Raw genomic sequence first — 101,202 nt, forward strand, 5'->3', positions numbered from 1 at the left:
TCTTCATAAAAATAGTATACCATATGCATAGGAATATATCAAACATTTGTTCCCTTTTTTGGTGCGAATTTTGCGCGTCTAACTCATCACTGAAGTAACGAGAATGCGACGCGCAGTTTTCAAAAACGCTCCCCTAGTATCTATAACGCAAGGGGAGCGTCTATTTTCAATTAGTTCGCTTGTTCTGATAATCGAGTTTTGCTTAAGCTCTCTCCCAGCGGCCTCCCGGGGCTGAAGATATAACACAATAAGCAATATTCAAACTTGAGGTTCCAGCTTTAATATACGAACGACAGGACCGTCCACACTCTAAAGTCGAATATGTAATCATCTGCGTATTATTTGGAGTATAGTGATATGGGGTTCCTCCAGCAGGATTTGAAATTGTTTTTGTAATATCATCATACTGGAATCCCACCTCTGGTGAATATTTGGATGTCTGCATTAAACTACTTGCTTTCATAGAGGTTCCGTAGTTCAGTGTTGTTTCAAACCAATTAATTCGTACCTTTAATGCCTGACGGTCATTTGTCACGGATACTTTCATGGTTGCATAAATGCTGTACTGGCTAAGCTGCCCCGTATTGCTTACAATATCAGTGATTGCTACTCTTTGCTGATGCTCGTCTACAATCAACAAACCCGTTGAAATAATATCCTGCTCGCTGCCATTTTCATCCACTACCTGTGTGATTGACAAATAATCATCCGGCTTTGCATCAATGGCGCGGGTCTTCATCTGTTTTTCCTGATATTGTTCAATTGCAACCTTAATTACGTCACTTTCATTCGTGATGTGATTGTTTAAAACCTCTTCATACACTCTGTTTTTTAATTCTGCATTTGTTTCTGCTTTTACTTTGGATTACAATTTCGCTTCCAAATCCTTCTTCACCTACCCCACCATTTACAACAACATCTCTTCCTACAAATCCTGATGGTGGTCAAAGTTAATCAAATATTTTATTTGTCTTGACATAACTTTCCATTAATTTATAATTTGTTTGCATCTTATATAATCTTAAAAGATCTAAATCCTGTTTAAAATATTTCTTGCACTTTACATCTTTTTGTGCTTCTAAAATACAAGCCTCAACCATTAATGAAGTGTGCAATGATCCTCCTTTTCCGGCAAATAATGTCTGTCGAATTCTTTTTCGACAGACACCTATTGCTTTTTCAAAATATCCCAATTCTTCCAACGCCATCCCATAATTTCCCATACTCATACCCCAATCTAAGATGTGAAATACAGGTTTAATAAAACTTTTTTCATATTGTCCCACTAAAAATTGATATATTTCCAATGCTACTTTATAATTCTGTTCACCCCAATAAATCAATGCCATTTCTGTCAAAATACTAACTTCCTCTGTATTTAAAACATATTCCATTTTTTGTCCTTCTTCAACTTTAAGTGACATAGCAAGTAATTCTTTTAATTGTTTTATAAATTGTTCCGTATATTCTGCATTTTCCTTATATTTTACTTTTACCCTTTCTGTTTCAATATATTGGTAATTTTTCTTCAAATTACAGTCTAATTTTTCTTCAATTTTTGAAAGTACCTTTTCTGCATTTCCATACTCTTTTCGATGAATAAACTTCGAAAATTCAATCTTCAACTCCAGCGTCTCATACTCTTCCACTTGAATCCCCGTCTCAATTCTATCCCCACTCCTTCCCATCTTCTCCATCATCTGACGTAGATTTCCGCTTCGTGGTTTCTGATTTCCGTTTTCGATTCTTGCCAATGTTTCCTGCGCACAAATGTCTTCACTCAGTCCTTCCTGTGTAAGTTTTGCCGCATTTCTTGTTCGACGTATCAATTCTGCATCAATCTCGAAATTCCGAACCACATGGTCAAACAGACGGTAATTTTTAAAAGAAACTTTATAATCACTTTCCAATTCCAGAAGGCTTGCACGTTCCTGTCGCAGCAACCCAATAAATTCTGCGTTACTATTTTCTTTTTCCAGAATCTGCGCATACTGCTCCAGAATTTCCGGCATATAAAGCAGTTTCCCTTCTTCTCTCAAGTTTTCTAACGCCGTTTCTGTTATCAATTTTAAATAAGTATCCGCTTTTCCATCTCGGGCTGTTTTTTCTATTAACAATGCAGCATATGGAATTACTTTTACTCGTTCTGTCCTCTCAAAGTTTTTCTGAAAGATCTCCTCTACTAACTCCTGAAGTTCTTTCTCTCCTCGTTCACGATCTGTACCAAAACAGACTTCCCATCGAAATAGCAGAAGTTTGTATTCCTCTGCACTTAAAATCCCTGTCTTTCTCTGTATTTCCGCTTCTGGCATTGTCTGTACAATTGCCTTTTCCAAATGTTCGCATACTGTCTCTACTGATTTACCACGAAGCCATGCAATCTGCGCATATTCCTGCTCAATGAACTGCTGATGCAGCGGCTCCTTTGCTCTTTTATTCTTCTCATATTCAAGCAGACATTGTTTTGCTTCTTCCCATTTTTTTTGACAAATTTTCTGTTGTATCTCCTGACGCAATTCATAGATATTGTAAATGTCCCTTGGCAATATATAAGTGAGCCTCTCCACCGATTTTCCCAACCGTCCCATAATTCGATCAATCAGAAAAAAATCAATTTCCTGCTGATCTGCTTCAATTCTTGCATATTTTGACACAGAAGAAATACCCAGGCATAATTGTTTTTGTCGTATTCCTTCTTTCTCTCGTAATTTCCATAGTAATTGACCAATTCCTTGCATCTGTTTCCCTTTACTGATTCCTTTTTCTATGTTATTTTTTGTGACTTTTATTATGATTTTAAAATTGTATTTACAGCAAGAGAAATTATCACTATATTTTAATTTGATTTTTATACAAATCCACGTTTTCTATTTTTATAAGTAAAAAAGTGTAATTTTTCCCTTTTTCATACGTATAATATGCTTTGAATTTATTTTCATATTTTTCTTTTAAAATAAAATATGGAATTGCCCTAAATCAAGGCAATTCCATGCATTATAATTTATCTTTAGTATGGAACCCTCCCATTCTTTACCCATAGCAAAGTAAAGCATCGGTGCATGCAGCAGCAGGCTGTCATATCCCATCAACGGCATCGTTTCTGTCGATGCTTTGACCTCATCGGATGTTATGAGCGGAAGCCGCAGCGCCATCAGCCCAAAGCAGAGCGAATATCCCAAAAACACAGCCAGAAAGCCGCCGAAAGCCGTCATTAACACATGGGAAAAACTATAAACGCTGCTATGTACCCGCGGTAAAATACAGTTGATATAATTTTTCTGCACATCCTCCCAGTAACTGAGCGCGAACGGCAATACGACAAGAATTGTATTCGTCACCAGAAATGCACTTACACCGCCGCGCGCATTCACCAGATAATAAACCGAGCAGTTTCCTCCTGATCCTGCTGCTTCAGGGTAAATGCTCAGGAAGGTAAGTACGGCAATAAAGGCAATTGCGAGATAAAATTTCCACGATTTTATCATTCTGCTGAAATCGGAATGCAGCATTCGAAAAAAGACCATTTTTTTGTTCACCCCCGTCTCGTATGAATGTTCCATGATACCATTTTTATATTTTCATGATAGCGTAAACGCCTGAAATAGTTTATGACGTTTTCTGAAACTTTGAACAAAAAACTTTTTATTCATTTTATCAAGTTGGAACTTTCTCCACCAGATCTTCTACCGTACATACTAATGCCCGCGCAATCTTCAACAAGGTCTCTGTCTGCGCCTTGTTAATATCCTTTCTTCGCTGTTCATACTGCTGAATGGTCCGAACCGAAACACCTGCCTGCTGTGCCAGTTCACTCTGACTTAGATTTGCAAAAGTACGCAATTCTTTCAAGTTTGTCTCCGGTTTTGCTTCACGATATAATTCATTCATTTTATCTACAAACTGACGAACATCCATTTCATGATATGGCGTGTAGAGCATTCGCACTTCAGTTACAGGAATAGCCTGGTTTATTTCCGCAAAAGACAAACTGGTACTCCACTGATAATAGGCCAACGCCCAGCCTGTCCAATATTCAGGGCTGCGATCGTAAGAATAAGAGGGGGCTTGTTCCGGCTTTGGTTCCCCTGCTTCCTGTAATACTTCATATGCAATTTCAACTCCCGACATTCCCGCTACCACAGAACAGTCACCTCGTTCAAACCGTGACGCTGTATTACTCATACAAAACCACTGCCATACAGTTTCCAACGGCCGTTTTAAATCATTGACCATATAATCCAGCATGCAGGCAAGATTTTTTTGTGCAACAGAAAGATATAATTTATCGTAAGCGTGGATCATCTGGTTTCATCTCCTCATCTAAAATTGTGGTGATATATAAATCACCCCGCTGACGGCGGTTTCGTTCCAGATCAAAATATTGCCGACGCGCCATATGATCACGGGATGCTTTCCTCTTATACCATTCCTGCACACTTGCAATCTCATACCCTGTAAATTCCAAACGTTCAAATGCTCTTCTGCTTTTTAAAACAAACTGCTGGCCCAGTTTTCCCAGACGCATTGCATTACTCAACTGACGGTAAGAAATTGCACCATTAATAAAATCCGCTGCAAAAGAAAAATAGCTGTCGTCAGCACGATATCCAATGATAATATCTGCCTTTTCATAATCAAGATGAAAATTTTGTAGCAAATATTCTTTTGCTTCTGCCGCCAACGGTGTGGATGCATCAAATTCTCGATTTTCCAACAAAATCGTAAGCCAATGGAGCATTGTATAGTCGCGCATATTCAAATTGAGAACTTTCAATCCATCACATTCAATCTCATATCTATTTGCGTAACCATTTTTATCCGCACTGACACCCCATTCTTTGGCCATATTTTGGTTTTCTGTACAGTAAAATCCAACACCATAATCATTATAAATTTTTCCATAACCATATTTCGGCCGTTCAATAATATGATCCGAACCATGATAAACTGTTTTTTTCATTTTACCACCTCTGCTTCAAATTATACTCCTAAAGGCGTATAAAAACAACAAATAGAAAAATTTTATCCAATGCGTCGCAAAACCCCTTGCTTTAGCTATGGGGATATAAGACGCATTGGATAAGCATCCTCCTTTTTTCAAATCGGCAGATATTTCAACTTCTAATTTAAATTCATTGCAACTTTTCTTCATTATATAGTAAAAGTCAGAATCTTTGCATGACGTTTTCCTTAACTTTTTTAAACACCAAAAATCCCTCCCCACACATCACGCATGGAAAGGGATTTCAACTTTCATTCTATTCTATTTTCCGCTCTAGCAGATCTCCGCACCCGCCGGCATTGCTTTTTCCGGGGTCATGAGGCATACGTTGCCTTCGGTGTCCTCGGCGCAGAGCAGCATTCCTTCGGACATCATTCCTGCCAGTTTGGCCGGTTTCAGGTTGGTGAGAACCATAACCTTCATTCCGATGGTGTCTTCCGGTTTGTAATATGCTTTGATTCCGGAGACGATCTGTCTTACCTGGCTTCCTACTTTGACCTGGAAGCAGAGGAGTTTTTTGGATTTCTTGACTGGCTCGCAGGAGATGATTTCACCTACCTGGAACTGCATTTTTCCGAAGTCTTCGAAAGTAATTTCTTCCTTCGGCTCAAGGTCAATCACTGCTTCCTCTTCTTTTTCCTCTTCCTGGGATGCAGCAGCCATAGCAGCTTTCTGTTTTACCTGGATCACTTCTACTTTTTCCATAACCTCTTTGACGTCGAGTCTCTGGAACAGGATCTGCGGCTGATCGGTTACTTTATTGCCGGATACATACAGTCCGAACTGATCCAGCTCTTCGTAGCTGCGTTTCTCTGCATTCAACTGAGCCAGGATCTTCTCGGTGGTCTCCGGCATGAAAGACTCGAGCAGGCATGCGCCGATGGTGATGCTCTCTACCAGGTTGTACAGAACCTCTTCCAGACGGTCTTTCTTTGCCTCGTCTTTTGCCAGTGCCCACGGCATCGTCTCGTCAATGTATTTGTTGCAGCGTTTGAACAGACCAAAGATTTCGGTCATCGCATCTGCCACACGCAGCTCTTCCATCTTTGCAGCAACTTTTGCTTTTGTTGCGGTAACGACTGCTTTCAGATCATCATCCACCTCTTCTGCTGCGCCGGTCTTTGTCACAACGCCGCCGAAGTATTTGTTGCTCATGGAGATGGTACGGTTTACCAGGTTTCCAAGAGTATTGGCAAGGTCGGAATTCATACGCTCAACCAGCAGCTCCCAGGTAATGACACCGTCGTTCTCAAACGGCATCTCGTGCAGAACGAAGTAGCGGACAGCGTCTACGCCGAACAGGTCTACCAGATCGTCTGCGTAGATCACGTTTCCTTTGGATTTACTCATCTTGCCGTCGCCCTGCAGCAGCCACGGATGACCAAATACCTGTTTCGGAAGCGGCAGATCGAGTGCCATCAGGAAGATCGGCCAGTAAATGGTATGGAAACGGATGATGTCTTTTCCGATCAGATGCAGGTCTGCCGGCCACAGCTTGTTGAACTGCTCGGAGCTGTTTCCGTCACAGTCATAACCGATTCCGGTGATGTAGTTGGTCAGTGCGTCCAGCCATACGTAGGTAACGTGCTTCGGATCGAAGGATACCGGGATTCCCCAGGTAAAGGAGGTTCTGGATACACAGAGATCCTGCAGTCCCGGAAGAAGGAAGTTGTTCATCATCTCGTTCTTTCTGGAAACCGGCTGGATGAACTCCGGATGGGTGTTGATATAATCGATCAGTCTCGGTGCATATTTGCTCATTTTGAAGAAATATGCCTCTTCTTTTGCCGGGGTAACCGGGCGTCCGCAGTCCGGGCATTTTCCGTCTACAAGCTGGGACTCGGTGAAGAAGGATTCACACGGTGTACAGTAAAGGCCTTCATAATATCCTTTGTAGATATCTCCCTGATCGTACAGTTTTTTGAAGATTTTCTGTACCTGTGCCTCGTGATCGGCGTCGGTGGTACGGATGAATTTGTCGTAGGACGTATTCATCAGATCCCAGATTCTCTTGATCTCGGTGGATACGTTGTCTACGAATTCTTTTGGCGTGATACCTGCCTCTTCTGCTTTCAGCTCGATCTTCTGGCCATGCTCATCGGTTCCGGTCTGGAAGAATACATCGTAGCCCTGCTGACGTTTGAAGCGGGCGATGCTGTCCGCGAGTACGATCTCGTAGGTATTTCCAATGTGCGGTTTGCCGGATGTGTAGGCAATCGCCGTGGTGATATAATATTTCGGTCTGATTTTTTCCATTGCTTTCATTTCTCCTTTCAAATAAAAAAACTGCCTTATTCCGCTCTTTTGTAGTCGGAAGAAGACAGGTTTGTTTACCCGTGATACCACTTCTTTTCGTCCCTGCCTCACGGCAGAAACCTCTGCAGGTACATTTGCTATACCTCTCCGCTGTAACAGGCGGAACCTGTCGCAGCCTTACCGTTTCAGATTGTTGTTCTCACGGTTCGGTGCGCCTCTCGGAAGCCATGTTCGATCTGCCGCTCCTCCTCCCCTCTCAGCCTGCAAAACCGGAATGGTTTTCGGGGGTGTTCTCTGTAAATTTGCGAATGCAGATGTACTCTCTTCGTCACTGTGTTTTCATTTTATGCACTGCTTTTGTGCGCTAGTTTTATGCTAACACATTTACATGGATTTGTAAACCGCAAAAAAGCCCGCCGTACGGGGATTTTTCATATTCTCCCCATTCGGCGGACTTTTCATTCATCGTAACAATTATCTGTGGTTTGCTTTGATCACAGACATTGCTGCTTCATCTGCTACAACTGTCAGATCGTTGTGAAGCTGCAGGATGGAAGCCGGAACCTGCGGAGTAACCGGTCCGTACAGAACCTTGTCGAGGATCTCTGCTTTTCCTTCGCCGCTGACGATCAGCAGAACTTTTCTTGCCTGCATGATGTTCTTGATTCCCATGGTGTATGCCTGGGTCGGAACATCCTCTACTTTTTCAAAGAAACGTTTATTTGCCTGAATGGTGCTCTCGGTCAGGTCAACGCAGTGTGTCTCTTTCTCGAATGCTGCGCCCGGCTCGTTGAATCCGATGTGGCCGTTGTTTCCAAGTCCAAGAAGCTGCAGGTCAATGCCGCCGACGCTGCGGATGATTTCGTTGTAAGCTGCGCATGCTTTTTCGCTGTCCGGCTCCAGTCCGTTCGGAACGAAGGTGCGCTCTTTGTTGATGTTGACATGATTGAACAGGTTGGTGTTCATGAAGTAACGATAGCTCTGATCATTCTCCGGAGAGAGTCCTTTGTACTCGTCCAGGTTTACGCTGGTGACATTTGCGAAATCAAGGTCACCTTTGTTGTACCACTCAACGAGCTGTTTGTAAGCGCCGACCGGGGTAGATCCGGTTGCAAGGCCGAGCACTGCATGCGGTTTCATGATCACCTGCGCGGAAATGATGTTTGCTGCTTTTCTGCTCATATCATTGTAATCTTTTGCTTCAATTAATAACATTTGTTTTTCCTCCAAATTTCTTCTATATAATAAATTACATAATAACCTGTTTCAGGTTCAGTTCGTCGTCCACCAGAAGTACATGCGCTTTTTTGCCCGGTGCAATGGATCCTACTTCATCGTAGATACCGATGCTCTGTGCCGGATTTCTTGTTGCCGCAAAAATGGCATCTGCCAGCGGAATATCAAACGAAACTGCTTTTCTCATGCAGTCGTACAGGTTCGTAGCGGAACCCGCGATGGTCTCACCGTCGGTCAGGGTTGCTTTTCCGTCTTTCATCCAGACAGCCTGTCCCCCGAGGGAATACGTTCCGTTCGGCATTCCCGTTGCCATCATGGAATCGCTGATGAGAACCATGCGCTCACTTCCCATCATGGAGAAGGTCGCGCGGACAACCGCACCGTGAATGTGATAGCCGTCACAGATCAGCTCCATGCGGCACTCCGGATCGTCGAATGCGGCGCCGATGACACCAGGGTTACGGTGTGCGAACGGCGGCATGGCGTTGTACAGATGGGTGACATGGTGTGCTCCTGCTTTCATGGCAGCCAGCGCGGTGTCATAATCTGCTGTCGTATGGCCGATGGAAACCATGACTTCATCGGAAACCTCTTTGATAAATTCCAGTGAGCCAGGCATATTCGGGGCCAGGGTTACGAGACGGATTTTTCCGCCGCTCGCCGCATTGCATGCGCGGAAGAACTCAGCGTTCGGAGCCACGATGTTCTCCTCTGCCTGTGCGCCTTTTTTGATCGGATCGATGAACGGTCCTTCCATGTTGACGCCGGCGATCACTTCTGCTTCCGGCTCATCTTTGATTGCTTCGATGGTTCCGAAGATTTTCAGCAGATCGTCTTTTGGCAGTGTCATGGATGTCGGGCAGTAAGAGGTGATGCCGTGCGCTTTCTCGTAGCGCAGGATCTCTTTTAAACCTTCCACGTCTCCGTCTGAAAAATCATGTCCGGCAGCGCCGTGGCTGTGTACGTCAACCAGTCCCGGCAGAACCATCATGCCTTTCGCATCGATCACTTCCTGATCGATCACTTCTTCTTTTGTGGAAACGAAACGTTTTCCTTCTATATAAAGATCTTTTTCCGCAAACGTTCCGTCTTCCTGAAATACGCGTCCGTTTTTGATAATCATTGTCTTGCCTTCTTTCTTTGATCTGTTCTGATTATAATTTATGTTGATTTTATTTTCAACTATTTTTATATTTTAGAAATTACTTTCACGTCATTAAAGTTCTTTCCATTTTTCCGCCCGCTTTCCCGTGCAATTCACACACAATTGAAAGTTGATTCACCACTCTGCCTGTGATACAATAAAGCAAGAACTGATCTGAATTTTTTTCAGATATTTACAGATACCAGGAGGACTTACGTTCCATGGAACACTTTGAAAAATCGATTATTCCTGTCATTGAGTCTGTCTATCCCTCGTTCACTCCCCTGGAACGGACGGTAGCAGATTTTTTTATTCATAATACCGACGAGTCGGATCTGTCCGCGCGCCACGTTTCGGAACTGCTCTATGTTTCGGAGGCTTCGCTCTCCCGCTTTGCGAAAAAATGCGGCTACACGGGCTACCGCGAATTTGTCTACCGTTACCAGGAAGGTCTAAACGCCGCACTGCCTGGCACGGACGATCACATCAAACAGGTGCTGAATACGTATCAGGAGCTGCTGAATAAAAGCTACTCGCTCGCCGACCGCGCGCAGATTGACCGCATCTGCCATATTCTCACTTCGAAGCGTCGGGTGTATGTCTACGGTCTTGGAAGCTCCGGACTTTCCGCCCAGGAAATGAAGCTGCGTTTTATGCTTGCAGGCGTGGATATTGAAGCAATTACCGACATTCACATCATGAAAATGAATGCCGTTCTGCTCAATGAGAGCTGCGCTGCAATCGGCATTACCGTCAGCGGACAGACACCGGAGGTGCTGCGTGCACTCGGAGCCGCAAAGGAAAAGGGAGCCTCTACCATTCTCTTTACCTCCCGCAGTTCGAGCGATTACGATGCCTTCTGCGATGAGGTGCTGCTGCTGGCAGTCAAGGAGCATCTGAAAAACGGCGGCGCAATCTCTCCGCAGTTCCCGATTCTCGTTATGATCGACGTTCTGTACTCGCATTTTCTCACGACCGACAGCGAGCGCAAGGAGGCTTTATATGAATACGCCGTTACCAAACTCCATGAAACGTGATCCCGGCCGCGGCAGCGCGTATCTTTCTTTTCTGAGGAAACGCTGCCGCGATTTCTTTTTCTTCTGCCTGCTCCTCGGCGTTTACGTCGCCTTCATCACCCTCACAGGCATCGGCTGTCCGATCCGTTTTTTCATAGGCATTTCCTGCCCGGGCTGCGGAATGAGCCGCGCGGTACTGTTAATGCTCTCCGGTCATTTTCAGGCGGCGTTTCGGATGCATCCGCTTGTCTATGCCGTACTGCCCGCAGGTGTCTGGCTCTTCTTCGGGCCGGAACAGACGGCGGGACTTCGGCGTTTTAAAAAGGGGATCATTACGGTGCTTGTCGTGCTGCTTCTCGCCGTTTATGCCTGGCGCATTTATTACCACGACCCGCTCCTTTCTATTGACCCCTCTCTCGGGCGCGTGCTACAATGGTTCTATCTTAATTAAAGGGGGTATTTACAAATGAATGTAAAAGACAACCGCAGTTTCTGGGTCTATCTTCTGCTTTCGATTGTCACCTGCGGACTCTACTCGATCTACTTCTGGTATGTTTATGTGGAAGACCTGAACACCATCTTTTACGGTGACGGCGAAGACAGCCCGAACTACATTATTGTGCTGCTTCTGTCCTGGGTTACCTGTGGAATTTACGGCGTTTACTGGCGTTACAAGCAGGCGAACCGCATGTACCGCGAATCCTACGACCGCTACGGTGTGATGATTGAGGAAAATGGTTCTGCCATTCTTCTGTGGACGCTGCTTGGCTACCTGACCGGCGGCATCGGCCAGCTCGTTGCCGACTATTTCATGATCCAGAACCTGAATAAGACGGCGCTCGTTTATAATTCACGTGCATATTAAGCAGGGGAGGCGTTTTTTATGGCAACATCTATGGTAAAGGGAAATCCGGTAAAGCTGATGCTCTCGTTTGCCTTTCCGCTTCTCATCGGAAATCTGCTGCAGCAGACGTATAACATCATTGATGCGGCGATTGTCGGCCAGGCACTTGGCCCGGAGGCACTCGCCAGCGTCGGTGCAAGCAGCAGTGTACAGTTTCTGGTGCTCGGCTTCTGTATGGGAAGCTGCACGGGATTCAGTGTCCCGGTTGCCAAGTATTTCGGCGCCGGAAAGCTTGATAAAATGCGCGATTATATTTTTAATGGTGCTGCACTTGCTGTCCTGATTGCGGCCATTCTGACCACACTCTGCAGTTTACTCTGTGCACCAATTCTGCACCTGCTGTCGGTTCCGTCCGATATCTTCGCGGATGCCTACGCATATCAGCTTGTGATTTTCCTCGGGATTCCGTTTTCGATTCTGTACAATTATCTTTCCAGCATCCTGCGTGCCGTCGGGGACAGCCGCACGCCGTTTCTGTTTCTGGCATTTTCGGCAATCCTGAATATTTTCCTCGATCTGTTCTGTATTATCATTCTGCATCTGGGATGCGCAGGAGCGGCGATTGCGACGATTTCCGCCCAGGCGATCAGCGGACTCTTATGTCTGTTTTTTATTTCCCGTAGGGTAAAGCTCCTGCTTCCGACAAAAGAAAACCGCACTCTGCGAAAGGATGCCGCGCAGGAACTCCTCGCAATGGGCATTCCGACGGGACTGCAGTTTTCGATCACAGCGATCGGCAGTATGGTAATGCAGTCAGCGAATAATGGACTTGGCAGTGTTTATGTTTCGGCGTTCACAGCTGCTATGAAAATCAAACAGTTTATGATGTGCCCGTTTGATGCGATCAGTACCGCGGCTTCCGTCTTCTGCAGTCAGAATCTCGGAGCCGGCCAGTCAAAGCGAATCCGTCAGGGACTCCGCCAGGGTGTGCTTGTCGGTGTCGGCTATGGTGCGTTTGCGGGTGTCATCATGATTCTGTTCGGACGGCCGCTGACAAAGCTCTTTATTGTCAGCTCTGCTTTTGAAGCAATCAACGCTTCGGCAAAATATCTGCGCTGCCTCGGATTTTTCTACTGGATGCTTGGTATTTTGAATGTCTGCCGTATGGTAACGCAGGGACTTGGCTACTCGGGAAGAGCCGTTTTCTCCGGCGTAATGGAGATGCTGGCACGAACGATTGTCTGCCTGGGATTTGTCGGTGCGTTTGGCTTCACCGCAATCTGCTTTGCGGACCAGGCTGCATGGCTCGCCGCCTGCTGCTATATCGCACCGACATGTCTGTACTGCGTGAAGAAATCCACGAAGATGATTGCGGATCGCGGTGCGAAATAATAACGTTATTTTCTGTCTTACAGCGGCTTCCAGATACTTCTCAGGTTATCGCGGCAATCACCAGAAACTTGTTCCATCACAGATTTTGGTTCATTGCCCGCAAAACAAGAAAAAAGATACTGTTCTGCATGGAATCATCTTCCCCGCAGAACAGTATCTTTTTTCTTGTTTTTTCAGCGTTACCGCTCGATTCCATCTCTTGCCGCAAGACCCTTGTCAAACGGATGCTTGATTTTTTTCAGCTCCGAAACATAGTCCGCCCGCTCAATCAGCGCCTCCGACGGTCCCTGCCCGGTCAGAATCACTTCCAGCTTCTCCGGCTTGTGATCCAGAAAATCCAGAAGGAGCTGCTCATCAAACAGTTTGCTTCCAATCGTATAAACCAGCTCGTCCAGAAACAGTACATCGTATTCTTCCTGAACTGCTTTTTCTGTCACTTTCTGAAACTGCTCTTCATAATACCGTTTCTGCTCTGCCTTCTCCTCCGGTGTCATCAGAAACGAAAACTTTATCTTGTCCTGCCCCGGCACAAACGTCACATTCGGCGACAGTAAGAGCACCTTCCGCTCGCTCGTGCTGTTATCTTTCATAAACTGATAAATCAAAACACGGTATCCATACCCTGCCGCACGCGTGCAGAGTCCCATACCACAAGTCGTCTTTCCTTTTCCATCCCCACAGTAGATGTGGACACAGCCTGTCTGTTTTTCCATATTGAAATCCCTTTCTTTTTTACTATCCATATCTCATATGTAACGAGGAGTGTGATACTTAACCACACTCCTCTAAGAACATCTTTTGTAAAGAGTTTTCTGCTGGTTGTCAGCCTCGGTATCCAGTTAAGATACCTTTAACGGCATGGAAATCATTAAGTCCCCCACGTGGACTATAACTTACTCCAAGCTGTCAGACTCAATGTCTTATTAAAGGACCTAAATAGATGGAAATTTATCCTGCTCCATCTGCAGTCCAACTTTTAACGATGCTCTTACATCGAGAACATTTCTGTTCTTACCTAATTATACTCACTTCAAGTAAAAAATCAACCAGGCTATCATAATCGCGGACTAAAGCTGATTACAGTTCACTGGTATACAGCGACTTGTATGTAAAATTCGTACCTGTTCTATACGTAAATTTAGCTTGCAGTGTCAACTTCATTGCTGCATAGAAGTTTGGCGTTTTTATTGCAATCATTAACGTTTTCAACTACTCTATTCTTCCCAGTATAGCCGGGAAATTTAGATTTTTCATTTATCAGTATTCACAAGTTTCGTAGCAAGAAATTCAGTAACAGCCTTCTCTGTATCCGCCAGACCATTTTCTTCCAGTTCGTTTACCAGGTTGTCCCAATTTGCGTCAAATTCCTCTTCCGTACCCGAAACACATTTTACCAGCCCTGGCCAACTAATATCCGAAATTGTATTCTGCTGCTCGGTCAGTTCCTGTGGCTGCTGATATGCCCAGAGTGCAGAATATGGAAGAAGCTCAAATTCTTCTGGCTGCGGAAACATATCTGTCAGCATTTCGATTCCCATTGCCTCGCATCCGGCTTTTTCCGCTTCGTTATAATTTGCAATCACAGATTCTTTCGTCGTTGGAGTATACGGGAATCCGTCCTCAGTGTAAGAACCTGCTCCATAGATTGGAAATCCAGTATAGTTATCAATACCTGTGTTCTTATGATAGTCTGGATCTGACTGTGCTTTGGCAACTTCTTCATCGGTACGATACGGCTTTCCATTTTCGTCCAGGAAATAATTTTCTCCTTCAATTCCCCAATGATATAAAATCTGTCCTTCATCTGAGCACAGATAATCCATGAATTTGATTGCACGAACTGGGTCCTCACAGCTTTTTGTAATTGCCATTCCATATCCGACCGTTGTTCCCTGATACAAAAGAGCTTTGCAGACCTGATCCTCTCTTAAGGTTACCGGCAGTCCAACATATGTCTGATCTACTTTTCCATCAGCCATCAATGCTGTTTCACACTGACTATAGTGCCATTCTGAATCTGTCAAGGCAACAACACGGCCGCTGGCAACCTTTGCAATATAGTCATCATCCGTCTGTGTTGCAAAATTCGGATCCAGAATTCCTTCATTGTACATACGGCATAACCATCTAAAATACTCTTTTTCTTCCGGCGTAACCGTTTTTAAATGTACTGTATAGTCATCATCAATCAGCCACTGTCCATTATCCGGCGCTGCATCTGCGATAAAGCCTGCCGGGTTACTCAGTGTAATCAGCCAATGCCAGTCTGCTGCACTCATAGTAATTCCAATCATATCCAAACCATCTTCTGTCTTTGGATGAGCTGCCAAATAGCTCTTGATCATTTTTTCATATTCATCTATTGTTTTTGGATATTTGTAATCATTCTCTTTCAGTGCAGCCCACTGGATCTGGCAAGTTCCTCCTGTTGTCAGTGTTTTCTGATTTACACCCGCATAAGACAGCTGATAAATTCCCGGATCATCTTTACTCCACTGTAATTTTTCCAGCTCATCTCCGTACATTTTTTTTATATTAGGTCCATATTTTTCAATCAGATCTGTCATATCAATTAAGGCACCGGCTGCATACAGATCCGTTGCATTCGATTTTGCATAAATCAAATCCGGATATTCATCATTTGCAATCATCAACGCAACATCCTCTTTTGCATCTCCTTGCGATGCAACCGGATAGCTGACATCCAACGTAACACCTGTCGCCTCTGTGATCGCTTTTGCTACCGGATTATCCCAATTTCCATTTTTGCCGTCTGCATTGAAATATTCAAATGTGACTGGTGTCTTATCATCACTTTCGTCTGCTTCTGTAGTCTCCGTTTCAGTTTCTGACGACCCGGAAATTACACTTGAACTGCTTTTACTGCTACTGTCTGAACCGCAGCCTGTAAGCATTCCTGCGATCATAGTGCCCGTTAGCATCACTGATATTATTTTTCGTTTCATAAAAACCTCCTTTAAAACCCTGCCTGATATTAGACAATAAGAATTCTCCCTTTTTAATTTGCAAATTTCAGTTTCTACAAACTCATATGATTTTGAATAATCTCAGTATATCAAATATGCTTTTTGTTTTATATGATATTTTTGATCTTGTTTTTATATTTTTTTGTGTTTTTTGACACATACACATTTTCTATACTGTGTTTTTATAAATTTATTCCTATGTTTTTGCTGTTTTTCAACAACTTTTCAACTAATTTCTATGCTATACTTAGATTTAAAGCAAAAAGAATGGGGGTTCTACTATGCAATTTAAAACTGAAAAAATTTCAGAACACATTACAAGAATTCATGGATTCTGCACAGAATTTATGTATCTAATTGAAGGCAGCAAAGCAGCTGTCCTAATCGACACTGGATGCGGATTCTATAGTTTAAAAAACTGTATCCATAACCTGACTAACAAGCCATTAAAAGTCCTGATAACCCACGGTCATGTAGATCACGCCATGGGCGCCAATGAATTTGAAGAAATTTATCTGAATCATAAGGATAAATCCGTATATCAGCTTCATTCTGAAAAAGGCTTCCGTCTGGAAGGCGCGAAAGGATTGTGTCCTGAAAAAGGGCTTATCAAAGAAACAGATATGATACCATCTGCTCCATTTGAAAAATTTCATAATCTGCAGGAAGGTGATGTTTTTGAGCTTGGTGGAATTCATGTTGTTATTTATGAATTACCCGGTCATACCCTGGGCAGTGTTGTCATGCTGATTCCGGAAGAGCGGACAATTCTTCTCGGTGATGCCTGCAATCCATTTTTATTCCTGTTTGACAAATTTTCCACAGGACTTGCTTCCTATGAAAAAAATTTACGAGCGCTACAGAAAAAAATTGCCGGAAAATATGACCGAGTCCTGATCTCACATGGAAATGGAGATTCCAAGCCAACCACTTTAGAAGATGTGCTCAAAGTATGTCAGGATATTCGTTCTGGAAATGTTACGGATCGCAATTTTGTTTTTTCTGGTGAAACACATCCTCTCGCAGATAATGGAACTTATACCTTTATCTGCTATGACAAAAAACGAATAGAAGAATAAAATCAGATTACTCTATTATGTTTTTTCAACACTGTTCAATATACAACTGTCTCAATAATTGATGTGTATTAGCTGATAAGCTGTGAATAAATCATAAAAATCCCAGCTTATCAGCTTTTCTTTACTTAATGTCCCATGCACTGTATTATTTCCGGCATTAAATCGGTATTATTTGCCGACATTTTGTGTTGCAAATATCCTGTTCACACTGCTCTCCATTTAAAATTAAAAGCACATTTTCTTCCTTGGGATTTATCAAAAAGACAGCTGTACACGAAAAAGACATAGGAAATGCAGAAAAAACGCACAAAAAGAGAGAACAGATTTCTCCATTCTCTCTTCAATAAATTTATTTTACTAAAAAGTTTTTATTTACCGAAATATCTAGCCAGCAGACCAGCGAATGCTTTTCCGTGTCTAGCTTCGTCTCTTGCCATCTCATGCACGGTGTCATGGATTGCATCGAGATTCAGGGCTTTGGCACGTTTTGCAAGATCTGTTTTGCCAGCGGTTGCTCCGTTCTCTGCCTCTACACGCATCTGCAGATTTTTCTTGGTGCTGTCGGTTACGACTTCGCCGAGAAGCTCTGCGAATTTTGCTGCGTGCTCTGCTTCTTCGTAAGCTGCTTTTTCATAGTACAGACCTACTTCCGGATATCCCTCGCGGAATGCTACTCTGGACATTGCCAGGTACATACCAACCTCAGAGCACTCGCCCTCGAAATTGGCTCTCAGGTCTTTTTTGATATCTTCCGGAACATCGGATGCTACGCCAACTACATGCTCTGCTGCCCAGGTCAGATCCTCGCCCTGCTCGATAAATTTCTCTTTCGGTGCTTTACAGATCGGACAGACTTCCGGTGCTTCTGCTCCTTCATAAACATATCCACATACGCTGCATACAAATTTTTTCATAGTCTTTCTTTCCTTTCTTTTTGTTGTGTATTTAATTTTATCATTTCCAATTTTGTGGTTTATAACAGTTTTTTATTTTTGATATTAGTAACTGTTACTGATATTACTTTAACATAAGCTTCCCTTTTTGTCAATGCCTATTTTTAATTTTTTCTTTCTTCCTGGGGATGCTATACGTTCCCCGGGTGATTTCTGCAGTTCTCGCAGATGCCGTAAAAATTCACAGAGTAATCTTCGATCGTACCTCTGAAATTTTCCGCTGCTACGTTCTTGATTTCGCTGATGTCACGCATTGTAAGGTCTGTCACGCAGTGACATTTTCTGCAAATGAAATGGTGATGCGTGGAAGTATCTCCATCGAACCGGTCCGGGCCATCTCCTGTTGTAAGACGCTTGATCTCTCCTAATTCAGAAAGAAGAGACAGGTTCCGGTATACTGTGCCAAGACTGATATTGGGAAATTCTTTCCGTACATCGGTATAGAGCATATCTGCGGTCGGGTGATCCTTTCGCCCCTGAAGGCAGACTTTGATGCTTTCTCTTTGTCTGCTATACTTGAGTGTTGACATAGTTTTTTTCCTTTCGTATCTTTCGATAACAGTAATTGTTATTATATTTATACTATAAGGCTGCTTCTCGCAAAAGTCAAGAAAAAGATCACTACCCTGTCTACACAGATTTCCGTCTGTCCCAAGATCAAAAATTCCCCAAAAACGAGGAGTGCCCAGGAACCTCTCGGTGCCTGGGCTATTATTATGAAAAAATCTTAATTGTGTAGTGATTGCATACACGCTGTTCCTTTGGAACTGAGATAACTATACCAATTAATTATGAACAGATTATGAACGTGCAGTGAATCTTCTGTGAATCTGTACATTTTTTAGAATTATTTTATACTTTCTTTGTGTATTTATCACATATTTTATTTCTAATTCTGTCCCTTACTCTCTACTCTGTCTAGAAATCGTTTTTCTCCGTTAATTTTTCTATTCGTATTGCCCATCCCCGATTTTCCCTGTCATTTCTCTCTCATTTATGTTAAGATTGATGTACAGCCAATGCGGCAGAATGGAGGATTTTTTATGAGTACCGGAAATCAGGAATATATACGAGACATGAACCGCGCCCTGGTTCTCGAGGCAATCGCCAACCATCCGCCGCTTTCCCGCGCAGATCTGGCGAAAATGCTGCATCTGACAAAAGCAACCGTATCCACCATCGTCCAGGAACTGCTCGACCGCCAGCTCGTCATAGAACTCGGCAGCGCCGAAAAAACTTCCATGGGTCGAAAACCGATTCTGCTTACTTTTAATAATCGCTGCGGTTCCATCATCGCCGTCGATCTCGGCGTAAAAAAGATCACCATTCTCACCGGAGATCTGAAGGGAAAATCATGTACTGTAAAAGAATACCCGATTGATCCATCCCTCTCCCTGGAGGAATACCTGATTTCCCTCCTCCACAAAACCAAATCCGACCTCCCCAAGACCCCGTGCGGCCTCGTCGGAATCTCCATCGGAATCTACGGCGTCGTCTGCGACGACCTCGTTTTATTCACACCCTACTACGATCTAAAACACTCCAACCTGAAAAACTACCTCGAAGAAGAATTTCAGGTCCCTGTCATCGTAGAAAATGAAGCCAACCTCTCCGTCATCGGCGAAGCCGCCTGCGCAGAGCACTTTAAAAATATGATCTTCCTGAACATCCACGAAGGCGTCGGCATGGGAATCCTCATTGACGGCGAACTCTACACCGGCCAGAACGGCTACGCCGGCGAATTCGGCCACACCATCCTCTTCCCCGATGGCCGGCCCTGCCCCTGCGGCAACCACGGCTGCCTCGAACAGTACATCTCCGAAGCCTCCGTCCTGAACGATTTTGCCGCCGCCGAAGGCTTAGAAAACGTCTCCGTCGAACGCTTCATCCAGTATTACCAGGAAGGCAACCCCAACGCCCGCAAAGTAATGCAGGATTTCACCCACTACATCGGAATCAGCCTGAACACGGTTCTCCACACCTTCAACCCGGACGTCATCGTCATCAACAGCTCCTTCACCAACTACATCCCAGGTCTGATCGACGAAATCACCTCCGGAATCCAGAACCGCCTCCGCTGGTACCTCCACGTCCTCCCGGCTCACCTGCAGGATGTCTCCGTCCTCATGGGCGGAATCAGCCTCTGCTCCCGGAACTTCCTCGGAATTTCCACCTTTAAGCTGCTGGACCTGTAACTCAGAAATAAGTCCCTGTTCAGAGCCCCATCTCGATTCCGCTGCGCTGCATCTTGATGTGGCTTCTCGCCATATGAAATTTCAGAAAAAAGTGCTCATTCATGCAAGCATGATTCGCAATTTGTTCTGAAATTTCGCATGGCTCTGAATAGTCACAATTTGTTCATGATTTTTTTACAACATGAACACGCTTTCAACATAATTTACCCGTATACTAAAAGCATAAATAATGAATGCCAACATTATTTACACAATTTTCTTTTTCATATTGCCGATTAGAAAATCGGCTCTCCTTCCTTTAAAAATAAAAATGAAAGAAAGCACTGTTTCGCCAACGGTGCTTTTTTTCATGCCCTTTTCTCATTTTCTCCCATCTTCCTCACAACAATCTCACACCGATCCGCCCATCCGGGCGGATCCAGACCTCCCCTCCCGCCCCCACTACCAGCCTCGCCGCCGCCCGTCCGTCCTTGCGTGATGCGGCATGGCAGCATTGGAAAAGCGGGCAGGAAAAACCAGAAAAAATGGAGGCCTTTCGAGAGACTGAAATCTGGTGCTCAACACCAGATTTCAAGGCATTCTGAGCTGGGAAAGCATCAGGCTTTCCTGGCGAATAATGCCGGTGTCTGTCGAAAGACCTCCATTTTTTCTACGTTTTTCCCCCGCTTTTCCACCGCTGCCATGCGCATCACGCAAGGGCGGACGGGCGACGGCGAGGCGTCCCCTCTATTTACACAATTCATCCGTCAACCGCGCAAACTCCTGTAAATTCAATGCCTCCCCACGAATCGTAAGCGGCCAGCCGCAGGCTGTGATTGCAGCCTCAATCTCCTCTTTCGAAAAATGCAGCAGCTCCGAATTTTTCAGTCCGTTCGCCAGAGTCTTCCGTCTCTGATTAAACGACGCCCGAATAATGGAGAACATCAACTTCTCATCCTTCGTCTCCACCGGCATCACCTCATGACGCGTCAGCCGGATCACCGCACTTCCAACCTTCGGCCGCGGCATAAAACAGTTCGGCGGCACATTCGCCACAATATACGGCTCCGCATAATACTGTACCGCCAGCGACAGCGCCCCGTAATCCTTCGATCCCGGCCCCGTCTGCATCCGGTCCGCAACCTCCTTCTGAACCATAACCGTAATCGAATCCACCGGCACATGATTCTCAAATAATCCCATAATAATCGGCGTCGTAATATAATACGGAAGATTCGCCACAACCTTGATCGGCCGTCCGTTGTTCTTCTCCTTCGCCAGCGCCACCAGATCCACCTTCAAAACATCATTGTTGATAACCTCAACATTATCATAATCCGACAGCGTATCCTCCAGAATCGGGATCAGATTCTTGTCAATTTCCACCGCACACACACTCCGCGCAGCATACGCAAGATACTGCGTCAGCGTACCGATACCAGGTCCGATTTCCACAACAAAATCGTCCGGTCCGATACCTGCAGCGGCTACAATCTTATCCAGCACATGTGGATCGATCAGAAAATTCTGACCATATTTTTTCTGAAATACAAAGCCGTACTTCTGCAGTACGGCTATTGTATTCTGCGGCTCCCCGAGCCACGGTTTTACTTTCTCCATAAATTCTCCATGTATTTAGAACTCAAAGTCTTTCTCGTAAAGAATCACGCGGTCGTCCGCATCGGTATGCTTTCTGGACATGCGTCTTCCGAATTTACGGGTTCCCTTTTCTGCATGGGCGATGGCACGATCCACCATATCTTTGACCTGTGAAATCGTCATCGGCTCGCCCTCCTTCTGATTATTGCCAATCTGTGTATACAGAGCAAGCACACCCATCTCGTCCATCTTGTATCCATTCTCACGCGCATACGTGCGGGCAAACGTAACAAGCTCGTCGTTCGTGAAAACAGGAATCGAAATGACCGTCTCAAACTTCTTCGCAAAATCAGGGTAATTCCGCAGAAGACCTCTCATGCTGACCTTCTCATCCTCGATGATCAGAACCAGACTGTCGGTACGGAAATCCATTGCCTGCGACAGCTTCTCGATCGTCTCCGGGTACATCAGACCGGCACGCTCGATCAGGAGGAAACCTCCCGCCAGCTTTGAAACAATCTGCGCACAGTCCTTTTTGTTCAGAACAGATGCATCCAGACGGGCCATCTTTGTTGCCGGAAGTTTTAAGTCAGCACAGATTGCACGGACGAGATCCTCCGACAGCTTCGTTTTTCCAGTACCGTATCCGCCCATAATGGCAATGTTTCCATGACGGGAAGTACGGTCGCCTGCGTAATGATAAACACCATGCATTGCATCCAGAATCTGGATATCCATGCCTGGAACTTTCGCAAAGTAAGTAAACAGCGCTTTCTGCTCATCACTCAGCTTATCCGGCTGGGTGTCGTTCAGGATGCGGAGTCTTGCCTCCTCCGGCGTCTCCTCGCGGAGCACCTCTTCAATCGATTTCGCAACAGTTCCTTCCGGAATGTTGTCGCGGATCAGCTGAACGGTGGCATCCGTTGTTTTTTCGATGCTCATGTTGATCGTCGCATCGGATACGCGCTCACGCTTTGGCTCGGTCGGAACTTCGATTTCGATTTCCTCCGGGGTAATCTCGATCGGCTGGGTTCCTGCCGGCTCAAACGGATCGGCTGGCTCAGTCTCGGCCGGGGTTTCCGGCTCTGTTTCGCTTTCCGGCTCATCAGCAGGTTCTGCTTCCGCAGTTTCCGGCTCGTCCGGCAGTTCGATTTCCGATGCTTTTTCAGCTTCCTGCACTTCTGCGTTCAGCGCTGCCTGAAGCTCACTAAAATCGATGGTCGGCCGTGTCTCCTCTGCCGGTTTCAGATCCGGGATGACAACCGTTGCATCCATGGACGGCATCTCCGCCGGTTCTACGGTTTCCTCAATTTCGGCTTCCGCCTGAGCCTTCTCGGCTGCTTCTGTTTCAGCTTCCACTGCTGGTTCTGTAACTTCTGCTTCTTCGATTTCAGCCTCGGCTGCCGGTTCTATAATCTCTTCGATCTCAGCTTCATCCATCGGCTCTGCAGCTTCTTCGGTTTCAGCCTCATCCGCCGGTTCTGTGATCTCTTCGGTTTCCGCTTCATCTGCCGGTTCTGCTGCTTCTTCCGGCTCAGCTTCCGCCTGCGGCTCCTCAGCCGCTTCCCGTGCCTCTGCCTCGGACTCCGGATCCATCGGCTGCTCTGCGGTTTCGGCTTCTGCTACCTGCTCAGCCGGCTCTTCTGCTTCTTCCTCCGCAACTTCCTCCGACAGGTTTGCTGCGGTCTCCTGGAACAGTGCTTCGAGGTCCGGCTCTTCGTATTTCTTCTCCGGCTTCGGTGCTTTCGGCATTACCGGCTCGGCTTTTTCCTTCGGTTTTGGCTGCGGTCTTGTCTTGATCGTCGTGTTGGCATCCGGGGATACCTCTACGTTTACATCAAGCTGCTCCGGCTCCAGATCTTTTACTTCGTACTGTACCGGCTCTTCGCTTGTCTCTTCCTCGACTGCCGTCTCTTCCTGTTTCTTTCCGCGGAAGGAGAAGACATCGCGGATGCTCTTTGCAAGCTCTGCGTGAAGATCGATCGTATTTCCAAGGTACGTCGGCGTGCTGTCTGCATACGCCTGCTCTTCCGGAATCTCCTCGATCGGCTCCTCTGTCTGCTGCAGTGCTTCGTACTCCTGCACCTGCTCTGCATCTGCCTCGGCCTGCTGTGTTTTCTCATATGCTTCGTACGGCGAACCGGCTTCTTTTTCTTCTTCACCGGCCACATACTGGCTCATCACACCGCCGTTTACCGGTTTTACTTCCGGCGTCTCTGCCGGCTCTTTCGTCGCAGCCATTTCACCGGCTCCGCTCTCTCCGGCTAACCGCACTTCAAGTGCTTCCGGATCCTCGGACGGCTCTTCATTCTTTTTGTAGTCAAAACGATGCTCGTATTTGATCTGCTGGGACGGTGACAGCGGCTCGTACTTCATTTTCAGATCCATTGCCTTTGTCACATATTTGCCCTCGCTGAACCACAGGATCAGCTCATCACAGGCATCGATGCATTTCTGCGTCTCTCCGGCTTTGCTGTAAAGGTTTGCCAGTTCATATGCCCATCTCTCGGTAAATTCCCGCTCTTTGTATTCCTCCAGAAGGGAAATCTGCTCCTCAAGCGGCGCTTTCTGTCCTCTTAAAATCTTGTATTTCAGCAGATACCGGGAATTATCGTGACGTGCGACTGCTTCAAACTCGTTGTAAAAGTCAATCGCCTCATCAAAGTCTTTCATTTTTACGGAGACCTCTACCAGGCGGTACAGAATGCCCTTTCCGATGGAGGAATGGTCATACGCCATCAGCAGAATCTTCTTCGCCTCCGGATATCGTTTGTTCGCCTCATAGACATCCGCTACCATGCCGAGCGTGCGCAGACTCTTGACACGCCGCCAGTCAACGGCTTCTACAACTGCAAGTGCCCCCTCATAGTCCTCTTTTTTTACCAGACTGTTCAGCTCTTTCAGCCGGCTTTGATATTCAGCTTTATCCAATCTTTTCACCTCAATACATTTCAGATTGTTTTAGTTCATAGACACGAACAGTGTACCACACTCCCCGTAGAATGTCAAAAGAATGCCTGTTTTGCAGGCATTTTTCGGGATGCAAATCCTTCCAGCGGTCATCAAAAAAAGAACACCCGCCCCTCCGGTTTTTCCCGGAAAAGCAGGTGTCCCCTAACTACTTATATTTGATTCCGATTACTTTCTGACAGTAATCTTATCCAGATGCCAGATATCATCTACATACTGCTGGATGGTACGGTCGGATGTGAATTTGCCGCTGTGTGCGGTATTCAGGATCGCGCTTCTTGCCCATGCAGAAGTATTTCTGTATTTATCCTCAACACGCTCCTGTGCTGCCGCATAGGACTTGAAGTCTGCCAGGGTAAAGTACATATCCGGGCGCGGAGCATTCTTCGGTGTGAGCAGAGAGTCATACAGATCACGGAACATCATGGTGTCGCCGTTTGAGTATCTTCCGCTGATCAGATCCATCACTACGTTGTGGATGTCCTGATCGTGGATGAAGTAGCTCATCGGATCGTAGGTGTAGTTGTTCTCATATTCGATAACCTGATCTGCGGAAAGTCCGAAGATGAAGGCGTTCTCTTTTCCAACTTCCTCAACGATCTCTACGTTTGCACCGTCCATGGTTCCAAGAGTCAGGGCACCGTTCAGCATGAACTTCATGTTACCGGTACCGGAAGCCTCTTTACTTGCGGTGGAAATCTGCTCGGAAACATCGGCAGCGGCAAAGATCAGCTCTGCGTTGCTGACACGATAATCCTCGATAAATACAACTTTGATCTTTCCTTTGATGGTCGGATCGTTATTTACGACATCCCCAACGGAATTAATCAGTTTGATGATTGCTTTTGCACGCTCATAGCCTGCGGAAGCTTTCGCTCCAAAGATGAAGGTTCTTGGGTAGAACGGCATATCCGGGTTCTTTTTCAGACGGTCATACAGGTACATAATATGAAGAATGTTCATAAACTGGCGTTTGTACTCATGCAGACGCTTTACCTGAACGTCAAAAATAGAGTTCGGATCTACATCAATGCCGTTATGCTCTTTGATGTATTTTGCCAGGCGAACTTTATTTTTATATTTGATTTCCATAAATTCCTTCTGTGCCTGGGTGTCATCTGCCAGCTTAGCGATCTTTTCGATCTTCGGCAGATCGGTGATCCAGCCGTCTCCGGCGTACTCGGTTACCCAGTCAGCCAGGAGCGGGTTTCCGTGAAGCAGGAAACGACGCTGTGTGATACCATTCGTCTTATTGTTGAACTTCTCCGGAGTCATCTCGTAGAAGTCTTTTAAGGTCTGTTTTTTCAGAATCTCGGTATGAAGCTGTGCAACACCGTTGACAGAATAGCCGCCTACGATAGCCAGACGGGCCATATGAACCTGTCCGTCGTAGATCACTGCCATCTGGCGGACTTTCTCTTCATCACCCGGGTACTGCTCTCTTACCTGGATCAGGAAGCGGCGGTTGATCTCCTCTACGATCTGATAGATACGCGGAAGAAGTCTGGAGAACAGGTCAACCGGCCATTTCTCGAGTGCCTCTGCCATGATGGTGTGGTTGGTGTATGCGCAGGTCTTTGTGGTGATCTCCCATGCCTCATCCCAGCCAAGGCCTTCCACGTCCATGAGGATTCGCATCAGCTCCGGAACGGCTACGGTCGGGTGAGTATCGTTCAGCTGGAAGGTAACCTTCTCATACAGCTTTGTGATATCATCGTGATGTTTTTTATATTTTGCAACTGCTCTCTGTACGCTTGCAGAAATAAAGAAATACTGCTGTTTCAGACGCAGCTCTTTTCCTTCGTAATGGTTGTCGTTCGGATACAGAACCTCTACGATGGTTTTTGCAAGGTTTTCCTGCTCAACCGCTTTGTGGTAATCACCTTTGTCGAAGGAATCCAGGGAGAAGTCCTGAATAGCCTCTGCATCCCAGATGGTCAGCGTGTTTACAACATCGTTGTCGTATCCTACGATTGGCATATCGTAAGGAATTGCGTTTACAGACTGGTAATCTTTCTGTACGAAGTTTACGCGTCCGGTAGCCTCATCATACTCCTGTGCTACGTATCCGCCAAATTTTACTTCTTTTGCGTATTCCGGGCGTTTCAGCTCGAATGGATAGCCGTGTTTCAGCCAGTTGTCCGGTACTTCTACCTGATAACCGTCGCGGATCTGCTGTTTGAACATACCGTATTTATAACGGATACCGCAGCCGTATGCCGGATATCCCAGTGTAGCCAGGGAATCCAGGAAGCATGCTGCCAGACGGCCAAGACCGCCGTTTCCAAGCGCAGGATCTCTCTCCTGGTCCTCCAGAAGGTTCAGGTTCAGTCCCATCTCATCAAGAGCTTCCTGTACCTGTTTGTATGCAGTCAGGTTAATCAGGTTATTTCCCAGCGCACGTCCCATCAGGAACTCCATGGACATATAGTACAGAATCTTCGGATCCTGCTCATCCATTGCTTTCTGGGTTTTCAGCCAGTTGTCAATAATAACGTCTTTTACTGCGTAGCAGACTGCCTGGTAAATTTCCTGCTGGGAAGCCTCTTCCAGATTTTTTCTGTACAGCATTTTTACGTTTTCTTTGACACTGTTCTTAAAAGTTTCTTTGTTGAACTCGGCGTTTAACATCTGCGTCCTCCTCAATAGCAGTCTGCGAGCGGAGAGCTTGTCTGCATCCCCGCTCGCAGGCTGATTTTTATATTAACGATCGTCGTGGAAACGCATCCAGAAGTATTCTTAGATACGCTCTACTGCCATGGTAACCTTTTCGGAGTTGATATTCCACTCCTTCTCATAGCCCTTTGTCTCTCCAGTCACGATTTCTTCTGCCAGAACTTCAGATTTAATTTCATCACCATGGTTTTTCATGATGCTTACAATCTTGTCGTTGTCTTTTGCATATACTCTGATCTTGTCCATAACCTCAAAGCCGGCCTCTTTACGCATGGTCTGGATTTTACTTACCAGCTCACGAACAAAACCTTCCTCGATCAGTTCCGGAGTCAGATTGGTATCCAGAACAACGGTGATTGTATGGTCGGATTCGGATACATAGCCTTCCATCTGTGCCATGTCAATTAACAAATCCTCCTCTAATAATACAATTTCCTGTCCATCGATGTCAAGTTTAAGTTCGCCGGTGCTCTTCAGCTCTGCCATTGCCTTATTTCCGTCAAGCTCGGACAGTACGGTTTTGATCTTATTCAGAAGTTTTCCGTATTTTGGTCCTACGGTACGCATCTGCGGTTTGAAGCTGTAGCTGATGAAATCTGCGATGTCATCTTTAAATACAACTTCTTTGACATTCAGCTCGTCCTCGATGATCTCTTTGTAGAATTCGGAAAGCTGGAACTCGCTCTTCACGTACATGGTTCCGATCGGCTGACGGTTTTTGATATTGGCAGTATTTCTTGCGGCACGTCCCATAACGACGATCTCCAGCAGGTCTGCCATATCCTCTTCCATCTTCGGATCGATCCAGTTCTCATGTACCTCCGGGAAGTCGCACAGATGGATACTTTCCGGTGCACTTGCATCGATGCTCTTTACGAGGTTCTGATAAATATCCTCTGTCATGAACGGAATCATCGGAGCTGCTGCTTTTGCAACGGTCACCAGTGCGGTGTACAGAGTCATGTAAGCATTGATCTTATCCTGCTCCATGCCTTTTGCCCAGAAACGCTCACGGGAGCGGCGTACATACCAGTTACTCATATCATCCACGAAGGACTGCAGTGCTTTTGCCGCTTCCGGGATACGGTAATTTGCCAGGTTGTCGTCTACTGCTTTTACAGTGGATTCCAGACGGGACAGCAGCCATTTATCCATAACAGCCAGTTTGTCATATTCCAGACTGTATTTTGTTGCATCGAAGTTGTCGATGTTTGCATACAGGACAAAGAACGCGTAGGTGTTCCACAGGGTTCCCATGAACTTTCTCTGTCCTTCGACTACGGTCTTGCCTGCGAAACGGCTCGGCAGCCACGGAGCACTGCTGGTGTAGAAGTACCAGCGGATCGCATCGGCACCGTAGGTCTGCAGTGCGTCAAACGGATCTACCGCATTTCCTTTGGATTTACTCATCTTCTGTCCGTTCTCATCCTGTACCAGACCAAGAACGATAACGTTCTCGTACGGTGCTTTGTTGAACAGCAGAGTGGAAATTGCAAGCAGGGAGTAGAACCATCCACGTGTCTGGTCTACAGCCTCGGAAATAAACTGTGCCGGGAACTGTTTTTCGAAGGTTTCTTTGTTCTCGAATGGATAGTGATGCTGTGCAAACGGCATGGATCCGGAATCGAACCAGCAGTCGATAACCTCCGGTACACGGTGCATCTCTTTACCGCATTTCGGGCACTTGATGGTCACTGCGTCGATGTACGGGCGGTGAAGCTCGATGTCATCCGGGCAGTTGTCTGCTTTTTCTTTCAGCTCTTCGATACTGCCGATGCAGTCCTGATGGCCGCATTCACACTGCCATACCGGAAGCGGAGTTCCCCAGTAACGGTTTCTGGAAAGTCCCCAGTCCTGAACATTTTCCAGCCAGTCGCCAAAGCGTCCTTTTCCGATGCTCTCCGGAATCCAGTTGATGGTGTTGTTGTTGCGGATCAGATCCTCTTTTACTGCAGTCATGCGGATGAACCAGGTCTCGCGCGCATAGTAGATCAGTGGAGTATCACATCTCCAGCAGTGTGGGTAGCTGTGCTCAAACAGCGGTGCATCAAACAGAAGATCTTTGTCTTCAAGTGCCTGCAGAACCGCCATATCTGCTTTCTTGCAGAAGGTGCCCGCCCAAGGAGTTTCCTCGGTCATTTCACCTTTTTCGTTTACGAGCTGTACGAAAGGAAGATCGTATCTGTGGCCGACTTTGGAGTCGTCCTCACCAAATGCAGGGGCGATATGAACAACACCGGTACCATCGGTCAGTGTTACGTAGGTATCGCAGACTACATAGTATGCTTTTTTGTTTCCGATTCTCTTCTCAGCGTACGGGAACAGCGGCTCGTACTCTTTGAACTCGAGATCTTTACCCTGATAATGCTCCAGGATTTCAGCGCCCTCACCGAGAACGGTGTCTACCAGAGCGGCTGCCATATAATAGGTATATCCTTTGCTTGTTACTTTTACATAATCCTCATCCGGGTTGACGCAGAGTGCAACGTTGGACGGAAGGGTCCACGGTGTGGTGGTCCATGCCAGGATGTAAGCGTCCTCGCCTTTTACTTTAAAGCGGACAACGGCTGAACGTTCTTTGACATCTTTGTATCCCTGCGCTACTTCGTGGGAAGAAAGCGGGGTACCGCAGCGCGGGCAGTAAGGAACGATTTTGTGTCCTTCGTACAGAAGACCTTTCTTCCAGATCTCTTTTAATGCCCACCACTCGGACTCGATGTAATCGTTATGATACGTAACGTATGGGTTTTTCATATCAGCCCAGAAGCCAACGGTATGGGAGAAGTCTTCCCACATTCCCTCGTATTTCCATACGCTCTCTTTACACTGCTCGATGAATGGCTCTACGCCGTATTTTTCGATCTGATCTTTTCCGTCCAGACCGAGTTTTTTCTCAACTTCCAGCTCTACCGGCAGTCCGTGGGTATCCCAGCCTGCTTTTCTCGGCACCTGATAACCCTTCATGGTACGGTATCTCGGGATCATATCCTTGATAACACGGGTCTCTACGTGGCCGATGTGCGGTTTTCCGTTTGCGGTCGGCGGTCCGTCATAGAACACGTAGGACGGATTTCCTTCACGCACTTTCATACTTTTTTCGAAGATCTGATTGTCTTCCCAGAACTTCTCAACCTGTTTTTCTCTCTCGACAAAGTTCATGTCGGTTGAAACTTTCTTGTACATGCTTGTACCTCCTGAAACTTAAGTTTCTCGTTTGATTTGCTCGCGTAAAATAAGAAAAAGCTCCCGCCCTGTAATAGGACGAAAGCTGTACTTATCGTAACCACCTGTTACATACTATCATATGCATTTCCTGTAACGGGGAACGGCCGGCAACTTCTTACCACTGCTCTCCGGTTTTCTATATTTTATGCGCCGGGTACGCAGATTCAGAACTGCAACTTGGAAGTGATGTTCACCTGCCGCTACTTGTACCGGACTCCCACCATCCCCGGCTCGCTTTCCACAGACCGTTCACGCGCAGACTACTGTCTTCGTCATCGTTTTTCATGCCTTATTATAACTAGGGGCTGTAAGCGTTGTCAAGAGTGGAAAGCATATTTTATCGGTTCTTTTCCGCGATTTTACGGGATTTTCGGGGGTGTGCGTTGCTATTTGGATGGGGGAATGGTAAAATCGGGGTATAATCAAAAAACGGAAGGGAAGTGAAATCATGGGAAGATTTGTGAATCCGGACAACAGTGCATTTCAGGTTGCTCTCAATTCCGAAATCTATGTGGACAAAACAGGACTTTTATCGTATACCAACAAAGTTCTGGACACCATGCAGGGCTATATCTGCAACAGCCGCCCGCGGCGGTTTGGAAAATCATTTGCTGCAAATATGCTGGCGGCCTATTACAGCAAGGGCTGTGATTCCAGAAAGATGTTTTCTGGCCTTGCGATCAGCCAGACGGCAGACTTTGAGAAGCATCTGAACCAGTACGATGTGATTCATCTGGACATCCAGTGGTTTCTTTCGAATGTCAGCGATCCGGAACAGATTGTGGCCTACATTACAGAATGTACACTGGCCGAGCTGCGTACCATCTATGCAGATCAGCTTCCGCCGGAAGTTTCCACCGTTCCCGACGCTCTGTCCCGGATCAAAGAGGCGACCGGACAGAAATTTGTGATTATTATTGATGAATGGGATGTCCTGATTCGTGATGAGGCCTCCAACCAGAAAATTCAGGATGATTACATTAATTTTCTTCGTGGAATGTTCAAAGGGACGGAACCGACGAAATATATCCAGCTTGCGTTTCTCACGGGTATTCTTCCGATCAAAAAATTGAAAACGCAGTCTGCCTTAAATAATTTTCATCAGTATTCCATGCTGAATCCAGGCCCGCTGGCTTCCTATATTGGATTCACAGAAGATGAAGTTTCCGCTCTCTGTCAGAAATACGGACAAAATTTTGAGGAAGTCAGACGATGGTACGACGGCTATCTGCTTGGAAATTACCATGTATACAATCCAAACGCGGTAACAAGTCTGCTTCTGGATGGGACATTCCAAAGCTATTGGTCGGAGACGAGCACATACGACTCGATGGTTCCTTTTATCAATATGGATTTTGACGGATTGAAAACAGCAATTCTGGAGATGCTTTCCGGCGCCGCAGTTCCTGTCATGGTTACCTCTTTTAAAAATGACATGGTCAGCTTTGTAAATAAAGATGATGTTCTGACGCTGCTGATTCATTTGGGCTATCTTGCCTACAATCAGCAGACACAGATGGCATATATTCCCAACGAAGAAATCCGCCGGGAGTTTCTGACTGCGGTGACTTCCAATCATTGGAATGAACTTTTCGCTTTCCAGCAGGAATCTGCGGATCTTTTAGATGCTACGCTCGATATGGATGAAAATGCTGTCGCTGCCGGAATTGAAAAGGTCCATGAGGAATATACTTCCGTGATTCAGTATCATAATGAAAATTCGCTCAGTTGTGTCCTCACGATTGCTTATTTAAGTACGATGCAATATTACTTCAAACCCATTCGTGAACTTCCGACCGGGCGCGGTTTTTCCGATTTTGTCTTTCTGCCAAAGCCGGAATACCGATACGATTTTCCGGCGCTTGTAGTAGAACTGAAATGGAACAAGAATGCGAAAACGGCACTGGATCAGATTAAAAGACAGCATTACCCGGCTTCCATTGCATCTTATACAGGGGATATTCTGCTGGTTGGTGTTAATTATGATAAGAAGACGAAGGTGCATGAGTGTCGGATTGAAAAATATTTGAAATCAGGAGAAAAATGATGAAAGTTGTGATTGCAATTGATTCTTTTAAAGGAAGCCTTTCCTCTCTGCAGGCTGGAACAGCGGCCGCCACCGGGATTTATCGTGTCGATCCGAAGGTGGAGACGGTTGTGCGCCCGCTTGCCGATGGCGGTGAAGGTACCGTTCAGGCACTGACCGAAGGTCTTGGCGGACGGCTTGTCTCCGTTTCGGTGACCGGTCCTGCCGGAAAGCAGGTTATCTGCCCGTATGGCATCATCGACCGAACGCAGACCGCCATTATCGAGATGTCGGGGGCTGCCGGTATTACGCAGGTACACGGCGATGAGAAAAATCCGCTGTACACCACAACGTACGGTGTCGGTGAGGTTATCTGCGATGCCATCCGCAATGGCTGCCACCGCTTTATCATTGGAATCGGCGGAAGTGCCACAAATGACGGCGGTATTGGTATGCTACAGGCACTCGGTTTCGGACTGCTCGATGCAGAAGGAAAACAGGTTCCTTTTGGTGCTGTCGGACTGGAATCTCTTACCGCGATTACGGCAGATCACGTTCTGCCGGAACTTTCGGAATGCACCTTCCGTATTGCCTGCGATGTAACGAATCCGCTCTGCGGTTCCAACGGCTGCAGCGCCGTTTTCGGACCGCAGAAGGGCGCGGATGCTGTCATGATCAAACGTATGGACACATCGCTTGCCTCCTACGCCGCACTCTGCCGGAAAACATTCCCGAACGTCGACGCGGAATTTCCCGGAACGGGTGCTGCGGGCGGACTTGGATTTGCTTTTCAGACGTTTCTTTCTGCTTCACTGGAACCCGGCATTCAGATCGTACTGGATGAAACCCGACTTCGTGATGATGTAAAAGATGCTGATCTTGTTATCACCGGCGAAGGACGGCTCGACGGACAAACCGTGATGGGAAAAGCGCCGATCGGAGTTGCAAAACTTTCAAAAGAATACTGCAAACCTGTCCTTGCGTTCTCCGGCTGTGTCACAAAGGATGCATCTGCATGCAACGCCGCCGGAATTGATGCCTTTTTCCCGATTCTGCGGAGCGTCGTTTCACTCGAAGAAGCTATGGATGTGAAAAATGCGGCAGAAAATATGACCGATACGGTAGAACAGGCTTTTCGGCTATTTTTGCTTCAGTAAAGCGGATATTCGCAATCCGCTTCGCTACTTACTTGATTCGATTAAAATACAAGACCGTTTTCTCCTGCTTTAATTTTTACAGGAAGAACAGAAAACACGCCGCGCTCTCATCGTCTTAATTCCATCAGATATTCTGTCGTTCCTGCTTCCAGCTGTTTCGTTCCTGTCCACTGAAATCCGTGGCGGTTGTAAAACACAATGGCACGCGTGTTTTTCTCCAATGCCCATAGATGGTCTGCGTCAAACTTTTCAATTGCAAAGGTAATCAGCCCGTGGCCGACTCCGTTGTTCTGCAGACATGGATCTACGTATAGTTTACAGATTTCGGTTCCGTTGATTTCTGTAAAACCTCTTATAATTCCATCATCGTAGACATAGATGCGGTTTAAGATTTCTTCTTTCTTAAAGTACTGGTCGATCATCGGAACTACCTGCATTTCACCGAAGGAATAGGCCTCCTCGTGAAAAATCGGGAAATAATTGATTCGGTTGTTGAACACGAAAATTTCCGCAATTCTGGACAGGTCTTTCAGTTCTGCTTTTCTGATTTTCATATTTTCTCTCATTTTAATTTCCAATCAACACTTTCTTCCCCCGAAACGCAAATCCATAATACCTGATCCGCTCCTTTGCGATTCCTCTGGCAAGCAATTCTGTGTCATACTGTTTTTCCTGAATCTGACGAAGTGCATGCTCCACCGTCTCTTCCAGCGACTTTTCTTTTGATGTGTTCTGAACCTTAAATTCCATTACGATCGCATCCAGGTTTTCTTTCAATGGCTCCATTACTACGTCATACCTTCCGAATCCACTTTCTCTGTTGGAAGTGATTCTGTATTTTCCGGCCAGATCAACAATCAGCCCAAGGACAAATCCATGGTAAAATCTTTCTGGTTCGAGTTCCTCTGATGGTTTTCCGCCCGTGTCGAAACTGCTGAATGTCTGAAGTGCTACCTGATTCATAAACTGGTTCATATAATCCAGATCTCCGGCAAGCAGAGCATCTTTAAAATTGCCATATGCAGAATCTTCTTCTGTAAACCAGTCCTCTATCATTTGTTCAAACATCAGCATTGTCTCATGATTTGTCACTTTCAAATCATACTGGCGCTTTCCTGTTCGGTTATCCATTTCGTACCGATCCACTTTCAGATATCCGCTCGCAAGCATAAGACTCCAGATGGCTCCCCGCTTTCTGCCAAGCTGTTCAAAAATAACCTGCTCATCCAATTCTGTGCAGATCACTCTGCCGTTTAATAAATCTTCCATTTCCGTCTTGATCTTTGCAGGACTTCGACGGATCAGATTGGAGATCAGCATATTTCCGCTGGTGTCTGCCCAGTACGTTCCATATTCTCCCGTGTCCAGATATTTTGTAATGGACCACGGATTGTAAATATCCTTCCGTTTTCCAAAGGAAAATCCATCATACCAATAGCGGACGGTTCCTTTTTCATCGGACAGCCCATTTTCCTCCAGCGCATGAAAGACTTCTTCTTCTGTAAAGCCAAACGAGCCGCTGTACTTTTCCGATGTTGTTGTTACAACTTCAAGATTATTCAGATCGGAAAAGATAGATTCTTTACTGACTCTTGTTATTCCTGTCAGCAGTCCCCGTTCCATATAGGGATTCGTTTTGAATGTGGAATTGAACAGGCTTCTGATAAACGCAGTAAGATTCTCCCAATACCCATGAATATACGATTCCTGCAAAGGAGTATCATACTCATCCAGAAGAATAATCACCTTTTTTCCGTAATAGCGGCTCAGATAATCGGACAGATAATTGACAGCTACTGCTGCCGCATCATCCGACATATTTTCTTCAACGGAATCAAAATAGGCGCGGTCTTTTTCATTTAATACTTTGCTGGATTTGACAAATTCAAAAGTACTATATAATTTTACCAGCTTACGAATTACCGCTCTTCTTGCAGTCTCATATGTGGTTGCCTTGATATCTGCAAAGCTGAGGGAAATCACCGGATACGTTCCCTGCAGCTTACGAAATCTTTCCTCTTTCCAGATGACAAGGTCTTCAAAATATTTGCTGCATTCGGAATGATTTACGGAAAAGAAATATTCGACCATACTCATATTCAGGGTCTTGCCGAATCTTCTTGGGCGTGTGATCAGAGTAACACTGTCCTGATTGTCCCACCATTCCCTGATAAAATCCGTCTTATCGATATAAAAACAGTTATTCTTTCTGATGGATATAAAATCCTGATTTCCAATGGAAATTACTGATTTCATGGGTCTGCTCCTTCCTAAATCCTTTACCACCGACAGGCTTGCAAAAATTTATTTCTGTTTCTATTTTATCATATTTCTCTGGCAGAACAAAGATCATTCCCTGTCCGAAGCAATTATTTTCCATTGGATATTATGTTTTGACAGATGTCACGAACTATGCTTTCTCTGTCCTGATCCGCCGTTATTCTGGTTTCATACAGAACGGATGTATAATCTTTTTCGTTCCACCATCTCTGCATATCTTCTGCACTGAAATCATTGCAGTTCGGCTTTGTTTTGTGGCGCTTCACGGTCTCCTCGAAGGGGATGTCGAAGTAATATGCGTATATATTTTTTCCATATAAAGCTACTGCCAGCTCAAATAATGCACGATACCATTCCGCATTCAGTATTCCTTCCAGAATAACAATCTCGCTGTGTTTTCTTCCATATCGCAGAAGTTCTTCCAGAAGAGGCAGCGCCTTTGTATTTTCTCCGTCTTTGACTTTGAGCATATCTCTTCGGATAACATCCTGCGAGATCAGCATTGTATTATTTCCGAACACTTGCTGTAATTCCTTTGCAATAGTTGTTTTTCCACTGCCGGAATTTCCTCTTAAAATGATTAATTTATTCGTCCGTAAGCAATCGCCCATTGTCATTCCATTCTCCATACATAATTCCCGCTTTCGTATTATCTAAAAGTTTCTGCAAACGGCTCTGAAATATTTCTTTTTCCTCAAACATTGTAATTTTATACACTTTTCGCTATCTGCAGCGCCAGAAACAGCTTGTCCAGATCGTGGTTAGCGGCAGATAATCCATCCGTTTCATAGTTTCCTTCGATCAGCACATCTCCCGCAACAAGAAAATCATACAGTTCAAATCCATAAAAATCACTGATCGCCTGAACGCCTGCGAGTTCCATTTCCACGGCAATGCATCCTTCTTCTTTTCGTTTTCTTACAAGATTTACCGTTTCCCGAAGCATACTGTCTGTCGTCCATACGCGCCCCTGAACGTATGGCAGTTTCCTTTCTTTGAAAAATTCCGCCAGTTTGTCCGTGTTTTTTATTTTTATGTAGTCCTGCGGTTCTGCAAAATAATAGGACAGTCCTTCTCCCCGGTATGCCTCCGTTGGGAGAATAAACTTTCCATCGGTTGCTTCTTTGTCCAGACTGCCGCACGAGCCAAACATGATAAAGACGGATGCTCCTGTTAAATGATTGACTTCGGCAATCGTTCCTGCTGCAAGAGCGGAACCAATTGGTGTCAGGTAGAAAGCAATCGTTTCTTCCTCATATGGCAGAGTCCAAACCGGTATATTTCCATTGCATGCTCTTACTTCTGCAATCTGTCGGCATGGGAATTTTTCAAGCATGTATTCATATATTACTTTTGAAAAAATTACCATACATTTTTTTACCAGATGCTGCTTCTCCCCATAAAAATTCTCCAGCTTTACAATCGGCTCGCTGTTGATATCATAAGAATCAATAATCATTCTGTTTCCTCCATAAATTTTATTTATCTTTACCAAAAAGTCCCATATCCACCACCCTTACTGCGCAGACATGAGACTTCCGTTTTTATTTTTGCATTACTTCAATAACACATTCATGTTTCTTCGTTTTTTTATTATAATTGATACCGGCAAGCATTGGAACCACAGAATCTTTCAGGCCATCCATATCCATTTGAATATAAATTTTTAAGGCCTCATACGTTTCCGTCTGGTTCCAATAGGTTCCGAATTTGTGGCGCAGCATGGCTTCTACCACAGATTTCGGGCTATACATGGAATAAATTTCGTCTCCAGTCTGCCGATGCGTAATCAACTGATAACCATCGTACCACGTTTTTTTTGTTTGTGAACTTTTCTTTTTTCAGACTTTTCAGCAATACCTTTCGATTATATACATGCGTATTCCACAGTATTTCCATGCTTCTGAATTATTTTCATTAAATCATCAGCCTGCATCCAAACGGTTGCTGTATTATCATTTGGATGAACACCAATTTTATTTCCGACAGATTCCACGTCCATGAAGACTTGAACTCTGTGTTCGGCATCGTTTAGAATACCAAGCGGCGTAACGGCACCGGGTATCAGTTTCATAATATCAAATAATTCCTCCGCAGATGCAAAAGAAAGTGCACGCAGACCACGTTGCCTGCGAAACGCTTTCAAATCTACTCGCTTGTTCCCTTTCATCGTTATCAAATAATAATTACGTTTTTTATCGTCGCGAACAAATAAATTTTTAGCGCCCCACTCTGGATACGGCAAATCAACAGCATCTGCTTCTTCCATATTGAAAACTGCCTTATGTTCCGTAATTTCATACGCTATATTTTGCCTTTTTAAATAATGATATATCTCTATCTTATCCATACTCTTTTATCTCTGTAAACTGAAATTGAAATATGCCCTTATTTTTCATACTTTTCAATCCGGCATTCATGTTCTTTTGTTTTTTCATTGTAGTTAATTCCCACCAGCAAAAGCTCCCCTGCATAACATGCAACAGACTCCGGATATTTTCTGTCTCTGATCTGATCTAATGCTGCTCTGACGCTTTTGTCCCATTTCAGTTCCACAACAAGCGCCGGGTAATAATTCTGAAACTCCGGCTTTGGAATAAACACAAAGTCTGCAAATCCACGACCCGCGGGAAATTCGCGGATTGGTTTGAAATAGTATTGCATGGAACTCAAATAGGCAATGGACAGAACACTGCTGAGTGAGTTTTCATTGTTATACTGAATCACAGAAGTATATTCCCTGTGAATTTTTTCAATTTCTTTTGCTACTGCGTTTCCATTCATCTGAATTGTATCTTTCAGAAGCTGCTCTGATTCTTTTTGAAATACAATCAACTCATTCCATTTTTTCCTTTTCGTTGCCAGAATCAATTCCTGACGGATTTCCTCATTCGGAATAAAAGCAGTTCTAAATGTCCGGTCATAGGCCAGATATCCAAGGTGAATCAGATACGTCAGCACATCGTCTTTATTGGCGAAGCTAACGGTATCGTTCTGAAAAGAGGTAACATCAACCGGAACATGATCTCCTGAAAGCATTTCGATTACGGCACTTTTCAGGCCATCAAAATCCATATTGATCAGCGGAACAATCGCCTCATAGGATGCGGTTCCGGACCAGTAGCTCTGGAATTCGCCTTCGAGCATCAGGTTCACAACGGCATTTGGATTGTATACATGATATTTCCCAATCTGATAACCGTCGTACCATCGTTTGACTTCTTCAAACTTCTGACCATATACTTCACATAGTTTTTGAACTTCTGTTTCTGTAAAACCTACATATGGTGCAATCGGCCCGGCATGCAGCATCGAATAATCTTTGAAATTGTTCAGCGCCGACTGTGTCTTTTCTTTTTTTACAGGCAAAATACCTGTCAGATATGCCAGTTGAATATATTTTGTCGGCTCCGTCCCTTTGAACATCGCCCGCAGAAAATTGATATATTCTTCCTGTGTTTTGAGATCCGCCGCCTCGTCACGAATCAGAACATCCCATTCGTCTATAATCACAATAAATTTTGTCCCGGATGCCGCGTTGATCCGCGACAGCGCCTCCGGCAGTGACCGGATTTCTTCTGGAAGTATATGGGGATAATATTCTTTTAACTCCGAAATCGTTTTTTCTGAGATATAAGAAACAATCCGCTCCGGTCCGCCTGCCGGTTCCATACACCATTGGATATCCCAGTGGAGCACATCATACTGATTCAGATGTTTTTCAAAATCCTTTGCCCTGCTGATTTCCAGCCCGGAAAACATTTCTTTCGAACTGCAGCCCTTGCTGTAATACGCGGTGAGCATGTTTGCCGTAATTGATTTTCCAAACCGCCGCGGGCGGCTGTTGCAGATATATCCCTGCAGAGTGTTCATGACTTTATTCGTATAAGTCAGCAGTCCTGTTTTATCAACATAAATCTCAGAATTTAATGCAACCGCAAATGCTTCATTTCCCGGATTCAGATAACTACCCATGCAAATTCCTCCCGTCAAAAGTTTATATCATATATTATACTTAATTCCCCTGACTATCACAAGGACAGGATTTCCCTGTCCATCTTCAATTACTTGCGTAAATTCGATGAACGCGTTTTATATCCCCATAGCTAAAGCTAAGGGTTTTACGACGCATTGGATAATTTTATGTTCCAACGGCATTCATACCTCTACCACCGCTTCATATTCTTCTCAAATTTCTCCGTATACGCCGCTTTTAATTCCTCCGCCGTAATTCCATAGCAAAGCATGACGTCGTTGTAATACATCAGAACATCCGCCATTTCCTCCACGAGGTGTTTTCTCAGATCTTCTTTCTCTACCGCATCTGCCGCCCCGTTCTTTTTCACGATATCGATCACTTCGCCGACTTCCCCAATCATCCAAAGCAATTTATTCTGTCCTGTTGCCGGGCAGATGGGTTCCCATTTTTGTTTGTATTTTTCCTGCAGTGCTTTCTGCATTTCCTGCATCTCGTTCATACCAAAATCAGACATGCTGTTTTCCTCCATACTCGTAAATAATCATTTGAAAATATTGTAACTATTCAGAGCCATGCGAAATGGAAGAAAAATCGCGAATCATGTTTACATGAATGAGCTATTTTTCTGGAATTTCATATGGCGAGATGGGACTCTGAATAGTTACAAAATATTATACCCTATAAATGCTTCAATGGTAAACTTTCATTTTGCCGCATAAAAAATACGCGCCGCATTTCTCATCAAAATCATGAGTATGCGGCACGCAGTTTTTATTTTGCTTTTTTCTTCTCTCTTTTCACAAAAAGACAGACACATGCAACAACAAAAACAGCCGTTGCAGCGATCAGTACCGGCCATACCGGCAGTGGACAGACGCTTGCGCTGATCAGTTTCAGTCCCTGGTAAAGTGTGTATACACCGAAAATTGAAAAGATGACAAACGCCAGTGTATTCAGCAGCCCATCCGGTGTCTTGCTCTTTAAGAGATAGCCGACCAGCATTCCGAGAATATCCGCTGCGAACAGTCCGAGAGAACATCCGATCCATACAACGAATGCGGATCCCATACCTTCATTTGCACCAAAGGTGATTGCGGTAAGCTGTGTTTTGTCTCCGAGCTCTGCTACGAAGAACGTACAGAAAACGGCGAGCGGTGCGAACCGAATTTTGGATTTGCCGCCTTCTTCCTCTTCCTCGTCATCATCACCGGAAATGGTGGATGCTGCGAAGTAAAGAAATGCGAGTGCTGCAATCGTCTTAATCAGCCAGTCCGGAATGAATTCGCTGACGAGGCCGCCTGCGAGAACCGCCATTCCATTCAGTACCAGAATCGCGGCTGCGGTTCCCAGGATAATGTCTTTCAGCTTGTACTTCGAAGTAAGCGCAATCAGCATGAGCTGCGTCTTATCGCCCATCTCTGCGATGAACTCGGTAAGAAACACCTTTAGAAATAACACCATTTTCCATTCCCCTTATCTTATAATGATATAAATGGCATATGCGGCATAAAATGCGACCATACAGAAACCTTCAACTCTTCCGATTTTCTTTTTGGTTCCTGCAAAAATCCATACACATACCGTGAATACGATCAATACACACAAATCAATTATATTTTCCGTAATAATGGCCATCGGGCTGATTGCGGATGCAATGCCAAGTACCATAAGAATGTTGAAGATATTGGAACCGATCGCGTTGCCAAGTGCCATATCAACTTCATTCTTTCTGGCAGCAACGATAGAAGTTACGAGTTCCGGAAGGGAAGTTCCGATGGAAACAATGGTCAGTCCGATCAGAGTCTGGCTCATTCCGAGATCGCCCGCGATTCTCGCTGCGGCATCTACGGTCACATCTCCGCCGACTGCAATGGCGACTGCTCCGCCGACGATGAACACGATACTCTTCGGAACGGAAAGCAGCTTAATATCCTCGTCCAAACCGCCTTCAATTTCAACTTTTTTTCCTTCTCGGTTTGCCTTTAATGCAATCTGAACCATGTAGACAATGTAACCTGCAAAGAATCCAATTAAGATCACGCCGTCCAGGTGACCGAGCATCATACCGGATTTATCGCCGAGTCCGCTGATTCCCAAAACCATTAAAAGTCCGGCGCAGATCAGGGACAGCGGGATGTCTCTTTTGATGGTTTCCTTTGCAACTTCTACAGTAGTCAGTACGGCACAGACACCGATGACAACCATCAGGTTAAAGATATTGGAACCGATGACATTACTGACGGCAAGCTCGTTGTTGCCGGTAAGTGAAGCCGATACACTGACCGCGGTCTCCGGAAGTGATGTTCCCATGGCAACAATGGTCAGTCCGATGATGATCGACGGAACGTGCAGTCTCTTTGCTGCGCTTGAGCTTCCTTCTACGAAAAAGTCCGCACCTTTGATCAGCAGGACAAAACCGATGACGAGACAGACAAGCACAAGAGCAAACGGGGCGTTGTTGATGAAATTTTCCATGTTTTCCTCCTTTGTTTTCCAAGCATATATTCCAAAATAGTATCGTTAACAGAAGCAGGTTTTACTCATTATCCGCAAAAAAAGACTCATGTATATCAAGGAACATCCGATATGCGATACACCGGTGATTCATCGATATACATGAGTCTCATTATTTAAGATTTGCCAGATTATACTCTTTTCTTATAATCAGAATGTTGACAAATCACACATTCGTGCTAACTACTCCCTCATGGAATATTACATTACTTGATAAATACTATCAAATGTCTTCGGGGTTGTCAACAAAATTTGACTTTTTTATCCGAAAGATTTCAGCCCCGCTTACGAATGCATACCAGTCATGGGTGCAGAATACTTTACAAAATATAACAAACCGAATATCCTAAAACGAGAAAAACTTCATTTTCATGATAGTCCATTTTTAGACTGATCTATCTTTTCTATGGTACTCACCTCTCTATTCGTCCTGTGTTTCCATCTCTTCGAGTTCCAGTTCCGTTTCCATCATGCGTTCCAGCAGGGATTCCTGTGTCTGATTTTCTTCGTCTATTTTCGTCTGAAGCTCCATCAGCCGTTCGTAATCTGCGGAAAGTTCCGGGTCCATCATTTCCAGTTGAAGTTCTGACATTCTGCTCTCACTCTCCGCAAGCTGCTCCTCGTATTTTTCGAGCTGCCGTTTTAAGCGGGACAGAATTTTTCCCGGGTTATAATATTTCTTTTTGTCAAACACATCATCCAGCGTCGGAACGTCGGCCGGTTTTCGTACAGCTCCTCCCGCATTTCCCGTTTCTCTGCCCGGCGTCTGCCGTTTGATTTCTTCGAGATACTGTGCATAATTCATTTCGTAAAATTGTACGTCGCTCTCGCCGAACTCCAGAATACCGGTTGCCACCTGGTTGATGAAATAACGGTCGTGCGATACGAACAAAACGGTTCCCTCGTAGCTGGTCAGCATTTTTTCCAGCGCTTCTTTTCCCGCCAGATCCATGTGATTCGTCGGCTCGTCCAGGATCAGGAAATTCGGTTTCGTATAGAAAATCCGGCAGAGCTCCAGCCGCACTTTTTCACCGCCGGAGAGCTGCCCCATTTTCTTTTCGACATCCTCACCGGAAAACAGAAAGGCTCCCAGTGCGCTTCGGACATCGTTGCGAAGCAGGTTCGGATAAAGACTCCAGAAATAGTCGAGCACCGTCTGCTCCGGGTCGAATTTCTGGTTGACTGCTTTGTGCTGATCGAAGTAGGCAAAATCCACGCGGTTTCCAAATTGATAACTTCCGCCCAGTGGATTGATTTCGCCCACAACGGTTTTCAGAAGCGTCGATTTTCCTTTTCCGTTTTCTCCGATGATCACAATCCGTTCTGCTTTTTTGATGACGGCCGAAACCTCGCTCAGGACGGTATCGTATCCGATTTTCAGTTTCTTCATCGTGAGCACATCCGTATAGCTTTCGCGTACCGGATGGAATAAGGCGTGGAATGTCCTCGTGTCAAACCGCCGCGGTTTCTCAATTTTTACCATGTGCTCGATCGCCATTCGTTTCGAACGGGTGGCCGCAACTTTTGTCGGTGTATTTTTCCATTTTTCAATCCACGCCGTCAGACGCTCGATTTCCTTCTGCTGCGCTTCATAGTCTTTTTCCTGTTTGATCTGTGCTTCTTCTTTTTGTTTCACAAATGCCGAATAATTTCCCGGATACCGTTTGATGTCACCGTATTCGATTTCATACGTCACATCAATCACGCGGTCCAGAAACATGCGGTCATGTGATACAATGATAACGGCATTTTCGTAGCTTTTCAGATAATTTTCCAACCACTCCACTGCAGCGATGTCGAGGTGGTTGGTCGGCTCGTCCAGAAGCAGGATGTCCGGGCGCTGTAAGAGGAGCTGAATTAGGGCAATTTTTGTCTGCTGTCCGCCCGAAAATTCACCGATCGGTTTTTCCAGATCTTCGAGCGCAAAACCAAATTTCTGGAACATCGTTTCCATATCTTTTTTCCAGCTGTACCCGTGCAGACTCTCGATTCTCCGCTCCAGAAAATCGTACTCCGCCAGCAGCTTTTTGTGATCTTCCGTCTCGGCGAGCAGCTTTTCGATTTCCTTTTTTCGTGCCTCGCACGCAAAGACTTCTGAGAAAGCCTTCTCCAGCTCCTCTTTTACCGGCACATCTCCATCGGTAAAATTAATCTGGCGCAGAAAACCGATGTTCTGTTTTCCGCTCATTGTAATCCCGCAGGTCTCGTCGCTGTCCAGATTACTCATCTCAATATCCCCAGCAATCAGCCGCAGCAGCGTCGTTTTTCCACAGCCGTTTCTACCGACAATTGCAATTTTTTCTGTATCGTGAATTTCGAAATTCACACTGTTTAAAATCGTATCCGCGCCAAACTGTACTTTTGCATTTCTGATCTGATATCTCATGTTTTATACCTTTTCTGTTGTGTGAACCTCACAGTCGGTATTTTCACGGAGTCTGACATGTCGAAAATAGTTCGACTGTGACTTACCTCATGTCAGTGGAGGATACCGATTTCTCTCCGCCCGCCACTGCTGTTATGTTTCTTTTAACAATTCATCCCACCGCTTTAGAAGCGGGGGACTTCTTGTCTACTGATGTTAAAATTCTGCTTCCATTATACCGTCTCCGCCCTTCGTTCTCAATGCCAAAAATTTTTCGAATCAAATTTGGTACGCCTGCGGCATAAAAATATCTCTGTTTTACTGATTTGCTCCAGTAAAACAGAGATATTTAACTTCCTATATATTCCGAAAGTCCCTTACGCAAAAATACTACTCATGAGTAGTATATAATATTCTTCTCTTTTTTTCAATGCTGTCTCTTAACAGATTTTCCCAACCAGCACTACAATCCCAGCTGTCACAAGTGCAATGATCAGATACAGAATCGTCGCCAGGCCTCGTTTTGTCAGCACGGTTTTCCATGGTTTTATGTACGGAATCCCTTCCATTCCTTTGATCTCCCATATTTTACTGTGTCCAACCCACACCCGGTCAAGCATAATTCCGTCGAACCAGTTCATCACCACAAGGAAGAGGTAGGATTGGAGATATGCCGTCTTGAAATCGGTGACTTTATTCCAGACAAAAATGATCGCGATCAGCACCACGAACAAAATGATGCAAAATGGAATCATAACCTGCTTTCCTTTTTTCATGACCGCATCTTTGTCGATCAGTCCACGTTTATCGGCTTCTTCTATATATTCCTTTGGGTAAAAATAAACACAGTTCATTCCATCATTTCTTACCAGACACTTTACCATCAGAATAAACAGAAGACAGTATAATATGTTTTGCAACAACAGCATCTCACATTCCTCCTCAGACTACCGTTTATGTTTCTTATAGCTTCATGTTAGTTCAGGCTAATCACATTGTCAAGAGGACTTGCTGTTTTTACATTAACACTGCCGCAATGGATAAATTATAATCGTTTATAAAGCAAAAAAAGAAACGAGCAAGTCCTGTCAGGCATAAACCTTACCCAGTGAAAACCCATTTCTTTTTTAGACAATGTCAAAGATACCATACTTCTTTCTCCCATCGAACTTTCTTTACACTCGTCCCTCATTTATTTTACAATTTCTATTTCAGATTGCAAAACTCATCCGCCGTCAGCTCATAGTCGACAGAAGATTCCATTTCCCCCAGCTGATTTTTCCAGGAATTGTAATGGACTGCGGTTTTGCGGAAGCCGAGTTTTTCGTAGACATGCTGTGCTCTTGTGTTTTTGAGGTTGGTATCAAGAAAAATAACGTTGGCTCCCATGCGGAACAATTCTTCTATGAGCATGCTCAGTACAACTCTTCCAATGCCTTTTTCCTGGTAATCGGATTCGCAGATTTTGATTCCGATTTCATATCGATGATTTTCGAATACATAGAAACTCATTTCGCCGATTCGCACATCGTTGTATTCTATGATGAGTCTTCGTCTTGTTTCATCGCTGTCGTCGGCAATCTGTTTTTCAATTTCCGCTGCGCTTGTCCCAAGCCCGTTTGGAAATCCGGCGTGGGCCATGACGGTTCCATCGTTCCACCAGACGGCTAATTGTTCACAATCTTTCTTTTCGGCATTTCTAATGCACAGCTGATTGTATTTTATGTTCATTTCTTCTCTCTTTCTCTGCAATCACTTACAGCTTAGACTCATACCATTCCTCCGCCGTTTTCTCAAATCCGACCGACTGGAACATGCGCTGGCTTTGTCCATTAAAAGAATAAATATTGGCTTTTACCCGCTCCATTCCCTTTTCTCTTGCAAGCTTCAGCATCTCCAGAACGCACCGTCTTCCAATATGCTGATTCTGGTATTCTTTACAGACAACGACAGCGATTTCACTATTCTCTCTCAGCGAAACATCTCCCACCAGCACGCCCTTATATTCTATATAATAGCAGTCACCGTGCGCGGTAAGATAATCATACATCCGATGCAACAGCTCCACATCATACGGCTTCTCCCGGTTGTCCACCTGCCTACACACGTCCAGATCCTGATACCACGGAAGAGAGGCCTCGTCATTCCTGTAATATGGGATCAGCCGGAGTTCATTGTCTATGATTCGTTCGGTCATTTTGGTTTGGCTCCTTGTTTTTTGATCTTAAAGTGCTGCAATTTCCTCTGTAATTTCACAGACACTCTTATTACTCGTATCAATTTTTACCGTATCAAGTACCTGATACATCTGAATTCGTGCAATGCTTTTGTCCATAATCTCTTCCGTACGAATCTTATTTGCGATGTCGGATAATAACCGCTTCCGCAAATTTGCTTCATCCACGATCAGCGAAATTTTAATCACTCTGCATTCTTCCGTGTCCAGCTTACTGACGATTTCATCAACAATACTCTGCTCATGCATCACCCAGCAGAAAATAACGTTTTCATAAGCGCTGCAATGCAGAAAGTTATTCAGCAGATAACAGATGTTGTCCATCACCATCTCTTTCGTCTCATCCGTCACCTGAAACGGATCGGCGTCCCAGCACCAGTCGCCGTCAAGAAAAACGCTGTTCGCCAGATCTTTTTTCAGCTGCTGACTTACCGTCGTCTTGCCAACGCCCATCGTTCCGCCGATCAAATATAATGTTTTCATTTTTCTCTCCCCATAACACGAATATCCGAAAAAATATCGTTTTCAAAAAGGATTTCAAATCCATCTGCCGGCTGAAATCTGCCATTCAGGATTTCTTTTCCATGGAAGGATATTTTTCTTACTTTGTTTTCCGCATCTTTCACTTCAATTTCACAGTAAGAAAGCAAATATGCACAGATCGCCGTCGCATGAGAAACCACGAGTGCTGTTTCTCCTTCTTCCATCTGTCCGACGATAGAATCGATCGCGGTTTTCATCCGCACCTTCACTTGATTTAACGATTCCCCGCCCGGATTGCGAAAATCGTGATCTTCATACTGTTTCAGCCAGAAATCCTCCCTGGCATCCCCGATCGTTCTTTCATGCAGCTCCTTCACAATGACCGGGTGATCTGCGATGAATTCAGCCGTTTCCATTGCTCTCCGATAAGGTGAAGAAAAGCATCTGTCCACATTTGAAAATATATTTCTTTTTGATACAGCAAGCGCTTTTCCCTCTTCCGATAGAGGAATCTGCTCATTCTGCATATCCCCTTTTTCCGGGATGGAATGCCTCATTAAAAATATTTTTTTCATTTCACTCTCCCCTGCTGTTATTCCTAAAGTTTTTTAATCAAAAACATCTCCATCGGCTTTTTTCCATATCCTTTTTCTGATGTTCCCCAGCGATAAAAAGCATGGTGCAAAACGGAGTAGTATCCCAGAAAAGATTATATTGCAGCAATCAAATGTTTCCAGCGGACCTGCTCTTGTGGATATTCTTGATAAACTGATACGAATGGATGTTGTTGCAAAAGAAGCTCCTATTAACGATGAAAATGATGTGTCGCACGGACGGAAGCTTCCCACAGTTCCACCAGCGTTTCCATCCGCGGCATTCTCTCCTGTACTTCATATATTATTATCTTACTCATCTTCCTTCCACAGCTTTCCTTCTTTATAATGTTTCCTGCAAAGCGCCACATAACTCTCGTTCGATCCAAGGAAAATCTGCGCGCCTTCCCGAACGATTTTTCCGTCTGCGTATCTCGTATTGCACTGCGCCCGTCTTCCGCACCAGCAGACCGTTGGGACTTCTTCGATGATGTCAGCAATTTCCATCAGCCTTCTCGACCCCGGAAACAAATGTGTCTGGAAGTCTGCCCGCAGACCGTAGCAGAGCACCGGAATTTCATAGAAATCTACAATATCCGAAAGCGTATCAACTTCCTCCTGGGAAAGAAACTGCGCTTCGTCGATCAGAACCGCATCCACTTTCTTTCCATGATACCGGTATTCCCCGCTGTCCGCACTCCATGTCTCCGAAATTTCTTTTAAAAACTCATCCACATATTCCGCCGGTGCCTCCAGCCCGATGCGGGATTTGATTTCATGCTCCCCGTCGCGGTTATCTGTCCGCGGCTTCAGCAGGACAGCATACTGTCCACGCTCCTCATAATTATAGCGAACCATCAAAATATTAGCAGATTTCGAACTGCCCATCGCGCCGTAGCGGAAATATAATTTTGCCATTGTTTTTCGTCCTTTTGTCTTTTCTTATTCTTTCAGTTCTTTCCGTAAAAACGGCTCCTCATCAAGCTCTGCGTTTTCAAATCTGTGATAAAATTTATCTGCATTTGGATTTGTCGCCCGAATCAGATAATATTGGTTAATCCCATGTTTCCTGCAGTCTTTTTCCATCTCCTGAAACAGCCCCTGCACAACGCCTTTATGTCTGGCTTCCGGCAGCACATAAACCCAGTCCACATATGCCATCCGGTAACCGTCCTGCATACATCCGTAAAAATGATACTCAATTCGCCCAAGAACCTGATCATTCTCCATAGCAAGAATGGATGTTGTATTCTGATAGAAGGGATCTTTTACTCTTCTTCGCAGCCCTTCCCGATCCACCGCTTCCACATGCATCATCTCCGGCTCTGCCCCCATTTCTTTTCTATAACAGAAAACTACCGACAAACCTGCTTTTATCGATAGTTTCTTCAATTTTTATTATAACCGATCCCGCTCTGTTTTCCAATTAAAAAGACAGAAGAAATGAAACCTTTTATCCCGTTTCCATTTCCTCTGCCTTTCTTACATTTCTTTCCTCTTCTGATTCCTCTTCTTCCGCAGGTTCTCTTTCTTCTGCCGGATTTCCCCCGCCTCCTGTTCGCTGCTGATGCGGATGGTTTTCACGACGAAGAGTTTTCCTTCGTCCGAATGTTTCATGCGGGCTTTGCCTTTCAAATATCCATGCTCCGGGCACCAGGCTACGCAGTAGTAGTTTTTCCCGCCGGCCGAAAACCAGCGTAAGCGTTTTCTTGCCGTTTTCCCGCAGATGCAGCAGTGCGTGCTGCAGACCTCGCGGTCGTGCATGGCTTCTTCTTTTGTGTCGAATTCGCGGGAGATGAATTTCGTGTAGCCATTATAGACGGCGTGGATCTCCTCTTTTTTCGATTTCGGGTTCTGATATACGTCGATCGAGTCGTACGCCAGCACAACATCCATATCGATGCGTGCAAAAATGTCGGCCGTATATTTTGCATCCGAAAGCGCCTGATGAAAATGCTCGTCCTTCGGGAGATGGAGGAAGTCGGCGGCGTACTCGAGCGCCCGGCGGCTCTTCATCGTTTCGTACTGGATCGCGAACAGTTTCTGTACATCGTAAAAATGAATCGGCCCGCGGATCAGCGACAGGAGGTTATAAAATTTCATGTTCCGCTGGAGCTCCGTCAGGTCTCCCGGTCCCCAGGTGCCGAACATGCACGCACCGCCGGAGAATGCAAAAAATTCCTGCACGGCCTGCGCAAATGGGATTCCGTTCTGCAGATCCTCTTCTGTCAGTCCGACGACCTCGCGCGTCCGGTGATGGAGATGCTGGTAGACCACCGGTTTTACAATCCGGTGAAACGTTCCCAGCACATTCCGCTCACCATCCATCTTCACCGCGCCGATCTCAATAATCTCAAATGGCAGCTTCGGGTTCTCTTTTCCTTTTCCATAGGGACACTGGTTCCATTCCAGGTCAAAAATCACATAGTCCATTGTATTGTCAATCCTTCATTCTGTGTCGTCTGTCCCTATTATAAATGATTTTGATATAATGAGCAACTATCTGGCAATTCCATTCTCCGCCCATTCTGGCAATTTTCTTCTTATGCATTACATTTCCCATTCATTTCATCCCGTTCTCTTTCAAACTTAACGCTTCTTTTATTGAAATCCCAGGGTAAATCCGATATAATATTTTTAACTCCGGCCTTCGTTTTTACTCAAAAAAATCACCTGAAAAAGCCGGAAATATTACGAATTTAGATGAGCATCCGATATGAAAACAAAATTAACGCAAAAACAGATTCGATTTCAGGCGCTTCTGCTGTTTTTTATTACATTTTTTCTTGTCGAGCTCTGCGCCGTTTTTCTGTATCAGAATCAGTTAAAGGAAGCAAAGCTGAAAGCTGACTATACCGCACAGACGACCATCGGCCGCGTGAAATCGCAGTTAAACCATTATCTTGCCGAATCCAATCTGATGAAACACATGATTGAAGCCGGTTATACCGTCAATGACGAAGAGTTTTCCGTCCTCTCCTCGCTGATGCAGGACGACCAGAATGTCATCAAAGCACATGAGCTTGCAAAGGACGGCATTGTCACACTGATTTATCCGATGAGCGGAAACGAAGCCGCACTCGGACTTAACATGCTCGAGCATCCTGCCCGGAAACAGGAGGCACGCCTTGCCAAAGAGAGCGGCGAATACACGATTGCAGGACCGTTTGAGCTGCAGCAGGGCGACATCGGAGCACTGCTCTTTGACCCGATTTATACCACCGATGCCAACGGTGACCAGACCTTCTGGGGCTTTTCGATTCTCGTTCTCGACTGGGAATCGTTTCTGAACGAAATTGAACTGGATACACTGGAAGAAGCCGGCTACACCTACGAACTCTGGAAAATTTCTCCGGCCACCGGCGAACACGTTTCCATCGCACACTCCGGCAATTCCCGGCGTTCCGATGCCATCGAAGTTCTCTGCACCGTGCCGAACGACACCTGGCATTTTGAAATTGTACCGAAAAACGGCTGGCTCAGTCCGCTGCAGGTTTTTGTTTCCTTTGCACTCGGACTCATCCTTTCCCTGCTTGCCTCTATTGGTTTTCTGCAGTTCCAGATGCGCCGCTATAAAGACGAGATTCACGCAGCAGAACTGGAAAAAGCCGTACAGGAAGCGCAGTCTGCCAACGAAGCAAAAACACGTTTTCTGTTCAACATGAGCCACGACATCCGAACTCCGCTGAATGCCATCATCGGTTTCTCGGATCTGCTGGAAAAGCACATCGACGAGAAGGACCGCGCGGTCGACTACATTGCAAAAATCAAGTCCTCCAGCAGTTTTCTGCTCTCCCTGATCAACTACGTGCTTGAGATGGCGCGCATTGAGAGCGGTAAGGCCTCGCTGAAAATCGAGCTCGGCAGCTACAGCGAGCTGATCAATTCCCTGAATGCAGTGTTTGAGCCTTCGTTAAAAAGCAAAAAGCTTTCCTATCTCTGTTACAACACGGTGGAACACGATGCCATCCTCTGCGACCGGACAAAAATACGGGAGATTCTGCTGAATATCATCAGCAACTCCATCAAGTATACGCCGGAGGGCGGAAAAATTTCCGTAAAAATCGAAGAGACACCGGCACCAAGGAAGGGCTTTGCCTCCTACCGCATCACCGTGAAGGACAACGGTATCGGCATGAGCAAAGAGTATCTGCCGCATATTTTTGAAGAATTTACAAGAGAACATTCCTCCACCGAAAGCCACATCACCGGAACCGGCCTCGGCCTTCCGATCGTAAAATCCCTCGTGAATCTGATGGGCGGAACGATCGATGTGGAAAGCGAACTCGGTGCCGGAACAATAACTACGATCTGCCTCACGTTTGAACTTCCGACCGAAGAACAGCTTGCGGCTCACCAGCATAAAGACGAGATTCTCGAGCAGTCCCTGCAGACGCTTTCCGAAAAACGCGTGCTGCTTGCCGAGGATAATGACCTGAATGCAGAAATTGTACTCACCGTTCTGGAAGAAAACGGCATTCACGCCGAGCACGTAAAAGACGGCGCCCTCTGCTTAAAAGCAGTCCAGAACGCACCAGAAGATTATTACAATGTTATTCTGATGGATATTCAGATGCCGAACATGAACGGCTATCAGGCCGCAGAAGCGATCCGTGCACTCCCGGGAAAACGCGGGGAAATCCCGATTGTCGCCATGACGGCAAACGCGTTTGAAGAGGACCGCCGAAAAGCACTGGAATCCGGCATGAACGCCCATATCGCGAAACCCGTTGACGTTTCGGTTCTTCTCGAAACACTTTCCAGGTTTTCATGACCTTTACAGATCCCGATGCGCCGCAGCGGACGCTTTTATTTCTCGTTTTTCAGCAGCTCCAGGTTTTTGGAGATCAGCTCGCATCTCTGTTTTACGCAGTCCGGGGATCTGTGCGGATCCTGCGGTGTGTTGAACAGATAGTCCTCGAGTTTGTCGATTGTGGTGGTTGCTACATGCATTCTTGTATCGCAGGATGCATAGTAGATGTAAACTTCTCCGTTCTCACGCGCAATCGCGCCGTTTGTAAATACAACGTTGGAAACGTCTCCGACTCTCTCTTTTCCAAGCGGAACCAGGAATACACCGGACGGCTCTGCAATGACTTTGGACGGATCGTTCAGATCGGTACCGAAGACATACAGAACGTAGCGAAGGCCTGCTGCTGTATTTCTTACACCGTGTGCAATGTTGATCCAGCATTTCTTACCGCGGATCGGCACTGCTCCGGCACCGTTTTTGGACTCGGTCAGGGTATGATAAATACGTTTGCTGATGATCTTCTCCTCATCGATGACAGCGTGTGTGATATCATCGCAGAGTCCGAAGCCGATTCCTCCGCCGCTTCCGGTCTCAATGAAACCATCCATCGGACGGGTGTAGAAGGCATATTTTCCGTCTACGAACTCCGGATGCAGAACAACGTTTCTCTGCTGCGGAGAACGTAAGGTTTTCAGGTTGTCCAGACGCTCCCAGTTCTTCAGGTCTTTCGTTCTTACGATACCAGCCTCAGCAACAGCCGCGGACAGATCCGGATCGTTTTTGTCCTTGCTCTCAGAGCAGAACACTCCGTAAATCCAGCCGTCCTCGTGCTGGGTCAGACGCATGTCATAAACGTTGGTTTCCTCTGCGCAGGTATCCGGCAGCACAACCGGGTAATCCCAGAAATGGAAGCCGTCGATACCAGTATCACTCTCTGCAACAGCAAAGAAAGATTTTCTGTCATTACCCTCCACGCGGACAACGAGATAATACTTTCCATTCAGATAAATCGCGCCGGAGTTCATCACAGCGTTGATGCCGAGACGCTCCATAAAGTACGGATTCGTCTCCTCATCCAGATCATATCTCCAGTGAACCGGAGCGAACTCTCTTGTCAGCACCGGATACTCATAGCGGTCATAAATACCGTTGTAAAAATCTGCTTTTGTGTTCTTTCTTGCCACAAGGCGGTCTACCTTGGCTTTTTCCACATAATACTGTTTATTCAGCATCTTTTAACCTCCCAATTACTTCCATACACATACGTCCATTGTGATACGGGCATTTCCACGGTTCTACAATCGGCTCATGGATCGGGCTTCCGTCTGCATTCACGCACCAGAACCACTCAGACCCCTCTCGTTTGTCGATCACATATTCCTTGATGTAGCCCCAGATGTCTTTTGCCGCATCGAGATACTTTGTTTCCTCCGGTTTTTTCTGCCATGCATTTAAAAATCCAACGACTGCTTCTGCCTGTACCCACCAGACTCTTGTGGTATCATCCACACCGCGCTCGCACTCATTCATCAGCGAATGATTTTTGTATGCCGTGTTGTAGATATTTTCCGCAATCTCTCCGGTGATCGGCAGCAGTTTTTCCCGGTAAGCCGGATCGCCGAGCACTTCTGTACCCCGGTCGATCAGCCAGGAAGTCTCGATATCATGGCCATAAGAATACAGATCAATCAGCGTATTCCATGTCCGGTCGAAGAATACTTCCTGACGGCCTTTTTCTTTGTTATATACTTTATCCGCGAAGAGATCCATCATAAAGCGGAGACGGTCACCGGTAAACGGATCCTTTGTCACGCGGTACAGCTCGGTATATGCTTCGAAAACATGCAGCAGCGTATTCATGGTCTTCTCTGCCATGACGCCGTTCTCCGAGAGCTTTTCATTGCTCTCCGGCTTGAAATCGCGGGTAAATGCCTCGAGATAACCGTACTCGTCGGTGCAGTGTGTCTCGATGATCTGCTGCAGCGATTTTGCCAGCTCCAGCGCCTCGGTGTCGCCCGTCGCATCAAAATACGTAGACAGCGCATAAATTGCAAATGCCTGATTGTACGTATGCTTTGTCGTATCGAGCGGTTTTCCGTCGTAGGTGACAGACCAGAACACGCCACCGTACTCGCGGTCCACACACGCCTGTTTCATAAAGCGGTACGCATGCTCCGCATCGGCGCGCAGCTTCTCGTCCTTTAAGGTCAGGTACGCATTCGAGAAAAACCAGAGAATTCTGCTGTTTAAGATGCAGCCCTTCTCATACGTTTTCTGCACGTTCAGATCAAAGTCCTGATAGCCGTAAAATCCGCCGTATTCCTCATCTCTTAAGCCCTCCCAGAACGGAACGATCCGTCCAGTAAGCTCCTGCTTTACTTCCTTTGCCAAAGACTGCATCTTTTCTTTCCTTCTTTCTTATCTTCTTCCAATTTCGGTGTCAGACTCGCGTACGACACTGTTTTTCTTGATATAATCTACAATCAGATCTACGGTTGTGAATGCCAGTCCTACATACGTATCGGCTGCGCCGTAGTAGATCGCGATCTTTCCGGTCTCTGCATCGTGAATGGTTGCGCACGGGAAGGTTACGTTCGGAACGAAGCCTCTCTCCTCATACCACTCTTCCGGTGTCAGAAGGAAGTTCTGGCAGCGGTATTTTACGATGGACGGATTCTCTTTGTCGAGGATTGCGCCGCCGATGCTGTATACATAGCCATTGCAGGTGCCGCTTACACCGTGGTAGAACAGCAGCCATCCTTCGTTGGTCTCAATCGGAGCTGCGCCGCCGCCGATCTTTAAGGACTCCCACCACTCCGGGCTCTTGCTCATGACGTGGCGGTGTTTGCCCCAGTACAGCATATCCGGGCTCTCGGACAGGAAGATGTCACCGAACGGTGTGTGGCCGCTGTCGCTTGGACGGGACAGCATCACGAAGTTGCCGTTGATTTTTCTCGGGAAGAGAACGGCATTTCTGTTGAATGGAAGGAATGGATTCTCCACACGTACGAAGGTTTCAAAATCTTTTGTTTTTGCCATTCCGATGGCTGCACCGTAGAAGTCCTGGCACCAGATGATGTAGTAGGTATCTTCTACTTTTACAAGACGCGGGTCATATGCGTAAACCGGCATGAACGGTTTGCCTTCTTCGTCAACGAACTGGATTTTGTTCTCATCGAAATTCCAGTGGATCGCATCTTTGCTTCTTCCAAGGTAGATGTACGGGATTCCGTTTGTCTGCTCACCACGGAATACTCCGATGAACTCGTCGCCGTACGGCATAACGGCGCTGTTGAAGATTCTTGCTACTTCCTTCACCGGATTTCTTCCGATAATCGGATTCTCGCTGTATCTCCATACCGGTGCACCGGAAAACTCAGCCGGGCCTTCCTGCCATGGCATATTTTTGACAGCATCTCCAATAATTTTAACTTCGCTCATTTTTTGAAACCTCCATGAAAAATATTGTTTGTTTATGAGTTGTACTTTGTTTTTTTAAGTTTCTGTTAGTGGACAGAATCTTGTTTTTTAATTCTTTTTTCTCCGAACCGCCGTGTTTTATCACCCTCACGCCCAGTCCTTTAGCTTAATTTTAACATAGATGATTAATTTTTCAACTGGAAATCACTTAAAAAATAAGTTCCGTTAGATACTGTCAATTTTTAAGTGACTTTGTTGTGTAATATGTACAAAAACGGGGCATTTCAAAATGCCCCGTTTCTTAATTTATAATTCAGTTATAAAAATCAAAGCTTTACGCTCTCTTTCGGCACCAGCTGTCCGGAGACAATTTCCATATTTTTGCCGGATGCCGCGCCGCGGATCTGCTTCAGCGCTTTTTCGAGCGCTACTTTTACCATCGCCTTCGTATTGATCTCATACGAAGTGATCTTGAGATCCGGGAAACCCGGATACAGGTAATTATCGAAGCCGACAACGGAAACGTCCTCCGGCACGGAGATGCCGCGTTTTTCCAGCTCGAGCATCAGAAGGCCGGCGGTCAGGTCGCAGTTGCAGACGAACGCTTCCGGCATCTGTTCCGGGAGATGAATTTCGATCTGGCCCCGCTCATCACGGTCCTCCAGAATCCATTCCGCCGGTGTCACATCGCGGTGTTCCAGAACAGCCTTGGAAAAACCGCAGTACCGATCCATGATACTGCTGGAAAAATGAATCGAACCGACAAAAGCCAGCTTGGTAAGGCCATGCTCATACAGGTATTCCGTCATCAGATACATTCCGTGAAAGTTATCTGCGATCACGGCATCTTTTGCCAGCTCATTGTCGTAGAAATCCAGAAATACGATCGGAAGATCCACGTTTTTCTTCAGATAGTGGATGTAATCGCGGCTCGTGTCTCCCATAAGGATCAGCGCATCGACGGTCTGCTCCTTGGAGATGCACGGCACGATCATCTCATCTTCCATCTCCTGTTTCAGGATCTCCACGGTCACCATACAGCTCTTTTCCGTCGCCGCCAGTGCCATCTCCTGATACATTTTCCAGTAAAATGTCGTATACTCTGCCAGATACCGTTCCGGAATCACCACTCCGATGCAGCGCAGGCTTTTTCCCTGTGTATTTCTCGCTCCGCTTCCCGGCTGGCGGTACCCCATTTCCTTTGCAATTTCCAGAATCCGGGCGCGCATCTCATCGCTGACCCCTTTCTGTCCTGTAATCGCGTTATGCACGGTGACGGCGCTGACGCCCGCCACCTTTGCAATATCTGCCAATCTTACTTTTGCCATATCCGTTGCTCCTTAGTCTACTGCAACAAAGTGATACAGTCTGCTGACGAAATCACCCCAGAAATCTTTCATCCGGAAACCGGCATTCATCAGCATCTCGCCGCTGTAAACCTCATCGGTTCCCTCCAGACGATATTTTTTCGCCGGATCAAAGCCGCGCAGGCGAACCTTGCGGGACGGCATATTTGCCTGTGCCAGCACCTGTACGTAGGTCACAAGCACTTCGCTTTTATCCTCCGATGCTACTGCCCAGCAGTCGGATCTGTGGTTTTCACGGCTGGAAAGAATACGGTAATACTCTCCCTCGCGGATCAGTTCATGATATTTGTGATACATTGCGGTCTGCTCCGGAATCAGCTTTCTCTCTTCTTCCGGCAGTTTTGTGATATCAAGCTCATAGCCGAACGTTCCGGCCAGTGCCACATGGCCTCTCGTTGTAAACGGAGTTACACGGCCAACCGTGTGGTTCGGGCATACGCTGACGTGTGCACCCATTGAGCAGAGCGGGTAAATGAGGGCTGTTCCCTCCTGGATTTCCAGACGCTCAATCGCATCGGTGTCGTCGGAGCACCAGATCTGCGGACTGTAGTAAAGCATTCCAGGATCGAAACGTGCACCGCCGCCGGAGCAGTTCTCCAGAAGCAGATCCGGGAACTCCTGTACCAGACGCTCCTGCATCGCATACATACCGAGCACGTAGCGGTGGAACAGCTCCTGCTGGGAATCTTTGTCCAGGTAGGTGCTTCCCAGGTCGCTTAACTGACGGTTCATATCCCATTTCACGTATTTGATGTTTGCACTGCGCAGGATTTTTGCCACACATTCATACGCATAATCCTGCACTTCCGGGCGGGAGAGATCCAGCACGTACTGGCAGCGGATCTCAGTCGCTTCTCTTCCCGGAATCTGAATCGCCCATTCCGGGTGCTCTCTGTAGAGATCAGAGTCCGGGGAGATCATCTCCGGCTCGAACCAGATACCGAATTCAAGACCGATTTCATTCACTTTGTCAACCAGATTTTTCAGGCCGCCTTTGATCTTCTCTTCGTTGACAACCCAGTCACCGAGGGAAGAATCGTCTTTATTTCGTTTTCCGAACCAGCCGTCATCCATAACAAGCATCTCGATGCCGTCTTTTTTTGCCTCTCTTGCGATATCGAGGAGTTTATCGGTATCAAAATCAAAGTAAGTTGCTTCCCAGTTGTTAATCAGAATCGGGCGTTTTTTGTGGTTGTACGGGCTGCGGATCATATGTCTGCGATAAAATGCATGGTAGGAACGCGTCATTTTGCCAAGTCCCTCGGCAGAGTAGACCATAACAACCTCCGGCGCCTGGAATTCATCGCCGGCTTTTAAATTCCAGCAGAACTCCTCCTGGTTGATACCCATGACCATACGAACGGTATCAAACTGGCATCTTTCCACCTGTCCGATAAAGTTGCCGGAATATACGAAGTGCATTGCGTAAACCTCGCCGCGCTCCTGATCCGTTCCCGGTGTCACCAGGGCCACAAACGGGTGCTCCTGATGGCTGGACTCTCCTTTTCCGGAGGAAACGAGCTGTTTTCCGTAACGGAGCGCACCCTGCTGGATGTGGCGTTCTCTTCCCCAGGATCCATGAAGAGAAAGCATCTCAAAGTCTTCGTTGTCCATATCGAGGCAGGCACTGTAGATTTTCTCTACCTTCAGCGCTTCACTGCCTTCATTTTTCACGCGGACACTTCGGGTGATAACGTTTTCTTTTGTAAAAACAGAGTAGGAAAGGACAACAACAAGATCAAGAACAGGATCTTTGCAGGTGATTTCCAGAGTTTCTACTTCGTCCTCGGTTCCAAAAGAAGCTGGAAGACCGGTCAGCGGGCGTTTTCCTTTGAAAATTTCATAGGAATCAAAGAAAATCTCACATCCCATACGGCCCTGTGCATTTCTTATATTCAGACAGCTCTCACGGTAATCGCCGACTCCTCCGGTCGGGTATTCCATTGGAAAACGGTCGAGGAACGAAGATTTCTCTCTCTTATTGACGGACGGGGTGAACGGCGGCTCATCCATGCGGAGCGGATACAGATCCGGCTCTCCGTGCAGAAGGGGTCCGTAGTAAACATGTCCGACGTAGCCTTCCGGGCTCAGGCCGATCACATACGTCGTATTCTCTGTATTTAACTGAAAAAGCTTTTTCTCATCATAATATAAAATCGCCATTTTCTTCTCCTTATTTCAGGTAAGCTTGATCCGCCGGGCCGATTTTTGTACAAAAAGACCTCACCCGCCGGGCAAGGTCTTTTTGTATTCACACAGCGTTTAAGCAGTTACCATTGCATTTTTTAATTTTTCCAGTTTCTCGGCTGCATCTTCAAGGGATGTGCCTTTTACGCCGAAATAGAATTTGATCTTCGGCTCAGTACCGGATGGGCGCACACAGCACCATGCGTTGTTTTCCAGCTCATAGTAAAGAACGTTGGAGGACGGAAGTCCGGTCGCGCTCTTCTCTCCGCTTACGAGATCCACTCGTACGTCTGCTTTGTAATCGCGTACGGCAAGAACTTTGAAGCCGCCCAGCTCTTTCGGCGGGTTCTCACGGAAGTTGGTCATCATGGTCTGGATCTCTTTTGCACCGTCGATACCTTTTAAGGTCATCGTTGCAAGACCCTCTTTGTAGTAGCCGTACTCCTCGTACATATCCACCATGGCATCCCACAGTGTCTTGCCCTGCTGTTTGTAGTATGCAGCAACCTCGCACAGCATCATAACTGCCACGCAGGCATCTTTATCTCTTGCATATGTTCCGGCCAGGCAGCCATAGCTCTCTTCCAGACCAAATACATAATTGTGTGCACCGCTCTGCTCAAAAAATTTGATCTGCTCGCCGATGTATTTGAATCCGGTCAGAACCTCGATCAGTGCCACGTTATAAGCTTTTGCGATTGCTTTTGCCATATCGGTCGTAACAATCGTCTCAACGAGTGCCGGGTTCTCCGGCATGGTTCCGTTCTTGGTGCGCTCACGCAGAATATACTCTGCGATCAGCATACCGGACATGTTTCCGGTGAAGCTTACGTATTCGCCGGTCTTGCTGTCTTTTGCGTAAACGCCGAGACGGTCTGCATCCGGGTCCGTTGCAAGGATAATGTCCGCATCTACTTCTTTTGCAAGCTTCAGCGCCAGTGTCCATGCTTTCTCGTCCTCCGGGTTCGGATAAGCAACGGTCGGGAAGTTTCCATCCGGCTCTTTCTGCTCTTTTACAACATAAACCTGGGTAAATCCAAGCTCGCGCAGTACGCGGCGCACCGGCACGTTTCCGGTTCCGTGAAGCGGCGTGTAAACGATCTTCATGTCTTTTGCAGCATCTTTGATGATTTCCGGGTGGATACTCTGCTCTTTTAATTTTGCAACGTAACGGTCGTCAAAATCGGTTCCGATTACCTGGAACAGGCCTTCTGCTCTCGCATCATCCTCTGCCATCGTCTTAACCGCAGAAAACTCGGTTACTTTTGCTACCTCTGCGAGAATGTTTTTGTCGTGCGGCGGTGTAATCTGTGCGCCGTCCTCCCAGTATACTTTGTATCCGTTGTACTCTCTCGGGTTGTGGCTTGCGGTAATGACGATACCGGAAATACAGCCGAATTCACGGACAGCAAAAGAAAGCTCCGGTGTCGGACGCAGGGACTCGAACAGATACGTTTTGATTCCGTTTGCATTCAGGCAGAGTGCTGCTTCGCGTGCGAATTCCGGAGACATTCTTCTGGAATCGTGTGCGATGGCTACGCCTTTTTCCTGTCCGTTCTGGGAAATAATGTAGTTGGCAAGGCCCTGGGTTGCCTGGCGTACGGTGTAGATGTTCATGCGGTTGGTACCCGCTCCGATGACACCGCGGAGTCCGCCGGTACCGAACTCAAGCTGACGGTAGAAACGGTCTTCGATTTCTGCCTCATTTCCTTCGAGTGCTTTCAGCTCTTCTCTGGATGCCTCATCAAAATATGGATCATTGCACCATTTTTCATATACTTCTCTGTAACTCATGTTTGTTATCCTCCCTGTCTGTTGTACTTTATTTAACTTAAGACAGCAGACTTTTTCTGGATTTAAGCTCGTTTCATCACAGCTTAAAGTTACTATTTGTTTAGTCTGCTGTCAACTTAAAAATTAATTTATTTTTTCTAATTCTCTTGGTTCCTGATAAAGCTCTTTTAGATCACTGAGAACCTGTACTTTTCCTTTGCGGTCTGCGGTGCTCCAGGCTTTTCGTCAGTTCCATGACAGCCTTCATATAGCAGGCATGATCCTCTCTTAACCGGCCATACCTTCCGCAGCGTTCCGCGCAGACGGTACATCATATTTTTCAGTGCTCCGTACGGATTTTCACTCTTCTCATCCGTCCAGAGTGCTTCGGTTAACTGTTCCAGTGTTACGATATGGTTTTTGTTGCAGATCATATAAACCAGCAGCTTTGTGATCATCGGGGAATGAATCGCTTCCTCGTTGAGGCAGCGTGTTTCATCGTACATGCGGAATCTTCCAAGCAGCTGTACGCGAATCATAAAACATCGTCTCCTTCTAAGAACTCAAGCTCTTTTTCGGTCTGAATTGCCGGCAGTGCACTGTATTTCAGATTCTTTGCCCAGCCTTTTTTCTCCTCGGAGAAGCGCTCGCTGATTCTCTTGTAGACGAGTTCGCATCCTCTCTGGCTGCCGCCCTGCAGCAGAATCACATACTGGGACGGGCTGTATTTTGCAAAGAAATCGGAATGACGCAGGCTGCGTTTCATTACCTCAAGCAGCTTTTCGGACATACGGTCAAGGCGCGGACCGCCTTTTGCCGGGTAACCTTTTCCGTCTGTAATGGTGCACAGCATCAGCCACGGCATCTGTCCGTTCAGCTCGGACATACGGTAAACAAGTCGGTAGCAGTCACGGAATCCGGCGAGGGAACAGAAGAATGCTCCGCCCTTTTCTCCCGGGCTCTCCTGAAGATCTGCCTGTACCTCTTCGATCACGCGGTGTCTGCTGCCCATGCGGCTTCCCAGATAGCGGTACTGCTCCACCAGTTTCTCGCTCGGTGTAACGCCAAGCTCTTCAAAGTAATGTTTCGAGGTCTGCTCGTACAGTTTCATGGCCTCTTTGTATCTCTCCAGGCCGATCAGCGCCTGCATCTGGACTGCCTGCCACTCGTCGAACGGATACAGTTCGGAAGCAACAGAAGTCAGTTTCTGCAGCTCATCGAACTCCTCATTTTTCAGAAGATACTCACTTACTTCTTTCAGTGCATCGGAATATACTTTTTTCAGCTGCGCGCGCTCCGCCTGTACCCACTCTTCCTCGCCGAAATCTGCAAGGAACTCTCCGGTGTACAGCTCCAGCGCTTCGATCATCTGATCCATGCGCGCTTTCTCGTCTGTCTCTTTTCCTGCTTCCAGGATCTTATTTTTGATATCAATCGCATCTACCTCGACCGGCATCGGGCTGGTCCAGTGGTAAACGCCTTTCTGTGTATAAATGTACTCAAACTGCGGAAGTCCTGCCTCGACAAGGCTTCTTTTCAGGCGATGTACGCCGACACGCAGGCTGTTTGCCGCGTCCGCCACATCTTCTCTTCCGTATGTGCTCTCCAACAGTCTTCCTCTGGAAATTCCATTGTCCTTGTTATAGAGGAAAATCTGCAGAAGTCTCATCGATTTTGTTGCCATTGTTTTCCGGAAGGAAATCGGCTGGTCGCCGTACTCCAGGAAAAAACTTCCCATCATGTGTACTTTTAAAAGCGGTAACTGTTCTGTTTGGTTTTTCATTTCTTCGTTCATACTAACTCCTGTATTGCCTGTTGTGCTCTAATCTCTGTTGTCGGTTGCGCTGCGCTCCGCAATCGGCTGCGGTAACGGGCCGGCGGTTCCCTGTTCGTTCATTTCAAAAACAATTACGGACGCCGGATTTCTGTTTTCTATTTTACATCATTTTAATCAAAAATCCTACTATAAAATGTATAAAATATTAACTTTAACACCGAAAAATTCCTGCTTTTTCTTCTTTTGTCTTGTTATCTTTTTGTCAATCCCATCTCATCCGTAAATTGCCCGCATGATTTTAGCCATCAGCCGCCCTGCAGGCGCCGAGAGCACCAGTACTACAGCAAGAGATACCATGCCGCACCCGAGCAGTGCGCGGTTCACAAGTCCCCGTGCTGAGCAGAATCCGAGGCAGAATCCCTTCTTCCAGGGCCAGAACAGCTTTTCCGGTTTCCGGTTGAAAAAATCGAGCACCAGATGGGACAGAAAGCCCACGGCAAAATAAGCGGACGCATCCGGGTAGATGATGTCCACGCACGCCGTCAGCAATGCCAGCGCCGCAAATGAATGCATGAAGGAGCGGTGCGGCTGCTGTTTCCCATAGGCGCAGATCAACAAAAATGCTGCCGTTCCGGCGAGGAGACGCAGCACGCTGCTGTCGCTTGTGAGGCGGCGGTAAATTCCAAGATTCAGTTTATACTCCGCAAGAATTGTGAGCACCGCAACTGCAACTGTTGCCGTAATGATCTTATCGGCATCGCGGTGCGCCTGTGAAGTGCCGACATCAATGTCACTGATCAAACCGCCGATCGCGGCAGCCCCGGCACCGGCCACAAGCGCGGGAACCGTCTGCGGCTGTAAAACAGCAAGTGCCGCTGCTGTTCCAATAAAAAAATGTGTTCTTCCAAGCATTTGTCTGTTTTTTCCTTTCGTAAAATTTCCTTTATCATAGCACATTCCCGCCCTTTTATACAACCATTTGTTCGATTCTTTTACAACCGTATGGTCCTATCAGAATCAAAAAAGAACCTCCTGCGACCGTTCATCGCCGCAGGAGGTTCTCCTCTGTTTCTGCCTTTATTCCATACTATTTTCAGGTTATCTTATTTCACGTTTTTCCCTTCATTGTATGAATTTTCATTTGACATTTATTACTCATTTGAGTTATATTCTTATGCTTCATATACCAGTTCACCGGCAAGATACGTCCGGCACACCGGAATGTCTTTGATCGTGCTCTCATCCACCTCAAACGGATTCTGACCCAGTACGACGAAGTCTGCCATCATGCCTTCTGCGATCTGGCCTTTCACGTTCTCCTCGAAACTTGCCTCGGCGCTGCGGATCGTGTAACTGTCGAGTGCTTCCTGTACGGTGAATTTCTGATCCGGCAGGTACGGGCCGACATGGTCGCGCAGCGTTGTTCTTGTGACAGCGCACTGCATGCAGGCGAGGGCATCCGGCAGCTCTACCGGGCAGTCAGTTCCGTTGCTGACGGAGACGCCGTTATTCATCAGCGTCTTCCAGCTGTAGCTTGTGCTCGCAAGCTCTTTGCCGACGCGCTCCTCTACGATATGGTTATCGTAATCGAGGAAGATGCTCTGTGCGTAAACGTGAAGATGCATTTTCGCGATTTTTTCAAGCTGATCGGCTCTTGTGATCTGGCAGTGCACGATGCCGTGGCGGTGATCTTCTCTCGGGTTTTCAGCAAGGGCTTTTTCATAGGCACTTAACACGCGGTCGAGGCACGCATCACCGATCGTGTGAACTGCAGCCTGCATGCCGTGTGCATTGGCGTAGCCGATCATCTCATCCATGGTTTCCTGGGTGAATACCGGGATTCCGCAGGTGGACGGGTCGTCTGCGTATGGGCGACTGAGGAATGCTGTTCTCGCACCGAGTGCGCCGTCGCCGAGCATTTTCAGTGGTCCGATTTTAAAGCGGTCTGTGCCGATGCCGGTCACATTTCCAGCCTCAACGAAACCTTTTAAGGATTCCAGATCAGTAAAGTTGCTCTGCTCGTAAACGCGGACGGTCAGCTCGCCGGAATCCTCGAGTTCTTTGTATGCTTCGTTGACGGTCTGCCACGGAACGGCGCGGTAAACGCAGTAATCATCACTCTGGCTGCTGGTGACGCCGTAGCTGTTCAGGGCTTTGCAGGCGCTGCGGATCATATCTTTGATTTCCTCTTTGCTCGGCACCGGAATGCTGTCGTAAACCGGTTCCATTGCATTGTCGAAGAATCTTCCGTCCGGCTCACCGTTTTCCATACCGATCTCTCCGCCCTCCGGCTGCGGGGTATCTGCGGTGACGCCGAGGAGTTCCAGTGCTTTGCTGTTGACTACGAGGCAGTGGCCGCACGCTCTCGTCGCGCAGATCGGAACTTCAGTTGATACGCGGTCAAGATCGTAGCGGTTCGGCATGCGGTCCACGTCCGTGAAGTAATCCTGATTCCAGCCGCGGCCCATCAGCCATGCGCCGTCTTTTCGCGGATGCTCTTTCTGGAAGGTGTCGAGGCAGGCGAGCATATCTTCCAGGCTTTCGGTATGTGCGGCAAGCTGCGCTTTCAGCAGGGAGCTTCCGTAATTTAAAAGGTGCATATGGCTGTCGTTAAAACCGCTGCAGACGAATTTTCCGCCGAGGTCTACAACTTTGTCGCCGGCTGCTGCAAGGGCATCTGCCTCTGCGCTGCTTCCGGCGAAAACAAATTTGCCGTCTTCTACTGCAAACGCTTCGACAAGCGGCAGTTTTCCGGTGTAGACAGCTCCGTTTTTGTAAATTGTTTTCATATCATTATCCTCCTACTGTCATCTAAATTTGATTCTATTCTTTTCTGCCCATTTGCGCAATATACAAATTCAGACACGCTATTCTCTTGCGTGTCTGGATTCGCTTTTGAATATTTTTTATTTCGTTTTCTCTTCGTAGAACAGGCAGGCGTTCTTGTCTACCGTGCCCTGGCCGAAGTTTCTTGCTTTGTAGTCTTTCAGCAGTTTGAAATACTGGTTCGAGAGAATCAGGATCACTGCTACGTTGACGAAGGTCGGGATCGCAGATGTGATATCAACGACAGTCCAGATAAAGCCCTGGTTGTTGGTCTTTACCAGATAGATCGTCCACAGTACGCCCGGCAGAGCGCGGACTGCGTAGAAGATTTTCATGACGATATCTTTCATCTTGCCTTCTTTTTTATACAGATGCTCCAGAATTGCCAGATAGTAGGTGAACCATCCGCCGGAAGTCGTTACAGTGAAAATGACCATGATGACTGCCAGAAGGATGCTTCCAAATTTGCCGAATCCGCTTGCAAATGCACTTAAAGCAAGTGTTCCGCCGTTCGTTCCGTCGGTCCAGTTTCCGCTTAAGATAACGGAAAGTGCGGTGATCGTACAGATAACCATGGTATCAAAGAATACCTCGAAAGATCCCCACAGACCCTGCTCTACCGGATGCGGTGTTTTTGCGGAAGCATGGATCATTGGAGAAGTACCCCATCCAGCCTCATTGGAGTATACGGAACGCGCCATACCCACACGGATAATCTCGCTGACTGCGCAGCCGGCAAAACCGCCGATCGCTGCTGTTCCGGTAAATGCGTTTGTTACGATGGCTGCAAATACGCCAGGAACGCGGTTGATGTTGATGATGATCATGCCAATTCCCATCAAGATATAAAGAACGCTCATAAATGGAACGAGCTTGCTGAACAGACTTGCGATTTTCTTCGTACCGCCGCTTGTAACGACATAGGTCAGAATGCAGAGCAGAACGCCCATCACGATAACGCCTTCTACTTTGAAGCTTCCAAGATTGATATTCTCAATACCGAACGCACCGGCTACGACCTGAGATGCGGTCAGGTTGGAAGAGGTTACGAAGAAGGTGGAGAAAATACCGATGCCGAAGATGAGCGCCGGGATCAGCCACAGCTTGCCCCAGTGGCGCTCCTCGCCAAGTCCGCACTCCATGTAGTAAGTCGGACCGCCGTAGTACTCACCTTTTTCGTTGGTGTGACGGTAGTAGCAGCCGAGGGTAACCTCAACCTGTTTTAATATCATACCAAGCAGAGACGAAAGCCACATCCACATAATGGCTCCCGGGCCGCCTGCTGCAACTGCAGTTGCAACACCGGCGATATTACCGAATCCTACGGTACCGCCGATAGCGGTCGAAATCGCCTCAAACGAGGAAAGCATACCCTTTCCTTCACTTGCTTTGTCTTCTTTCTGGAACAGTTTTCCGCCGGTTCTCTTCATAATCCAGCCAAAGTGACGGAACTGGAAAAATCCAGAACGAACGGTAAAGTACAGACCGGTCAGAATCATCAGCGCGATCAGCGGCACGCCCCAAAGGACACCGTCCAGCCAGTTAAGAAATGCTATCATGTCAAAATCCTCCCTTTTTTCTTTTCCGGCAACAGTTTTCTTCAGACGTATCCTGTAACACCCGTTTCGTCTTTCGTTCTCCAACCAAACAGATTTCCACCCCTGGAACCTTTTGTCACGGTTCCAACTGCAGTACAATAAAAAGAGCAGCGGTCTTCACCACTGCTCCATTAAATCTACGTTCATGAAGCAATAGCTCCTCCACCAGTACGGTGAGAGTGCACAGCCTGTTCGACTGTACCCCAACACAGACAGTTTTTCGGGAACTGCCCCGTTTCGGCGAATGCTCCTTTCCCTGCCCGTCCCAGACCCCGTTGTCTCAGGACAGCTACTCTTAGCCTTCGCGCCTCTATTGCCGAATATGTATATTGACAGGTATTATCATATGTTTCTTTTCGCCACTTGTCAATCGTTTTTTCGACATTATTTTACAAAAATTTTATATTTTCGAAATTTGTCCTGATTTATTTGACTTTCTTGTCTCCCTCTGACGGCTTCAGCTGGTTGAACTTCCACAGACGCTCCATATAGCCGGACTGCTCTTTGGCCAGCTCTTCCACATTCGGGTTGTAAATGATTCCTTTTACCATTCATTCTCTGTCTGTCATACTGTCCTCCTGTCTGCTGTAGGATCTAAATAAGTATCCCTTCCAGATGATCCATCTCATGCTGGCAGATCTGGGCTGGCCAGCCGGTGAATTTCTGGCGTTGTTTTTTCCAGTTCCAGTCGTAGTATTCGATTTCGATGTTCTGGTACCGCTTTGTTTTCCGCACGCCTGGCAGGGAGAGGCAACCTTCTTCTGTTTCGTAGGGGCCGCTTTTGCGGACTATCACCGGGTTGAACATGATGATGTCGCGGAATCCGGCGTTTACGATGATGATGCGTTTTTTCACGCCGATCATATTTGCCGCCATGCCGACGCATGCCTCGCGGTTTGCTGCCAGTGTGTCCTGCAGATCTCTTCCCACCTGCAGATCTTCCTCTGTCGCCGGGATGGATTTCTGTCCGAGGAAGAGAACGTCTCTCATAATTGGTTTTACCATTTGTGTTTCCTTTCTCTTTCGGCCTTAAAGGCCGAAATCGTTTAATTTTCTATTTGAATCCGCATATCGCACGATGTGCATCCGATCACGGTTTTTCCGCCTTCCTGCTCCAGTCGTTCTACTTTTCCGCCGCAGAACGGGCAGATCCAGTCGATCTGTTTTCCGGCTTTGACAACCTGCATCATGTTGACGAATTTTGTCGTATCTACATTTTTCGAATTGCAATTCTGCGTCCAATCACCGGAGAGTACTTTTCGCAATTCGCCGTTTTCATTCAGAATAACGGTGTCGCCCTCCTCGATGTTCCAATCATACAGCATCTGATCCTCCTGGCGGATGCGCGATTCTGTTCCGTTTTCATCTTTCAAAACAACAACTGCCATGACAGGCTCGTCGGCACCGCGCTCCTCACAGCCGAAATCAAGGTCTTCCTCAATTCGCATTACCTGATATTTCATAAAAACGCCCTTTCGTCAAATATAATTCATGCTTTTTTGTATTCCACACGGTTTTTGCTGTTACAAAACTTTTTATTCCTGAATCGTAAAAATCACAACCCGCTCCCGGCTGTCCCCGCCCGGAAACAGATCCATACAGTCGATCTCATCGAGAAATTCCAGTTCCGGCACCGTCATCAGATACGAGATATAAGCATCCGACGGGTAATAGAAAAACAGCTGGATCTCCCGCGGATTTTCGTAGTACGATTCCAGCAGTCTTGCCATCGCTTTTCTTAAGATTTCAAGCGAAAACGGGTTAAAAAAATACACCCGGTCCACTTCCACAGGAACGGGAAAATTTTCGGCGCTCTCCAGCACAAACTCCGTCCGCGCACCAGAGGCCGCCGCCTTTTTGTTTTCCATTGCCTTCGCATAAATCCGGTCATCATACTCCACACCGATGGACCGGCACCGGGTCTGCGCCGATAAGAAGAAATCCACGCGGCCCTTTCCGCATCCGTAATCGAGCAGCGTATTTCCCTTTCGGATCATCCCTGTGTTTGCCATCCGCTCCAGCGCGCAGTATGGGGTCGGCTCATACGGATACCGGTACAGATCCGACCGGCTGTCGTCCCGCCCCATTGTGTGGATCTGAAGCAATCTGTCCCAGCGGTTCTCGTTTTTATCTTCTCTCATCGCCCGTCTCCCGATACTGATACTGTTCAAATAATTCCAGATATTCTTTCTCCACTGCAGCAAACGGCCGCACCGTGTAGTCCAGCGTGATGTGAAGTTTCGGCGCATCCCCCGCCTGCGGTTCCTCCAGCAGATTTGTCAGATCGTACCACAGCAGATCATTGTCGATCTGTTTCATCATCCGCTGCTCCTCCGCCGTCAGATCACTGCCAAGATATTTCTCATAAATCACCGAAAGCAGATGGTCCTCGATCTCGCGGTACCGCGGCATTTCCTGTTTTAATGGCCGCGGCACGTCCGACATGTAACACTCGCTCGCGTCATGCAGAAGGCACGCCAGCACCAGCCGCCGGGAATAGCCGCGCGCGGCCGCCTCTTTCGCACAGCAGATGCAGTGCTCTCCCACTGACCAGAACGTCGTCACATGGCCGTTTCCGCGGCAGATCATCGGCAGCGCATGCGCAAAATCCTCCACACAGAGCAGTTCCGGAGCGGGATGCACAGGGTCAAAATGTTTTCTTGTATACGTTGTTATTGTGCTCATTCTTTTATCTCACTATATGATTTTACTGCCGGCTGTCCCGCGTGCGGCTCGCCGATGATTTTTTCCATCCAGACCATATCGTACCAGCGGTCGAATTTGTAGCCGCAGTTGTGGAAGGTTCCCACGAGTTCGAATCCGAGATGCGCATGGAACTCGGCGCTGTTTTTCGTCAGATATTCATCCTCGACCTGCGGATAGCCGATGCAGGCGTAGAGGTTCAGAATGCCCATTTTTTTCAGGCGGTCCGCCAGCTCTTCATACAGTCTCCGGCCAAGGCCTCCTTTTCTTGCATTGTGATCGAGATAAATGGTCAGCTCGCTCGACCAGTCGTATGCGGCGCGGCCGACAAAGGCATGTGCGTATGCATAACCTTCGATTTTTCCATCCTGCTCGATGACGAGGTATGGATATTTTTTCATGATATCACGCATGCGGTTCTCAAATTCTTCCAGAGACGGCACGTCCCACTCGAAAGAAATGACGGTGTATTCTACATAATAAGCATAAATCTCCAGAATGCGTGCGGCATCCTCTATTTTTGCATCTCTGACAGTAATTGTACTCATAATAAATTCCTCCTCTGACCGTACTGCTTGCGTTTTCTGAACTTTATCTTATCACTCCGCTGAAAAATGGACAACATGATTTCCAGATTTCCTTTTTTTCTAAATTTTTCTGTGCTCTTTGCTTTCTTTCCTGTATAATAAAAGAAACAAGACGGATCACTATTTTTCTTCTTAATGAAAGAAAGGAACGTGCCTATGAAAATTTTAAATCTCGAAAACGAAAACCGGAAATTCACCAAGTCCATCGAAAATTTCCACGTCATGGAATATCTCCAGGATTCCAGCGTCTCGCCGATGACTGCCATGGAGGAGTATTACATGAGCAAAATGAATGTGCGCCGCCGCCAGGTTGTCATTGAACTGGACAAGGAGCACTCCGCGATTATCCAGTCCGGTGCGATGCAGTGGATGGGCGGCCATGTACAGGCGACCGCCGGAATCAAAGGGATCGGCGACCTGTTCGGAAAGGCCATCAAAGGCGCCATGACAAAGGAATCTGCCGTAAAACCGGAGTACGTCGGCGACGGATATCTCGTGCTGGAACCGACCTACAAATACATCATTCTTGTGGATGTCGAGAAATGGGGCTCCTCCGGAATGACGATTGAGGACGGCATGTTCCTCGCCTGCGACGGCAGAGTCAAAACCAAACTGACCGCCCGCAAGAGCATTTCCTCCGCTGTCCTCGGCGGCGAAGGCTTCTTCAATCTGAGCCTCGTCGGCAGAGGCGCCGTTGCCCTCGAAAGCAACGTACCTGAGGACGAGCTGATCGAAGTCGAACTCGAAAACGACGAACTGAAAATCGATGGAAACCTCGCCGTCTGCTGGTCCTCCAACCTTGATTTCACCGTAGAGCGCTCCACCAAAACCCTCGTCGGCTCCGCCGTCAGCGGTGAAGGCCTCGTCAACGTCTACCGCGGAACCGGCCGCGTCCTCATGAGCCCGGTCGCCCCGACAGATTCCCTGCCGACTGCAACCAACACGACCCAGGCGAACCCCGCTGTGAAGAACAACCTTCCGCCGGAAAATTAAATTCGAATCCTCTCCGCCCCTATGCCTAATACGCATAGAAAAAAGTCAAATTAAACCTCGTTTTTGATTGACACTTTCTTCAAAACATGTTAGCGTAAAATACGCATTTATCTTTACATTCTTAAGAAAAACCATACGATAAAATACATGTTCTGGAGAAAATGATGAATAGAATAAACTGGACTGAACTGAAACCGCAGATTCAGCAGGTCGGGCGATTAAGTCTGCCTGCGATTCTTACACAGATTACTACGATTGCGATGCAATACATTGATTCCGCGATGGTCGGCGCGCTTGGGGCGAATGCTTCGGCGGCGATCGGACTGGTTTCGTCGACGACGTGGCTCCTCAGCGGTACGATTTATGCGGTTTCAGCCGGTTTTTCTGTTCAGGTAGCGCATCAGATCGGGGGAAATCATGACAAGAAGGCAAGGGATGTTGTGCGGCATGGCATCGCGTCCGCGCTTGTTGTGTCGGCTGTTTTGTGCCTGATCGGGCTTCTGATCAGTCATCCGCTGCCGGGGTGGCTCGGCGGTGCGCAGGAGATCCGGCGGAATGCCACGCTCTATTTTATGATGTTTGCCATCATGCTTCCGTTTTCCCAGCTCAACTCGCTGATGTCGTCCTTCCTGCAGTGCAGCGGTGATATGGTGATGCCCAGTATTTTAAATGCCGTCATGTGCGTGCTCGATATCATTTTCAATGCTCTTTTGATTCCGGTTTTCGGTGTCATGGGTGCCGGTATGGGAACGATGCTGGCCTGCGCCGTCATCAGCCTCACGGGTGCCTGGTTCTGTTGTGTCCGCAATCCGCGGCTGCGTCTCCGCCGGAAGGAAAAAACGGTTTTTGATACGAAAATTCTGAAAACTGCATTCAAAATTGGTGTGCCGGTTGCCGTACAGGAAATCGCGATGAACAGCGCCATGGTTGCTGCCACCATGCTGATTGCCCCGCTCGGCTCCATTGCGATTGCGGCCAATTCGTTCGCCGTCACCGCCGAAGGCCTCTGCTACATGCCAGGCTACGGCATCGGTTCCGCCGCGACAACGCTCGTCGGCAGAAGCTACGGCGCCGGAAATTACAAGCTGGCGAAACGCTACGGAAATATCTGCATTGCCATGGGCGCAGTCCTGATGGCCATCACTGGAGGTCTGATGATGATCTTCTGTCCGTTCGTCTTTAGCATTCTGACTCCTGACCCGCAGGTGCGCTCGTTTGCCGCCGAGGTACTCCGCATCGAACTGCTCGCCGAGCCGTTTTTCGGCGCTTCCATCGTTGCCGCCGGAGCCCTCCGCGGAACAGGCGATACGTTTGTGCCAAGCCTTCTGAACCTTGGCAGCATCTGGGTCATCCGCCTCGGTCTCGCGGTGCTTCTCATCACCCCGCTCGGCCTGCGCGGCATGTGGATCGCCATGGCTATCGAGCTCTGCATCCGCGGATTGCTGCTGCTCTACCGCCAGCATACATCGAAATATTATAAACTGCCCGCAGCCTGACTTGGCGGCAGCGTATAGAAAAAGCGCTTATTTGAGATTTCATTCCCGCCTCAAATAAGCGCTTTCTATTTTACCTTATCCCTTGTTTCAATTCACAGTCGGTATTTTCACGGAGTCTGACATGTCGAAAATAGTTCGACTGTGACTTGCCTCATGTCTGTGGAGGATACCGATTTCTCTCCGCCCGCCACTGCCGTTATGTTTCTTTTAACAATTCATCCCACCACTTTAGAAGCGGGGGACTTCTTGTCTACTGGCATTAAAACTGAATCACTTCCGGCTCGTCCGTAAAGGAGCTGATCATTGCCGTTGCGTTCTGGAAATTTTAAACGTCTCAACCTCCACAACCCGCTCTTTCCCTCTCGTTCCCCAGATCATCAGATGGACCTTATATTCCACCGAATCCCGTGCATAAAAGAATGGCTCCTCGCGCAGCAATGATGCGCGTTTTCCTTCGGCTTCCAGTATCTTTTTCCGTTTCATTGCCTGCTCCTGGATTTTTCGGATCTGGGTTCCTTCTTCGCCGGTGAAGCGTCGTTTCGGATAATTCTGTGCTTCGCGGGCCAGTTTTTTTTCCAGTAAATCCACGACTTTCGCGTGGCGGCTCGTATGCAGCAGTTTTGCGATCTGTTTTGCGAGGAGTTTTCCCTGCCATTTTTCATAAAGTGCAAGATACCACAGCAGCACTTTATCGCCTGCCTCCGATGCCAGTTTTTTCATCTCCGTAATTGCCTCTTCCGTCGCTTCCCACCACGGGCATGACGGTACGAGATACTGATCCGGCACGGCCGGGTAGCAGCAGAAATTGAGCGGCGGGAAATTGGCCAGCGATGCCAGACGCATTTCTTCCTCGGTGCAGAACGCCTCGCCGAGGTATTCCAGCTTGTCCCGCAGGATCGCAATACGGAACTCAATCTGCCGCAGATACTCGTATCCGTCCACCCAGAAATGACCCGTTTTTCCGTAATCAAACAGATGCACTTCCAGTGAAAGGCGGCTGAAAAACAGCGTGCACACCGTCTCTTTCTGCCGCACGATCAGAACGTACTGCTCCCCGTCTTTTTCCAGTGCGGCATCTATTTCTCCCTCGTATTCCTTCTGATACGTTCCCGTCAGCTCCGCGTCATGAAAAACGAGAAAGCTCTCTGCCGCATCGTTCATCAGATAGACAAGCCAGATCTCCTTTTCTCCTCCCCCGTACCGCTCACCCGGAAGCAGCAGCTCGAACTGCCCCTGCGAAAGAAGCACATCCAGCCTTTCCAGTTCCTCGGTCCATGTGATATTTTCTGCAATTTCCATTCCGTGATTCTCCCCTGTTTTCTTTTACTTCCTATGATACACCATAAAAAGGCTCCACTGCAATCCAAAGCAGTAGAGCCCCTTCTCCAAATTTTTCTGTTATTAATCCGTCCCGTTATCCGGCACATGCCGTCCGCACTTTCTCGTCCAGCGTCGTCTGAATCTCTTTTAAATTCACCGGTTTCGGAATATGCCCGCGTCCGCGCACCGCTTGCGGTCCGTTGCAAAAGTATTTGCTGTCATCGCAAAAATCGGAACATCATTGTCCTCACGCACACTGTTTCGAATTTTTTTCGTCGCCTCGATGCCATCCATCACCGGCATCTGCATATCCATGAAGATCGCAAAATAGCTTCCCGGATCCGACGCTTCAAACTGATCCACGGCCTTGGAACCATTCTCCGCCCAGTCCACGACAAGGCCGAGGCTTCCGAGCAGCTCCGTCGCAACCTCTGCATTCAGTGCATTATCCTCCGCAAGCAGAACAGCAGCACACCTGCAATCAGTGCCACCAGATACAGCGGGTGGTCAAACAGATACGCCACGATGGTCGGTGTCTCCACGTTCATGCTCGTAAATGCGGTGATCGCCGGATGGCGGGAAAATGCAAACTCCTCCTCTCGTATTTTCTTTTCGCAGGCAATAAAAAAGCACCATAGATTCTCCTACCGTGCATTTCAGTCATTTCTCCCTATTTATTTTATAAGAAATGTTCCATATTTACGCAGCTGGCTGCCATTTTACAGGCCTTGTAGCTTTGCGTCACAGCCTTTCGACTGCTTTGCCGAGATTCTTTTTTTATTTTAATTCATTGCTGTAAGACTCTCTTCTCCTTTCCCATCGGAATATGATATAATGACCTCTGGATTTTGGCAGATTACTGTTTTTAACATTGGAGGTGTACGATGAAATACAGACTCATGACAGAAAACGATTTAGAATATGTTGTCGAAAAAAATAATGAATACTACAACAATGTCGAAGGCTGCTGGACCTATGAAAAAGCCTATAAGAGAATTTATCAGGTACTCACAATGGAAAATTCCTGAAGTAAACTGCAGAATCGCAAGTATGTGTTTCGTCTTGAAAAAGCAGCAAAAATATAGTATAATATTTTTGTTGCTGACCTGGCTGAAACATTTATAATTTTTGTTTCTGTAGCTCAGTAGGATAGAGTGTCCGCCTCCTAAGAGAAAGCCGAGGCATTCCCCAAAGGGAAAAAATGAAAAACAACTTTCAGTTCGAATCTATTCTGAAAAATGCTAATGGTGACAACAAAGCATTCCCCAAATGGGGAAATGTTCTAATGTTACCGAATCAAAAAAATCTGTAGATTGACAACTCGAAAAAGAGTTGATAATCTTATATATGGCCGAAGGGAAAAATCCCAGAAACCCAGTAAAATCAAGGGGTTGCGGCATGTGTCGTCATAGCTCAGCTGGATAGAGCACTCGCCTCCTAAGCGAGGGGTCGGAGGTTCAAATCCTCTTGGCGACGGGCTTCAAAGCGTTCGAAAATGTTAGCTGGATTAGCTGACAACGAACGCTTTTGTTATTTTCAAATCACGTTCGTGACACAAAATTCCATTCAAAATGATCAATTTCCAGCTAACGCAATCCGATTTTTGTTAGCTGACAGCTAATCAAAATTACCGGTTTGCAAACATGGGTTTTAGAAAGTCCAGCTAACATTTGGGTTCCGCTCTGTTGTCACCCCTTATTCGGGGATGTAAATCAGAGAAAAGGCGGGAAAAGAAACAATCTCTCCCAAACCTGCAAACATGAATTAGCTGAAACAGTATTCAATTCTATTAGCTACAGCTAATGGTCAAACAGCAATGTCTGTTTGGAACTTTACTATCTATAAAAGTTCCAGGCAGGCATTTTTTATTTCCTGAATCCCGGAGGAAAGGAGTCAAGATGACTAAACCAAACAGACAATCAGAAGAAAACGAAGAAAGAATCATAGAAATTGAGATTGAGCGTCTTCGATCGTTCAAAGAGCATCCGTTTCAGGTGAAAGATGATAAGGAAATGTTTCTTCTGCAGGAAAGCATTGAGAAGTATGGAATATTAAATCCGCTGATCGTCAGACCGGTACCGGATGGATACTATGAGATCATATCCGGTCACAGAAGAAAACATGCTGCGGAGAAACTGGGATACCGTAAAGTACCGGTAATCATCCGGGTATTAAGTGAAGATGATTCCATCTTGAGCATGGTAGATTCCAATCTTCACAGAGAAAGGATCAGCTACAGTGAAAAAGCTTTTGCTTACAAACTGAAGAATGACGTATTAAAAAGAAAAAGTGGTCGAAAAAAAAGCCAAGTTGACCACAAAACACCAAGAAAGCGGGCAATAGAAATCATCAGTGAAGATTGTGGTGATAGCCCAAAACAAGTGCAGCGTTATATCTCACTGACAAAACTGATACCGGAAATGTTGCAGAAACTGGATGATGAGATCATTTCTTTTTGTCCGGCTGTAGAGATAGCAGCATTAAGTGAAAAAGAGCAAAAGGAATTGCTTGTAGCAATGGAGTATGCACAGGCGATCCCATCACTCTCACAGGCACAGAGGATCCGGCAACTGAGTAAAGAAAAACAGTTGTCACTGGAAAAGATGGAAGAAATCATGTGTGAAGTGAAAAAGGGTGAGATCACAAGAGTGGCATTCACAAACGAGCAGTTACACAAGTATTTTCCAAATTCCTATACACCGGCGATGATGAAACGGGAAATACTGGCACTGTTGAAATTATGGAAAAAAGAATCATGGGAAAGTTAAAGGAGGAAGAAATCATGAGTAAAGTTATATCCGTAGTAAACCAGAAAGGTGGCGTCGGAAAGACCACCACAACCGTAAATGTAGGCATTGGACTGGCAAGAGAAGGTAAGAAAGTGTTGCTGATCGACGCGGATCCACAGGGAAGTTTAACCGCAAGTCTTGGATATGAGGAACCGGATGATCTTCGCATCACACTGGCAACGATTATGATGGATGTCATTAACGAAGAAGAAATCTCTCTGGAAGATGGTATCTTACATCACCAGGAAAATGTAGATCTACTTCCGGCAAATATTGAGCTTTCTGCCCTGGAAGTAACGATGGGAAATGTTATGAGCAGAGAAATGATCATGAAGGAATATATCGATGCGATAAGAGGCCGATACGATTATATCCTGATCGACTGTATGCCAAGTCTTGGTATGATGACAATCAATGCACTGGTCTCTTCCGATTCCGTGCTGATACCTGTACAGGCCGCATATCTGCCGGTGAAAGGACTTCAGCAGCTGATCAAGACCATTCTTACAGTAAAGAAAAGGCTGAACCGGAAACTGGCGATTGAGGGCATTCTGTTGACTATGGTTGATTTCAGAACCAATTACGCAAGGGACATTGCATCGAGAGTACATACAACATACGGAAGCCAGATAGAAGTATTTGAAAATGTGATTCCGATGTCTGTAAAAGCAGCTGAGACCAGTGCAGAGGGAAAAAGCATCTACATGCACTGCCCGAAAGGAAAAGTTGCCGAAGCATATAAAAACTTAACACAGGAGGTTTTGAAAAATGAAAAATAGAAGTGGCGAAAAGATTAAACTGGCAAGCATTGATGAACTGCTTGGTGTGGTAAATGAAGAATCTGCAATGGAGATAGAGATTAGTAAGATCCATCCGTTTAAAAATCATCCGTTCAAGGTGCTGGATGATGAAAAGATGCAGGATCTGGTTGAAAGTGTAAGGATCAATGGAGTACTGACACCGGTACTGCTTCGAATGGATGATAATGAAGAATATGAAATGGTATCCGGTCACAGAAGAATGCATGCAGCACAGCTTGCAGGACTTACAACTATTCCGGCAATCGTAAGAGAATTATCGGATGATGATGCCATTGTGGCTATGGTGGATGCTAACATTCAGCGAGAGGAATTGTTGCCGAGTGAGAAAGCATTTGCTTATAAGATGAAACTAGAGGCAATGAAAAGACAGGGAGTTAGAACAGATTTAACTTTGTCTCAAAATGAGACGAAGTTGAGATCTGATGAAGTCTTGAGCAAGCAAGTTGGGGAAAGTAGAGCTCAGGTTCAAAGATTTGTACGATTAACAGAACTTATTCCGGAACTTCTTGATCTGGTAGATAACAAGAAGCTTCAGTTTACGGTTGCTGTCAATATCTCCTACATCGATAAGGAAGTACAGGGATGGATCTACGAATATATCAGCGACACCGGATTCATCAAACCAAAACAGATTGCAGCACTCAGAAATCAGCTGAATGATGGACCAATCAATCAGATTCAGATGTTATCGATTTTCAATAACTGTGTGATGGCAAAGAAAGTATCCCGGTCTCTTACTTTCTCAGAAAAGAAACTGACAAAGTATTTTCCGGATGATTATACAGCCAAAGATATGGAGCAGGTGATTGAATCATTATTAGAAAAGTGGATGCAGGAACAGTCCTGTTAAGGAGAGAAAAAGCTAAGAAAACAATGTCAAAGAAGTTTAAAAAGAGGACTTCTTAGCAGAAAATGAAAGGAGGAAATTATGGAGAAAAAAATGACATTTAATTATTTTTACGGTACCGAAGCTGATCAGTTCAGCTTCTACCGCATACCAAAAGCATTATTTACAGACAGCTATTTTAAAGATTTATCAAGCGATGCTAAAATTTTATATGGACTGATGTTGGATCGAATGTCTCTTTCCATCAAAAATCAGTGGTTTGACGACAAAAACAGAGCATATATCTACTTTTCCATCGAAGATATCATGGAATTACTGAACTGTGGCAGAAATAAAGCCATCAAATCCATGAGAGAGCTGGATGACGAAACAGGAATTGGTCTGATTGAGAAACGCAGGCAGGGATTTGGAAAGGTGAATGTTATCTACGTAAAAACCTTTATGCCTGAGAAAACAGATGAGAAAAAATTTGGAGAGGAATTAGAGAAGTTTAAAAAACAAACTTCTGTGAAAAATGAAGAGCCTGCAGAAGTTTACAATTTAAACTTCATGAAGTCCCAAAATCAAACTTCTAGAAGTCCCGAAAACAAACTTCAAGAAGTTTACATTTCAAACCCTAATAATACTAATCTTAGTGATACTGAAATGAATGATAATAAATCTAATCCTATCATATCTGTGGATGAGAAAAGATTTGATAGCGATAACCGCTCTGAGGATTATCAGGCTTATGAAAACCTTGTCAAAGAGACCATTGATTATGAATCACTGGAAGTAACCCATCATGACGATATGCGACAGGTAGATGAAATCGTGAACCTGATCGTAGAAACTGTGATGTGTAAAAATGACAAGATATTGATTGCCAGCAACTGGTATCCGGCATCACTGGTGAAGAAAAAATTTCTGATGCTGACCTATTCACATATCGAGTATGTCTTACACTGTATGCGTGGTAACACCACCAAAGTGAAGAACATCAAGAAATATTTATTAGCATCCCTGTTTAATGCACCGTCTACGATGAACGGGTATTATCAGGCAGAGGTGAACCATGATATGCCAGGACTGGTAAGATAGGAGGTGCACATGTTTATTTTAAAACTTGCTGGGAAAATATTATTACTGCCGGTATGGCTGATCCTTTTTGTGATCGGACTGGCAGTAAAGATGACAGTACAGACTTATGCGGTTGTCAGAGGGATCCTTGGGTTTATATTCACTTTGTTGATTATAGCGACTGCATACTGTTACCATGACTGGGTACAGGTTGCATTTCTGTTTTCGCTGAGTGTAATTCTGTATCTGATCCTTTTTGCAGGAGTGTTCGTAGATACTGTACTGGACATGACAAGAGAACGCATTATTGATTTTATTATATCGTGAGGAGGATATGAAAATGAGCGAAAACAATGATTATATTCAGTTACCACCACTTAAAAAAGACACACCGTCCGATGTGGTAGCATTTATGTGGGAGTACATAAAAGTACCGGAGGATTCAAGAGAAAAAGTTAAGAATCTGCTTAAAGATGCAAATGAAAATGGCGTAAAATTAAGTCATCAGGCACCAACACTGTATGATGTTGTCCCAAAAGAAGAAATTACTGAATTTGAAGAGCTTATGCGCAAAACCATAGCTGACATTGTATCAGAAGCCAGTAGCATTGCCTGTTGGGTGTATGTGCAGAAATATGTGAAACAGAAAACTCTTGACGAAATGCTACAAGAATTGCCAGGAGCAGGCCAGTTTATCATTGTCATGGATACCTGGTTCGAAAGACTGATGGCGGAATAATGGATGCTATGATAGAATAAAGAAAACGATTTGAAGTGCAAATCGGAATTTATAAAGGAGAATATTGATGAAACTATTTTTATGTTCGCATTTTTCAAGTGTAGGAAGTCTGATAAAGGAAGAAATTGAAAATAAGAAAGTCGCATTTATTCCAACAGCTTCGCTGCGTGAAGGCTACACCGGTTATGTCGGCTCGGCTCGAAAATTATTCAAAAAGTTGGGAGCAATCGTAACTGAAATTGATATTTCAACGGAGGCTTATTCAACGATACAGTCTGTTTTTGAAGATGCAGATGTGATATATTTTACCGGCGGAAATTCTTTTTTTCTTATGGACCGGCTCCGTAAAACGGGAACTGATGGGCTGCTGAAAAAGGAATTGGCAAATGGAAAATTGATGATCGGCGAGTCGGCAGGTGCAATTATATGCGCTCCAAGCATCCAATATATCCAGCAAATGGATAAAAAGCCGGAGGACTACTCACAAGAAGATGATGCAGGGCTTGATTTGATTGATTTCTATGTTCTTCCGCATTATCTTACATCACCATTTAAGAAAGTTACCAAGAAAATAATGACTGAGTTTTCGGATTTGAATCTATGCCCAATTAACAACCGTCAGGGAATTGTAATTGATGGTGAAGGTTCAAGGGTTATTTGCAAAGACTAATTTGAAAAATCCTTTTTTTGAAACTGGCAAATCGGAAGCTGAGGAGATAGACTATTGAGAACATATGAGAATAAAGACGAGCTTAAAAACGAGATAAATAAAAGCTTTGCAAAGTATATTTCAGAATTTAATGATATTCCGGAGCATTTAAAAGATAAGAGAATTGATGAGGTCGATCGAACTCCGGCAGAAAATCTTGCTTATCAGGTTGGCTGGACAACTCTTGTTATTAAATGGGAATCAGACGAAAGAAAGGGTATTCCTGTCAATACTCCTTCGGATAATTTTAAGTGGAATCAGCTTGGCGAATTATATCAATGGTTTACAGATACATATGCTCAGCTGTCACTGCAAGAATTGAAAGACAGATTGAATGAGAATATCAACTCTATTTATGCAATGATTGATTCTCTGAGTGATGAAGAATTATTTAAACCACATACGAGAAAATGGGCTGACGAAGCAACTAAAACAGCTGTCTGGGAAGTATACAAATTCATACATGTTAATACAGTTGCTCCGTTCGGAACCTTTAGAACCAAGATTAGAAAATGGAAAAAGATTGCACTATAACTTCAAGTTTACAGAACTGAATCAAAAGAGCTCGAAGGAGCTCTTTTTCCTTTTTTATAATAGTATCTGGGACTGTTGTTCCGTTGATAAGATTTTCAAGTTGTTGTGCGACTTCGGCTTGTTTGTTTGGATACAGACGACTATAAGTATTTAAGGTTTGAAAGAATTGTAGAGCAGATGAAACAGGCACAGGGGATCACGGAACAGTTAAAGGCAGAAAATCAGATGGAATGGGTAGCGAGAATGAACAATATGTAATCGTGTGCAAGGGAGATTGTGGATACAGAGATGGTTTATCAATAATGGAAATAAAATGAAGGAGAAAAGGCGGCAGTTTAGAAAGGCTGTTGCCTTTTAGGAATTGTTGTTTATTTGTTGTTTTTTATAAGATATACTATAAAGAAAAGATAGCATTATAGCCAGAGGTGGAATTTATGAACTATAAAATTTTAATGGTTGATGATGATAGAGAATTGCTAAAAATGTTGAATCAATACTTTACATTGAAGAATTATACAGTGATTATTGCAGAAAATGGCATAGAAGCAATGGAAAAGATAAGTGTAAATCCCGATATTATTTTATTGGATGTAAATATGCCGGGAATGGACGGAATTGAAGTGTGCAGAAGAATCAGAGATATGGTTTCCTGTCCGATTATTTTTTTGACTGCAAAAGTAGAAGAACAGGATCGAGTAATGGGATTGTTGTCTGGTGGCGATGATTATGTTTTAAAACCATTCAGTTTGAAAGAATTAGATGCCAGAATTATTGCCCATTTGAAACGTGAGGAACGTTTACATAGAAAAACAGAACAACGGTTTTATGGGGAATTAGTAATTGACTATGCCAGTAAATGCGTACATATTAAAGGAAATGCTTTAGGGCTTACTAAATTAGAATATGAGATTATAGAACTTTTATCCATGAACCCTGAAATGGTGTTTGATAAGGAACGTATTTATGAAAAGATTAGTGGATACGATGCAGAAGGAGATAGCCGAGTGGTGACAGAGTTAATTCGTAGAATTCGTAAAAAAATCAATCAATATACGGAGCATGAATATATTGAAACGATATGGGGGATGGGATATAAATGGACAAAATAAGAAATCTTTCGTTGAGAAAAACTATAGTTTTGTATATGATTGTTAGTTTGATAGTTAGTTTTTATCTTTCAGCATTGATTATGCGAATGGCAGCCACTATACAAGATGACATTTGGTGGAAATATGTAGATCAAGAAAAGTATTTTGAAATGGCAGAAGGTGAAGGTAGAAAGTATTTGACAGATGTTCCGAGACCGAATTCTTATGAAATGAAAAAATTTGATTATCATGTATCAGAGATATGCGATTTCCTTCAGACGTTTACAGTACTTATCGTGTCTGTGGTAGGCAATATCATAGCAGTGTTTCTTTTTTATAAGCATAAATTGAAAAATCCCATTGAAGAATTAGAACTGGCATCACAACAAGTTGGTCGAAATAATTTGGATTTTCATATTACCTATGAAAATAAAGATGAAATGGGAAGATTGTGCAGAGAATTTGAACGGATGAAGGAGCAGCTTGCAGAAAATAACCATCAATTATGGAAAATGATTGAGGAAGAAAAGGCTTTGCGAACAGCGATTGCACATGATATACGTTCTCCACTATCTGTGCTGGAGGGGTATCAGGAAATGCTTTCAGAATATCTCCCTAAGAAAGAGATAAATATGGAGCAAGCCCTAGATATGGTAAATGAAAGCAAAAAACAGATTGAACGTATGGATATATTTGTGGAAACAATGCGAAAGATGAGCAGTTTAGATGCAAGGGAGTTGGTGGCAGAAAAAATTACAAGTAAGCAGTTAGAAACAGACATACGTGCAGAGATGAATGTGTTTGAGAAAAAATTTGGAAAGCAATACGATTTAGAATGTTCGGAAACAGCAGAAAAATTTTCGGGAGATAAGGAAGTGATTTTAGAGGTTATAGAAAATCTTTTGTCAAATGCCTTTCGTTATGCCAAAACAAAAGTGGAAATGGAAGTTCTCCTTACTTATTCTGAATTACAAATCAGAGTAAAGGATGATGGAGTGGGATTTACAGTAGACAAACAAAAGGCAACAGAGCTTTTTTATCAGCAAAATGTGAAAGATAGTTTGAAACATTCAGGAATGGGTATGTATATCAGCAGATTGTATTGTGAAAAGCATGGCGGACAGTTACTTATAGAAAACGAAAAACAGAGTGGAGCTGTAATAACAGCAGTATTTCATCGGATTGCATAAGCAGTCCGATTTTTTTATACTGTTGTCTTTTTGTTGTGATTTATATTTTATGATGTCTATAACAAGGAAAGGAGACAAACGTATGATTGCTATTTTTAAAAGAGAGATTAAGAATTATCTAAAGCGACCGTTATTTTGGGTAGGTATTCTGCTTGTGATTTATGGTGTGTTTAATACGACAAGTCCATATTTAATGACACACTATTTAGGGCAAGGAGAGAAAATTGTCAATGATTATCCTGATACAGTTCGCTTAGGAGATGTTTATGAAGGATATATTCCTGCGAATCCTGAAAAACATCGAGAAATATGGAGTGGACAGATAAAACAAGCACTAATTGATGAATTAGAAATGTCTGATTTAGAGGCACAATCCGTAATGAGCGAACTTGTTGATATGGAGTTAGAAGAAGCATTCGTATATCTGGAGGAAAAATATGATTGGTATAGTGCAAGATATATGTACGAAGATAGTGCCTATTACAAAGGAACATCAGAAGAAATCAACGCATATCTGAACGAAAAAATGAAAAATAAGACGTTTTCTTTTTATTACTCAAGAAAATTTGCTGATTTTGCAGGGTTGTTTATGTGTTTTTTTGCAACAATTATGTTAGCGGTTCTGTTTTTACAGGATACGAAAAAGCATACTTATGAATTGCTTCACACGAAACCGATCACTGCCGGAAAGTATGTATTGGGAAAAGTAAGCGCAGGATTTGCAATTTGTTTGATTGCTCTGACTATTATAAATCTATTATTTTGGGCATTGTGTGTTATTTATACAAAAGACAGTGGGTTTGAAGTGCGGTTCTGGGATTTTATAGTTTCTACTGTACTTTATATACTTCCCAATATGCTGATGATTGTAAGTGTATATACATTGATTTCACTCCTATTTAAAAATCCACTTCCGGGAGTGCCGCTTCTGATTCTTTACATGGTATATTCCAATATGGGCGGAAGAAATGCGGAAGGAGTTTATGGATATTGGGGAAGACCTTTTGCGATTATGGTTCGATTCCCTGATCAGCTTTTCGATACGACACCGCCACCAATGGCATTTTTAAATCAGAGTCTACTTATTTTAGCATCTGTAGTGATTATTCTGATTTCAATACAGATTTGGAAGAGGAGGCGGATGTAAATGAAGAAGGAAATGAAGATTGTTCTGCCGTTTTATAAGATTGCTTATGCAGTATCTTTTGTTGTGATTTTAAGCTTGATACGTGGGGTTGTATTCACAAATGAAATAGGACTTTCCATTGAGGCACCTTTTGCTATATTGACTGCTGTTTTTTGTGCGGACACTTATGTGCAGGAAATTACAAGCAAGAGATCAGAAATCCATAGGCTGTATCCAATAAGAAAGAGAATTTGCTCCATCATGCAGCGAATAATGATACAGGAAGTTTTTTTATTACTGCTTGCTGTTTTAGGTTACGGATTGTTTTTTGTGTTTCAAAAACCGGTCACACATCCGGCAACAGAAAGTGAAATACTTCAGTTTATTGCCTATTTTTTAGCGATTGTAGTAACCATTTTCTTTTGGGGAATATTGGTCAATACATTGTCTATGCTTTTTCGCAATATGTGGATGGGGATTGGAAGCTGTCTTCTGATATGGGTAGCAACAAATTCCACGGGAGGAGATAAACTTTTTGGGGCATGGAATCTGTTTTCCTATGCTTTCAGAGATATAGAAAATACTGCTGATGTTACATGGCTGCAAGGGAAAGCTTTGTGTATTGGTATTGGATTGATTTTATTGGTAGTATTGCCGAAAATAGTTAGAAAGAGAGGGTAAGTTTATGAGTATTCATATTGAGGATTTAACAGTAAGATTTAAAAATGGTGTGACAGCAATCAATCATGCGAATTTAAATATACCGAATGGAATTTTTGGATTATTGGGAGAAAATGGAGCAGGAAAGACAACTTTGATGAGGGTTTTAACTACTGTACTTAAACCTACAAGTGGAACGGTCACATTGGACAGGATTTTATATAGTGAAGGAAACTATGAAAAAATCCAGAGAAAAATAGGGTATCTGCCACAGGAAATTGATCTTTACCCGAATTTGACAGTTCAGGAGTGTTTAGAGTATATGGGGGATTTGGCAGGTGTTCCAAAAGCGGAGTGCAAGAAACGAATAGAATATTATTTGAAAAAGACCAGTCTTGCAGAACACCGGAAAAAGAAAATGAAACAGTTGTCAGGCGGGATGAAACGACGGGTAGGATTAGTGCAGGCGCTTTTAAATGAACCGGAATTTTTGATTGTGGATGAGCCGACTACCGGTTTAGATCCAGAGGAACGTATTCGCATCCGCAATTTGTTAGTAGATTTTTCTGAAAACAGAACGGTTTTGTTTTCAACTCATGTGGTGGAAGATTTGGCTGCTACCTGTAACCAACTTGCAATTATGCACAAAGGTAGTTTCTTATATGCGGGTTCTATGAAGAATTTGACAGAAGAAGCACAGGGGAAAATCTGGATTTGCAAAGTACCTGATGAGAGAAAAGCAAGAGAAGTGGAACAGAAGTATCGTATTACATCAAAACAGTATGTTGAGGGGGGATTGCAGTTAAGAGTGATTTCTGAAATACAGCCAGAATTGGAGTGTATGTCAATTCCTGCAACGTTGGAAGATGCTTATATTTATGTGACGAATCAATACGAGTAGATAAAGCACCATCTGATGCTTTACTACCAGTTGCACGTTGTTCGCTTTGAATATTTGTGGAGAAAAAGTATGTATTATTTTGGCTTTCTATAAAACCTATAAACCAGCCATTTATATCCTGCCCGTTCACTCGTCCGGTTCCGGTTTTTCCATAAATTCTCCATTTTCAGAGGCGGTAAGATGGATGGAATTTTTGACGGCATGAATATTAGCAGGAGTAAAGTTGAAGTTGTTTCGATATAAATTTTTCAAAAGTTCAACTTGTTCTACTGGTGAAATCTTTAAGGATGACTGCATCCAGTAGGAAGAGAAATCTCCGGATATATTTTCATTGCCATATCCTATTTGCTGAAAGTATGAATTTATAGTGGAAGCTCCGAGCTGCTTGTCGATTGATTCAAAATACCAGTTTGTATATATATTTTAAAAGGTATATGATTAAGAAAAACGGCAGGAGGTATCTGAATGAAAGCACATAAATATTGGTCTATCAGTGCACTGATTACAATGCTTGGAACTTTTTATACAGGTTATAAGGGATCAAAAGAAGGCCATAAGTACTTTGCAGCAAGTACTTTGCTTTGCATGATTATGGCTATTTATACAGGACACAAGATGATTTCTGGTAAAAGTAGGAAGAAAAAAGAAGTTTCAGTAGAGAGTGTTGAAGATTAAAAAACAAAATATTTTAATAAATAACGCCGGTGCGGGATTTTTGATATCCAGTACTGGCGTTATTTATTCTACAGGGGCTTGGGGGTGTAGCCACCAAATATACTATTCGTTTTCTGCTTCAGCAAGTTTGTTAAGAATCCACTCCCGATTGATAACAATATCCTCATCATCTCGGAGATCTTTGAAATCAGTGCAGTGTGAAGAAGCAAATTCATACATATCGTCAATGTCAACTGCACCAGTGGTCTCACCCTTATTAATGATTACAAGAATATTTGTTCCGTCATCGTCGACAGCAAAGCGCAGTTCATCAAATTCTTCATCAGGATTATTTTTGAGAAGAGAATCTGTCGCAAGTAATTTAACAAGTTCCATTATCCTGTCATCTTTACCTGCATCAAAAATCTGTATCTTTTCAACGAGCTGATTTGGTGACGTTACGATTCGGGATAAATATTTTTCAGTACGAAAATCAAACAAAGCATTTTCACCATAAAACATTTCATATGTCTTTTCTACTTCTGATTCAGAAACCAGATAAATCATGATAAGATCTTCCATCTGGTGATAGAGTGTAGGATAGTTTAAACGAAAGGTCTCTCCACAGCTCGGGCAAGTATAAAGGAAAATAGATTTATTAAGTACCTTCTCTTTCATTTCAGGATCCAGTGCAGTATTAATACTGTCCCAGAGCTCAAAATCCCCCTCATGATGGCAGGAAGGACAAGTTACTTTTTCAATATGATGTCTTGACATAAATGTTCCTCCTTTCAGTGAGATAAATCTATAGTTTTCTTATTGTAGAATGCGCTTATCCTTTATTATTTTGCCAGGAAATTACTCTGAATCTCCATCGGCATATGATAAGCCTGGCCTCGTTTTGTCAGGCTGTATAGTTTAAAGCTCATGAGTTCCGGAGTTGCATTCAGAGAACTGCAGAGTCCGAAGTAATCCAGGTCTTCGTTCTGAACCATATCTTCGATCTCCTCATCATCAATCAGAAGATCGGCAGCAAACAGATTGGCCTGGTATTCTGTATTATCCGTCATATTGTAGAGTGTATCATCTTGCATCGGAGCCATTTTCAGCTGGGAACGATGCAGGATGATATGCCCTAATTCATGGGCGGCAACGATCATCTTTTCTTCTTCTGAAAGGAAACTGCTGATCATGACATAGATCGTCTTGCAGCTCATAAAACAATATCCTTTCAGTGTCTTATATCTGGAAGTTTCCCCGACAACAATGTTCATCTGATCCATGATCTCAAAGGGATCCCTGGTGCCATATTTCTTGATTAATTTCTTTGTTTCTGTATATATGTAAGTGTTTCTCAAATAAATCACCTCAAAAGTAAAAAATAAAAAGGGCAGAAATATCCTTGTAACTATAAGGTAACAGATTAGGTGTACAATAATCCCGCCTTCTATTATTTTTCCTCTTGGTTTTTCAGATATTTTTTCGGTGTAAATTTCTTTGCACGTCTTTTGGAATCCAGATAAAGGCTCTGGATCTCATCCATAAAAGCTATTTTATCTTCGTCTGTCAGTGATCCACCAGCAAACATAGCTGCAGCCTGTTCCAGGATCTGCTGAGCCTGTTTGGCACCACGGTTACCAAACTGTTCGGATGCTTCTGTGATAAAAGCTTCATCCTCACTCATGAGATAAGAAACGTCACACTGTAATGCATCTGCCAGTTTCTGATACAGAACATTTTGTTTTGGAAAACGTCCTTCTACTTCCCAGGATCGAATGGTCCTATATGAAACACCAACCATACTGGCCAGTTCCTGCTGACTCATCTTTTTTTCTTTTCTTAATGATCTTACTTTTTCACCGAATGTCATAAACATACCTCTTTCTAAGCCTTGTCTTATAAGTTTCATTAGCCGCCTCAAGGCAAAACGGGAAATGTGTCTCCTGAAAATTAAAAATTAATCTTGACAAAGGGAAATATCTCTCCTATAATGTGAATCACAGATAAGGGAAACATCTTTCCTATAAGATACACAATATTTCCTCTTTTGTCAATGGATATGTGAAATGAATTTCCTGTAATTCAATGAAAACAGGAAGGATAGACAATCATTGATAGTCAAAATGGGATACATGTTACAAAAAGAGGAAAGACGTATGGGAGGTGGCAATGTGAGTCAGGATCAGACTTCTATTATCTGTATTGATCTGAAGTCCTTTTATGCTTCTGTAGAATGCGTAGAACGTGGGCTGAATCCATTTAAAACAAACCTGGTGGTTGCAGATCCGACCAGATCAAAGTCAACAATCTGCCTGGCAATCACTCCGGCTATGAAGTCTCTTGGCATCAAGAACCGGTGCCGAATCCATGAGATACCGGATTGTGTGAAGTACATTACAGCCATGCCGAGGATGCAGTTGTACATGGATTATTCCGCAAAAATCTATGGAATCTATCTACGGTATGTCTCAAAAGAAGATATCCATGTGTACAGTGTTGATGAGTGTTTTATTGATGTGACAAACTATCTGCAGCTTTATCATCTCACTGCAAAAGAAATGGCGATAAAGCTTATGCAGGCAGTCATGGAGGAAACTGGCATCACTGCAACTGCAGGTGTGGGAACCAATCTGTATCTTGCTAAGATCGCAATGGATATCGTAGCAAAGCATGTGGATGACCATATTGGAATCCTGGATGAATTCTCTTACAGAGAGCAGCTATGGGATCATAAACCATTAAGTGACTTCTGGAGGATTGGATCCCGGACTGAAAAGAAACTGGCTGGTTACGGGATCCATACGATGGGCGATATCGCAATGGCTTCTTTAAGATCCGAAGACTGGCTGTATAAGATGTTTGGGATTGATGCAGAGCTGTTGATCGATCATGCATGGGGATATGAAACGTGCCGGATGAGTGACATCAAGAACTATCATTCGGAGGAACACAGCCTTTCAAATGGTCAGGTGCTGATGCGAAATTATTCTTTTGACGAAGCACTTGTGATCGTAAGGGAAATGACAGACAATCTGGTCCTGGATCTGTTTGAAAAAGGACTGGTAACAAACTCTCTCACCTTATGGATCGCCTATGACCACAGGTATGAGCATGAGGCATCCAAAGGAACCGTAAAACTCGAAAGAGAAAGTAACAGTTCCAAAAAGATCATAGATGCAGTGGAAGATTTATATCGCAGGATTGCAGACAAATATACCGGAATCCGAAGAATCGAGGTGTGTGCGAACAGGGTTGCTCCTGAAAATTATGTGCAGTACAGCCTGTTTGATGATCCCAAACAGACCGATAAGGAACGGCATTTACAGGAAGCAGTATTGAATGTAAAGCAGCGTTATGGAAAGAATGCGATCATGCGTGGATCCAATCTGCTGGAGTGTTCTACTTATAGAGAACGCAACGAGCAAATAGGTGGTCACCGTGCTTAGAGGAGGTGCAAAAAGTGCTGGCAAGTGCATATCAACCGTATTTATATTTACCAAGACCGGTTTCCAGGAGACATCCCATGGATGTAGGACGCAGGGCAAAACAGTTTGCTCCATTTGCGGCACTTCGTGGATTGGATGAAACAATCCGGCAACAGGAAATCATTTATGAACCGAAAAGAGATTTATCTGAGGAAAAGAAAAATGAGCTGGATATGAAATTAAGAATCCTGGCATATGGAATGAAGATACAGGCAACTTATTTTCAAAAGTCATGGAAGAATCCATTAATTGGTCAGTACCATACATTATCTGGAACCGTAGAATTTTTTGATCCATCAGTCCACTTACGGATTGATGATACCGAGATCCAGATCCAGGACATCTGTGATCTGACTGGTGATGTATTTGAAACTATTGAAATATCATGTTAATGAATCACAGCGGAATTTTTTATACCGGAAAGAGTGAGTGGTAGCTGGTGAAAGGATAAAAAAGGATGCACAGATCGACAAAGCAGATCTGATCAGAATAGAAATCGTGCTGTTCGTGTAGCTTTGGCACTTACGGAATGGATGGCATGATGCTCATAAGGCGGATTTGATTTCCCTTTGGTCCGTTGAGTAATAAATGGAGAATATCTTATTGCTTAAAGGAGGAAGCCTATATGGGATCAGGTGCTATTAAATGGCATGTACACTGCTCTGTATGTGGAGCATTTATTGAAAAGAGCGCACAAAGCGATTCAGAAGTGGAGTGCAAAAAATGTCGCAGTACATTGGAGATATTTGTAAAGGATGATATGGTGTCGGTTCGTCCGATCCACATCAGAGATGAACAATTAAAGTCCAGGATGCGGACGTATTCCCGAAAGATGATGAATCAGGGATCATAACAGAATAGAATGAGCTGTCTGTAGTAAGCGTTGGATTTGGCAGGAACCATCAAGAACGCACCAGACAGCAAGAGTTTGTCAAGGAGCTGAACCTGACTGGAATCACTAAGAGCCCGGCAAAACATTTACGGATACACTGCAAGATCAGAAGTATTTTCTGGTTTTGGAGATTGTTGAAGTATTTGTTTTGTCGGGCTTTTTTGACGTATTTCGAAAAATTTTTAAATTTTTTGTCGTACCCCACTGTAAAACAGGCTCTCAGCATTTCGTTATATAGAGGTTGAATTCTTTTTTGCAAAAATAATTGTAAATAGAGATTTTGATAATATGACACAAAGGAGGAAGCAAAGATGACTGAAATCGAATACCAGGAATTTGTAAGGCGTTGTCCTTACGATGCTATGGGCGATTATTCCATGTTTCGCAAACAGCAAACAGAGAATAAATCAGAAGATGCACATAGCAACTGAATAAGCCAGGCAATCTGGCAAACTTAATCTAAACGCAGATACATGCGTTACAAAGGAGTCGCGGACTCCCGTTCAAAAAAAACGGGTGAGTTCGTGACCTCTTGTACTGCAGTTCTTTATGTCTGTGCAGGAATTTTATAAAAGATGGAATGGACCACCCGGAGCCGAAAGGCAGAAAGGTGGTCTTTATGTTGACATTAAAAGAACTGAAAAAAATCGTGAAAGTTGCTGATGTGGAGAAGAGAATCCCAAGCGTGAAATCCTTGAAGGAACACAAAGTTGTAGTAAAGGAAATGATCAATGCAGATACAACAATCTCTGTTTATGATCACGGATATGTACTTTATACAGCAGGAAATCAATCAACCGTATTTCCACTTCATAGTTGTGATGACTATGAATATGTGAGTGTAACTGGCGATAACAAGGAATTCAATAAAGAGTTCTTTGATAATGAAAACTGGTATATCCGTCTGCTGATAGAGGCTGAAGACCGTATGGCATACAGCCAGAGCAAAATCAGCACCAATCATGGTGTATTTTCTAACAGCGATGTTACAGATGATGCGGAGATTATGAGAGGATCTTCAAAAGATTTTGTTGACGATGTTATCGACAGAGAAATTCTGAATGCTTTGATCAAAGAGTTAACAGAGAGACAAAAGACGGTACTCAATCTGGTTTATTTCGAGGAAATGCGTCAGCAGGATGTTGCAGATTATCTGGGAATCAAACAGCAGAGTGTAAATGACCTCCTGAACAGGGCATTAAAAACGATGAAAAAAAAGGCGGAAAACGAAGAATTTTAAAAAAATTTCAAAAAAATTGAATTAGACCACTGTAAAACAGGCTCTGAGCGTTTCGTTATATGAAGGGTTTGCATAGAACACCTTCATGTACCTTGAAAAATGAATAGCCTGCCCGGAGTGATATTTGGTTTGAACATGCATAGAGCGAAAAGCTGCGTGTCTGCCAGAAGAAAACGTATCAGAGATGGAAACTGATATAGGAACGGATCCGGGAAAGAAAACAGGAAAACGCTTAAATCTTAAATCAAAATAAAATGTCTGAATCTAAAAAGAGGATGACAGTAGAAATCATGTGGCGGTATTTGTGACAAACAAGTACCGCCATATATTTGTGCTGTTATCTCAGCTTGTGCTGACTGTCCCAAATAGCGCAAATTTCAGGAAAGGAGGCGATCATCTTCGTATAAAAGATAATATGCAGAAACTAACAGATAACCATACACAAAAGAATCAGAAAGGAAGGATTTAAGAGAATGAACGTGAAAAAGAAAGCACGCAGGGTGATGTCCGGTTTACTGACTGCAGTAACGGTTCTATCGACGGTACTCTCTCCCGCTGTTGCCTATGCTTCTGATGATGCTGGATCTGTAAAAAAGATTCCGTATTATGAGGAGATCAAGGATCAGTTGGATGAAGATGAAGTGGTAACTGCAAAGGATTATGAGATCAAGGTTGGAGACAATTTCGATGTAAAGAGTGATTATACCGGTCTTACGATCCAGGATGACAGCAAAGTAAAAGTTACATTTCAGGAAGCAAAAGATACGGACGGGAATGATTTTTCTACCGATTATGCCAATTCCTATAAGGCAGTCTATTATGTAGAACCACAGACAACGGATCACCCAACCTACCAGATCAATCGAAAGATCGTGGTAAAAGAAGCGGATCAGCAGAAAGATTCGCAGTCAGAAAGTTCTTCTGAGCAGGATGCTGGTTCTTCCGATAAGACAGAAACAGAGGATTCTGAGGCTGACTCGTCTACAGAGGAAACTGGTGCTGCTGAAACGGAGAGCAAAACAGAACTGACAGAAAAAGAATTTGATGCAGAGATCGAAGCAACGGAGAATCAGGAGACCGTTGATCCGGAAACAGGAATCACACTCTCAGAGGTTATGCAGGAAGCTGTTGACCAGGAAGTTGCTCTTGCAGATCTTGAAGCAGGCGAAAGTATTACTTTTGATATGCCAATGATGCTTGCTTCCGGTGAAACAGGAACAAAATCAGTCACAGTTACAGCCGGCTCCTGGTACTATTACGCAGACTATGGATTAGGTTCTTACCTGACTTGTCCATATTATGTGAAATGGGGAAGCATCAATGCGACAGCATACTGTGTTGAACCATCGAAAAAAGGACCGGGAAATGGAACTTATACGATCCAGAAACTTGCCGATGGAAAGACACTTGCAAAGGTCTGCTATTACGGAACAAAAGCAAGTGATGAGAATGGTTTCTTCGATGAGAAACATCCGGATTTTCCGGCAGGAAAGAGATTCATCATTACCCATCTTGCAGCAGCTTATGCAAATGGATCCAGTGACTGGGCATCCGGAACTAATGCAACAGGAAAGAACCTGGCAATGGAGCTTTACAATTATTGTGTAAATATGCCGGACATTCCGTCTGTAGATATGAGCTTTTCCGAATCTAATGTAAAGGCCTATGTGGAAGGAAACAGCCAGCGAACAAGTGTGATCACATTCAAAGCGGATAAACTGCAGACGATCACTTTCAAGCTGCCGAAAGGTGTAAAACTTGTAAATGTGACAACCGGAAAAACAAGTGCTGCAGGGGCTAATGTGGAGATTTCCGGTGGTACAAAGTTCTATCTGACAGCACCACTTAATCAGGCAGAAAATGTCAGTGCTACTTTCTCTTCTAAGATGAAAGGAAGTATTGATAAGGAATATTCAGCCTATAAGATCACAACAGGATCTGGAACACAGGACCTGGCTCTTGTTTTCGGTGAAGGTGTCGGAAATGAGAAATATGTGGATTTTAAAGTAACCTGGACAAAAGAATGCAAAGTATCCATTGTAAAGAAAGATCAGGATACAGGAAATGCACTGGCTGGTGCAGTGTACGGGATCTATTCCGATGCTGCATGTACAAAGCTGATCGCAGAGATGCCTGCAACTGATCAGAATGGTGCTTCACAGCTCACAATGGAGAAAACACAGGAAGTTGTTTATCTGAAAGAAATCTCTGTTCCAACAGGGTATCAGATCGATACAAAGTCTTATAATGTGACTCTTGCTATCGGAAAGACAACGACCAAAAATGTAACAGACAAACGTGTAAATGCAAAGATCAACATAGCAAAACAGGATGCTGAGACAGGGAATGCAGCACAGGGTGATGCAACGCTGGAAGGTGCAGTATATGGCCTTTATGCAAGGGAAGATATTGTTCATCCGGATGGAAGAACCGGAACAATCCATAAGAAAGACAGCCTGATTACATCCCTGACAACGGATAAGAATGGCGAAGCTTCTGTATCGGATCTCTATCTTGGAAAGTATTATCTGAAAGAGCTTAGTGCTCCGGTGGGATACGTACTGGATCCGACAGAACATGAGGTGGACTGTACTTACGAAGGTGCTACTGTTCCGATAGTAGAAAGAACTTCTGTATGTAAAGAAACTGTCATCAAACAGCCATTTCAGATCATCAAGGCAGCAAACAACGGAAAGACCGATGCAGATCTTCTGCAGGGAGTTGGTTTTTCAGCATGGCTTGTCAGTGATCTGAAAGTAAAAGCAGATGGAAGTTATGATTTTGACTCAGCCAGACCAGTTGTACTGACTGCAGATGGCCAGGCAGAAATGTTTACCGATGAAAAAGGATATGCAAGATCGATTCCGCTTCCATATGGAGCTTATGTGGTAAGAGAAACCACAAGCAAACACAACTATGCACCGGTTGATGATTTTGTAGTGAAGATCACAGAGAATCATCCGGATACACCGCAGACATGGCGAGTGCTTTTGGATAAGGAATTCAAAGCAAAATTAAAGATCATCAAAAAGGATGCAGAAACACAGAAATCTGTACTCCTGGCCAATACTGAGTTCAAGGTATACGACCTGGATAATCAGAAATATGTGGAACAGACAACATCCTACCCGAAGCCAACGGTACACAAATCCTATTTCACAAATGAGGAAGGATACCTGATACTGCCAAAGAATCTGAAACCTGGTAACTACCGGATTGAGGAAGTGACGGCACCCGATGGGTACACAATATCCAAAAACTATGTGACAGTTGCAGTTGATACAGATACTGCTTATCTGACCGATCCTGTCACAGGAGATACAGTCATTGATGTGGAATATACCAATGCCCCGGTCAAAGGTCAGTTAAAGATCTATAAACAGGGTGAAGTGTTAAAGGGATTTGATAAGGACTTCCAGTATGAAATGGCTGGACTTGCAGGTGCTGAATTTGAAGTCTATGCGGCAGAAGATATTTATACTGCCGATCATCAGGTAGATGCAGATGGACAGAGAACTCTGTATTTTGCAAAGGATGCACTGGTAGCAACCGTCACAACGGATGCAGATGGTTATGCAACCGTAAAGAATCTTCCACTTGGCAGATACTATGTCAAAGAGAAGAATGCACCGGACACTTATGTGTTAAATACTGTGCCGGAAAATGTCGAATTTGCTTATGCGGATCAGGATACTGCAGTGATCGAGAAAGAAATCTCTGTCACAGATGAACGACAGAAAGTGTCGATTACGGTCGAAAAACAGGATGCCGAGACAGGCAATACAGTAGCCGGAGCAGTGTTCGGTATTTACAATGCAAAAGACATTCAGACGAAAGATGGAAAAGTGATCGTTAAAGCAGATACTCTTTTACAGGAAATGACTTCTGATGAAAAAGGTCAGGCAGCATGTACACTGGATCTTCCACTTGGAAGCTATTATGTAAAAGAACTGAAAGCACCAGATGGATTCGTATCTTCGGATGAAGTACTGAGATTTGATGCTTCTTATCAGGGGCAGGATGTACAGACAGTAACATTAAAATCCGTAAAGAAGAACCAGCCGACAACTGTTGAGATCACAAAATCAGATGCAACAACCGGTGTAGAACTGGATGGAGCTTATCTGAAAGTAACGGATAAAGATGGAAATGTAGTAGATAGCTGGACATCTTCCAAAGATGCACCGCATGTGATCAAATATCTGAAAGTGGGTGAGACTTATACCCTCCATGAAGAATTTGCACCACATGGCTATCTGGTAGCCAATGATGTGACATTCACAGTCAAAGATACCGGAGAGGTTCAGAAAGTGGAAATGAAGGACGAGGTACCGGTTGGTGAACTGATCATCAACAAAAAAGGAGAATTCCTGGATTCTGTTACACTGGCCGATAAGGTCAAAGGTGTGGTGGAACACATTTTCAACTATGTAACCGGAAAGCTGACAGATGTTACGTTTGAAGTCTATGCTGAGGAAGACATTAAGGCTGCCGATGGCGTCAGTGACGATTACTATAAAAAGGATGAACTGATTGCAACGATCAAGACAGATGAAACCGGTATTGCAAAACTGGAAAATCTTCCACTTGGGAAATACTACGTGAAGGAAACAGGAACTGCTTACGGTCATGTGCTGGATGGTGAGATCCGTCATGTAGATCTGACTTACGTGGATCAGAATACACCGGTTGTAGTCTATGACAAAGACTGGCAGAACAACCGTCAGAGAGTAGAAGTCAGTGTACTTAAGAAAGAAAAAGATTCTGACCGTACACTGGAAGGTGCTATCTTTGGATTATTTGCCAAAGATGACATTAAGTCTGAGACAACTGGTAAAGTCCTGATCGAAGCCGATGAGATCATTGAGCTGAAATCTACAGATGAAGAAGGAAAGATCACATTTGTTGCAGATCTTCCAATAGGAGCAACTTATTATGTAAAAGAGCTCTATGCACCAGACGGATTCGTAACCAACGATGAAGGAAAAGAATTTACGTTTGAGTATGCAGGTGAGGATCAGCCGACTGTAACCTATGATTTTACCTTTGAGAATCAGCCAACCATTGTAGAATTTACCAAATCCAGTCTGACAACCGGAAAAGAACTTCCAGGATGTAAGCTGAAAGTGGTAGATGCCGATGGAAATATCGTGGATGAATGGACTTCCGGTAAAGAAGCACATGTGATCCGTGAGCTGACTGTCGGAAAAGAATACACACTGGTTGAAACAAAACCTGCTGATGGTTACGTGACAGCTGAAAGCGTGAAGTTCACGATCAAAGATACTGCCGATGTGCAGAAAGTTGAGATGAAGGATGATGTAACGAAGGTGAAAATCTCCAAACAGGATATCGCCGGAAAAGAACTTCCGGGAGCGAAACTCACAATCCTTGATCAGGATGGAAAAGTTGTGGAAAGTTGGACCAGTACAGAGAAAGCACATTACATCGAAATGCTTCCGATCGGAAAATACACTCTCCGTGAAGAAACAGCACCGGATGGCTATCTGGTTGCAAAAGATGTGGAATTCGAAGTAAAGGATACCAGTGTAGTACAGCATGTAACCATGGTGGATGAGGAAAAACCGGCAGAAAAGACACCGGAAGGTGGAAAACCTGTCAGTGATTCACCAAAGACTGGGGATAACACCAATCTGTGGCTGTGGTTTATGCTTCTCGGCATTGGTGCGACTGGTACAGGAGCCCTTGCATTTATGAGAAAAAAGAAACACTAATTAAATAAGAATGAGCGTTCATGGAAACCGAAAGGAATCTGTGGACGCTTTTTTAGATGGGAGAAACCATGAGAAATATCATTATTTTTGTTGCTCTTCTGGGAGCAGCGGCAATATTTACAGTTTTGTATTGTCTCATTGCTGCCGGAAGTCAGGCAGAGAAAAAACTGACAGAAATCATGAGAAAAGAGGAAGAACAGAATGAAGACTAATAAAGATCTGATCATAGAACCAAATGCAGCTATTGAGGGAAGAAAGTACAGGGAAGAAAAGCCATGGTCCTGCAAGTACTGTTACTGGTGGGGAGGCAAAAAGAAAGGCTGTAGCTTGAAACAGTGCCACTATCTGCTTCCGGAAAAGAAAAAAGCAGTAAAAACAACACCATGTGGTGGCTGTCCGTATGGAAAACATGTTCCATGCATCGGATATTGTATTGCCCGTCTTTATTCTGAGATGAAAGGAAAGAAAGGACGTGGGTAATTGCAGGAAGAAGTAAATCAGAAAGTGATCAGCCTGAGCATCCAGGGAGTCAAAATCACTGCCGGTGTGCTAAAAGTAGCCCTTCGGAAGTTCCTGGAAATAGACAACCGCAGGAAACAGAAAGCAAGGCAGGTGAAAATGGCAGAAAAGACCGGACGGGCTCAGGAGAAAGGAAGGGAAAAAACCCGAAAAAAGATTGAAAAGAAAAAGCCACATGGAAAGCAGACCATCAAGCAGCTGAATGCACAGGGAGTACAGCTTTCCAACTTAAAGATTACAGATGAAAATATCAAATCCTTTGACCGTGTGGCAAGAAAATATGGAATTGATTACAGCCTGAAGAAAGAAGTCGGTGCGGATCCACCGAAATATCTGGTCTTCTTTAAGGCCAAAGATGTGGATGTGATGACAGCGGCTTTCCGGGAATATGCCGGAGTAGAACTGAAAAAGAAACAGGTGAAGAAACCATCTGTCAGAAAGAAACTGCAGAAATCTGTAGAAAGAAAAGCAAAGCACCGCCAGCGTGTGAAGCAGAGACAAAAATCCAGAGGTCAGGAACGATGATGCGGGAGAAATTACAGAAGGTCCAGATCAAACGGCTGGTAATCTTAAATCTGCCATATTTCTTTATCTTCTATGTAGCAGATAAAGGATCCTGGCTGTACCGGCATTGTCTGGGAGAAAGCATGGTCCAGAGACTTGGCGTGATGTTAGTCAATTTCCGACTGGCATTTTTAAGCTGGCTGCCAAGTATCGCTTTACAGGATCTTACAGTAGGTGTTCTGGTTGCAGGTGCATTAAAACTGGTGGTCTACTATCGTTCTAAAAATGCAAAGAAGTTCCGGCAGGGTGTGGAGTATGGATCTGCAAGATGGGGAAATAGAAAAGATATCGAACCCTTCATGGATCCGGTTTTTGAAAACAATGTCATCCTCACAGAAACGGAACGTTTGACCATGAACAGCAGACCAAAAGCACCAAAGTATGCCCGAAATAAGAATGTGATCGTCATCGGTGGTTCCGGATCCGGAAAGACAAGATTCTATGTGAAACCCAATCTTATGCAGATGACGGACCACGTGTCCTATGTGGTCACTGATCCCAAGGGTACAATCATCGTTGAATGCGGGAAGATGCTGGTAAATGGAGGATATCGGATCAAGGTATTAAATACGATCAACTTTAAAAAGTCCATGCATTACAATCCGTTCCATTATGCGCGACACGAGGTCGCGTAATTAAACTGTTCGGCGCTGACCGAACCTGT

91 protein-coding genes, 1 tRNA gene, 3 pseudogenes and 2 riboswitches are annotated in these 101,202 nt (G+C 45.0%); of the genes and pseudogenes, 36 read left to right on the top strand and 59 right to left on the bottom strand.

Going from position 1 to position 101,202, the window contains the following annotated elements:
- Positions 1–202: 202 nt before the first annotated feature.
- The 8 genes from DW769_RS10375 to nagA all read right to left on the bottom strand — a co-directional run bounded on the left by DW769_RS10375 (position 203) and on the right by nagA (position 9,617).
- On the bottom strand, positions 203–823 hold the full coding sequence (locus tag DW769_RS10375) for a hypothetical protein (protein WP_055268443.1): 621 nt from the start codon (positions 821–823) through the stop codon (positions 203–205).
- Between the two features lie 127 nt (positions 824–950).
- Positions 951–2,738 (bottom strand): helix-turn-helix domain-containing protein, encoded by a 1,788-nt coding sequence (locus tag DW769_RS10380; protein WP_117802700.1) that lies wholly within the window; start codon positions 2,736–2,738, stop codon positions 951–953.
- A 210-nt stretch (positions 2,739–2,948) separates the two neighbouring features.
- Entirely contained in the window at positions 2,949–3,485 is a 537-nt protein-coding gene (locus DW769_RS10385; RefSeq protein ID WP_147398856.1) for a hypothetical protein, read from the bottom strand.
- Positions 3,486–3,654: 169 nt separating this feature from the next.
- Complete coding sequence (locus DW769_RS10390) at positions 3,655–4,302, bottom strand: helix-turn-helix domain-containing protein (protein ID WP_055220951.1); 648 nt, start codon at positions 4,300–4,302, stop codon at positions 3,655–3,657.
- A complete protein-coding gene (locus tag DW769_RS10395) occupies positions 4,283–4,960 on the bottom strand; it encodes a DUF3990 domain-containing protein (RefSeq protein ID WP_082426280.1) in 678 nt (225 codons plus the stop codon). Before DW769_RS10395 ends, DW769_RS10390 begins: the two co-directional genes overlap by 20 nt.
- A gap of 315 nt (positions 4,961–5,275) precedes the next feature.
- A complete protein-coding gene (gene metG / locus DW769_RS10400; RefSeq protein WP_118750354.1) occupies positions 5,276–7,258 on the bottom strand; it encodes a methionine--tRNA ligase in 1,983 nt (660 codons plus the stop codon).
- 474 nt (positions 7,259–7,732) lie between these two features.
- Complete coding sequence (gene nagB, locus DW769_RS10405) at positions 7,733–8,473, bottom strand: glucosamine-6-phosphate deaminase (RefSeq protein WP_117761352.1); 741 nt, start codon at positions 8,471–8,473, stop codon at positions 7,733–7,735.
- A gap of 34 nt (positions 8,474–8,507) precedes the next feature.
- Positions 8,508–9,617, bottom strand: coding sequence for an N-acetylglucosamine-6-phosphate deacetylase (nagA, locus tag DW769_RS10410; RefSeq protein WP_055220960.1), 1,110 nt, complete (start codon positions 9,615–9,617; stop codon positions 8,508–8,510).
- A 242-nt stretch (positions 9,618–9,859) separates the two neighbouring features.
- Here nagA and DW769_RS10415 point away from each other — a divergent pair, with 242 nt between their 5' ends.
- Genes DW769_RS10415 through DW769_RS10430 form a run of 4 tightly spaced genes read left to right on the top strand, consistent with a single transcriptional unit; the run spans position 9,860 to position 12,890 of the window.
- Positions 9,860–10,675, top strand: coding sequence for a MurR/RpiR family transcriptional regulator (locus tag DW769_RS10415; RefSeq protein WP_022462919.1), 816 nt, complete (start codon positions 9,860–9,862; stop codon positions 10,673–10,675).
- On the top strand, positions 10,641–11,105 hold the full coding sequence (locus DW769_RS10420) for a DUF2752 domain-containing protein (protein ID WP_199608700.1): 465 nt from the start codon (positions 10,641–10,643) through the stop codon (positions 11,103–11,105). Before DW769_RS10415 ends, DW769_RS10420 begins: the two co-directional genes overlap by 35 nt.
- A 15-nt stretch (positions 11,106–11,120) precedes the next feature.
- On the top strand, positions 11,121–11,519 hold the full coding sequence (locus DW769_RS10425) for a DUF4234 domain-containing protein (protein ID WP_055220966.1): 399 nt from the start codon (positions 11,121–11,123) through the stop codon (positions 11,517–11,519).
- Between the two features lie 18 nt (positions 11,520–11,537).
- A complete protein-coding gene (locus DW769_RS10430) occupies positions 11,538–12,890 on the top strand; it encodes an MATE family efflux transporter (protein WP_117802695.1) in 1,353 nt (450 codons plus the stop codon).
- Positions 12,891–13,069: 179 nt separating this feature from the next.
- Here the strand turns inward: DW769_RS10430 and DW769_RS10435 are convergent, their stop codons facing one another.
- The gene (locus tag DW769_RS10435; protein ID WP_022462915.1) at positions 13,070–13,603 is read right to left on the bottom strand and encodes a cob(I)yrinic acid a,c-diamide adenosyltransferase; all 534 of its coding nucleotides are present in this window, start codon (positions 13,601–13,603) and stop codon (positions 13,070–13,072) included.
- 537 nt (positions 13,604–14,140) lie between these two features.
- Complete coding sequence (locus DW769_RS10440) at positions 14,141–15,856, bottom strand: extracellular solute-binding protein (RefSeq protein WP_055222034.1); 1,716 nt, start codon at positions 15,854–15,856, stop codon at positions 14,141–14,143.
- A 302-nt stretch (positions 15,857–16,158) separates the two neighbouring features.
- On the opposite strand from DW769_RS10440, the gene DW769_RS10445 reads away from it, so the two are divergent.
- Complete coding sequence (locus tag DW769_RS10445) at positions 16,159–16,956, top strand: MBL fold metallo-hydrolase (RefSeq protein WP_118742093.1); 798 nt, start codon at positions 16,159–16,161, stop codon at positions 16,954–16,956.
- Positions 16,957–17,324: 368 nt separating this feature from the next.
- On the opposite strand, the gene DW769_RS10450 is transcribed toward DW769_RS10445, so the two are convergent.
- The gene (locus tag DW769_RS10450; RefSeq protein ID WP_022462914.1) at positions 17,325–17,870 is read right to left on the bottom strand and encodes an NADH peroxidase; all 546 of its coding nucleotides are present in this window, start codon (positions 17,868–17,870) and stop codon (positions 17,325–17,327) included.
- Between the two features lie 170 nt (positions 17,871–18,040).
- Positions 18,041–18,439 (bottom strand): Fur family transcriptional regulator, encoded by a 399-nt coding sequence (locus DW769_RS10455; RefSeq protein WP_117814367.1) that lies wholly within the window; start codon positions 18,437–18,439, stop codon positions 18,041–18,043.
- A gap of 513 nt (positions 18,440–18,952) precedes the next feature.
- On the opposite strand from DW769_RS10455, the gene DW769_RS10460 reads away from it, so the two are divergent.
- Positions 18,953–20,104 (top strand): ROK family transcriptional regulator, encoded by a 1,152-nt coding sequence (locus DW769_RS10460; protein ID WP_117802694.1) that lies wholly within the window; start codon positions 18,953–18,955, stop codon positions 20,102–20,104.
- A gap of 726 nt (positions 20,105–20,830) precedes the next feature.
- Here the strand turns inward: DW769_RS10460 and rsmA are convergent.
- The 4 genes from rsmA to ileS form a co-directional block, all read right to left on the bottom strand.
- The gene (gene rsmA / locus DW769_RS10465; RefSeq protein WP_118750355.1) at positions 20,831–21,703 is read right to left on the bottom strand and encodes a 16S rRNA (adenine(1518)-N(6)/adenine(1519)-N(6))-dimethyltransferase RsmA; all 873 of its coding nucleotides are present in this window, start codon (positions 21,701–21,703) and stop codon (positions 20,831–20,833) included.
- A 15-nt stretch (positions 21,704–21,718) separates the two neighbouring features.
- On the bottom strand, positions 21,719–24,613 hold the full coding sequence (locus DW769_RS10470; RefSeq protein WP_118750356.1) for a hypothetical protein: 2,895 nt from the start codon (positions 24,611–24,613) through the stop codon (positions 21,719–21,721).
- 207 nt (positions 24,614–24,820) lie between these two features.
- On the bottom strand, positions 24,821–27,283 hold the full coding sequence (locus tag DW769_RS10475) for a glycogen/starch/alpha-glucan phosphorylase (protein WP_055222024.1): 2,463 nt from the start codon (positions 27,281–27,283) through the stop codon (positions 24,821–24,823).
- Between the two features lie 108 nt (positions 27,284–27,391).
- Positions 27,392–30,511: an isoleucine--tRNA ligase gene (gene ileS, locus DW769_RS10480; protein WP_118750357.1), complete on the bottom strand. Its 3,120-nt coding sequence runs from the start codon at positions 30,509–30,511 to the stop codon at positions 27,392–27,394.
- 490 nt (positions 30,512–31,001) lie between these two features.
- On the opposite strand from ileS, the gene DW769_RS10485 reads away from it, so the two are divergent.
- Together DW769_RS10485 and DW769_RS10490 are read left to right on the top strand one after the other, a co-directional pair.
- On the top strand, positions 31,002–32,600 hold the full coding sequence (locus DW769_RS10485; RefSeq protein WP_117510568.1) for an AAA family ATPase: 1,599 nt from the start codon (positions 31,002–31,004) through the stop codon (positions 32,598–32,600).
- Positions 32,600–33,736 carry a glycerate kinase family protein gene (locus DW769_RS10490; protein ID WP_118750358.1) on the top strand — a complete coding sequence of 379 codons (1,137 nt, stop codon included), beginning with the start codon at positions 32,600–32,602 and terminating at the stop codon, positions 33,734–33,736. Before DW769_RS10485 ends, DW769_RS10490 begins: the two co-directional genes overlap by 1 nt.
- 107 nt (positions 33,737–33,843) lie before the next feature.
- Here DW769_RS10490 and DW769_RS10495 read toward each other — a convergent pair whose 3' ends face one another.
- The 19 genes from DW769_RS10495 to DW769_RS10595 all read right to left on the bottom strand — a co-directional run bounded on the left by DW769_RS10495 (position 33,844) and on the right by DW769_RS10595 (position 50,619).
- Positions 33,844–34,290, bottom strand: a complete 447-nt coding sequence (locus DW769_RS10495; RefSeq protein ID WP_118750372.1) for a GNAT family N-acetyltransferase — start codon at positions 34,288–34,290, stop codon at positions 33,844–33,846.
- Positions 34,291–34,303: 13 nt separating this feature from the next.
- Positions 34,304–35,992, bottom strand: a complete 1,689-nt coding sequence (locus DW769_RS10500; protein ID WP_055225796.1) for an AAA family ATPase — start codon at positions 35,990–35,992, stop codon at positions 34,304–34,306.
- Between the two features lie 113 nt (positions 35,993–36,105).
- Positions 36,106–36,645: a kinase gene (locus DW769_RS10505; protein ID WP_226906354.1), complete on the bottom strand. Its 540-nt coding sequence runs from the start codon at positions 36,643–36,645 to the stop codon at positions 36,106–36,108.
- 80 nt (positions 36,646–36,725) lie between these two features.
- Positions 36,726–37,475, bottom strand: a complete 750-nt coding sequence (locus tag DW769_RS10515; protein ID WP_055225800.1) for a nucleoside phosphorylase — start codon at positions 37,473–37,475, stop codon at positions 36,726–36,728.
- 85 nt (positions 37,476–37,560) lie between these two features.
- Positions 37,561–37,770, bottom strand: coding sequence for a hypothetical protein (locus tag DW769_RS10520; protein ID WP_330425679.1), 210 nt, complete (start codon positions 37,768–37,770; stop codon positions 37,561–37,563).
- 113 nt (positions 37,771–37,883) lie between these two features.
- A complete protein-coding gene (locus DW769_RS10525) occupies positions 37,884–38,366 on the bottom strand; it encodes a prolyl-tRNA synthetase associated domain-containing protein (protein WP_118750359.1) in 483 nt (160 codons plus the stop codon).
- A gap of 38 nt (positions 38,367–38,404) precedes the next feature.
- Complete coding sequence (locus DW769_RS10530; protein WP_117761360.1) at positions 38,405–39,991, bottom strand: AAA family ATPase; 1,587 nt, start codon at positions 39,989–39,991, stop codon at positions 38,405–38,407.
- A 191-nt stretch (positions 39,992–40,182) separates the two neighbouring features.
- Positions 40,183–40,509: a MazG nucleotide pyrophosphohydrolase domain-containing protein gene (locus DW769_RS10535; RefSeq protein ID WP_118750360.1), complete on the bottom strand. Its 327-nt coding sequence runs from the start codon at positions 40,507–40,509 to the stop codon at positions 40,183–40,185.
- A gap of 257 nt (positions 40,510–40,766) precedes the next feature.
- On the bottom strand, positions 40,767–41,456 hold the full coding sequence (locus DW769_RS10540) for a TMEM165/GDT1 family protein (protein ID WP_055225810.1): 690 nt from the start codon (positions 41,454–41,456) through the stop codon (positions 40,767–40,769).
- A 12-nt stretch (positions 41,457–41,468) separates the two neighbouring features.
- Entirely contained in the window at positions 41,469–42,470 is a 1,002-nt protein-coding gene (locus DW769_RS10545) for a calcium/sodium antiporter (RefSeq protein ID WP_117814373.1), read from the bottom strand.
- 460 nt (positions 42,471–42,930) lie between these two features.
- Positions 42,931–44,895: an ABC-F family ATP-binding cassette domain-containing protein gene (locus DW769_RS10550; protein WP_118640507.1), complete on the bottom strand. Its 1,965-nt coding sequence runs from the start codon at positions 44,893–44,895 to the stop codon at positions 42,931–42,933.
- Positions 44,896–45,314: 419 nt separating this feature from the next.
- A complete protein-coding gene (locus tag DW769_RS10555; RefSeq protein WP_117510553.1) occupies positions 45,315–45,803 on the bottom strand; it encodes a hypothetical protein in 489 nt (162 codons plus the stop codon).
- A 277-nt stretch (positions 45,804–46,080) separates the two neighbouring features.
- A complete protein-coding gene (locus DW769_RS10560) occupies positions 46,081–46,605 on the bottom strand; it encodes a GNAT family N-acetyltransferase (RefSeq protein ID WP_055225836.1) in 525 nt (174 codons plus the stop codon).
- Positions 46,606–46,630: 25 nt separating this feature from the next.
- The gene (locus DW769_RS10565; RefSeq protein ID WP_117510551.1) at positions 46,631–47,071 is read right to left on the bottom strand and encodes a GNAT family N-acetyltransferase; all 441 of its coding nucleotides are present in this window, start codon (positions 47,069–47,071) and stop codon (positions 46,631–46,633) included.
- Positions 47,072–47,098: 27 nt separating this feature from the next.
- Positions 47,099–47,593: an AAA family ATPase gene (locus DW769_RS10570; protein WP_117510549.1), complete on the bottom strand. Its 495-nt coding sequence runs from the start codon at positions 47,591–47,593 to the stop codon at positions 47,099–47,101.
- Positions 47,590–48,168, bottom strand: a complete 579-nt coding sequence (locus DW769_RS10575) for a histidine phosphatase family protein (protein WP_118750361.1) — start codon at positions 48,166–48,168, stop codon at positions 47,590–47,592. The genes DW769_RS10570 and DW769_RS10575 overlap by 4 nt, the downstream gene beginning before the upstream one ends.
- 330 nt (positions 48,169–48,498) lie before the next feature.
- Positions 48,499–49,104, bottom strand: a complete 606-nt coding sequence (locus DW769_RS10585; RefSeq protein WP_118750362.1) for a thymidine kinase — start codon at positions 49,102–49,104, stop codon at positions 48,499–48,501.
- A 24-nt stretch (positions 49,105–49,128) separates the two neighbouring features.
- Positions 49,129–49,503: a GNAT family N-acetyltransferase gene (locus DW769_RS10590; RefSeq protein WP_243105448.1), complete on the bottom strand. Its 375-nt coding sequence runs from the start codon at positions 49,501–49,503 to the stop codon at positions 49,129–49,131.
- 165 nt (positions 49,504–49,668) lie between these two features.
- The gene (locus DW769_RS10595) at positions 49,669–50,619 is read right to left on the bottom strand and encodes a 3'-5' exonuclease (RefSeq protein WP_117761367.1); all 951 of its coding nucleotides are present in this window, start codon (positions 50,617–50,619) and stop codon (positions 49,669–49,671) included.
- A 283-nt stretch (positions 50,620–50,902) separates the two neighbouring features.
- Here DW769_RS10595 and DW769_RS10600 point away from each other — a divergent pair, with 283 nt between their 5' ends.
- Positions 50,903–52,960: an ATP-binding protein gene (locus DW769_RS10600; protein ID WP_118750364.1), complete on the top strand. Its 2,058-nt coding sequence runs from the start codon at positions 50,903–50,905 to the stop codon at positions 52,958–52,960.
- 35 nt (positions 52,961–52,995) lie between these two features.
- On the opposite strand, the gene DW769_RS10605 is transcribed toward DW769_RS10600, so the two are convergent.
- The 17 genes from DW769_RS10605 to DW769_RS10685 form a co-directional block, all read right to left on the bottom strand.
- Positions 52,996–54,171, bottom strand: coding sequence for a glycoside hydrolase family 130 protein (locus tag DW769_RS10605; RefSeq protein ID WP_118700213.1), 1,176 nt, complete (start codon positions 54,169–54,171; stop codon positions 52,996–52,998).
- A complete protein-coding gene (locus DW769_RS10610; protein WP_055221154.1) occupies positions 54,161–55,339 on the bottom strand; it encodes an AGE family epimerase/isomerase in 1,179 nt (392 codons plus the stop codon). The genes DW769_RS10605 and DW769_RS10610 overlap by 11 nt, the downstream gene beginning before the upstream one ends.
- 18 nt (positions 55,340–55,357) lie before the next feature.
- Positions 55,358–56,380: a glycoside hydrolase family 130 protein gene (locus tag DW769_RS10615; RefSeq protein ID WP_117510535.1), complete on the bottom strand. Its 1,023-nt coding sequence runs from the start codon at positions 56,378–56,380 to the stop codon at positions 55,358–55,360.
- A gap of 305 nt (positions 56,381–56,685) precedes the next feature.
- Positions 56,686–57,687, bottom strand: coding sequence for a substrate-binding domain-containing protein (locus DW769_RS10620; protein ID WP_118750365.1), 1,002 nt, complete (start codon positions 57,685–57,687; stop codon positions 56,686–56,688).
- Between the two features lie 12 nt (positions 57,688–57,699).
- On the bottom strand, positions 57,700–59,889 hold the full coding sequence (locus DW769_RS10625) for an alpha-galactosidase (RefSeq protein WP_118750366.1): 2,190 nt from the start codon (positions 59,887–59,889) through the stop codon (positions 57,700–57,702).
- 99 nt (positions 59,890–59,988) lie between these two features.
- Positions 59,989–61,707, bottom strand: coding sequence for a phospho-sugar mutase (locus tag DW769_RS10630; RefSeq protein ID WP_118750367.1), 1,719 nt, complete (start codon positions 61,705–61,707; stop codon positions 59,989–59,991).
- A 167-nt stretch (positions 61,708–61,874) separates the two neighbouring features.
- Entirely contained in the window at positions 61,875–62,225 is a 351-nt protein-coding gene (locus DW769_RS10635) for a winged helix-turn-helix domain-containing protein (protein ID WP_118750368.1), read from the bottom strand.
- On the bottom strand, positions 62,222–63,481 hold the full coding sequence (locus DW769_RS10640) for an AfsR/SARP family transcriptional regulator (protein WP_055266837.1): 1,260 nt from the start codon (positions 63,479–63,481) through the stop codon (positions 62,222–62,224). The genes DW769_RS10635 and DW769_RS10640 overlap by 4 nt, the downstream gene beginning before the upstream one ends.
- Before the next feature lie 255 nt (positions 63,482–63,736).
- Entirely contained in the window at positions 63,737–64,375 is a 639-nt protein-coding gene (locus DW769_RS10645) for a metal-dependent hydrolase (RefSeq protein ID WP_158579817.1), read from the bottom strand.
- A 260-nt stretch (positions 64,376–64,635) separates the two neighbouring features.
- Complete coding sequence (locus tag DW769_RS10650) at positions 64,636–66,252, bottom strand: amidohydrolase (protein WP_117805124.1); 1,617 nt, start codon at positions 66,250–66,252, stop codon at positions 64,636–64,638.
- A 117-nt stretch (positions 66,253–66,369) separates the two neighbouring features.
- Positions 66,370–67,848 carry an alanine/glycine:cation symporter family protein gene (locus tag DW769_RS10655; RefSeq protein ID WP_117510525.1) on the bottom strand — a complete coding sequence of 493 codons (1,479 nt, stop codon included), beginning with the start codon at positions 67,846–67,848 and terminating at the stop codon, positions 66,370–66,372.
- Positions 67,849–68,033: 185 nt separating this feature from the next.
- Positions 68,034–68,208: riboswitch (Lysine riboswitch) on the bottom strand.
- Between the two features lie 104 nt (positions 68,209–68,312).
- On the bottom strand, positions 68,313–68,438 hold the full coding sequence (locus DW769_RS10660; protein WP_117510523.1) for a maltose acetyltransferase domain-containing protein: 126 nt from the start codon (positions 68,436–68,438) through the stop codon (positions 68,313–68,315).
- 43 nt (positions 68,439–68,481) lie between these two features.
- On the bottom strand, positions 68,482–68,892 hold the full coding sequence (locus DW769_RS10665) for a peptide deformylase (protein ID WP_022461821.1): 411 nt from the start codon (positions 68,890–68,892) through the stop codon (positions 68,482–68,484).
- Positions 68,893–68,933: 41 nt separating this feature from the next.
- Entirely contained in the window at positions 68,934–69,350 is a 417-nt protein-coding gene (locus DW769_RS16605) for a hypothetical protein (RefSeq protein WP_173815935.1), read from the bottom strand.
- Between the two features lie 72 nt (positions 69,351–69,422).
- Positions 69,423–70,028, bottom strand: a complete 606-nt coding sequence (locus DW769_RS10675) for a class I SAM-dependent methyltransferase (protein WP_117510521.1) — start codon at positions 70,026–70,028, stop codon at positions 69,423–69,425.
- The gene (locus DW769_RS10680) at positions 70,015–70,572 is read right to left on the bottom strand and encodes a hypothetical protein (RefSeq protein ID WP_117510519.1); all 558 of its coding nucleotides are present in this window, start codon (positions 70,570–70,572) and stop codon (positions 70,015–70,017) included. The genes DW769_RS10675 and DW769_RS10680 overlap by 14 nt, the downstream gene beginning before the upstream one ends.
- A complete protein-coding gene (locus tag DW769_RS10685; RefSeq protein ID WP_117510517.1) occupies positions 70,569–71,138 on the bottom strand; it encodes a GNAT family N-acetyltransferase in 570 nt (189 codons plus the stop codon). Before DW769_RS10685 ends, DW769_RS10680 begins: the two co-directional genes overlap by 4 nt.
- Positions 71,139–71,333: 195 nt before the next feature.
- On the opposite strand from DW769_RS10685, the gene DW769_RS10690 reads away from it, so the two are divergent.
- Both DW769_RS10690 and DW769_RS10695 read left to right on the top strand, forming a co-directional pair.
- The gene (locus DW769_RS10690; RefSeq protein WP_117510515.1) at positions 71,334–72,170 is read left to right on the top strand and encodes an AIM24 family protein; all 837 of its coding nucleotides are present in this window, start codon (positions 71,334–71,336) and stop codon (positions 72,168–72,170) included.
- 164 nt (positions 72,171–72,334) lie between these two features.
- The gene (locus tag DW769_RS10695) at positions 72,335–73,666 is read left to right on the top strand and encodes an MATE family efflux transporter (RefSeq protein WP_243105449.1); all 1,332 of its coding nucleotides are present in this window, start codon (positions 72,335–72,337) and stop codon (positions 73,664–73,666) included.
- A gap of 300 nt (positions 73,667–73,966) precedes the next feature.
- Here DW769_RS10695 and DW769_RS10700 read toward each other — a convergent pair whose 3' ends face one another.
- Positions 73,967–74,965, bottom strand: coding sequence for a DUF3878 family protein (locus tag DW769_RS10700; protein ID WP_117510510.1), 999 nt, complete (start codon positions 74,963–74,965; stop codon positions 73,967–73,969).
- Positions 74,966–75,139: 174 nt separating this feature from the next.
- A complete protein-coding gene (locus tag DW769_RS10705; protein ID WP_082424835.1) occupies positions 75,140–75,448 on the bottom strand; it encodes a response regulator in 309 nt (102 codons plus the stop codon).
- A 237-nt stretch (positions 75,449–75,685) separates the two neighbouring features.
- A riboswitch (cyclic di-GMP riboswitch) is annotated at positions 75,686–75,761 on the bottom strand.
- A gap of 109 nt (positions 75,762–75,870) precedes the next feature.
- On the opposite strand from DW769_RS10705, the gene DW769_RS16435 reads away from it, so the two are divergent.
- From DW769_RS16435 to DW769_RS10785, 16 genes and pseudogenes are all read left to right on the top strand, one after another.
- The gene (locus DW769_RS16435; RefSeq protein ID WP_022461225.1) at positions 75,871–76,014 is read left to right on the top strand and encodes a hypothetical protein; all 144 of its coding nucleotides are present in this window, start codon (positions 75,871–75,873) and stop codon (positions 76,012–76,014) included.
- 374 nt (positions 76,015–76,388) lie between these two features.
- Positions 76,389–76,462: transfer RNA gene (locus DW769_RS10710), tRNA-Arg, on the top strand.
- 326 nt (positions 76,463–76,788) lie between these two features.
- Positions 76,789–77,754: a ParB/RepB/Spo0J family partition protein gene (locus tag DW769_RS10720; protein WP_118750370.1), complete on the top strand. Its 966-nt coding sequence runs from the start codon at positions 76,789–76,791 to the stop codon at positions 77,752–77,754.
- A gap of 14 nt (positions 77,755–77,768) precedes the next feature.
- Entirely contained in the window at positions 77,769–78,554 is a 786-nt protein-coding gene (locus tag DW769_RS10725) for a ParA family protein (RefSeq protein WP_118520836.1), read from the top strand.
- A complete protein-coding gene (locus DW769_RS10730; protein ID WP_005334867.1) occupies positions 78,544–79,446 on the top strand; it encodes a ParB/RepB/Spo0J family partition protein in 903 nt (300 codons plus the stop codon). Before DW769_RS10725 ends, DW769_RS10730 begins: the two co-directional genes overlap by 11 nt.
- Positions 79,447–79,524: 78 nt before the next feature.
- Positions 79,525–80,523 carry a DUF6017 domain-containing protein gene (locus DW769_RS10735; RefSeq protein ID WP_118520828.1) on the top strand — a complete coding sequence of 333 codons (999 nt, stop codon included), beginning with the start codon at positions 79,525–79,527 and terminating at the stop codon, positions 80,521–80,523.
- A gap of 9 nt (positions 80,524–80,532) precedes the next feature.
- Positions 80,533–80,829, top strand: coding sequence for a hypothetical protein (locus tag DW769_RS10740; RefSeq protein WP_005334864.1), 297 nt, complete (start codon positions 80,533–80,535; stop codon positions 80,827–80,829).
- A 7-nt stretch (positions 80,830–80,836) separates the two neighbouring features.
- Positions 80,837–81,241 carry a hypothetical protein gene (locus DW769_RS10745; protein ID WP_005334861.1) on the top strand — a complete coding sequence of 135 codons (405 nt, stop codon included), beginning with the start codon at positions 80,837–80,839 and terminating at the stop codon, positions 81,239–81,241.
- 67 nt (positions 81,242–81,308) lie between these two features.
- A complete protein-coding gene (locus tag DW769_RS10750) occupies positions 81,309–81,911 on the top strand; it encodes a Type 1 glutamine amidotransferase-like domain-containing protein (RefSeq protein WP_118520830.1) in 603 nt (200 codons plus the stop codon).
- Positions 81,912–81,965: 54 nt separating this feature from the next.
- The gene (locus DW769_RS10755) at positions 81,966–82,484 is read left to right on the top strand and encodes a ClbS/DfsB family four-helix bundle protein (protein WP_118750371.1); all 519 of its coding nucleotides are present in this window, start codon (positions 81,966–81,968) and stop codon (positions 82,482–82,484) included.
- A 150-nt stretch (positions 82,485–82,634) separates the two neighbouring features.
- Positions 82,635–82,742: pseudogene (locus DW769_RS10760) on the top strand (TnpV protein); the annotation flags it as partial.
- Between the two features lie 176 nt (positions 82,743–82,918).
- Positions 82,919–83,593, top strand: coding sequence for a response regulator transcription factor (locus DW769_RS10765; RefSeq protein ID WP_005334858.1), 675 nt, complete (start codon positions 82,919–82,921; stop codon positions 83,591–83,593).
- Entirely contained in the window at positions 83,581–84,762 is a 1,182-nt protein-coding gene (locus DW769_RS10770; RefSeq protein WP_005334857.1) for a HAMP domain-containing sensor histidine kinase, read from the top strand. The genes DW769_RS10765 and DW769_RS10770 overlap by 13 nt, the downstream gene beginning before the upstream one ends.
- An 82-nt stretch (positions 84,763–84,844) precedes the next feature.
- A complete protein-coding gene (locus DW769_RS10775) occupies positions 84,845–85,909 on the top strand; it encodes an ABC transporter permease (protein ID WP_040015615.1) in 1,065 nt (354 codons plus the stop codon).
- On the top strand, positions 85,910–86,569 hold the full coding sequence (locus DW769_RS10780; protein ID WP_005334852.1) for a hypothetical protein: 660 nt from the start codon (positions 85,910–85,912) through the stop codon (positions 86,567–86,569).
- Between the two features lie 4 nt (positions 86,570–86,573).
- Positions 86,574–87,449: an ABC transporter ATP-binding protein gene (locus tag DW769_RS10785; protein ID WP_005334851.1), complete on the top strand. Its 876-nt coding sequence runs from the start codon at positions 86,574–86,576 to the stop codon at positions 87,447–87,449.
- Between the two features lie 73 nt (positions 87,450–87,522).
- Here DW769_RS10785 and DW769_RS17440 read toward each other — a convergent pair.
- Positions 87,523–87,579 (bottom strand): annotated as a pseudogene (locus tag DW769_RS17440) (hypothetical protein); the annotation flags it as partial.
- Positions 87,576–87,869, bottom strand: a complete 294-nt coding sequence (locus DW769_RS17315) for a penicillin-binding transpeptidase domain-containing protein (RefSeq protein WP_442857762.1) — start codon at positions 87,867–87,869, stop codon at positions 87,576–87,578. The pseudogene DW769_RS17440 and the gene DW769_RS17315, both read right to left, overlap by 4 nt.
- A 45-nt stretch (positions 87,870–87,914) precedes the next feature.
- Here DW769_RS17315 and DW769_RS10795 point away from each other — a divergent pair, with 45 nt between their 5' ends.
- Positions 87,915–88,124, top strand: coding sequence for a DUF6219 family protein (locus DW769_RS10795; RefSeq protein ID WP_005334849.1), 210 nt, complete (start codon positions 87,915–87,917; stop codon positions 88,122–88,124).
- A 102-nt stretch (positions 88,125–88,226) separates the two neighbouring features.
- Here the strand turns inward: DW769_RS10795 and DW769_RS10800 are convergent, their stop codons facing one another.
- The 3 genes from DW769_RS10800 to DW769_RS10810 form a co-directional block, all read right to left on the bottom strand.
- Positions 88,227–88,880, bottom strand: a complete 654-nt coding sequence (locus DW769_RS10800) for a CpXC domain-containing protein (RefSeq protein WP_118001312.1) — start codon at positions 88,878–88,880, stop codon at positions 88,227–88,229.
- 65 nt (positions 88,881–88,945) lie between these two features.
- The gene (locus DW769_RS10805) at positions 88,946–89,386 is read right to left on the bottom strand and encodes an ImmA/IrrE family metallo-endopeptidase (RefSeq protein WP_005423556.1); all 441 of its coding nucleotides are present in this window, start codon (positions 89,384–89,386) and stop codon (positions 88,946–88,948) included.
- Between the two features lie 167 nt (positions 89,387–89,553).
- On the bottom strand, positions 89,554–90,012 hold the full coding sequence (locus DW769_RS10810) for a helix-turn-helix domain-containing protein (RefSeq protein ID WP_005334845.1): 459 nt from the start codon (positions 90,010–90,012) through the stop codon (positions 89,554–89,556).
- Positions 90,013–90,259: 247 nt separating this feature from the next.
- Here DW769_RS10810 and DW769_RS10815 point away from each other — a divergent pair, with 247 nt between their 5' ends.
- From DW769_RS10815 to DW769_RS10850, 8 genes and pseudogenes are all read left to right on the top strand, one after another.
- Complete coding sequence (locus DW769_RS10815; protein ID WP_330425680.1) at positions 90,260–91,549, top strand: Y-family DNA polymerase; 1,290 nt, start codon at positions 90,260–90,262, stop codon at positions 91,547–91,549.
- Between the two features lie 14 nt (positions 91,550–91,563).
- The gene (locus DW769_RS10820; RefSeq protein WP_226820972.1) at positions 91,564–91,980 is read left to right on the top strand and encodes a hypothetical protein; all 417 of its coding nucleotides are present in this window, start codon (positions 91,564–91,566) and stop codon (positions 91,978–91,980) included.
- Between the two features lie 1,080 nt (positions 91,981–93,060).
- On the top strand, positions 93,061–93,720 hold the full coding sequence (locus DW769_RS10830; RefSeq protein ID WP_117739575.1) for a sigma-70 family RNA polymerase sigma factor: 660 nt from the start codon (positions 93,061–93,063) through the stop codon (positions 93,718–93,720).
- A 473-nt stretch (positions 93,721–94,193) separates the two neighbouring features.
- Entirely contained in the window at positions 94,194–99,455 is a 5,262-nt protein-coding gene (locus DW769_RS10835; RefSeq protein ID WP_118520834.1) for a SpaA isopeptide-forming pilin-related protein, read from the top strand.
- A 68-nt stretch (positions 99,456–99,523) separates the two neighbouring features.
- Entirely contained in the window at positions 99,524–99,667 is a 144-nt protein-coding gene (locus DW769_RS16610; protein ID WP_164492145.1) for a hypothetical protein, read from the top strand.
- The gene (locus DW769_RS10840) at positions 99,657–99,935 is read left to right on the top strand and encodes a hypothetical protein (protein ID WP_118031495.1); all 279 of its coding nucleotides are present in this window, start codon (positions 99,657–99,659) and stop codon (positions 99,933–99,935) included. Before DW769_RS16610 ends, DW769_RS10840 begins: the two co-directional genes overlap by 11 nt.
- Entirely contained in the window at positions 99,936–100,499 is a 564-nt protein-coding gene (locus DW769_RS10845; protein ID WP_118031494.1) for a PcfB family protein, read from the top strand.
- Positions 100,496–101,164: pseudogene (locus tag DW769_RS10850) on the top strand (type IV secretory system conjugative DNA transfer family protein); the annotation flags it as partial. The gene DW769_RS10845 and the pseudogene DW769_RS10850, both read left to right, overlap by 4 nt.
- Positions 101,165–101,202: the final 38 nt, after the last annotated feature.

Source organism: Blautia sp. AM29-29 (assembly GCF_003480555.1).
Lineage (GTDB): Bacteria > Bacillota > Clostridia > Lachnospirales > Lachnospiraceae > Fusicatenibacter > Fusicatenibacter saccharivorans.

What these genes read in the sequence shown, in the direction of transcription:
- DW769_RS10380 (WP_117802700.1), bottom strand. Translation starts at nt 2,738, where the DNA reads ATGCAAGGAATTGGTCAATTACTATGGAAATTACGAGAGAAAGAAGGA.
- DW769_RS10565 (WP_117510551.1), bottom strand. Translation starts at nt 47,071, where the DNA reads ATGACCGAACGAATCATAGACAATGAACTCCGGCTGATCCCATATTAC.
- DW769_RS10770 (WP_005334857.1), top strand. Translation starts at nt 83,581, where the DNA reads ATGGACAAAATAAGAAATCTTTCGTTGAGAAAAACTATAGTTTTGTAT.
- DW769_RS10645 (WP_158579817.1), bottom strand. Translation starts at nt 64,375, where the DNA reads ATGCTTGGAAGAACACATTTTTTTATTGGAACAGCAGCGGCACTTGCT.
- DW769_RS10560 (WP_055225836.1), bottom strand. Translation starts at nt 46,605, where the DNA reads ATGAACATAAAATACAATCAGCTGTGCATTAGAAATGCCGAAAAGAAA.
- DW769_RS10395 (WP_082426280.1), bottom strand. Translation starts at nt 4,960, where the DNA reads ATGAAAAAAACAGTTTATCATGGTTCGGATCATATTATTGAACGGCCG.
- DW769_RS10660 (WP_117510523.1), bottom strand. Translation starts at nt 68,438, where the DNA reads ATGGTAAAAGGAATCATTTACAACCCGAATGTGGAAGAGCTGGCCAAA.
- DW769_RS10665 (WP_022461821.1), bottom strand. Translation starts at nt 68,892, where the DNA reads ATGGTAAAACCAATTATGAGAGACGTTCTCTTCCTCGGACAGAAATCC.
- DW769_RS10835 (WP_118520834.1), top strand. Translation starts at nt 94,194, where the DNA reads ATGAACGTGAAAAAGAAAGCACGCAGGGTGATGTCCGGTTTACTGACT.
- nagB (WP_117761352.1), bottom strand. Translation starts at nt 8,473, where the DNA reads ATGTTATTAATTGAAGCAAAAGATTACAATGATATGAGCAGAAAAGCA.
- DW769_RS10570 (WP_117510549.1), bottom strand. Translation starts at nt 47,593, where the DNA reads ATGAAAACATTATATTTGATCGGCGGAACGATGGGCGTTGGCAAGACG.
- DW769_RS10615 (WP_117510535.1), bottom strand. Translation starts at nt 56,380, where the DNA reads ATGAGCGAAGTTAAAATTATTGGAGATGCTGTCAAAAATATGCCATGG.
- DW769_RS10430 (WP_117802695.1), top strand. Translation starts at nt 11,538, where the DNA reads ATGGCAACATCTATGGTAAAGGGAAATCCGGTAAAGCTGATGCTCTCG.
- DW769_RS10535 (WP_118750360.1), bottom strand. Translation starts at nt 40,509, where the DNA reads ATGTCTGATTTTGGTATGAACGAGATGCAGGAAATGCAGAAAGCACTG.
- DW769_RS16435 (WP_022461225.1), top strand. Translation starts at nt 75,871, where the DNA reads ATGAAATACAGACTCATGACAGAAAACGATTTAGAATATGTTGTCGAA.
- DW769_RS10515 (WP_055225800.1), bottom strand. Translation starts at nt 37,475, where the DNA reads ATGATTATTGATTCTTATGATATCAACAGCGAGCCGATTGTAAAGCTG.
- DW769_RS10620 (WP_118750365.1), bottom strand. Translation starts at nt 57,687, where the DNA reads ATGGCAAAAGTAAGATTGGCAGATATTGCAAAGGTGGCGGGCGTCAGC.
- DW769_RS10780 (WP_005334852.1), top strand. Translation starts at nt 85,910, where the DNA reads ATGAAGAAGGAAATGAAGATTGTTCTGCCGTTTTATAAGATTGCTTAT.
- DW769_RS10605 (WP_118700213.1), bottom strand. Translation starts at nt 54,171, where the DNA reads ATGCTGAATAAACAGTATTATGTGGAAAAAGCCAAGGTAGACCGCCTT.
- DW769_RS10740 (WP_005334864.1), top strand. Translation starts at nt 80,533, where the DNA reads ATGTTTATTTTAAAACTTGCTGGGAAAATATTATTACTGCCGGTATGG.
- DW769_RS10700 (WP_117510510.1), bottom strand. Translation starts at nt 74,965, where the DNA reads ATGGAAATTGCAGAAAATATCACATGGACCGAGGAACTGGAAAGGCTG.
- DW769_RS10655 (WP_117510525.1), bottom strand. Translation starts at nt 67,848, where the DNA reads ATGATAGCATTTCTTAACTGGCTGGACGGTGTCCTTTGGGGCGTGCCG.
- DW769_RS10650 (WP_117805124.1), bottom strand. Translation starts at nt 66,252, where the DNA reads ATGAAAACAATTTACAAAAACGGAGCTGTCTACACCGGAAAACTGCCG.
- DW769_RS10435 (WP_022462915.1), bottom strand. Translation starts at nt 13,603, where the DNA reads ATGGAAAAACAGACAGGCTGTGTCCACATCTACTGTGGGGATGGAAAA.
- DW769_RS10600 (WP_118750364.1), top strand. Translation starts at nt 50,903, where the DNA reads ATGAAAACAAAATTAACGCAAAAACAGATTCGATTTCAGGCGCTTCTG.
- DW769_RS10555 (WP_117510553.1), bottom strand. Translation starts at nt 45,803, where the DNA reads ATGCTGTTGTTGCAAAACATATTATACTGTCTTCTGTTTATTCTGATG.
- DW769_RS10500 (WP_055225796.1), bottom strand. Translation starts at nt 35,992, where the DNA reads ATGAAATCAGTAATTTCCATTGGAAATCAGGATTTTATATCCATCAGA.
- DW769_RS10545 (WP_117814373.1), bottom strand. Translation starts at nt 42,470, where the DNA reads ATGGAAAATTTCATCAACAACGCCCCGTTTGCTCTTGTGCTTGTCTGT.
- DW769_RS10625 (WP_118750366.1), bottom strand. Translation starts at nt 59,889, where the DNA reads ATGGCGATTTTATATTATGATGAGAAAAAGCTTTTTCAGTTAAATACA.
- DW769_RS10830 (WP_117739575.1), top strand. Translation starts at nt 93,061, where the DNA reads ATGGACCACCCGGAGCCGAAAGGCAGAAAGGTGGTCTTTATGTTGACA.
- DW769_RS10735 (WP_118520828.1), top strand. Translation starts at nt 79,525, where the DNA reads ATGGAGAAAAAAATGACATTTAATTATTTTTACGGTACCGAAGCTGAT.
- DW769_RS10805 (WP_005423556.1), bottom strand. Translation starts at nt 89,386, where the DNA reads ATGGATCAGATGAACATTGTTGTCGGGGAAACTTCCAGATATAAGACA.
- DW769_RS10800 (WP_118001312.1), bottom strand. Translation starts at nt 88,880, where the DNA reads ATGTCAAGACATCATATTGAAAAAGTAACTTGTCCTTCCTGCCATCAT.
- DW769_RS10440 (WP_055222034.1), bottom strand. Translation starts at nt 15,856, where the DNA reads ATGAAACGAAAAATAATATCAGTGATGCTAACGGGCACTATGATCGCA.
- DW769_RS10630 (WP_118750367.1), bottom strand. Translation starts at nt 61,707, where the DNA reads ATGAGTTACAGAGAAGTATATGAAAAATGGTGCAATGATCCATATTTT.
- DW769_RS10640 (WP_055266837.1), bottom strand. Translation starts at nt 63,481, where the DNA reads ATGAACGAAGAAATGAAAAACCAAACAGAACAGTTACCGCTTTTAAAA.
- DW769_RS10840 (WP_118031495.1), top strand. Translation starts at nt 99,657, where the DNA reads ATGAAGACTAATAAAGATCTGATCATAGAACCAAATGCAGCTATTGAG.
- DW769_RS10720 (WP_118750370.1), top strand. Translation starts at nt 76,789, where the DNA reads ATGGTCAAACAGCAATGTCTGTTTGGAACTTTACTATCTATAAAAGTT.
- DW769_RS10490 (WP_118750358.1), top strand. Translation starts at nt 32,600, where the DNA reads ATGAAAGTTGTGATTGCAATTGATTCTTTTAAAGGAAGCCTTTCCTCT.
- DW769_RS10445 (WP_118742093.1), top strand. Translation starts at nt 16,159, where the DNA reads ATGCAATTTAAAACTGAAAAAATTTCAGAACACATTACAAGAATTCAT.
- DW769_RS10690 (WP_117510515.1), top strand. Translation starts at nt 71,334, where the DNA reads ATGAAAATTTTAAATCTCGAAAACGAAAACCGGAAATTCACCAAGTCC.
- DW769_RS10730 (WP_005334867.1), top strand. Translation starts at nt 78,544, where the DNA reads ATGAAAAATAGAAGTGGCGAAAAGATTAAACTGGCAAGCATTGATGAA.
- DW769_RS10460 (WP_117802694.1), top strand. Translation starts at nt 18,953, where the DNA reads ATGAGTACCGGAAATCAGGAATATATACGAGACATGAACCGCGCCCTG.
- DW769_RS10420 (WP_199608700.1), top strand. Translation starts at nt 10,641, where the DNA reads ATGAATACGCCGTTACCAAACTCCATGAAACGTGATCCCGGCCGCGGC.
- DW769_RS10530 (WP_117761360.1), bottom strand. Translation starts at nt 39,991, where the DNA reads ATGGGTAGTTATCTGAATCCGGGAAATGAAGCATTTGCGGTTGCATTA.
- DW769_RS10495 (WP_118750372.1), bottom strand. Translation starts at nt 34,290, where the DNA reads ATGAAAATCAGAAAAGCAGAACTGAAAGACCTGTCCAGAATTGCGGAA.
- DW769_RS10505 (WP_226906354.1), bottom strand. Translation starts at nt 36,645, where the DNA reads ATGGAGAATGGAATGACAATGGGCGATTGCTTACGGACGAATAAATTA.
- DW769_RS10595 (WP_117761367.1), bottom strand. Translation starts at nt 50,619, where the DNA reads ATGGACTATGTGATTTTTGACCTGGAATGGAACCAGTGTCCCTATGGA.
- DW769_RS10750 (WP_118520830.1), top strand. Translation starts at nt 81,309, where the DNA reads ATGAAACTATTTTTATGTTCGCATTTTTCAAGTGTAGGAAGTCTGATA.
- DW769_RS10415 (WP_022462919.1), top strand. Translation starts at nt 9,860, where the DNA reads ATGGAACACTTTGAAAAATCGATTATTCCTGTCATTGAGTCTGTCTAT.
- DW769_RS10450 (WP_022462914.1), bottom strand. Translation starts at nt 17,870, where the DNA reads ATGAAAAAATTTGTATGCAGCGTATGTGGATATGTTTATGAAGGAGCA.
- rsmA (WP_118750355.1), bottom strand. Translation starts at nt 21,703, where the DNA reads ATGGAGAAAGTAAAACCGTGGCTCGGGGAGCCGCAGAATACAATAGCC.
- DW769_RS10425 (WP_055220966.1), top strand. Translation starts at nt 11,121, where the DNA reads ATGAATGTAAAAGACAACCGCAGTTTCTGGGTCTATCTTCTGCTTTCG.
- DW769_RS10815 (WP_330425680.1), top strand. Translation starts at nt 90,260, where the DNA reads ATGGGAGGTGGCAATGTGAGTCAGGATCAGACTTCTATTATCTGTATT.
- nagA (WP_055220960.1), bottom strand. Translation starts at nt 9,617, where the DNA reads ATGATTATCAAAAACGGACGCGTATTTCAGGAAGACGGAACGTTTGCG.
- DW769_RS10485 (WP_117510568.1), top strand. Translation starts at nt 31,002, where the DNA reads ATGGGAAGATTTGTGAATCCGGACAACAGTGCATTTCAGGTTGCTCTC.
- DW769_RS16610 (WP_164492145.1), top strand. Translation starts at nt 99,524, where the DNA reads ATGAGAAATATCATTATTTTTGTTGCTCTTCTGGGAGCAGCGGCAATA.
- DW769_RS10635 (WP_118750368.1), bottom strand. Translation starts at nt 62,225, where the DNA reads ATGATTCGCGTACAGCTGCTTGGAAGATTCCGCATGTACGATGAAACA.
- DW769_RS16605 (WP_173815935.1), bottom strand. Translation starts at nt 69,350, where the DNA reads ATGAAATATCAGGTAATGCGAATTGAGGAAGACCTTGATTTCGGCTGT.
- DW769_RS10765 (WP_005334858.1), top strand. Translation starts at nt 82,919, where the DNA reads ATGAACTATAAAATTTTAATGGTTGATGATGATAGAGAATTGCTAAAA.
- DW769_RS10390 (WP_055220951.1), bottom strand. Translation starts at nt 4,302, where the DNA reads ATGATCCACGCTTACGATAAATTATATCTTTCTGTTGCACAAAAAAAT.
- DW769_RS10590 (WP_243105448.1), bottom strand. Translation starts at nt 49,503, where the DNA reads ATGATGCATGTGGAAGCGGTGGATCGGGAAGGGCTGCGAAGAAGAGTA.
- DW769_RS10675 (WP_117510521.1), bottom strand. Translation starts at nt 70,028, where the DNA reads ATGAGAGAAGATAAAAACGAGAACCGCTGGGACAGATTGCTTCAGATC.
- DW769_RS10585 (WP_118750362.1), bottom strand. Translation starts at nt 49,104, where the DNA reads ATGGCAAAATTATATTTCCGCTACGGCGCGATGGGCAGTTCGAAATCT.
- DW769_RS10810 (WP_005334845.1), bottom strand. Translation starts at nt 90,012, where the DNA reads ATGAAACTTATAAGACAAGGCTTAGAAAGAGGTATGTTTATGACATTC.
- DW769_RS10785 (WP_005334851.1), top strand. Translation starts at nt 86,574, where the DNA reads ATGAGTATTCATATTGAGGATTTAACAGTAAGATTTAAAAATGGTGTG.
- DW769_RS10795 (WP_005334849.1), top strand. Translation starts at nt 87,915, where the DNA reads ATGAAAGCACATAAATATTGGTCTATCAGTGCACTGATTACAATGCTT.
- DW769_RS10455 (WP_117814367.1), bottom strand. Translation starts at nt 18,439, where the DNA reads ATGTCAACACTCAAGTATAGCAGACAAAGAGAAAGCATCAAAGTCTGC.
- DW769_RS10680 (WP_117510519.1), bottom strand. Translation starts at nt 70,572, where the DNA reads ATGAGCACAATAACAACGTATACAAGAAAACATTTTGACCCTGTGCAT.
- DW769_RS10725 (WP_118520836.1), top strand. Translation starts at nt 77,769, where the DNA reads ATGAGTAAAGTTATATCCGTAGTAAACCAGAAAGGTGGCGTCGGAAAG.
- DW769_RS10385 (WP_147398856.1), bottom strand. Translation starts at nt 3,485, where the DNA reads ATGATAAAATCGTGGAAATTTTATCTCGCAATTGCCTTTATTGCCGTA.
- DW769_RS10575 (WP_118750361.1), bottom strand. Translation starts at nt 48,168, where the DNA reads ATGAAAAAAATATTTTTAATGAGGCATTCCATCCCGGAAAAAGGGGAT.
- DW769_RS10745 (WP_005334861.1), top strand. Translation starts at nt 80,837, where the DNA reads ATGAAAATGAGCGAAAACAATGATTATATTCAGTTACCACCACTTAAA.
- ileS (WP_118750357.1), bottom strand. Translation starts at nt 30,511, where the DNA reads ATGTACAAGAAAGTTTCAACCGACATGAACTTTGTCGAGAGAGAAAAA.
- DW769_RS10540 (WP_055225810.1), bottom strand. Translation starts at nt 41,456, where the DNA reads ATGGTGTTATTTCTAAAGGTGTTTCTTACCGAGTTCATCGCAGAGATG.
- DW769_RS10475 (WP_055222024.1), bottom strand. Translation starts at nt 27,283, where the DNA reads ATGTTAAACGCCGAGTTCAACAAAGAAACTTTTAAGAACAGTGTCAAA.
- metG (WP_118750354.1), bottom strand. Translation starts at nt 7,258, where the DNA reads ATGGAAAAAATCAGACCGAAATATTATATCACCACGGCGATTGCCTAC.
- DW769_RS10520 (WP_330425679.1), bottom strand. Translation starts at nt 37,770, where the DNA reads ATGTATAGCCCGAAATCTGTGGTAGAAGCCATGCTGCGCCACAAATTC.
- DW769_RS10550 (WP_118640507.1), bottom strand. Translation starts at nt 44,895, where the DNA reads ATGAGATATCAGATCAGAAATGCAAAAGTACAGTTTGGCGCGGATACG.
- DW769_RS10610 (WP_055221154.1), bottom strand. Translation starts at nt 55,339, where the DNA reads ATGCAGTCTTTGGCAAAGGAAGTAAAGCAGGAGCTTACTGGACGGATC.
- DW769_RS10695 (WP_243105449.1), top strand. Translation starts at nt 72,335, where the DNA reads ATGAATAGAATAAACTGGACTGAACTGAAACCGCAGATTCAGCAGGTC.
- DW769_RS10525 (WP_118750359.1), bottom strand. Translation starts at nt 38,366, where the DNA reads ATGGATAAGATAGAGATATATCATTATTTAAAAAGGCAAAATATAGCG.
- DW769_RS10685 (WP_117510517.1), bottom strand. Translation starts at nt 71,138, where the DNA reads ATGAGTACAATTACTGTCAGAGATGCAAAAATAGAGGATGCCGCACGC.
- DW769_RS10775 (WP_040015615.1), top strand. Translation starts at nt 84,845, where the DNA reads ATGATTGCTATTTTTAAAAGAGAGATTAAGAATTATCTAAAGCGACCG.